The 115,343-nt window shown below is 51.3% G+C and carries 104 protein-coding genes (2 of these 104 cut by a window edge); 45 read left to right on the top strand and 59 right to left on the bottom strand.

Annotated elements, in window-relative coordinates; translation table 11 throughout:
* Positions 1 to 97 carry the 3' end of an LEA type 2 family protein gene (locus B2R29_RS08665; RefSeq protein WP_301180687.1) on the top strand. Its footprint begins 761 nt before the window's first position, so 97 of the gene's 858 nt are visible here — the last part of the coding sequence; the start codon falls outside the window, past its left edge; its stop codon occupies positions 95 to 97.
* A 19-nt stretch (positions 98 to 116) separates the two neighbouring features.
* Here B2R29_RS08665 and B2R29_RS08660 read toward each other — a convergent pair whose 3' ends face one another.
* The 3 genes from B2R29_RS08660 to B2R29_RS08650 are packed head-to-tail and all read right to left on the bottom strand — an operon-like array spanning position 117 to position 2,532.
* On the bottom strand, positions 117 to 575 hold the full coding sequence (locus B2R29_RS08660) for a hypothetical protein (RefSeq protein ID WP_301180686.1): 459 nt from the start codon (positions 573 to 575) through the stop codon (positions 117 to 119).
* A complete protein-coding gene (locus tag B2R29_RS08655; RefSeq protein ID WP_301180685.1) occupies positions 572 to 1,288 on the bottom strand; it encodes an OmpA family protein in 717 nt (238 codons plus the stop codon). Before B2R29_RS08655 ends, B2R29_RS08660 begins: the two co-directional genes overlap by 4 nt.
* Positions 1,289 to 1,290: 2 nt before the next feature.
* Positions 1,291 to 2,532 (bottom strand): hypothetical protein, encoded by a 1,242-nt coding sequence (locus B2R29_RS08650; RefSeq protein ID WP_301180684.1) that lies wholly within the window; start codon positions 2,530 to 2,532, stop codon positions 1,291 to 1,293.
* A 351-nt stretch (positions 2,533 to 2,883) separates the two neighbouring features.
* On the opposite strand from B2R29_RS08650, the gene B2R29_RS08645 reads away from it, so the two are divergent.
* From B2R29_RS08645 to B2R29_RS08630, 4 genes are all read left to right on the top strand, one after another.
* Positions 2,884 to 5,382, top strand: a complete 2,499-nt coding sequence (locus B2R29_RS08645; RefSeq protein WP_301180683.1) for an acyl-CoA dehydrogenase — start codon at positions 2,884 to 2,886, stop codon at positions 5,380 to 5,382.
* A 91-nt stretch (positions 5,383 to 5,473) separates the two neighbouring features.
* A complete protein-coding gene (locus B2R29_RS08640) occupies positions 5,474 to 5,794 on the top strand; it encodes a YbjQ family protein (RefSeq protein WP_301180682.1) in 321 nt (106 codons plus the stop codon).
* Complete coding sequence (locus B2R29_RS08635; protein ID WP_301180681.1) at positions 5,791 to 6,249, top strand: YbjQ family protein; 459 nt, start codon at positions 5,791 to 5,793, stop codon at positions 6,247 to 6,249. Before B2R29_RS08640 ends, B2R29_RS08635 begins: the two co-directional genes overlap by 4 nt.
* A 15-nt stretch (positions 6,250 to 6,264) precedes the next feature.
* Positions 6,265 to 7,101 carry a M48 family metallopeptidase gene (locus B2R29_RS08630; RefSeq protein WP_301180680.1) on the top strand — a complete coding sequence of 279 codons (837 nt, stop codon included), beginning with the start codon at positions 6,265 to 6,267 and terminating at the stop codon, positions 7,099 to 7,101.
* A 36-nt stretch (positions 7,102 to 7,137) separates the two neighbouring features.
* Here B2R29_RS08630 and trxB read toward each other — a convergent pair whose 3' ends face one another.
* Positions 7,138 to 8,088: a thioredoxin-disulfide reductase gene (gene trxB / locus B2R29_RS08625; protein ID WP_301180679.1), complete on the bottom strand. Its 951-nt coding sequence runs from the start codon at positions 8,086 to 8,088 to the stop codon at positions 7,138 to 7,140.
* 284 nt (positions 8,089 to 8,372) lie between these two features.
* Here trxB and B2R29_RS08620 point away from each other — a divergent pair, with 284 nt between their 5' ends.
* The 3 genes from B2R29_RS08620 to B2R29_RS08610 all read left to right on the top strand — a co-directional run bounded on the left by B2R29_RS08620 (position 8,373) and on the right by B2R29_RS08610 (position 10,549).
* Positions 8,373 to 9,095 carry a hypothetical protein gene (locus B2R29_RS08620; RefSeq protein ID WP_301180678.1) on the top strand — a complete coding sequence of 241 codons (723 nt, stop codon included), beginning with the start codon at positions 8,373 to 8,375 and terminating at the stop codon, positions 9,093 to 9,095.
* Between the two features lie 205 nt (positions 9,096 to 9,300).
* The gene (locus tag B2R29_RS08615) at positions 9,301 to 9,834 is read left to right on the top strand and encodes a hypothetical protein (protein ID WP_301180677.1); all 534 of its coding nucleotides are present in this window, start codon (positions 9,301 to 9,303) and stop codon (positions 9,832 to 9,834) included.
* Between the two features lie 193 nt (positions 9,835 to 10,027).
* Positions 10,028 to 10,549, top strand: coding sequence for a hypothetical protein (locus B2R29_RS08610; protein ID WP_301180676.1), 522 nt, complete (start codon positions 10,028 to 10,030; stop codon positions 10,547 to 10,549).
* 90 nt (positions 10,550 to 10,639) lie between these two features.
* Here the strand turns inward: B2R29_RS08610 and B2R29_RS08605 are convergent, their stop codons facing one another.
* The 3 genes from B2R29_RS08605 to B2R29_RS08595 form a co-directional block, all read right to left on the bottom strand.
* The gene (locus tag B2R29_RS08605; RefSeq protein ID WP_301180675.1) at positions 10,640 to 12,766 is read right to left on the bottom strand and encodes a TRAP transporter large permease subunit; all 2,127 of its coding nucleotides are present in this window, start codon (positions 12,764 to 12,766) and stop codon (positions 10,640 to 10,642) included.
* A gap of 112 nt (positions 12,767 to 12,878) precedes the next feature.
* Positions 12,879 to 13,868, bottom strand: a complete 990-nt coding sequence (locus B2R29_RS08600) for a putative solute-binding protein (protein WP_301180674.1) — start codon at positions 13,866 to 13,868, stop codon at positions 12,879 to 12,881.
* Positions 13,869 to 13,877: 9 nt separating this feature from the next.
* A complete protein-coding gene (locus tag B2R29_RS08595; protein WP_301180673.1) occupies positions 13,878 to 14,891 on the bottom strand; it encodes a hypothetical protein in 1,014 nt (337 codons plus the stop codon).
* A 753-nt stretch (positions 14,892 to 15,644) separates the two neighbouring features.
* Here B2R29_RS08595 and B2R29_RS08590 point away from each other — a divergent pair.
* Both B2R29_RS08590 and B2R29_RS08585 read left to right on the top strand, forming a co-directional pair.
* The gene (locus B2R29_RS08590; protein ID WP_301180672.1) at positions 15,645 to 17,024 is read left to right on the top strand and encodes a PhoH family protein; all 1,380 of its coding nucleotides are present in this window, start codon (positions 15,645 to 15,647) and stop codon (positions 17,022 to 17,024) included.
* A gap of 85 nt (positions 17,025 to 17,109) precedes the next feature.
* Complete coding sequence (locus tag B2R29_RS08585; protein ID WP_301180671.1) at positions 17,110 to 17,535, top strand: hypothetical protein; 426 nt, start codon at positions 17,110 to 17,112, stop codon at positions 17,533 to 17,535.
* Positions 17,536 to 17,600: 65 nt separating this feature from the next.
* On the opposite strand, the gene B2R29_RS08580 is transcribed toward B2R29_RS08585, so the two are convergent.
* The 3 genes from B2R29_RS08580 to B2R29_RS08570 form a co-directional block, all read right to left on the bottom strand.
* Positions 17,601 to 17,846, bottom strand: a complete 246-nt coding sequence (locus tag B2R29_RS08580; protein ID WP_301180670.1) for a hypothetical protein — start codon at positions 17,844 to 17,846, stop codon at positions 17,601 to 17,603.
* A 160-nt stretch (positions 17,847 to 18,006) separates the two neighbouring features.
* Positions 18,007 to 19,572, bottom strand: a complete 1,566-nt coding sequence (locus B2R29_RS08575; RefSeq protein WP_301180669.1) for a cation:proton antiporter family protein — start codon at positions 19,570 to 19,572, stop codon at positions 18,007 to 18,009.
* A gap of 38 nt (positions 19,573 to 19,610) precedes the next feature.
* Positions 19,611 to 22,394, bottom strand: a complete 2,784-nt coding sequence (locus tag B2R29_RS08570) for a hypothetical protein (protein ID WP_301180668.1) — start codon at positions 22,392 to 22,394, stop codon at positions 19,611 to 19,613.
* A gap of 117 nt (positions 22,395 to 22,511) precedes the next feature.
* Between B2R29_RS08570 and B2R29_RS08565 the strand changes: the two genes are divergently transcribed.
* Positions 22,512 to 23,324, top strand: coding sequence for a pseudouridine synthase (locus B2R29_RS08565; protein WP_301180666.1), 813 nt, complete (start codon positions 22,512 to 22,514; stop codon positions 23,322 to 23,324).
* 783 nt (positions 23,325 to 24,107) lie between these two features.
* Here the strand turns inward: B2R29_RS08565 and B2R29_RS08560 are convergent.
* From B2R29_RS08560 to rpsP, 5 genes are all read right to left on the bottom strand, one after another.
* The gene (locus tag B2R29_RS08560; RefSeq protein WP_301180665.1) at positions 24,108 to 24,965 is read right to left on the bottom strand and encodes a DsbC family protein; all 858 of its coding nucleotides are present in this window, start codon (positions 24,963 to 24,965) and stop codon (positions 24,108 to 24,110) included.
* A 129-nt stretch (positions 24,966 to 25,094) separates the two neighbouring features.
* A complete protein-coding gene (rplS, locus tag B2R29_RS08555; RefSeq protein ID WP_301180663.1) occupies positions 25,095 to 25,448 on the bottom strand; it encodes a 50S ribosomal protein L19 in 354 nt (117 codons plus the stop codon).
* A gap of 10 nt (positions 25,449 to 25,458) precedes the next feature.
* Entirely contained in the window at positions 25,459 to 26,217 is a 759-nt protein-coding gene (gene trmD, locus B2R29_RS08550) for a tRNA (guanosine(37)-N1)-methyltransferase TrmD (RefSeq protein WP_301180661.1), read from the bottom strand.
* A 36-nt stretch (positions 26,218 to 26,253) separates the two neighbouring features.
* Positions 26,254 to 26,775 (bottom strand): ribosome maturation factor RimM, encoded by a 522-nt coding sequence (rimM, locus tag B2R29_RS08545; protein ID WP_301180660.1) that lies wholly within the window; start codon positions 26,773 to 26,775, stop codon positions 26,254 to 26,256.
* Positions 26,776 to 26,798: 23 nt separating this feature from the next.
* Positions 26,799 to 27,050, bottom strand: a complete 252-nt coding sequence (gene rpsP / locus B2R29_RS08540; protein WP_068434880.1) for a 30S ribosomal protein S16 — start codon at positions 27,048 to 27,050, stop codon at positions 26,799 to 26,801.
* A gap of 283 nt (positions 27,051 to 27,333) precedes the next feature.
* Between rpsP and B2R29_RS08535 the strand changes: the two genes are divergently transcribed.
* From B2R29_RS08535 to bfr, 4 genes are all read left to right on the top strand, one after another.
* Entirely contained in the window at positions 27,334 to 28,143 is an 810-nt protein-coding gene (locus tag B2R29_RS08535) for an ion transporter (RefSeq protein ID WP_301180659.1), read from the top strand.
* 166 nt (positions 28,144 to 28,309) lie between these two features.
* Entirely contained in the window at positions 28,310 to 30,034 is a 1,725-nt protein-coding gene (locus B2R29_RS08530; protein ID WP_301180658.1) for a Na/Pi cotransporter family protein, read from the top strand.
* Positions 30,035 to 30,149: 115 nt separating this feature from the next.
* Complete coding sequence (locus B2R29_RS08525; protein WP_301180657.1) at positions 30,150 to 31,244, top strand: alkene reductase; 1,095 nt, start codon at positions 30,150 to 30,152, stop codon at positions 31,242 to 31,244.
* Between the two features lie 262 nt (positions 31,245 to 31,506).
* On the top strand, positions 31,507 to 31,974 hold the full coding sequence (gene bfr / locus B2R29_RS08520) for a bacterioferritin (RefSeq protein WP_301180656.1): 468 nt from the start codon (positions 31,507 to 31,509) through the stop codon (positions 31,972 to 31,974).
* 77 nt (positions 31,975 to 32,051) lie between these two features.
* On the opposite strand, the gene B2R29_RS08515 is transcribed toward bfr, so the two are convergent.
* Entirely contained in the window at positions 32,052 to 32,591 is a 540-nt protein-coding gene (locus B2R29_RS08515) for a TetR/AcrR family transcriptional regulator (protein WP_301180655.1), read from the bottom strand.
* A 100-nt stretch (positions 32,592 to 32,691) separates the two neighbouring features.
* Between B2R29_RS08515 and B2R29_RS08510 the strand changes: the two genes are divergently transcribed.
* The gene (locus B2R29_RS08510) at positions 32,692 to 33,594 is read left to right on the top strand and encodes an alpha/beta hydrolase (protein ID WP_301180654.1); all 903 of its coding nucleotides are present in this window, start codon (positions 32,692 to 32,694) and stop codon (positions 33,592 to 33,594) included.
* Here B2R29_RS08510 and B2R29_RS08505 read toward each other — a convergent pair.
* Both B2R29_RS08505 and B2R29_RS08500 read right to left on the bottom strand, forming a co-directional pair.
* Positions 33,588 to 34,259 (bottom strand): hypothetical protein, encoded by a 672-nt coding sequence (locus B2R29_RS08505; RefSeq protein ID WP_301180653.1) that lies wholly within the window; start codon positions 34,257 to 34,259, stop codon positions 33,588 to 33,590. The genes B2R29_RS08510 and B2R29_RS08505 overlap by 7 nt on opposite strands.
* A gap of 259 nt (positions 34,260 to 34,518) precedes the next feature.
* Entirely contained in the window at positions 34,519 to 35,400 is an 882-nt protein-coding gene (locus tag B2R29_RS08500) for an MOSC domain-containing protein (RefSeq protein ID WP_301180652.1), read from the bottom strand.
* 332 nt (positions 35,401 to 35,732) lie between these two features.
* On the opposite strand from B2R29_RS08500, the gene B2R29_RS08495 reads away from it, so the two are divergent.
* Both B2R29_RS08495 and nadS read left to right on the top strand, forming a co-directional pair.
* Positions 35,733 to 36,074 (top strand): type II toxin-antitoxin system RelE/ParE family toxin, encoded by a 342-nt coding sequence (locus tag B2R29_RS08495; RefSeq protein WP_301180651.1) that lies wholly within the window; start codon positions 35,733 to 35,735, stop codon positions 36,072 to 36,074.
* Positions 36,067 to 36,354: a NadS family protein gene (gene nadS / locus B2R29_RS08490; protein WP_301180650.1), complete on the top strand. Its 288-nt coding sequence runs from the start codon at positions 36,067 to 36,069 to the stop codon at positions 36,352 to 36,354. Before B2R29_RS08495 ends, nadS begins: the two co-directional genes overlap by 8 nt.
* A 155-nt stretch (positions 36,355 to 36,509) precedes the next feature.
* Here the strand turns inward: nadS and B2R29_RS08485 are convergent, their stop codons facing one another.
* From B2R29_RS08485 to purL, 5 genes are all read right to left on the bottom strand, one after another.
* Positions 36,510 to 37,421: a hypothetical protein gene (locus B2R29_RS08485; protein ID WP_301180649.1), complete on the bottom strand. Its 912-nt coding sequence runs from the start codon at positions 37,419 to 37,421 to the stop codon at positions 36,510 to 36,512.
* A complete protein-coding gene (locus B2R29_RS08480) occupies positions 37,418 to 39,175 on the bottom strand; it encodes a hypothetical protein (protein ID WP_301180648.1) in 1,758 nt (585 codons plus the stop codon). Before B2R29_RS08480 ends, B2R29_RS08485 begins: the two co-directional genes overlap by 4 nt.
* Complete coding sequence (locus B2R29_RS08475) at positions 39,168 to 40,355, bottom strand: metallophosphoesterase family protein (RefSeq protein ID WP_301180647.1); 1,188 nt, start codon at positions 40,353 to 40,355, stop codon at positions 39,168 to 39,170. The genes B2R29_RS08480 and B2R29_RS08475 overlap by 8 nt, the downstream gene beginning before the upstream one ends.
* Positions 40,348 to 41,175 carry a DNA adenine methylase gene (locus tag B2R29_RS08470; protein ID WP_301180646.1) on the bottom strand — a complete coding sequence of 276 codons (828 nt, stop codon included), beginning with the start codon at positions 41,173 to 41,175 and terminating at the stop codon, positions 40,348 to 40,350. Before B2R29_RS08470 ends, B2R29_RS08475 begins: the two co-directional genes overlap by 8 nt.
* A 67-nt stretch (positions 41,176 to 41,242) precedes the next feature.
* Positions 41,243 to 45,160: a phosphoribosylformylglycinamidine synthase gene (gene purL / locus B2R29_RS08465; RefSeq protein ID WP_301180645.1), complete on the bottom strand. Its 3,918-nt coding sequence runs from the start codon at positions 45,158 to 45,160 to the stop codon at positions 41,243 to 41,245.
* Between the two features lie 287 nt (positions 45,161 to 45,447).
* Between purL and mltF the strand changes: the two genes are divergently transcribed.
* Entirely contained in the window at positions 45,448 to 46,893 is a 1,446-nt protein-coding gene (gene mltF / locus B2R29_RS08460) for a membrane-bound lytic murein transglycosylase MltF (protein WP_300428696.1), read from the top strand.
* A 12-nt stretch (positions 46,894 to 46,905) separates the two neighbouring features.
* Here the strand turns inward: mltF and tadA are convergent, their stop codons facing one another.
* The 6 genes from tadA to B2R29_RS08430 all read right to left on the bottom strand — a co-directional run bounded on the left by tadA (position 46,906) and on the right by B2R29_RS08430 (position 52,382).
* Complete coding sequence (gene tadA, locus B2R29_RS08455; RefSeq protein WP_300428697.1) at positions 46,906 to 47,433, bottom strand: tRNA adenosine(34) deaminase TadA; 528 nt, start codon at positions 47,431 to 47,433, stop codon at positions 46,906 to 46,908.
* A complete protein-coding gene (locus B2R29_RS08450) occupies positions 47,423 to 49,261 on the bottom strand; it encodes a monovalent cation:proton antiporter-2 (CPA2) family protein (protein WP_301180644.1) in 1,839 nt (612 codons plus the stop codon). The genes tadA and B2R29_RS08450 overlap by 11 nt, the downstream gene beginning before the upstream one ends.
* Complete coding sequence (locus B2R29_RS08445; RefSeq protein ID WP_068435509.1) at positions 49,254 to 49,802, bottom strand: NAD(P)H-dependent oxidoreductase; 549 nt, start codon at positions 49,800 to 49,802, stop codon at positions 49,254 to 49,256. Before B2R29_RS08445 ends, B2R29_RS08450 begins: the two co-directional genes overlap by 8 nt.
* A gap of 3 nt (positions 49,803 to 49,805) precedes the next feature.
* Complete coding sequence (locus B2R29_RS08440) at positions 49,806 to 50,165, bottom strand: translation initiation factor Sui1 (protein WP_301180643.1); 360 nt, start codon at positions 50,163 to 50,165, stop codon at positions 49,806 to 49,808.
* A gap of 75 nt (positions 50,166 to 50,240) precedes the next feature.
* Positions 50,241 to 51,854 (bottom strand): sensor histidine kinase, encoded by a 1,614-nt coding sequence (locus B2R29_RS08435; RefSeq protein ID WP_301180642.1) that lies wholly within the window; start codon positions 51,852 to 51,854, stop codon positions 50,241 to 50,243.
* A gap of 42 nt (positions 51,855 to 51,896) precedes the next feature.
* The gene (locus B2R29_RS08430; protein WP_301180641.1) at positions 51,897 to 52,382 is read right to left on the bottom strand and encodes an Lrp/AsnC family transcriptional regulator; all 486 of its coding nucleotides are present in this window, start codon (positions 52,380 to 52,382) and stop codon (positions 51,897 to 51,899) included.
* 290 nt (positions 52,383 to 52,672) lie between these two features.
* Here B2R29_RS08430 and B2R29_RS08425 point away from each other — a divergent pair, with 290 nt between their 5' ends.
* Positions 52,673 to 54,358: a 2-isopropylmalate synthase gene (locus B2R29_RS08425; RefSeq protein ID WP_301180640.1), complete on the top strand. Its 1,686-nt coding sequence runs from the start codon at positions 52,673 to 52,675 to the stop codon at positions 54,356 to 54,358.
* 8 nt (positions 54,359 to 54,366) lie between these two features.
* Here B2R29_RS08425 and B2R29_RS08420 read toward each other — a convergent pair whose 3' ends face one another.
* The 7 genes from B2R29_RS08420 to B2R29_RS08390 form a co-directional block, all read right to left on the bottom strand.
* Positions 54,367 to 56,097 carry a VRR-NUC domain-containing protein gene (locus B2R29_RS08420; protein ID WP_301180639.1) on the bottom strand — a complete coding sequence of 577 codons (1,731 nt, stop codon included), beginning with the start codon at positions 56,095 to 56,097 and terminating at the stop codon, positions 54,367 to 54,369.
* Between the two features lie 82 nt (positions 56,098 to 56,179).
* A complete protein-coding gene (locus B2R29_RS08415) occupies positions 56,180 to 56,392 on the bottom strand; it encodes a hypothetical protein (protein WP_301180638.1) in 213 nt (70 codons plus the stop codon).
* Between the two features lie 390 nt (positions 56,393 to 56,782).
* On the bottom strand, positions 56,783 to 57,268 hold the full coding sequence (locus B2R29_RS08410; RefSeq protein WP_301180637.1) for an FKBP-type peptidyl-prolyl cis-trans isomerase: 486 nt from the start codon (positions 57,266 to 57,268) through the stop codon (positions 56,783 to 56,785).
* A gap of 77 nt (positions 57,269 to 57,345) precedes the next feature.
* Complete coding sequence (locus B2R29_RS08405; protein WP_301180636.1) at positions 57,346 to 59,637, bottom strand: ATP-dependent helicase; 2,292 nt, start codon at positions 59,635 to 59,637, stop codon at positions 57,346 to 57,348.
* Positions 59,638 to 59,782: 145 nt separating this feature from the next.
* Complete coding sequence (eat, locus tag B2R29_RS08400) at positions 59,783 to 61,243, bottom strand: ethanolamine permease (protein WP_301180635.1); 1,461 nt, start codon at positions 61,241 to 61,243, stop codon at positions 59,783 to 59,785.
* Between the two features lie 45 nt (positions 61,244 to 61,288).
* A complete protein-coding gene (eutC, locus tag B2R29_RS08395; protein WP_414716606.1) occupies positions 61,289 to 62,143 on the bottom strand; it encodes an ethanolamine ammonia-lyase subunit EutC in 855 nt (284 codons plus the stop codon).
* Between the two features lie 10 nt (positions 62,144 to 62,153).
* Positions 62,154 to 63,554: an ethanolamine ammonia-lyase subunit EutB gene (locus B2R29_RS08390; protein WP_301180634.1), complete on the bottom strand. Its 1,401-nt coding sequence runs from the start codon at positions 63,552 to 63,554 to the stop codon at positions 62,154 to 62,156.
* Positions 63,555 to 63,789: 235 nt separating this feature from the next.
* On the opposite strand from B2R29_RS08390, the gene B2R29_RS08385 reads away from it, so the two are divergent.
* Positions 63,790 to 64,776 (top strand): helix-turn-helix domain-containing protein, encoded by a 987-nt coding sequence (locus tag B2R29_RS08385; protein WP_301180633.1) that lies wholly within the window; start codon positions 63,790 to 63,792, stop codon positions 64,774 to 64,776.
* A gap of 302 nt (positions 64,777 to 65,078) precedes the next feature.
* Here B2R29_RS08385 and B2R29_RS08380 read toward each other — a convergent pair whose 3' ends face one another.
* From B2R29_RS08380 to B2R29_RS08355, 6 genes are all read right to left on the bottom strand, one after another.
* Positions 65,079 to 66,257 (bottom strand): alkane 1-monooxygenase, encoded by a 1,179-nt coding sequence (locus tag B2R29_RS08380; RefSeq protein ID WP_301180632.1) that lies wholly within the window; start codon positions 66,255 to 66,257, stop codon positions 65,079 to 65,081.
* Positions 66,258 to 66,305: 48 nt separating this feature from the next.
* On the bottom strand, positions 66,306 to 67,355 hold the full coding sequence (locus tag B2R29_RS08375; protein WP_301180631.1) for an NADH:ubiquinone reductase (Na(+)-transporting) subunit F: 1,050 nt from the start codon (positions 67,353 to 67,355) through the stop codon (positions 66,306 to 66,308).
* 312 nt (positions 67,356 to 67,667) lie between these two features.
* Positions 67,668 to 68,249 (bottom strand): NADPH-dependent FMN reductase, encoded by a 582-nt coding sequence (locus tag B2R29_RS08370; RefSeq protein ID WP_301180630.1) that lies wholly within the window; start codon positions 68,247 to 68,249, stop codon positions 67,668 to 67,670.
* 69 nt (positions 68,250 to 68,318) lie between these two features.
* On the bottom strand, positions 68,319 to 68,927 hold the full coding sequence (locus B2R29_RS08365) for a glutathione S-transferase family protein (protein WP_301180629.1): 609 nt from the start codon (positions 68,925 to 68,927) through the stop codon (positions 68,319 to 68,321).
* Positions 68,928 to 69,001: 74 nt separating this feature from the next.
* Entirely contained in the window at positions 69,002 to 69,940 is a 939-nt protein-coding gene (locus tag B2R29_RS08360; RefSeq protein ID WP_301180628.1) for a response regulator transcription factor, read from the bottom strand.
* Complete coding sequence (locus B2R29_RS08355) at positions 69,937 to 73,377, bottom strand: ATP-binding protein (protein ID WP_301180627.1); 3,441 nt, start codon at positions 73,375 to 73,377, stop codon at positions 69,937 to 69,939. The genes B2R29_RS08360 and B2R29_RS08355 overlap by 4 nt, the downstream gene beginning before the upstream one ends.
* Positions 73,378 to 73,597: 220 nt before the next feature.
* Here B2R29_RS08355 and urtA point away from each other — a divergent pair, with 220 nt between their 5' ends.
* The 9 genes from urtA to B2R29_RS08310 all read left to right on the top strand — a co-directional run bounded on the left by urtA (position 73,598) and on the right by B2R29_RS08310 (position 82,325).
* Positions 73,598 to 74,854, top strand: a complete 1,257-nt coding sequence (gene urtA / locus B2R29_RS08350; RefSeq protein ID WP_301180626.1) for an urea ABC transporter substrate-binding protein — start codon at positions 73,598 to 73,600, stop codon at positions 74,852 to 74,854.
* A 106-nt stretch (positions 74,855 to 74,960) separates the two neighbouring features.
* Positions 74,961 to 75,887 carry an urea ABC transporter permease subunit UrtB gene (gene urtB, locus B2R29_RS08345; protein ID WP_301180625.1) on the top strand — a complete coding sequence of 309 codons (927 nt, stop codon included), beginning with the start codon at positions 74,961 to 74,963 and terminating at the stop codon, positions 75,885 to 75,887.
* 15 nt (positions 75,888 to 75,902) lie between these two features.
* Complete coding sequence (urtC, locus tag B2R29_RS08340) at positions 75,903 to 77,090, top strand: urea ABC transporter permease subunit UrtC (protein WP_301180624.1); 1,188 nt, start codon at positions 75,903 to 75,905, stop codon at positions 77,088 to 77,090.
* Positions 77,083 to 77,847, top strand: a complete 765-nt coding sequence (gene urtD / locus B2R29_RS08335) for an urea ABC transporter ATP-binding protein UrtD (protein ID WP_076515078.1) — start codon at positions 77,083 to 77,085, stop codon at positions 77,845 to 77,847. The genes urtC and urtD overlap by 8 nt, the downstream gene beginning before the upstream one ends.
* Positions 77,848 to 77,858: 11 nt before the next feature.
* A complete protein-coding gene (gene urtE, locus B2R29_RS08330; RefSeq protein ID WP_076515079.1) occupies positions 77,859 to 78,548 on the top strand; it encodes an urea ABC transporter ATP-binding subunit UrtE in 690 nt (229 codons plus the stop codon).
* A gap of 12 nt (positions 78,549 to 78,560) precedes the next feature.
* Positions 78,561 to 79,607 carry an aliphatic amidase gene (locus B2R29_RS08325; protein WP_068436054.1) on the top strand — a complete coding sequence of 349 codons (1,047 nt, stop codon included), beginning with the start codon at positions 78,561 to 78,563 and terminating at the stop codon, positions 79,605 to 79,607.
* Positions 79,608 to 79,621: 14 nt separating this feature from the next.
* On the top strand, positions 79,622 to 80,692 hold the full coding sequence (locus B2R29_RS08320) for an AAA family ATPase (protein WP_301180623.1): 1,071 nt from the start codon (positions 79,622 to 79,624) through the stop codon (positions 80,690 to 80,692).
* A 10-nt stretch (positions 80,693 to 80,702) separates the two neighbouring features.
* Entirely contained in the window at positions 80,703 to 81,932 is a 1,230-nt protein-coding gene (fmdA, locus tag B2R29_RS08315) for a formamidase (protein WP_301180622.1), read from the top strand.
* Between the two features lie 15 nt (positions 81,933 to 81,947).
* Positions 81,948 to 82,325: a zinc ribbon domain-containing protein gene (locus tag B2R29_RS08310; RefSeq protein ID WP_301180621.1), complete on the top strand. Its 378-nt coding sequence runs from the start codon at positions 81,948 to 81,950 to the stop codon at positions 82,323 to 82,325.
* 153 nt (positions 82,326 to 82,478) lie between these two features.
* Here B2R29_RS08310 and B2R29_RS08305 read toward each other — a convergent pair whose 3' ends face one another.
* On the bottom strand, positions 82,479 to 84,377 hold the full coding sequence (locus B2R29_RS08305) for a DEAD/DEAH box helicase (protein ID WP_301180620.1): 1,899 nt from the start codon (positions 84,375 to 84,377) through the stop codon (positions 82,479 to 82,481).
* A gap of 250 nt (positions 84,378 to 84,627) precedes the next feature.
* Here B2R29_RS08305 and B2R29_RS08300 point away from each other — a divergent pair, with 250 nt between their 5' ends.
* Positions 84,628 to 84,909 (top strand): pyrimidine/purine nucleoside phosphorylase, encoded by a 282-nt coding sequence (locus tag B2R29_RS08300; protein WP_301180619.1) that lies wholly within the window; start codon positions 84,628 to 84,630, stop codon positions 84,907 to 84,909.
* Positions 84,910 to 84,975: 66 nt separating this feature from the next.
* Here the strand turns inward: B2R29_RS08300 and B2R29_RS08295 are convergent, their stop codons facing one another.
* Positions 84,976 to 87,621 carry a bifunctional diguanylate cyclase/phosphodiesterase gene (locus B2R29_RS08295; protein WP_301180618.1) on the bottom strand — a complete coding sequence of 882 codons (2,646 nt, stop codon included), beginning with the start codon at positions 87,619 to 87,621 and terminating at the stop codon, positions 84,976 to 84,978.
* A 249-nt stretch (positions 87,622 to 87,870) separates the two neighbouring features.
* Here B2R29_RS08295 and B2R29_RS08290 point away from each other — a divergent pair, with 249 nt between their 5' ends.
* On the top strand, positions 87,871 to 88,128 hold the full coding sequence (locus tag B2R29_RS08290; protein ID WP_068435734.1) for a DUF3820 family protein: 258 nt from the start codon (positions 87,871 to 87,873) through the stop codon (positions 88,126 to 88,128).
* 3 nt (positions 88,129 to 88,131) lie between these two features.
* On the top strand, positions 88,132 to 88,839 hold the full coding sequence (locus tag B2R29_RS08285; RefSeq protein WP_301180617.1) for a glutamine amidotransferase-related protein: 708 nt from the start codon (positions 88,132 to 88,134) through the stop codon (positions 88,837 to 88,839).
* A 2-nt stretch (positions 88,840 to 88,841) separates the two neighbouring features.
* Here the strand turns inward: B2R29_RS08285 and B2R29_RS08280 are convergent, their stop codons facing one another.
* Both B2R29_RS08280 and B2R29_RS08275 read right to left on the bottom strand, forming a co-directional pair.
* The gene (locus B2R29_RS08280) at positions 88,842 to 89,075 is read right to left on the bottom strand and encodes a GNAT family N-acetyltransferase (protein ID WP_301180616.1); all 234 of its coding nucleotides are present in this window, start codon (positions 89,073 to 89,075) and stop codon (positions 88,842 to 88,844) included.
* 42 nt (positions 89,076 to 89,117) lie between these two features.
* The gene (locus B2R29_RS08275; RefSeq protein ID WP_301180615.1) at positions 89,118 to 89,438 is read right to left on the bottom strand and encodes a DUF3301 domain-containing protein; all 321 of its coding nucleotides are present in this window, start codon (positions 89,436 to 89,438) and stop codon (positions 89,118 to 89,120) included.
* An 86-nt stretch (positions 89,439 to 89,524) separates the two neighbouring features.
* Between B2R29_RS08275 and B2R29_RS08270 the strand changes: the two genes are divergently transcribed.
* The 3 genes from B2R29_RS08270 to B2R29_RS08260 all read left to right on the top strand — a co-directional run bounded on the left by B2R29_RS08270 (position 89,525) and on the right by B2R29_RS08260 (position 92,659).
* Positions 89,525 to 89,806, top strand: a complete 282-nt coding sequence (locus B2R29_RS08270; protein ID WP_068435553.1) for a peptidylprolyl isomerase — start codon at positions 89,525 to 89,527, stop codon at positions 89,804 to 89,806.
* Positions 89,807 to 89,840: 34 nt separating this feature from the next.
* Positions 89,841 to 90,914, top strand: a complete 1,074-nt coding sequence (locus B2R29_RS08265; RefSeq protein WP_301180614.1) for a CvfB family protein — start codon at positions 89,841 to 89,843, stop codon at positions 90,912 to 90,914.
* 149 nt (positions 90,915 to 91,063) lie between these two features.
* Entirely contained in the window at positions 91,064 to 92,659 is a 1,596-nt protein-coding gene (locus B2R29_RS08260; protein WP_301180613.1) for an ABC-F family ATPase, read from the top strand.
* A gap of 48 nt (positions 92,660 to 92,707) precedes the next feature.
* Here B2R29_RS08260 and B2R29_RS08255 read toward each other — a convergent pair whose 3' ends face one another.
* The gene (locus B2R29_RS08255; protein WP_301180612.1) at positions 92,708 to 93,577 is read right to left on the bottom strand and encodes an endo alpha-1,4 polygalactosaminidase; all 870 of its coding nucleotides are present in this window, start codon (positions 93,575 to 93,577) and stop codon (positions 92,708 to 92,710) included.
* A gap of 209 nt (positions 93,578 to 93,786) precedes the next feature.
* Between B2R29_RS08255 and B2R29_RS08250 the strand changes: the two genes are divergently transcribed.
* Positions 93,787 to 94,419, top strand: coding sequence for a cyclic nucleotide-binding domain-containing protein (locus B2R29_RS08250; RefSeq protein ID WP_301180611.1), 633 nt, complete (start codon positions 93,787 to 93,789; stop codon positions 94,417 to 94,419).
* Positions 94,420 to 94,539: 120 nt separating this feature from the next.
* Positions 94,540 to 95,802 carry a sodium:proton antiporter NhaD gene (gene nhaD / locus B2R29_RS08245; protein ID WP_301180610.1) on the top strand — a complete coding sequence of 421 codons (1,263 nt, stop codon included), beginning with the start codon at positions 94,540 to 94,542 and terminating at the stop codon, positions 95,800 to 95,802.
* A 3-nt stretch (positions 95,803 to 95,805) separates the two neighbouring features.
* On the opposite strand, the gene B2R29_RS08240 is transcribed toward nhaD, so the two are convergent.
* The 6 genes from B2R29_RS08240 to B2R29_RS08215 all read right to left on the bottom strand — a co-directional run bounded on the left by B2R29_RS08240 (position 95,806) and on the right by B2R29_RS08215 (position 102,786).
* Positions 95,806 to 96,537, bottom strand: a complete 732-nt coding sequence (locus tag B2R29_RS08240) for a glutathione S-transferase family protein (RefSeq protein WP_301180609.1) — start codon at positions 96,535 to 96,537, stop codon at positions 95,806 to 95,808.
* A 9-nt stretch (positions 96,538 to 96,546) separates the two neighbouring features.
* The gene (locus tag B2R29_RS08235) at positions 96,547 to 97,059 is read right to left on the bottom strand and encodes an acyl-CoA thioesterase (protein ID WP_301180608.1); all 513 of its coding nucleotides are present in this window, start codon (positions 97,057 to 97,059) and stop codon (positions 96,547 to 96,549) included.
* 11 nt (positions 97,060 to 97,070) lie between these two features.
* Entirely contained in the window at positions 97,071 to 97,622 is a 552-nt protein-coding gene (locus B2R29_RS08230) for a hypothetical protein (protein ID WP_301180607.1), read from the bottom strand.
* 4 nt (positions 97,623 to 97,626) lie between these two features.
* On the bottom strand, positions 97,627 to 98,979 hold the full coding sequence (tilS, locus tag B2R29_RS08225) for a tRNA lysidine(34) synthetase TilS (protein WP_301180606.1): 1,353 nt from the start codon (positions 98,977 to 98,979) through the stop codon (positions 97,627 to 97,629).
* Complete coding sequence (gene dnaE, locus B2R29_RS08220; protein ID WP_301180605.1) at positions 98,960 to 102,454, bottom strand: DNA polymerase III subunit alpha; 3,495 nt, start codon at positions 102,452 to 102,454, stop codon at positions 98,960 to 98,962. Before dnaE ends, tilS begins: the two co-directional genes overlap by 20 nt.
* Before the next feature lie 107 nt (positions 102,455 to 102,561).
* Positions 102,562 to 102,786 (bottom strand): hypothetical protein, encoded by a 225-nt coding sequence (locus B2R29_RS08215; protein WP_301180604.1) that lies wholly within the window; start codon positions 102,784 to 102,786, stop codon positions 102,562 to 102,564.
* A gap of 162 nt (positions 102,787 to 102,948) precedes the next feature.
* On the opposite strand from B2R29_RS08215, the gene B2R29_RS08210 reads away from it, so the two are divergent.
* From B2R29_RS08210 to B2R29_RS08195, 4 genes are all read left to right on the top strand, one after another.
* On the top strand, positions 102,949 to 103,752 hold the full coding sequence (locus B2R29_RS08210; RefSeq protein WP_301180603.1) for a TatD family hydrolase: 804 nt from the start codon (positions 102,949 to 102,951) through the stop codon (positions 103,750 to 103,752).
* Positions 103,753 to 103,843: 91 nt separating this feature from the next.
* Complete coding sequence (locus tag B2R29_RS08205) at positions 103,844 to 104,377, top strand: hypothetical protein (RefSeq protein WP_301180602.1); 534 nt, start codon at positions 103,844 to 103,846, stop codon at positions 104,375 to 104,377.
* On the top strand, positions 104,358 to 104,681 hold the full coding sequence (locus B2R29_RS08200; RefSeq protein WP_301180601.1) for a hypothetical protein: 324 nt from the start codon (positions 104,358 to 104,360) through the stop codon (positions 104,679 to 104,681). The genes B2R29_RS08205 and B2R29_RS08200 overlap by 20 nt, the downstream gene beginning before the upstream one ends.
* 16 nt (positions 104,682 to 104,697) lie before the next feature.
* Positions 104,698 to 105,900, top strand: coding sequence for a cation:proton antiporter (locus tag B2R29_RS08195; protein ID WP_301180600.1), 1,203 nt, complete (start codon positions 104,698 to 104,700; stop codon positions 105,898 to 105,900).
* Positions 105,901 to 106,043: 143 nt separating this feature from the next.
* Here B2R29_RS08195 and B2R29_RS08190 read toward each other — a convergent pair whose 3' ends face one another.
* From B2R29_RS08190 to B2R29_RS08175, 4 genes are all read right to left on the bottom strand, one after another.
* Positions 106,044 to 106,562 carry a YoaK family protein gene (locus tag B2R29_RS08190; RefSeq protein ID WP_301180599.1) on the bottom strand — a complete coding sequence of 173 codons (519 nt, stop codon included), beginning with the start codon at positions 106,560 to 106,562 and terminating at the stop codon, positions 106,044 to 106,046.
* A 146-nt stretch (positions 106,563 to 106,708) separates the two neighbouring features.
* Positions 106,709 to 107,821, bottom strand: a complete 1,113-nt coding sequence (locus B2R29_RS08185) for a putative solute-binding protein (RefSeq protein WP_301180598.1) — start codon at positions 107,819 to 107,821, stop codon at positions 106,709 to 106,711.
* Between the two features lie 170 nt (positions 107,822 to 107,991).
* On the bottom strand, positions 107,992 to 108,306 hold the full coding sequence (locus B2R29_RS08180) for a hypothetical protein (protein WP_301180597.1): 315 nt from the start codon (positions 108,304 to 108,306) through the stop codon (positions 107,992 to 107,994).
* A gap of 21 nt (positions 108,307 to 108,327) precedes the next feature.
* Positions 108,328 to 109,563, bottom strand: coding sequence for a glycosyltransferase (locus B2R29_RS08175; protein WP_349677996.1), 1,236 nt, complete (start codon positions 109,561 to 109,563; stop codon positions 108,328 to 108,330).
* An 86-nt stretch (positions 109,564 to 109,649) separates the two neighbouring features.
* Between B2R29_RS08175 and B2R29_RS08170 the strand changes: the two genes are divergently transcribed.
* Together B2R29_RS08170 and B2R29_RS08165 are read left to right on the top strand one after the other, a co-directional pair.
* Complete coding sequence (locus B2R29_RS08170; protein WP_301180596.1) at positions 109,650 to 110,213, top strand: hypothetical protein; 564 nt, start codon at positions 109,650 to 109,652, stop codon at positions 110,211 to 110,213.
* Between the two features lie 3 nt (positions 110,214 to 110,216).
* A complete protein-coding gene (locus B2R29_RS08165; protein WP_301180595.1) occupies positions 110,217 to 110,762 on the top strand; it encodes a nucleoside 2-deoxyribosyltransferase in 546 nt (181 codons plus the stop codon).
* Here the strand turns inward: B2R29_RS08165 and B2R29_RS08160 are convergent.
* Both B2R29_RS08160 and B2R29_RS08155 read right to left on the bottom strand, forming a co-directional pair.
* On the bottom strand, positions 110,752 to 113,859 hold the full coding sequence (locus tag B2R29_RS08160; RefSeq protein ID WP_301180594.1) for an efflux RND transporter permease subunit: 3,108 nt from the start codon (positions 113,857 to 113,859) through the stop codon (positions 110,752 to 110,754). The two genes, B2R29_RS08165 and B2R29_RS08160, sit on opposite strands and share 11 nt — an antisense overlap.
* Before the next feature lie 6 nt (positions 113,860 to 113,865).
* Positions 113,866 to 115,044 (bottom strand): efflux RND transporter periplasmic adaptor subunit, encoded by a 1,179-nt coding sequence (locus tag B2R29_RS08155; RefSeq protein WP_301180593.1) that lies wholly within the window; start codon positions 115,042 to 115,044, stop codon positions 113,866 to 113,868.
* A 107-nt stretch (positions 115,045 to 115,151) separates the two neighbouring features.
* Here B2R29_RS08155 and B2R29_RS08150 point away from each other — a divergent pair, with 107 nt between their 5' ends.
* Positions 115,152 to 115,343, top strand: partial view of a TetR family transcriptional regulator gene (locus B2R29_RS08150; protein ID WP_301180592.1) — the 5' end (the start) only. The gene runs 453 nt beyond the window's last position; 192 of the gene's 645 nt are visible here — the first part of the coding sequence; the start codon lies at positions 115,152 to 115,154; the stop codon falls past the right edge of the window.

The raw sequence follows: 115,343 nt of genomic DNA, 5'->3' as shown, positions 1-115,343 counted from the left end.
GGTGGGGATCGACGGTAGCGCCGACGTCGCGCCTGACATTGGTCTCTGGAAACCTGAACCACTGCAGTTCAAAGCGGAGCGCACCCTGAATCCATAAGGCCTGAATCCCGCGCGCTTCAGACTGGGTAAAAGGGGTAATCCTGGCGGAATCGCTCCATCGAGAAGAGCTCGTCAAGCTGTTCAGACAGCCGACGGCTCTTACGGCCGTCCAATCCCAGGTATTTAAGTTCCGCCAGGCAATCCGGGCAGATACTGAGCGTTTTCTCCGGGTCACGGGTACTGGCTTTGATGCTTTCAGCATCCCGAAGTCGATGCAGCTCATGACAGGCAGCGAGATGTATCTGCCCTTCTCCTTCCACCCAAACCCTCGAATTTTTCAGTGCCAGCGTACGATCCGGCAGTATACGTAACTGCCCCGGTAACGCGTTCAGTGAGCCCTTGGCCAGTTGATCGCGCTCGCCAAAGGTCAGCTGATGCTCTGGGTCGAATTCGACAAAGTGTCCGTACCCATCTGCCCCCATACGGTGCTTAAGGGCATTAAACTCGGGTTCGTCCAGAAAGTTATATAGCTTCATGGCTGAACCCTATCGAGTATGGTGGCAATGCGGCCTTCGGCATCAGTGCGAACGCGAAACTCTACCCGCCGGGATGCCGAGCCCAACTCGCTTCCGGCGTCATCTCTCACCACTTTCGCTGATGACAACCCGTTGGCGGTCAGGTGTGCCTTCAACCAGCTTTTATCATCAGCAACCGGTTTCAGGCCTAACACGTAGGCAAGCGTAGAACGGGTCCGCTCTTGTGACAGGTTCATATTGAGAATGTAGGCTTCATCGTCTGAACGGGCGCCAAACCAGCCGCTGGAAGTATGCCCTTCTATGCGCACTTCAAGAATGTCGTCGCGATATTGTTCCTGAGTAATGATGCGTACATAACGGGGAAAAAAGTCGTCGAGAATGGCCTGAAATTCCGGTTTTAGCTCAGCCTCACCCTTATCGAACAGAACATCAGTATTATTAAAACGGAAGGCGAGGTCTTCATCGAGTTCTGCGCCCCACCTCGACATATCATCAGCAAACTCGGTCTGAAGATCTTTATAAAGTTGGGTGCGCAGCTGGTCATACAGAATGGCAACATCACGGATTTTATCGCGCTCAGTTTCCACGTTAATCATAAAGACTACGGATACCAGCATGAACACCATCATCAAACCGGCCATTAAATCCGAAACGGCAACCCAGTGACCTTCGTGATCCTGAGAGTCATCAAGCTTTTGCGAGTCGTCGAGCATGGTCAGTCCTCAACCTGGCGGGCCATATTCACCAACTCTGTCAACTTGTCAGTGAGCGGACTGTAATCAGAGACAAATTTCTCAGACAGTGCCGTTAACTGAAGACCGAACGCACGCAGCGCTTTATTGAGCTCTTCCTCCATGCCGGTATCCAGCTGAGCGACCTGTCGCTCGAGGCGCTCGCCCAGTTTCTGCATGTGCTGCTGACTTTGTTGTTGCTGGCTAAGAAGCTGCTCCTGGCTCTCGACCATCACTTTATTCAGTTGCGAAGTCAGCTCTTTCTGTGTCTGGCTCAGCTCTTCTGTGGCCCAACGCTGCTGTGACTGAACTGCATCGGACATACCTTGAGTCAGAACTGACAGGCGTTCCTCCAATTTAGGCAGCCCCTCAGCAGCGTTGTTGACCATGTCGGCGAGGCTCCCCAATTGCGAATGAATGTTCAGTCGCTGAGTTTCGAGCCCAGTGAGTAATTCCTGCAGTGATTCTGATATCCCGTTGAATGCGTTGGCATTACGAACCATGTACTCAAAAGCATTACTGGCTTCCTTCATCAGTGCCGAAGATCGCTCCTGCTCTGAAATCAGCTCATCAAGCTGTGTCCGGTAGGTTTGTTGCCACTCAAGCATCGCAACGACAGACTCATTCAGCTGTTTGAAGTTTTCACCGTATTGCTCGTTGATCTTGGTGTTGAACTCATTCATTACTGTGCGAATGGCATCAACCAGCGCTTTCGCATTTGCGTCAGCCATCTTTTGTTGATACGTCGTTAATACGTCGATTAACTGGTCGAAGCGGCGCTGAGAAGCGCTATGCTGCTCAGCAAGTTCTGCTCTGAGGCTCTGCTCTGATCCATCATGAAGTTGCTTCACCAAAGCTTGCAGAGACAGATCGAGGTCATCCACGGTGGCGGCGCGATGTTGTGTTGACGCTCGCCTGCCCGCTTGCTCTACAGCGGCCCGTATTTTCAGCGTCAGTGCAGCAAAGAGACCAGCAATAGAGGTCCAGAAGGCCGTTTTAAGGCCATCCATCAGCCTGGGAACACTGCCCTGAATATCGGCGGTATCAAAATGCCACAGACCAAGCGCTACCCCAAGGAAGGTACCAAAGATACCAATACTGGTCAGAATCGCGGGCGCTACTTCGGCTGTCTTCGATGAGTACCGGAACAAGTGGAAGAAAATGCCAAGTGCAAGCACAGCGCCAATGAGTACCAGCGTCCATACCGAGAATTGTTCCAACACCATAATACGTAGCCTGACAGGTTATTTATTGCATCACACAGAGTCAGTTTAGTCGTTATTTACGCTTTCGCCGGGAAGCTCTTTCATGACACCTTTACCATCCTCCATCGGCATTTACGCCAAACCTCACGTAAAACAGCACAGGCTGGCCGGTGAATCAGCGAAATTATTGAAAACAAAGAAAAAATCCCTGCCTGTCTCAGCCCAAGAAATTTACATTTGGGGTTTGCGAAGCAGTGATTTTACTGGTTAGAATGCCAGCCTCACGCGCGAGTGAGTAACCGCCTCGCGCGCTGGAAGTATGAAAAAACAGAAATAATAACGGCCTTTGGGCCACCTTTTTGAGGTACTGATATGACTACGACAATCTGGAGCCTGCTCCTTGTTGGCGCACTGGTCGCTCTGACTTACAAGCGTAGCTCGCTGAAAGTTGCAGCCGGTGTTATGGCTGCTTTCACAGTGGCTGCTTTCGTTTTCGGCGCAGCAACTGCTGTTACCGTAATCTCTCTGATCGTTGCTGGCGCACTGGGCGTACTGAGCCTTGATGGTTTCCGTACCAACACTGTGACTAAGCCGATCTTCAACTTCTACAAGAAGATTCTGCCACAGATGTCCGACACCGAGCGCGAAGCTCTGGAAGCCGGTACTGTCTGGTGGGATGGTGAACTGTTCTCAGGTAAGCCTAACTGGCAGATGCTGCTGAACCACCCTAACCCGACTATTCCTAAAGAAGAACAGGACTTCCTGGACAACCAGGTTGCAACTCTGTGCTCTATGGTAGATGAGTGGGAAATCAGCCAGAACGGTGACCTCTCTAAGGAAATCTGGGACTACATCAAGAAAGAACGTTTCTTCTCGATGATCATTCCTAAAGAATACGGCGGTCTTGGTTTCTCTGCTCAGACTCAGTCTGCTGTTCTTCAGGCACTGACTGTCTCTGGTGCTACCTTCTCTACCGTGGGTGTTCCTAACTCTCTCGGCCCAGGTGAGCTGCTGCTTAAGTACGGTACTCAGGATCAGAAAGATCACTACCTGCCACGCCTGGCTGACGGTCGTGAGATCCCATGTTTCGGTCTGACTGGCCCACGTGCTGGTTCCGACGCTACTTCTCTGCCAGACGTTGGTGTTGTATGTAAAGGCACTTGGGAAGGCAAAGAAGTTCTGGGTCTGAAACTGAACTTTGAAAAGCGTTACATCACTCTGGCACCGGTTGCGACCGTTGTTGGTCTGGCGTTCCGCATGTTTGACCCAGAAGGTCTTCTGGGCGACAAGAAAGATGTTGGTATTACTGTAGCGCTGCTGCCACGCCACCTTGAAGGCATGGAAATCGGTAACCGTCACAAGCCTATCGGTTCTCCGTTCATGAACGGTCCGATCTTCGGTAAAGACGTATTCATTCCACTGGACTTCATCATCGGTGGTGCTGACATGGCTGGTCAGGGCTGGCGCATGCTGGTTGAGTGTCTGTCTGTTGGTCGTTGTATTACTCTGCCTAGCTCCGGTGCAGGCGGTGGTAAATACTCTATCGCGGCTACTGGTCCTTACTCACGTATCCGTCGTCAGTTCAATGTGCCGATTGCTAAGCTGGAAGGTGTTCAGGAGCGCATCGCGCGTATCGCTGGTAACACTTACACCGCTGGCGCTGCTGCTCGCGTCACTGCTATCGCTATTGACGAAGGTCACAAGCCGTCTGTTCCTTCAGCGATTCTGAAGTACAACCTGACCGAAATCGCTCGTGCTGTTGCTAACGACACCATGGACGTTCACGGTGGTAAAGCGATTATTCGTGGTCCTAAGAACTACGTTGAGTCTGGTTACTCTTCGGTTCCTGTTGCGATCACGGTTGAAGGTGCAAACATCCTGACCCGTTCTATGATCACCTTTGGTCAGGGCGCGATCCGTTGTCATCCTTTCGTACTGCCAGAAATGGAAACTGCGAAAGCGAACGACCTGAAAGGCTTTGATAAGGCACTGTTTGGTCACTTCGGTTTCATCTTCTCTAACATGAGCCGTGCGCTGGTTCTGAACCTGACTAACGCTGCCTTCACTGGCGTACCTGTGTCTGGTCCTACCAAGCAGTACTACAAGCAGCTGAACAAGTATGCTGCTTCTTTCGCTATCTGTGTCGACATCGCGATGTCTACTCTGGGTGGCGAACTGAAGTTCCGCGAACTGATCTCTGCGCGTCTGGCCGACATGGTTTCTAAGATGTACCTGGCTTCTATGGTTCTGAAACACTGGGCTGACCAGGGTTCGAACAAAGAAGACCTGCCACTGGTTCAGTACTCTATCGAGAAACTGTTCTTCGAATTCGAAGAAGCGCATGAAGCCTTCCTGCAGAACCTGCCAGCACGTCCTGCTGCGTGGATGCTGAAAGTTCTGACTATGCCTCTGGGCCGTCGTGCTAAAGCACCTAACGACAAGCTGGTTGCTAAAGTTGTCGACCTGGTTTCTTACCACACCGACACTCGTGAGCGTCTGATTCAGGGTGCTTACCGTGGCGAGAAGTACGGTACTGCTTACAGCAACGGTCTTCGTAACCCGCTTGCTGTATACGACAGCCTGCTGGACCGTGTTGAGAAAGCTGAAGGCATCTACAAGAAAGTTGGCGATGCAATCAAAGCTGGCAAGTACGACGAAGCGACTCTGTCTATTGAAGGCCGTATCAACGAAGGCGTTGAAATGGGCATCCTGACAGCCGATGAAGGCGAATTCATGATCGCGTTCGAGAAAGATGTTCTGGATATGGTTCACGTTGACCACTTCCCTCTGGAGCACTTCGGTACTGTTGCTGAAAACCACGACAAAGCAAAAAAGACCTCTAAAAAGAAGTCTGACGAAGCTACTGCTTAATTGCTGATGTCGTAAGAAAGAGCCCCGCACCGCGGGGCTTTTTTGTGCCCGCTTTTCGGGTATTATCAATACGGTCACTAAGGAGAGAGCAATGCTGATCAGTAATATGGAAGTCGTGCCAGGTAAACGTATTACCCAGCATTTAGGGATGGTTCAGGGCAGCACTGTCAGAGCCAAGCATGCCGGCCGGGATATTATGGCGGGCTTTAAGAATATCTTCGGTGGTGAGCTGAAGGGATACACCGAGCTCTTGAGCGAGTCCCGGGAAGAAGCCATAGAGCGCCTGAAACAACAAGCCGCCGCCTTGGGGGCTAATGCTGTTATTAACGTGCGATTTTCAACCTCATCCATTGCCGCCGGCGCTTCCGAAATTTTCGTGTACGGCACAGCAGTAACGGTAGAAGACCGGTGATCGAACTCATTGTATTCCTGGTCCTGCTGGCTCTGGGTTACGGCTTTGGGCGACTCTCTGAAAGCCGCCATTACCGCTCTATATTTCAGCGCGAACAGGCTCTCAGAAGCATCGCTGTGGTGCCAATCAAAATTCCACCCCCCGAATATCTGAGGCACAACTCGACTCTGGTCAGTGGTAGTGTCGTAATCTCGGTCGATTACTTCAAAACCGTAGTTGCCTCTTTGCGTAATATTTTCGGCGGCCGCGTTGGCGCCTATGAAAGCCTGCTCGACCGGGCACGCCGGGAAGCCATCCTGCGAATGCAGGAAGAAGCTCGCGAGCTGGGTGCCGAGACCATCTATAACGTGAAATACGAAACTTCACGCATTGGCGAAAATGCTGCAAAGGGCCTTGGCTCGGTTGAGGTGCTGGCCTACGGCACTGCATTAATCGCCTGTCCTGACTCTAAGTAGCTACCTGGCAGATTAATGAGCTTCCCGAAGGAAAACCCTCAACTACCGGAAGGGATCAATAACCAGCACGACAATCCCTTCGTCGATTTTGTCATTATGGCCGGCGCGCTGTTACTGGCGGTTGTTGCCATATCATTCCTGATTGGTTGGGGTGCAACTCGCATCGCCCCTGCCGTTCCTTTTGAGTGGGAACCCAATCTGTCTTTTGGGCCGTCCGACGTCAGCTCAGAGCAGGACCAGCGCATCGCGGAGTACCTTCAGCAACTTACTCGTGATCTGATTCCACACGACGCAGATATATCCGAAATAAACGTCCATTGGTTACCCGACATTGAAGCCGCGAATGCCTTTGCAACCTCTGGCGGTAACATTCATGTGACGCGAGGATTACTTGATGCTGTCAAAAGTGAAAATGGGCTGGCTATGGTGCTGGCACACGAATACGCCCATATCGAGTTGCGACACCCTGTGGTACTTATGCTGGAACAGATCGGCCACACATTGATTGCATTGGTTACAGGATTTGATAACTCGTCTGCGGGAGCGATTACGCAGCAGACCGGATTTATCAGCCTGATGGCATTCAGCCGCGATATGGAGCGCGCTGCGGATGAGAGAGCGGTGACGCTACTCAACGCCTACTACGGTCACTCCAGAGGCTCTGAGGAGCTATTTGAACATATTCTGCAGACAGATAAGGACGCAGCCCACCAATGGGGACTCTGGCAGTCTCACCCGGCAACCCAGGAACGCATCGAGTTTCTGGAATCGCAAAAAAAGGGCGAAGATACTCACGTATCGCTCCGCCCTCTTCCAGACTGGCTTGAAAAAGCCCTAAACAGGGAGCCCTGAACAGCGCATTTTCAAACCGATAAGCACCCGATCAGATTACTGATTATCGAGGAACCGCTCTGCGTCCAGTGCCGCCATACAGCCCGTGCCTGCTGAGGTGATTGCCTGGCGGTAGATATGATCAGAAACATCACCCGCAGCGAATACGCCTTCTACGCTGGTTTGTGTGGCGTTCCCATGCAGACCACTCTGAACGACGATATAGCCGTCTTTCATCTCCAGCTGACCTTCAAATATGCCGGTATTTGGCGAGTGACCGATGGCTACGAAGATGCCTTCGAGATCGAGTTCTTCAGTCTCGCCCGTTTCGCGATTTTTGATGCGCATGCCGGTAACGCCCATGTCGTCACCCAGCACTTCATCGAGCTCGCTGTTCCAGCGAATAGTCACGTTGCCGTTTTCCGCTTTATCAAGCAGCTTATCGGCCAGAATCTTCTCACTACGGAAGCTGTCACGACGGTGAACAACAACGACTTCGGAGGCAATGTTCGAGAGGTAAAGTGCCTCTTCAACGGCGGTGTTACCACCACCAATCACGGCGACACGCTTTTTGCGGTAGAAGAAACCGTCACAGGTGGCACACGCTGAAACGCCCTTCCCTTTAAACGCTTCTTCACTCTCAAGCCCAAGATATTTGGCACTTGCGCCTGTTGCGATGACCAACGAATCACAGGTGTATTCGCCGGAATCGCCTTTCAACCAGAACGGACGCTGATCAAGCTTTACTTCACTGATCTGATCAAACACAACTTCAGTGTCGAAACGCTCTGCGTGCGCTTTCATGCGTTCCATCAGCTCGGGGCCCTGTACGCCCTGAGCGTCGCCCGGCCAGTTGTCTACCTCGGTTGTCGTGGTGAGCTGTCCGCCCATCTGCATACCAGTGATAATGACCGGGTCGAGATTAGCGCGAGCCCCATACACCGCTGCTGTGTAGCCAGCAGGGCCAGAACCCAGGATTAACATCTTGATATGGCGGGGATCACTCATCCGCTGTCTCCGTGAAAAAGTAAAAAGGTAGGTAACTAAACTGGGGCCGAAGTATAAAGAATCAAGGGGAGTCGCGTAACCCCGCTTAATGCCTACAATCAAGCTGTCTAACATGGCATTACAACAAATAACAATGCTGGCTTACATTGCCTTTCCCCTTTTAAATCAATGGGATGCATCATCTTAAACTGAACAGTGGTTCAACTGTCAAATTCTGTTCGTTGTCGAAAATTTAGCCATGGGTCAGGATTACCCCACAAAGCAATAACCCGAAGGCCATGAAAATGAGTAAACAACAAGAAATAAAGCAGAAGTCGCGCCTTGGCACGCTACTCATGCACAAAGGACTCATCACCCGTCGCCAGCTAGATGAAGCACTGGATCTACAGAGCACCAGCAAACTGATGCTTGGTGAGATCATGGTCGAGAAAGGTTGGATTACAGAGAAGCAACTGGATAAAGCACTGAAAGGCCAGTCACGTTATCGTATGGTGGCAGCTGTTGGTGCGGTGCTCCTTGGGCCTGTTCAACCTTTTGTTGCCAGCGCAAATGCCTCAATCGACACATCCATTGAGACTGAACAGTACGAAGCGAAGCGCATCGCTGGTTTCGGCAACATGACGCCTATGTCTGAAGGGGATATGGCAGAGATCACCGGTCAGGGTATCAGTGAGAACGTCGCCTACCTGCAAGACGTCCTTAATGGCGACTCTGACGGGGCTGACGCCCCTGAAACAGCCACAATGACCGCACTGCAGAGCATCTTTCCCGGTCTTAACATGCTGACAGACTACGAGATCAGCGATGTTGAGTACTATGGGGACGGCCCATCTGTGACCCTTCATGAAGATGGATCAATCGAAATGCAGGGCCCAAAACGCATCGGTGAGATTGCCTTTAAGGATGTCAATTTCAGGGGGGCCACAGGACCAGCTATGGGTGATCTTTCGATCAAGAACTTAAGCATGTCAGAGGGATCCACCATCACTCTGCGCACCCGCAACTAAACCTCGAACCGCCGGGCGCAAAAAGACCTAAACCGATTAGACTTTTTGCGCCTCTATTTTTCATAATCCCTCTCTAGTCCGGACAATTGAAGCCGCCACCCCCGCGTAATGTGAATTGAGTCACAATGACTGGTCATCCTCAGCCACTTTGATGTTTGATAGCTGAAAAGCTTCTCAGACACTAATAAGAATACCCGAGGAACCTATGGACGCTTTATCTAATGGACTGAAAACCTTCCGTATCGCCTCATTGGTCACAACCGTCGGCCTGAGTATTATGTCGACATCGGCTTTCGCAGAGTTTAAACGCCCCACTGATCCCGATTCGCTCGCGAAACGCGTCGGCATGACCGCTATCTACGACGAAGGCATGTCGGGAGTGGTAGCTCAGGGATTTCAGGATGACATTGATTACCTTATGGAGGTTGTCGACCAAACAGGTCCTACTGATCAGGCACCAGAAATCGCTCTGATGGCGGTTCTCCAAACAGCAATTCCATTTCTCCCAGCATTCAGCGGGTACACGATCACTGGTATTGAATATGACGACCCTGAAGCCGAGCGGGTTATTTTCAATGCTGATGCCACGGTCACTCTTATATTACCGGATCGTATCGGCGAAATTGCCTACCGGGACTTTAAGGCACGCGACAGCTCAGGTGCCGCGATGGGGGATATTATCTTTGACGATGTGCGCCTTCTGGAAAACTCAACGCTCAAGTTAATCGGGTCTGACTAACCCCTTGTCGAACGCAGCCAATATAGCGCACGTGCGCAGTCTGACGGAGAGACTGCGCCACTATCCCGGGCAGCCTTAATAGTGTCCAGACACAAAGCGCCCTTCCCTCTCTTCGCATCGATTTCCCCTGAACAAGGTCACACCTGACGTGGTCTGATAACTCCCCCCAAAACAATAAGAAGGGAGTCACCGCGTGAACACCAGTGGAAGAACATCAGGACTAACAACGCTCATTCGCCTCAGCGTCATCACATTGTGCACATCTACTGCTTACGCCGGACCAACGGTTCAGGAGCTGGAGCAGCGAACCGGGCTCGCGAGTCTCGCCGATGATAATATGCAGACCATTTCTGCTCAGGGCATCAATGAGGACAGCCAGTACCTTATCGAGCTGGGAAACAACAGTGGCCCGGACGAAGAAGGTGGCCTGAAAACGCTGATGGTGCTGTTCCAGGCGGGATTGCCATTACTCAACTTCGTTGGCGACTACGAGATCACTGGCGTAAGTTATGATGACCCTGATGGACCGCGCAGTATCGTCAATGACGATGGAACTATCAGCCTGGTTCTGCCCTCCAGCATCGACGAAATCGCCTATCGCAATATGAGTATTGGTAGCACCGGTACCGATATCATTGGCGACCTGTATTTCAGGAATATTTCGACCGTTCCCGACTCTACAGTAACACTGATTCCACGCCCCGAAACACCTTAAGCCAGAAGCAATTTAATCTTGATACGGACTGTATGAAAAGCAAAAAAAAACGGAAGCATCTGCTCCCGTTTTTCATAGTGCGATATTACGTCAATACGCTATCGCAAGCGGTACAAAGGCAACGATGATAAGTGCTGTCGCCATCGTAGCCAACGGCAACAGTATCTTCTCGTTCCTATACCAGAAGTTCTCGCCAACCACTTCTTCCTTGGACAAGCGGACTTCTTCTTCGCCGACCACCTGCCTGGTTAAGAGGTGGTTAAGAGCAACAGGCGGACTGAGATAACCCAGTTCGAAGGCCACCAGTGTCACCATCCAGAAGTGAACCGGATCGATTCCGCTTTCATAGGCGATACTCGCGATTGTAGCACTCACCAGAATAACTGCGCCGTACGGGTCCATAACCATACCGATAACGACCAGAATGGCGACCAGAAGAGCCATTGCCAGCCAGATAGAACTGAATTCGGTCGGTACCATGGACATTACTTCGGCACGCTCAATAACACCACCGATGCTGACAGACATCCCCATCAACATAAGCAGGGCACCAATGTGACCTGTCGTCTCTGTGGTCGCTTCACGGATAGTCTTCTCGATAGAGTCACGACCTTGCTTGAGATCATCGTAGCTCTCTTCAAGACGATGCCCGACGTAATCAATATTCAGATTCTCACGCTTCAGAACGTCTTTTTCCTGGTTAAGGCGTTCATAAATCAGAATCACCAACAGCAGCACCGGAAGAATAATAGGTGCTGAGAACTCATCGAGGTAAGCATTTAACAGAAGTGCATACACTACCAGAGTCACCGTAATCAGAATGACGTAAGGGATCAGCGGCTTAAGCGCTTCTTTGAATTCAGGCCATACGTTGCCATCCGGACGTTGGATAGCCACCGGCTCTTTACGCGTGAGCAGTGCATAGAAAGCAAACAGAACGGTAGTCAGGAAGAAAACCTTAACACCCCAGCCAAACAACTGGTCTGTCGTCACTTCGTTGTTCAATGCCGCAACGATAACAACCAGAAGGCATGGGCGCAGTACGACACCCAGAGAGCCTGACATGGCAGTCGCAGCCAGGGCCAGCTGACGTCGCGCTCCTGCACGGCGCAGTTCCATATAGATCAGACCACCAACAGCAATCACAAAAATACCAGAACCGCCAGTGTAAGCAGTTGGCACCGCTGCCAGGGCAACCACCGCAACAGCCAACATTTCTGGTGGCAGCTTAAGCGGGCGGAAGATATTGAATACTTTCTGAGCCATCTCAGTACGCTTAAGCAGCATACCGATCCAGACGTACAAACCAACATTCAGGAACAGCTGGGAAAGCTCCATCATCTGGTTGAGGTAAATACCAATGCCCGCCGGGTGATCCGCCAGAATAAAATAAGTACCCGAAATCAGACACATAGTGGCATACAGGGGTATCGCCAACTGAGCTTTCAGGAAGTTACCGCCTGGTTGCGCATCCTTCGGTATGACAATCATCTGATAGAGCGTCAATGCCAGCGGCGCGCCGAATCCAAAAATCCAGAGCCAGTGAAGCACGGCATGCTCGGTACTGACTTCAATCCCGGCAGAGAATGCAATGTTTTTGAAGCTGTAAACGGAATAAAACAGGATAGCGAAAGCAACGAACTGAGCGCCCGCAGCAACACGATAGTCCATCGCCGTTACCATAGGTCTCAGGGCGATATGGTGACGACGGAAAAGTGCAGTACCACCACAGATCAACACGAGAATCGCGAGCATGATGCGCTGAGTCGCCATGCCAAGTTCACCGAAGTTGGCAACACCCAACTCTACTGAACGAAAAATCTCAACCGCCGGAGTAATCCGGTCTTTTGTTGCATTGTACTGATCGTACTTAATCTCACACTGGGCCTGAGCGGCTTCCAGTGACTTCCGCATTACCGCAGGATCAACTGGCTCTGGTGCGAACAGGTCGAACTCATCCATTGGCTGGTTATTTCGTTCTTCGACGATTCTTGCCAGCTCAGTATCAATATCCATATTGAGGTTACAGGACGGCTCAACCGGATCATGCCGAAGCATAAAGTATCCTTCCCAGACACTCTCACCCAGTTGCAGTAATTGCGCATGCATCGTATGACTGGTATTCAGAATAATAACGAATACCAATACCAGGAATGCAGGAAGCGCAGCGAGCCATTCGTAAATCGTACGGTTGCCCGCACGTACGTGCTGCTCCATGAAAAACACCTCTTATATTATAAAAGAACCGAAGCCGGACGGCTTCGGTTCATCCCCCAATGTCCGCTCCCCGGAGGCAAGTGCCTGGGGAGACAAGACGTGTTACTTAGTCTTACTCAAGATTTTCTACACATTCCGCTGCAGAGCCATCCGCCTTACAACGCAGGTTTTTGAGAAGGCGGAGCATTTTGCCATCGTAAACACCTTCATCACGCAGTGTGATACGCACCTGACGCAGCATTTCGTTATATTCTTTTTGCTGCGCTTCAGGCAGATCTAACCAGTAGTGGTCTTCGATCTCGTCTGTGTGCTGCTTAATGCTTTTGATTGCCCGGTCAAACAGGCCCGCAACAAATTCTCGTGATTTCTGCGTGTATTCATCGTTGAACTGTTCGCGATGAAAGACCAGCTGAAAATCAAGGTAGGCCAGGTTGTAGCGCAGAATTGCGCCGTTTTCACCCAAGCCTTTGTACATTTCGAGTGGTTTGTATGCGATTGCTGGCGCGTAGGCAATATCAACGCTACCGTTGTTAAATTTGCCTGAGAAGTTTGCCGAATTTGACGGAACTACTGCCGCACCTACGTGATTGACCATTTTAATTGATGGCGCATCGTAATCCAGTGTCGCAATTTTCTTGCCCGACATCTCTTCGACCGTATCAATGCTACGGTCGTTAACAAACAGATAAACCGCACCCGCCGGAATGACACCGCCGACCGCATAACGTTCAGTCTGCATCAACTTAGCAGCCTTTGGGGTGGCCGTAGTCATAACAACCTGACGCATGATTTCATCCGTCGGCACTGCACCAATCGCCTCAATGGTAGAAGCAAATTTGCTGAACGGACGCGCTCTTGCCCCAGTCATGACCACACCGTCGCACTGCTCTGCCTTAAAGTCGTCAGAAGCAATTTTCTCATCGGTATAGGCGTGAAGTTTGATTTCATAACCTTCCGCGAGTGCAAACTCGCGGTAGTCTTTCATCAGACCAAACATTGGACCACTGTTACCCAGTGGGTCATAAATGCAAAGGTCACGTTGTTCAACGGCGCTTGCAAACGGCGCCAGGGTCATCGCAGCGATGGCCAATAATTTACGCATATCCAGTCCTTAATCTAACAAGTCGTCAATATCCATCACGGGAGCAGCACTTTCGTCCACATCATCCCAGAAAGTTCCGAATTCACCGACCGGCGTACGCGAGCCAGTCGCATCAGTCCACATACGATCAGAAACCGCACGGATCTGACGACTTGCTACAACATCAAGCAGGCGGTAATCGCGATGGCTAGGGTTAGTTTTAAGTGAGGCTGCGTGACGACGGATAGCTTCCTTCACACGATCCGTGTGACCACCACCATCAGCAACAAGAATTTCTACAGCATGTGCCAGACGAACACCGTTTTCGGTTGCTGTGCGGGATGCGGTTTCCAGCTCAACCCACGGGTCTGTAGCGCTTGTATCAGAGCTGTCAGGCATCAGGATCTTCAGGCCTGCAGACGCAGCTGCCGGAACACCCCAGTATTCTTCATTATCAAGGCACTGAAGACCACGAACAGCCTTCATTGCGATATCTTTCGGTACGTTTACGACACTCTGTGCCTTCAGGTCGTTCAGTACTGACTGCAGGCCAGCCAGGTTGCCCAGAGTCCAGTAAACACCTTCGTCGTGGTTAAGGCGCGGGCACTTTTCACCCGGCTCACCGAACTCATCGACCATGTGCTGATACGCACGGTACTGACGGGTCGCAGCGATAGCGTACTCGCGCTTCTCACGAATGCGCGCGTCTTTTGCTTCGTTAATATTCTGGTTTTTAAAGGCTCGGATGTACGCCAGACTTTCTTCAACTGCGGCTTCTTCAGCACAAGATCCCGCCATCATGTTCATCATGAGGTTAGCGAGGTCATCCGTTGATGTAACGCGGGTGAAGGCATTAATCAGAGGCTGAAGGCCTTGAGTGGTTGAACATGCAACGCCTACATCATCAATTGTCATCGTGTATGGCGTTACATGACGATCGGTCAGGTCGTAAACAACCCAGCCCATTTGCATGTAAATAATGCTACAACCAGACAGCGTGAACAGAGTCATTGCTGTAATTAGAACGCGAGAGAGAAACGACATGACGCCCCCATCAGAATCAATGTTGTTGTTATTATTCTCCGGGCATAGAGAACCCGGAAGGTTCGTAGCCCAGAGAATATCTGGTTTACGCTACGAATACCAATGTAAACCAACCAAATTGCCTTCCCGACGTAAGCTATTGGAAAAGTTGCGCCTCATAAAGGTTAATTGGTGCCAAGCGGCTTTTTGGCACCCACCCGCGTCTGTGACATTTTTTTACAGAAATTCGCAATAAAAAAACTTTTCAGAACCCCTGTGGTTATAAAATTCCACAAAAATTAGTCATTAATCGCCACCCAATAAGGTCGTAAAACGCCATTTACATGGATTAACACCTCCACTATCTGGCACAGTTGCACTCCGTAAAAGTGACGATTACATACACAGATAAACAATTGTCTATTTTTAGTTTCCAGACCAAAGCAATGCGGACAAAGTCACACCCTTACACTCGGTAGTTGCAAATCCTGATCAGGTCGTCATATTGATAAAACAGACGACAGGATTGGAGGGAGTCTCTCTGAACGATCTCCTGACACGGCTGGCCCTGACAGCCGTAGCACACAGCATGATCACTGACTGCACACCGCAGACGCTGGGTACAGGCCGCATCGTCACTCCCCCTACCGCTCTTCAAATACCCCCCTCGGAAGACATACGTACCGAACTTAAGACGGCTGAGCCTAAAGGCTTTACCGGCGGGTTTCTGTACCTCTGTGCTCCGCTCTATGACGCAATCAGGAGACTGACTCTATGGCCGCGCGTAAATCCGATACCAAACTGTACGTTATCGACACCAATGTTCTGATTCATGATCCAGCAGCGATCCTGAACTTCGAAGAACATCAGGTCGTTATCCCCATGACAGTTCTGGAGGAGCTGGACAAACTTAAGATGGGAAAGGCATCCATCGCGACCGACTGCCGGGAGGCGATACGACAGATAGACCGCATCATCGGAGACGCTTCTCCGACAGAGATTGCTAAGGGCATTCCGATAGAGCGGCCCGACGGCGATTATCAGGGACACTTCTCAATACTGCTAGATACTTTCCACACTCCAAGCCGCGCTCTGCCAGACGACCTCAACGACAACAAGATCATCAACAGTCTGGTCACTCTTCAGGAAAAATACCCCAACCGTGAGACCATCCTGATCACTAAAGATATCAACATGCGGCTCAAAGCTCGTGGTTGTGGCGTCGGTGCTCAGGACTACCAGAATGACCAGCTACTATCCGATGTGTCTCTTCTGGAAACCGGTTATCACCATATAGAAGGGTCTTTCTGGGAAACACAGGAGCAGGTAGAAACCTTCCATGATGAAACCGGCACCTATCACCGCATTCCTCGCCACCAGCTGCCAGAAGACATCATTATTAACCGCTTCATCAGCGACGATAAGGGGTTCATTGGCAAGGTTCATCAGATAGGAGAAGAAGCCGCGCTGATTAAAGATCTGCCCTACGAACAGATGATGCAGACCAATGCCTGGGGCTTGAAGCCGAGAGACCCTGCGCAAGCGATGGCACTTAACCTCTTGCTCGATCCTGATATCCACCTGGTCACGTTATCGGGGCAAGCTGGCTCAGGTAAAACCATACTGGCACTCGCCGCTGCCATTGAGATGACAGTCGCAACCGGGCAATTCCGCCGCATCATCGCGACGCGCAGCACTCGCGGACTCGATGAAGATATCGGCTTTCTGCCGGGCACCGAAGCCGAGAAGATGGAGCCATGGCTTGGTGCGATCACAGATAACCTTGAGGCACTCCACTGTGATGACGAAAACGCCACCAGCAGCGTCGACTACATTCTGCAGAAAGTGCCACTGCAGTTTAAATCACTGAACTATATCCGTGGGCGAAGCTTCCAGCACAGCCTCATTCTTATCGACGAATGCCAGAACCTGACGCCTCACCAGATGAAAACCATCATCACGCGCGCTGGCGCTGGCAGTAAAGTGATCTGCTTAGGAAACCTCGCCCAGATCGACACGCCCTACCTGAATCCGATCAGTTCTGGCCTGACGTACCTGATCGAGCGATTCAAACACTTCCCGCACGGCGGCACGATACATCTGCAGGGATCTCCGCGCTCTGAACTTGCTGAGTATGCGGAGGCGCATCTTTGACGCCCTGCCAACCCTGAACTATAAACAGTAGAGGGCCGTCGCGCCCTCTTACTTTTTATACACAATCAGGTCATGGATAAGGATTATGAGATATCTGCTCGCATGTATGTTACTGAGCGCTTTTCTGCCTGCAATGGCAGCCGACGAAGAGTCGGTAGAAAGAATCTACGAGCTTGAATTTGAAACAGATTCCAGTTGGGCGAGTATCGAAATTCGCGACGACGCCGTCTTCGTAAACGCCCCAGCAGACAGTGCCATGAGTATCACCGCCAAAGATGGGCTGCGTGCTTATAATATTTCACCAAAGAAGATATATCTGAGGGCTAAGTCTCGGGGCGTTGTGAATATGAATCTTTTCGTACGCTCAAAGAATAACGTACTCGGGTTAACACTGTGCAAGGGGTCGCGTAACAGCTACAGCTGGATTAAATCCGATGAGTCGCGCCAGAAGAATGACCTGAAAGAACCAGATCACTGCGAGCAACACGCGCTAGTTCTTAATCTCTTCTGATAGAAGAGTCTCTACTTCCGGACGGTCAGAGTGTTATCTATTCACCTGACCGCCCTACGGGTGACTCAATGACGAAGGATGTCTTCCGTAAAGTCTCCTTTAAACATAGGAATTTCGTGCAATTCCTTTTCCCCTTCCAGGCCGAAATACATCCGGCTGTCTTCCGGCGGGAATACCTTAAGATTTGACTGTGTGCTGATCACACGCTCTCCATGCATCATGTCTTTCATCTTAAGGTAGATCTCTTCGTAACTATCGCCTTTAAGCTCAATCTCTACTTCGGTAGTAAAGCGGAACGACATCTTAGCCATGACAGTTCTCCTTAATACATCTCGTTGGGTACTGACTCAGGCTAGTCGGTTTTCAGTCTCAAAAAAGTAAAATTTGTTTCAGTATGCAAAATTAAACTGACTAGACCTGTTGCCAAAACCGTGAGGTATAACGGTTACATGAATTGGTAATACAACGGTTTCACTCAGTCACAGAAAGGAGATGTCGTGACTCCTCCGCGAACCCCGTCCCTACCTCTGCGTAGTAGTTGAAGACAACATCTACGCCCAATTCAAGAAGCTGACTTCGTTCATCTTCATAACGAGCTACCGCCGCAGTTTTCCCTTTGTAGCCAGCTATTTTCATCATCTGTAACGTGGCCAGCATTTCCTGCTGGGACGGGAGCGCCAGCATGACAAGACGGATGTCACAAGCAGAGGCCTGCTGCCAGAACTCGAGATCGTCAGCGTCACCTGAGATGACATTAAAAGACTCGCTGCGCAGCTTTTCAGCGCGGTCTGTGTCAGATTCGAGCCCCCATGCACTTGAGGTATCATTGCCATGCAGTGCCTGATAAGCACCCTTTCCAACGCGACCCATACCGACAACCAATACATCAAAAGAAGATGGTAGCTTCAGCGACTGATGCGCACCTTCGCGCTCAAAACGATTTATCGTTTTGTACATACGCGCATAAATGGAATGCGCACGACGGAAAAGCACGTTGCTGATAAGAAAAGAAACCGACATAGCCAGGGCAATCATCACCAGCCACTCGTCACCTAACCAGGCTTGCTTCACGCCCATATCGGCCACAATAAGACCAAACTCACTGTAGTTGCTCAGCGCTAATGCTGTGAGATAGGCGGTACGACCGGACAGTCCGAAAAGAATAAACGTAAAATAGAAAAGTACGAACTTAACCACGAGCAGGAGCGTCAGCCCCGCCGTCACGTAAAGCATCTCCAGTGTTGGCAACGCAGCGAAACCGATTGATAAGAAAAAACCAATAAGGAAAAGATCCTTGAAGCTCATCAGTGTTTTATACAGCTCTGACGACTTATTGTGCCCGGCGACCAGTACGCCAAGGATCAGGGCACCAAGATCGCCCTTAACTCCAAGGGCATCAAACAGTTCGTAGCCACCTAGCGCAAGAAACAGCCCCGTCAGCGGTAGCAATTCGCCATGACCTGAACGCTCCATAATCCAATAGAGCACGGGTCTGAGTAGAGGCAGTAAGAACAATGCGAGAGCCCACTCATCCGGTATTTTACCGGTCGCCGCGACCAGAAAAACAACCGCAACAATGTCCTGAACAATAAGAATGCCCAACGCCAGACGCCCATGCCGGACTTTCAACTCAGACGCCTCTTCAAGCATTTTGACGACCGCGACGGTCGACGAAAAACTCAGTGCAAACGCAACCAGCGCCGCCGTTACCAGATCGACTTCAAAAATCTGACTCAGGCCCAGCCACGTCGGCACGGGTAAGGCCGCGATACCCAGAAGAATCCAGGTACCGCTCTGCACCAGCGTCCCTCCCCAGACTTCTTTGCGGATTAACGTGCGTACATCCAGTTTGAGCCCAATGGTGAATAGCATGAGCGTGATTCCGAGAGAGGCCAGCTCATCAAGCAGAGGCGTCGCTTCGCGCCCTAATACATTGAGAACGAAACCTGCAACCAGAAAACCAATCAGAGGAGGAAGACTGAACTGTCTCGCCACCAGACCAAACACAAAGGCAATCAGAATCCAGAGAAAATCCATAAACCGTCTCTACATATAGTGAGGAAATAAGACAGCGATCAAAAAGCTGCCTGTATACCGAAATATCCCTGAGTTTCAGACCCAATGCCTTGAAGCCCCTGAGCGACACCAAGCACGACCGGCACCAACGCCCGATATCCAACAATACTGTTTAACCGTAATTCTACGCCGGTTCCCACCATAGCTTCAGGGTCATCGGACTCCGTCCAGGCCCGGCCACGTTCAAGAAATACCCGAAGCTCCAGGTCATCCAAGCCTAAGGGCCAGATCCCCCAGTTGTCATTGATGGAACTCAATTGCGCGGCATAGACCAGCCTCTCCCTGTCGTAGTAACGTCCAAACTGATTACCTGAATCGAATCCGCGCAGGCTTAGTTGTTCACGACCGAACAGTGCGTAGTCTTCCTGTGGTGGTAAACCACCGAGCTGCCAGCCCGGCGCCTCTTCAGACGCGAAGCCAGTGTTCAGTGAGAACATCAGGGAATGGCGCCCCGGCAGGTCGAACATGTAATTAAATCCGGGCTGAACGTGCACACCTGAGAAGTCGTCATTAAGCAGAGAAAAGTCTTCTGCAACCAATTCTGCCCCCGGCCCGAATCCTCCCGGAGAATGCATCAACCCACGCTGATCATTAAACGTTAATGCCAGGCCTATGCTGTGCCTTTCAGCAGCCCTCTCCCCAGAAATAACCACACCTGGCTCGACGCTATCAATGGAAATGCGGCGACTGACCAACCCGGAGTGAAGCCCGAGCCGGTCCCGCATTGCCTGAACCAACCAGTTTCGCTGAAGGCGCCACTGCTGATCTTTAATCACGGTAAAACCGGGAACGGTATCGTTGAAGTCGTACAGTTCATTCTCAACATCGTAGCCCAGAAGCCAACGCTGATACTGGTATACCAATGTCATATCGAACGCCTTCTGCTCAGTGCCATAGGCAAGGTCGACCTGATAGTTATGGCGGCCCAACGCATCCGTACCTCCGGTACTCAAGCCGACATAGCGGGTATCTTCAGTGCCATAGAATACGGGTAACCAGTAATGCGGGCGAAGCGTCGACCAGGGCTCGTAGGCTTCCGGCGCAGACGCTTCAACACGCTCAACATCGACGGAGCGCGTTGCCGCCGTTTGATATTCGACCTGTCCGTGCGCCAGAGGTAAGGATGTATTTTTCAACAGATAGCCGCCCGCCGTATATTCCTGTAACCACAGTCGGTCTCCTGTGATCCAGGGGTCGAACGATTTCGTTACATCCACATCATCTGAAGCTAACGACAGAGCGCTGCCATCCTGCCACTCATACATGCCAAACTTCCCGGCGTAATCGGCAACAAACAATAGTCGATCATCGGTAGTGAATCGCGGCTGCGCTTCGTTCGCCGAAGAGTCTGTCAGCAAGGTCCAGTCACTGTTACTCACATCTTTGCTGGCAAGCTCCCAGGACCGCCCCGGAGTTTTATAGGCGGCAATAATCTGTGTACCGTCGTTATTAATATCGAATGCGCCAACGTATTCTCCATAGTTGCCCCGCCATAGCAGAGTCTCAGAACCATCCGGTGACAATAACAAAAGATGACTGAATCCCGCCCGGAAGCTGGTGTAGAGAAAGCCAGAGCCGTCAGGCAGCCAGCGAGCATCGGCGACCCGGGCGTCTGTCGTCAGAGGTGTCCAGGCGCCTCCTTCCAACAACCACAGATCAGCAGAGTAGCGGCCGCTGGCGTACGTCAGAGCGCGCACCGCAATGATCCGGCCGTCTGGTGTGACATCAATCGAAGTAATGTCTCTGCCATCAGCAATATCAGCACATTCAACATCTACGCCCGTGCAGCGCTGCAACACAGGCCTATCTTCATCATCCCTGGCCACGTAATAGACCGCCTGCCCATCAGAGCCACTGACTTGCTGACGCAACGTACTCGCAGGTAACTGCCCCGCCGTCACCGCTGTGGCGGTATCCTCGCCACCAAACCTTTGCTCCATCGCGATGCGGAAGCCAGCCCAGAGCGACTCAAAATCACGTCCATAAACGCGCCGCGCTGAACTATTGAGCATCAGGTAAGGAACAATCTCACCGCTATAAAGACTCAGCCACATCTGTAGCTTTTCCTCACCATAGGTCTGAATCAGATATTCGATAAAAAACGCGCCATACAGATAGTATTGCCCGTATGGCCATTCACGACTGCTGATCGCTGCTTCGCCGAGGGATGCGAATTCGCCACTCCGAACTTCCTCGCGCATTTGCATCTCATACCAGCTCGACGCCAAACGCCCCGTTCCCGCTTCGTAATCGGTTTCCAGATAAACCGCCAGACCTTCAATCAACATCGGGGAAATCAACGAGTGTGGAAAGAAGAACAGAACGCGCCCGAACACCGACCGGAATCTCTCTGGAGCACCACGCCCCATTTCCATATGTAGAATATGTACGTACTCATGCCGAATCAGCAGTGCCAGCCAGTCGTCATAATTCTCAAGGCCATTGAGGTCATGCGGAGGCGTGAGATAAAGCCGTATCTGCGAAAACGGAAAGAATGTCGCCCACCCGTTTGCAATGTCCTGATCATCAGAAAGTACCAGCTGGGTCTTTGCCGCCGGAGGCGTGGTGAAGAACGGCATCAATTCACTGTGGGCCTGCTCGGCGATATTCAGCGAATGCAGAGCCAGTGTCTCATATGCGGGGTCTGAAGCTGGATAGTGAGCGTCAAAATGTTCAGAACTGCGGGTGAGCCAGCCCTCCGCTCCCGGACCGTCCCATGCCACCGGTTCTGCGTTTATATACAGAGGAAAGAACAGCAGAAATAAGAAAAAACGACGAAACATAATCAGCCTTCCATGAAGAGTCACGTCATCATATCCGAGTCTTGTTACTCCGCAAGGTGTATTGAACGGGCGCGTGCCGTAAACTGCGCGCTTTGACTTCTCAGCCGGAATCGTACGATGGAACTTGATATTATTTACCAGGACGAGCACCTGGTTGCCATCAATAAACCCAGTGGTCTGCTCGTGCATCGCAGCGAAATTGACCGCCACGAAACTGCGTTTGCCTTGCAGTTGGTGCGTAACCAGTTAGGCCAGCGAGTCTACCCGGTGCACAGACTGGATAAACCGACATCCGGTGTGCTTGTATTCGCGCGCCAACCAGAAACGGCCAGCCTGGTCGTAGAACAGTGGCGCCAGCGAGATGTAGAAAAGCACTACCTGGCAATCGTTCGTGGCTACATGCCGGATTTCACCCACCTCGACTACGCCATGTCGCCGCCAGTCGACAAGTACGCAAAGCATGAGCGTGTTAAGCCGCCCCAGGAAGCAATCACAGATTTCACCTCATTGGCTCAGGTCGAGATACCTGTGGCCATCGATAAGTATCCGCAGTCACGATACTCATTGATTGACTGTCGGCCTCATACAGGACGCAAACACCAAATACGTCGGCATCTTAAACACCTCAGTCACCCGATCATTGGCGACGCACGCTACGGCAAGGGACGTCACTCCCGATACTTCCGCGATCATATGGATGCACCAAGATTACTGTTACATGCCTGGTCACTGGAGATGCTCCACCCATACACAGGTGAACTGCTCACTCTGATAGCCCGACCGGACCGGATCATGCGTCAACTTTTCGACCGCTTTGACTGGAACCTGGCCTTGCCGGAAACACTGCTGTCAGAGCTCCAGCACCCGCCACATCCTTCAATGGATGCCTTCTTACTACCCGCAGAGGTTCGAAACCCTGATAAACCGTGACCTGCGCACGGTTACCCACACTTTCTGTGGATAACTTTATGGATAAGTTTTTCAAAAGTGGCTGGAACCCGCATGGTACAAGGGACGCTGTCATTTTGCTGAAAAAATTAACAGTAAATTTTTCTATATAAATCAGCAACTTATAGATTGACAATCCTATCGATAAGAATTTGACACTATCCTGTCAGTCCGGTGGCGCCACTGAGATTTCATGTGCATAAGAAGTTTTAAATAGTTTTCAGGTGTCAACACCTGAACGCAGGTTTTGAAGCTTTTTTTTGAAAAAATGTCGTAGTTTGTCCCGCCATAGTTTCCCACAATTTCTGTGGATAACTGTGTGAGTAATAATTTAAAAACTCAGCCCAGCCCCGATAAAATGGGCATAAAGCTTAAATTGTATATTTTTTAATCAAGTAAAAAATGTATATTTTTCAATGACTTACGAAAATCAATAGATACTTTCATATTTTCTACGCCAGATTGACACATTTATTCGGCCACTTTTGAAGATGTGCATAACAACGCACCAAAATAAACCCAGGCGCACTGAAAAAACCCCGAAACCGGCGTTGACATTCTATTTTCTGACTGGAATCAGAAGAGGCCTGCAAATACACTGAAAACCTTCCCCTCTGGATAATAGATAGCATAAATTGTGGATAACCTCAGTCAGCCCACGTAATGACTGATGTCAGGTTATTCACAAGTGTCAAGCCCACATTCCTGATGCATAAAAAAACCCGCCGAGGCGGGTTTCTAACATGGTGCACCAGCATTGGCCGATTATATTCCCAGTCGCTCTGCAAGCTTATCTGCTTCCATGTAACCCGGAATCAGCTGGCCATCAGAGGTAACGATCGCAGGCGTGCCACCAACGCCAATCGCACGCCCAAGGTTGTATTGAGCGGCCACCGGCGACTCACAAGAGCCCGAAGCCACCAGTGCCTGCATTTCTCCACGTTTTTCATCAAACGCCTTCATGGCAGGCTCCCGGTCAGACGCTGAAGCGTTGCGCACCCGGCTATACGCTCCTGAGAGTTCGCCCTGCAGTGACTTAATCTCAGTCATGGCTTGTGCACGATCGTCCTGATCCTGACACCACACATAGTTAACCTTGTTGTAAGACTCGGTATAACCGCCAGTCTGATCAAAGATGCCAGCACGCGGATACGCCAGGTAGCGAACGGTTATACCTTTCGCATTGATATCATCCATCTCGCGATGAAGTTTCTGGCAGTAGCCGCAATCGATGTCTGTGAACACATTGATGACGGCCTTTTCATCCCCTTGCGCAGGGAATACGACTGTGTCTTCATTGGGGATCGATGCCATCTCCTTCTTACGCAGCGTTACTTTGCGCAGATCACTGACATTATCAAGTCCACCCTCGCTGAACTTATACAGAGTGTTCTGATAGATCAGATAATTCAGGTCCGGCGTTATATGCATTAAAGAGCCGTCGATCATCACCACTTCATAGATCTGCCCCTCGCCCAGCGATACCACTTCAGTAACATCCGCCCGCGGGCCAAGTACTTCTTTCATCTTGGCTTCAATGGTTTCTTTCAGCTTCGCATTATCAGCGAGAGCCGGTGCACTCATCAGCATGGCAGCGACCAGCGCGGTCAATGTCTTTTTCATATCTGTGCTCTTATACATCGTATGTGACTTTATCTCGATAGGCTGACCATAACAGGAAACCGTATCTGTCAGGCACAAAAAAGCGGGCACAAGGCCCGCTTTTCGGTAAAGAAAGGTATTCCCGAAGGATTATACCTTTTCTTTGATACGTGCAGATTTACCGCTACGCTCACGCAGGTAGTACAGTTTCGCCTGACGTACGTCACCACGACGCTTAACAGCAATGCTGTCAACCAGTGGGCTATGAGTCTGGAAGGTACGCTCTACGCCAACACCGTGTGAAATCTTACGTACAGTGAAAGCAGAGTTCAGGCCGCGGTTACGCTTACCGATCACCACACCTTCGAACGCCTGCAGACGCTCACGGTTGCCTTCTTTTACTTTTACCTGTACGACAACAGTGTCACCAGGGCCAAACGCAGGGATAGCATCTTTCAGCTGTGCGTTTTCAATCTGCTGAATGATTGGGTTCTTGTTGCTCATTGTTCGCTCCTTAACAGTCTGACGAGTGCTCAGCCGCGTTCTCGTCAAGGTATTCTGTCAATAACTTTCGTTGCTCGGTTGTCAGTTCCAGTTCAGCCAGTAAGTCTGGTCTGCGTTGCCAGGTTCTGCCCAGTGCCTGCTTTAAGCGCCACTGGCGGATCTTTTCGTGATTCCCGCTCAGCAATACCTCGGGTACTGCTTCGCCTTCGTACACTTCAGGCCGTGTGTAATGCGGACAATCCAGCAAGCCATCCATAAAAGAGTCTTGCTGAGCCGACAGTTCATGCCCCAATACACCAGGCACTAACCGGATCACAGCATCCATCAACGTCATGGCTGGTAACTCACCACCACTGAGTACGAAATCGCCGACAGACCATTCTTCGTCGACTTCCGCCTCAATCAGACGTTCATCAATGCCTTCATACCGTCCAGCTACCAGAATCAGTTTGTCGTGCTGAGCAAGTTCGAGCACCCCTTCCTGATCCAGTTTCCGGCCCTGTGGCGACATATAAATCACCTTAGCGCCTTCTCCTGCCGCTGCTTTCGCAGCATGGATGGCGTCCTTTAATGGCTGAATTTTCATCAGCATTCCTGGGCCACCGCCGTACGGCCGATCATCCACCGTCTGGTAATTGTCGTAAGCGTAATCTCTTGGATTCCAACAGGTCACGCTGACTTTCTCCTGCTTGACTGCCCGTCCGCTGACACCTTGTCCGGTCAACGCCTGAATCATCTCAGGAAACAGAGTTACAACACCAAACCACACCGGTCTTCACTCCTCTCTGGCCCTGTTGGCCAGGGGTTAAAAATCCGGGTCCCAGTCCACCTGGATCACACTGCCGTCCAGATCGACCTCAAGAACGTATTGATCTACAAAGGGTAATAAGCGCTGCTGTTGATCGATGCTGCCCTCGCAAGGCGTCACCGTCACCACCTGATTACCACCACCCGAATCAAACAGTTCTTTCACCTGGCCCAGCACCACACCTTCGGTATTTACTACCTTGAGTCCGATCAGCTGGAACCAATAATGTTCATCTTCTTCAAGCTCAGGAAGCTCATCTTCAGGAACCCCAATCTCACACTGATGTAAACTCAATGCCAGATCACGGTCTGTAATGCCCTGAAGGCTTGCCACCAGACCTTTTCCCTGAGGCTTGCCCTGAAGTACTTTAATCTGCTGCCAGCGATCATCCTTACGGATATGCCAGACAGGATACTCCAGAATGTTTGTCATCGGTTGTGTGTAGGAATACACCTTCACCCACCCTTTAATGCCAAACGCAGTGCTTATTTTACCCAGAACGCGAATGTTCTCAGACACTGCTTACCCCCGGTTAAACTGAATTACGCTTCTTTTTTAGCAGCGTCTTTCAGCAGCTTCTTAACACGGTCAGTTGGCTGTGCGCCTTTACCTACCCAGTACTCAACGCGTTCCAGATCGATACGCAGAGCTTCTTCCTGGCCACGAGCAATCGGGTTGAAGAACCCAAGGCGCTCGATAAAGCGACCGTCGCGAGGCATGCGCGCGTCAGCTACGTTGATGTGATAAAAAGGACGTTTTTTAGAGCCGCCGCGGGCTAAACGAATAACTACCATAAAGTGTGTCTACTCCGGTCGTTTTATCTAGTGGCAGGTTTTGAAATCGCCTACCGTTTAACATCCCTCAAGGCCAGGGATATGCGCAATGCATGCAACTGGCTTGAAGGGCCTGGGGCCACCCGTACAGGCAACCCACACAAAAGGGCGCGTAGTGTACGCTAACTGGGCATCAAACCGCAAGCATAAGATCGTGCATGAGACCACACCTAATGCGGCATTGTATTCAGGCGCAGGATAGATAATATTCGCGTTTTCCAAGATCCCCTTCAGGCCAGATATTATGAGCACAATCCAGACGATTCAGGACAAAGCCCTCGCACTTAAGAACAACCGTGCCTTCGAGCTGTTTGTTGTTGGCGTCATTATTATCTCCGCGCTTCTGGTTGGCGCCAAAACCTATCCAATCCCAGAGACCGTATCGCAAGCGATTGTCTGGTTGGATGTGGGGATTACCTTTCTCTTTCTGTTTGAGATTATCGTCCGCTTCATCGCTGAACCTAATAAGAAGCGATTCTTTCACAATGGCTGGAATGTCTTCGACACTCTGGTCGTCGTGGTCAGTCTGATCCCGATTGATAACAGCGACATGGCACTGGTCGGCCGTCTGGTAAGGGTATTCCGCGTTCTGCGTATGGTCTCTATCATCCCTGAGTTGCGCATGCTTCTGAACTCTCTGGTCCGCGCCCTGCCCCAGCTTGGTTATGTTGTGCTACTGATGTTTATCATCTTCTATATATATGCAGCGATCGGCGCGACCTTCTTTGCTGGCATCAATCCCGACCTGTGGGGCGACATCGCTATCTCTATGCTGACGCTGTTCCGGGTAATGACGTTTGAAGACTGGACCGACGTCATGTACGAAACCATGGCGGTCTACCCTCTGTCGTGGAGCTTCTACCTGTCGTTCATCTTCTTCACCGCCTTTGCCTTCCTGAACATGGTGATCGGGATCGTCGTCAATGTGCTTGAAGACGAACACGCGAGAGAACGCGCTGAACAAGATGAAGAGCAAGGCAATGCGTCACTGAATGATCTGCGTGCAGAAATTCATGAGCTCAAGAATATGATTTCAAGGCTTGAGCAACGCTGAGTCCACTGACAATAAATATTGCATTTTTATGACATGGAGATGACTTTCTGGGGCATTTCCGTCATATAATCGCGCACCAATTCGCAACCCTGTTCGCAGCCGAAATCGCGAACTTAAAGTCACCGACGGACTCAGTTCCGCTGAAGCGACCGGATTCAGGTAAGGTATGAACTACACTCTTTTCGACTTCCTCCAGCTCATCGGTGCCCTCGGCATCTTTATTTTCGGTATGAAGATCTTCAGTGAAGGTCTCCAGAAAGTGGCAGGAAGCCGCCTGAAGTCCGTGCTCAGTGGCATGACCCGCAATCGTGTTACCGGTGTTGTCACCGGCTTCGCAACAACAACCATCACCCAATCATCGACGACCACGACGGTCATGGCCGTGAGCTTCGTCAACGCTGGTCTACTGACGTTCGTCGAGTCTACGGGGGTGATTATGGGGGCCAACATAGGCACCACTGTGACCGCCTGGATCGTTGCCCTGTTCGGCTTCAAAATGAAGATCACGCCGATTGCTATGGCAGTGATCGGCCTGTTTTTCGCCTTCCTGTTTTCTAAAAACAGCCGCCTGCGCAACATTGCTGAAACCATGGTCGGCTTCGGCATTCTGTTTATTGGCCTCGAGTTCATCAAAAACGGCGTGCCTGACATTCGCAGCAACCCGGAGATACTCGAGTTCCTCGATATGTTCACCGGATTCGGCTACGCCTCTCTGCTTATTTTTGTCGTCATCGGTACGCTACTCACCCTTGTCATGCAGTCATCGTCGGCGGCAACGGCCGTCACACTGGTGATGTTGTTCGAAGGCTGGATATCCTTTCCGCTGGCTGCAGCCATGGTTTTGGGTGAAAACATAGGCACCACAGTGACAGCGAACCTTGCCGCCATGGTGGGGAACGTGCACGCGAAACGGGCAGCCCGGTTCCACCTGATATTCAATCTGATCGGTGTCGTCTGGATGTTGGCGGCTATCTATCCGGTGATGCACATAATCGACCTGGTGGTTCAGAACTTCTCAACCGCACCGGTTTCTATTCTGAGTGATGCCCCGGAAGCCAGACCCAACGCAACGCTCGGTCTGTCGCTCTTTCACACCTCATTCAATATCCTGAATGTCATTCTGCTGTTTGCCTTTATCCCTTACATAGTAAGGTTTATCGAGCGCATTCTTCCAAAGAGCGCAGACGGCGCCGACGACTTCCGCCTCAAATACATCAGCGCCGGAGTTATGACGTCGCCAGCACTGGCTCTGGAACAGGCGCAAAAAGAAGCCCAACAGTTTGCAGGGATACTCAATCGTATGCATGCTGATGTTGATGAGCTTCTGTTCGACAAGAAAGCATCAAGATCGAAACTCCTGAAACGCATCGCTGCAGCTGAAGAAGCCACTGATCAGCTGGAAATTGAGATTTCAGACTATCTCGTGCGGGTCAGTGAAAACACCAACCTGGAGCATGACCTGATTGAACGCATCCGTTTCCTGCAGACCATGATTAACGACATGGAGCGTATCGCAGACATCTACTTCCAGATATCGAAACTGTCGGAGCGTCTGCATGAAACACGCAGCCAATGGCCTGGTGATGCCAGAGCAGACATGGTGCAGATGATGGAAGCTCTGAGAAACGCTGTGCAGAACATGCAGGAAAGCACGTCGAAAGAGCCTGAAGAAGTCAGCCTTGAGCGTGCGATCGAACTCGAAGACCGCATAGATGAACTGCGGGACTCATTCCGTGACACCCACTTCTCACGCCTTGAGAACGGCGACTACAGCCCGAGAGCTGGTGTCATATTTATCGACGTCCTTAATCGTATCGAACGTATTGGCGACCATATCCTCAACGTTAACGAGTCTGCGGCAAATCACCGCCTCAAAGCTCAACGCGTCTGAATAGGGCCACTCGACGGTCTGTTCTTCCACAGGAACAGACTGTCACTCACTCAGGCAGGAACCAATACCTCTCTCTGCTTTCTCACAAAGACATATTCTCTGTGAGGAGCACATAATGAGTACTTCAACCTCAGCAACAGATTCACTATTCCAGCCCCTTCAGCTCGGTTCTCTGGATATTCCAAATCGCGTCATTATGGCGCCCCTGACCCGCTGTCGCGCGATCGATCATATGCCCAATGAGCTGATGCGCGAGTACTACACTCAACGTGCCAGCGGTGGTCTGATCATTACCGAATGCACCATGGTTACCCCGCAGACGTCGGCCTTCGCGAGCGAGCCGGGTATCTACTCTGACGAACAGGTCAGTGAGTGGAAGAAAATCACGGATTCGGTTCATGCCGCGGGCGGCCGTATCTTCATGCAGATCTGGCATGCAGGGCGCGCTGTTCACCCTGAACTCAATGATGGAAAACCTGCTGTATCGGCCAGCCCGATAGCTATTGAAGGCGGATCAACTACCCCTCAGGGCCAATTCGAATATCAGAAACCGGAGGCTCTGACCGAAGAACAGATTCAAGAACTGGTGAACGATTTCCGCAAAGGCGCTGAAAACGCTAAAAAGGCCGGCTTCGATGGTGTTGAAGTTCACGGTGCAAATGGTTATCTGCTAGATCAGTTCTTGCGGGACGGTGCTAACACTCGCGACGACAACTACGGCGGCTCATGGCACAACCAGGTACGCTTCCTCACAGAAGTACTGGATGCAGTGTGTGAGGTGTTTACACCACACAGGGTAGGCGTACGCTTCTCGCCTTTGAATGGCTTCAACGATATGAAAGACAGTGATCCGGTCGCCTTGGTTAAGTATCTTGCCGCGCACCTGAACCCCAAAGATCTTGCGTATGTCCATCTCATGCGTGCTGATTTTCTCGGTGAGCAGAAAGCGGACGTGGTCACGCCATTCCGCGAACTCTATAATGGTCAGTTGATTCTGAACATGGGCTACAGCCCGGAAGAAGCTGCCGATACTGTAGAGTCTCGCCATGCGGATGCCATCGCCTTCGGCACAGCCTTCCTTGCCAACCCTGATCTGCCAGAGCGCATTCGCCAGGGGGCAGAACTCAACGAGCCTGACCCGAATACCTTCTACACTCAGGATGCAAAAGGGTATACGGACTATCCTACGCTGGAAACAGCTGAGGCTTGATACAAGCCGCAAGATCTGAGCTTAAGGTCAGAAAAGTAACGCCGGGCATATCACCCGGCGTTACTAATTACATTCTCTGAAATATCCCACTGCACAGCCTCAATAAAACGAATATTTCAAAACATAAAAAGAACAATTCTCAGTCGCCTGGCTCATTACAAAAAACCACCCCTAACCCTCGTATCTACAGGCTTTTCGGCTTGTTCACAGAGCCTGCCCGCGCTATCGTTGCTAAAGATACTTATTCAACCCGGAGGATTCCATGAAAGGCAGTCAGCGCGTTATTGATCAACTACAGAAACTTCTCAACTGTGAGTTGGCCGCCCGCGATCAGTACTTCGCTCACTCGCGGATTTACGAAGACATGGGGCTGAATAAACTCTATGAGCGTCTCAGCCACGAAATGGAAGAAGAGACCCAGCACGCGGATGTACTGGTCAGACGTATTCTGTTTCTGGAAGGCACTCCTGACCTGTCTAACGCGGATGATCTCAACGTGGGAGAAACTGTCCCAGAGATGCTTCAGGCAGACCTTGATGTGGAGTACTACGTCGCTGATCTCTTGAAAGAGACCATGGCCATCTGTGAAGAAGAAAAAGACTATCAGACTCGTGAATTACTTCAGCCACTACTCTACGACACAGAAGAAGACCACGCCCGCTGGCTCGAACGTCAATTACGCCTGATCAAGATGATAGGTATAGAGAACTACCTGCAGTCACAAATGTGACAGCTCTGGTTTGATTAAACGAAGCGCCACTATGGCGCTTTTTTTGTGTCTGAAATTCAATCCAATACGCGTAAAACTCAGACCAACTTACCCAGAGCGTGCTCTACCACCTGAACCCGCTCTTCCATCGTATGCGGATGCGCAAGCAGTCCTTCGATCACGTAAACCATCAAACGGGCATCAAGTTGTGCTGCCGCGGGCTCAAGACCCGCCTTAATCAACTCAGACACCGAGAGTTGTTCGACCATCTGGTGAAAGCGATCGTGCCAATTGCGCACAACCTCTGAATGCGACACCCGAGAGTGAACGTCCGTCATCAAAGACCCCGAACTCTCGAACTGCTCAATCAACTTCAATACCCGTTCGGTCAAGGGAGCATTCTGCATCGCGATCACCTGAGGCATGGCCTGCATCACTTCCCGGTTCAGCACCGCGATCAGGAGATCGTCTTTATTTGCGTAGTACCAGTAGATGGTATTCGCAGCCACGCCGGCTGCTTTGGCAACACTCGACATCGAGGTCTTTTCATAGCCTTGCTCTTTGAACAGCGCCATGGCGACTGCCTCGATCTCTTCTCTCTTTATCTTCTGCTCTACATGCCGCTTGTTGCGTGCCATTCGTTTTCCAGATCCAGTTCTTGATTGACGTTTAAGATACAGATACGCTATCTTGAATGCCATTCAAGATAAGACAAGTAATAACAAAGGCTCAATCATCATGAACGTACTATCAGAAAACCGAGTGAAGGGATCATTCAGGAATCAAGGGGTAAGCTGTGCAGCCACACTCCACAAGCCCGACAACACCAAGGGGCCGTATCCCACGATTCTGATGGTGCATGGTTGGGGTGGAACCCAACTTACCCTCGTCACTGAATTTATCAGGGCATTTAACGATGCAGGCTTCGCCGTACTCACATTTGACTATCCAGGTTGGGGAGACAGCGAAGGCCTCCCACGCAACGTTATCAGCCCGTGGAAGCGTGAAAAAACCGTCGAAGCTGCACTGACCTACACCAAGTCGCTGCCGGACGTCGATCAGACCAATATTATTCTCTGGGGTAGTTCCTTTGGGGGCGGTCATGTAGTGAAGATAGCGGCCGAGCATCCTGAACTTCGCGGAGCGATTGCTCAAGTCCCTATGCTCGACGGCATGTTGGCCGTAAAGGCCGTGCCACCGGCACGAATGATCCACTTTGGTATCGATATGATGCGGGATATGCTCAACCCGTTTGCAACGCATTATGTGCCCATCGTCTCCCCTGAAGGTGAATACTCCTCAATGGACCGCGACGGCGCATGGCGCGTAGAAAGCTGGATCGAAGATACGCTGAAACGCCAACAGGACAACCGTATTGCGGCGAGATCACTTGCAACTATGGGCTTCTATCGACCACGAAAACATCTGAAGAAGATTACAATACCGACGCTGATCATTGGCGCTACCCGCGATAGCGTCGCACCGTTCGACGAAAATAAGGTACGCAGACTGTCTTCAGACAGTGTTGAAATTCAGACAATAGACGCTAATCACTTTGACCCATATCTGGATCACTGGTTTGAAGATAATATCTCCAGGCAGCTTGAGTTCATTAAACGGCTTGTGCCTTCAAGCTACTGATCCGGAGGCAACAAAAACACTTTCCGTGTTTCTTCCATATACTGTTCGAACAATCCCTGAGCCTTCATCTCGCTCAACACCTGCTGCAGAGGTTGAGCGAGATCGGCATGACGACGGTGAAGCACGGGATACACAACAATATCGTCTTCAAATTCATTCACATGAATGCCTGCAAGGCTCAGATCGAGTGACTCTATTAAAGCGGAAATACGCCCCGGAAAATCAATAAACACATCAGAGCGCCCCGCTAACAACTTATGAAGTCCCTGTTCCGGACTGGTAATCGCAAACAGATAGCCTTCCGAGACAACATCATTAAGCATATCGCCCAACGGCTCTACGCCACGCAGATATTCCACCCGGTACGACTTCCCCTCAAGGTCCGACAAACGATCCAGTTGTATCTCTGGATTAATCGTCGCCATCCCGTACTTAGTCGTCAGAATCGACTCGCGCACAATCACAGCGTTCGGGTTATCATCCTCATAGCCGGCAGCACGCAAACCCTCAACGTCGATCTTGCCGGTAGTCAGCAAAGTGGTCGCCCGCAATGGAGGGTATACACCATACTCCAATGTAATCCCAAGACGACCAAAGGCTTCTGAAATCAGCTTATGATACCAGGCCATGGTCAGACTCTGAGCCGGGTCTGCCGTATAGGCCATGGTGAAGACAGTTCTGTCTGGTGCGTTTTCGGAATGAGAGAAAATTGAAAGAAACAGAAGAGAGGAAATACAGGCGCGGCCAAAGTATCGCCGCCAGCTGAAATGTGCCATATAACAAACCAAAGAAATGTCTGAGCAAACCAGCAGGACTGTCAATTCCTTAGAGTCGTCACTTATCGCCAGCGAGTTATTACCACATCATAGCAGGACATCAATAATTTACTCAGTATATTACGCTGACAGGCCTCACACCCGAGGGCTAGTCATCGATAGTACGGTACAAATAAGCCGCATCACCCACGCAGATGCTCCCGGTGGCAGATATATCGCCGTAAACACCAAGATTCTGCTCAGCTTCCCGTACTATGGTCCTCAGAACCCTGGAGTCTTTCGGTACCCCCTGCTGCTCGCGCACAACAGCACCGCACCTGGGTGCAGTGTCTGAGCACGATACAGTGACCCCACCCACCTTCAAAGAACACCCAACCCACGACTGCTCTACAAGACCATCAAACTCGGGGAGCGTTTCGATGACAAGGTTGGGACGAAAGCGCTCAACATGCCAGTCAGAATCAGGATTCTTAGACTTCAGATAGTCGAGGCTCGCAGTCGTCACTATATGAAATGGCGATACCAGAAAAAAACTGCCCAGCAATGAAACATAGGTCTGCATCTCTTCAGGCAGATTATCCAGATCGGGCAGTGGCTCACCCGGCTCACGCTCGAAGGTCGCTTTCAGTTCGTCCAGCCAGGTGTGATCATCTTCTTTGAACCGCTGATAAAACGCCTCATCCGACGCAGGACGCAGGGCCTGGATACGACTTGAATGGCCAAGAAGGTCAGAAATCTTCTGGTGAATACCCGGAGACGCCGCACTCAACCTGCAACCATCCGGGAAAAGAACATCAACAGAGGCTGGCGCGTCAGAATCAACCAATTGCCCTGTCAGCGTAGCCCGGCACTTCAGCAGCTCAGGTCGGAATTTACAGCTCTGAATTTCCTGTCGGACCACATCCTGGACCGCCAGAACGCGGTCACCATAGACACCACGCTCAGACACCTGCGCAGAACCCAACGACTCACCCGCCATCCCCTTTACCGGATAACGCCAGATAGATTTCACCGTGCCAACTTTAATCATCAGAACCTCCTTCTCAACCTAAATTAAGGGAAGAAGCGGACCTAAGGTATACGTCATAGAACGTAGGGGTGTGTTAGTCAGTTTGGCTGGCTATTCGCGAACATCGTTCTGGAACACCACTGCCCCCTTTCTAGGAGGGAATCCTATTCCCGACAGCGTATCGGACAAACAACGCTTCAGACTTCAAATCTCCATGTATGAGCAATTCAGCTAGCTTGTCTGGCTATTCGCGAGCAATCTCAACATTGGTCGACACTTTGAGGTCAATGAGACACACACTGTTCTGCTCGCCTTCTTGCTAAAAGGTAATCCATTGGATTACACTAAGTCCTATGCAGACAATCGTAGAGCTCCCTGAATTTCAGAAGCGAGCTATCAATCTTTTCACGGATGAAGAGAAGCTGAGTATTATCAATTACTTAGCACGTCACCCTATGGCTGGCGATATCCTGCAAGGAACCGGCGGGATACGTAAACTACGCTGGTCTGCCCAAGGGCGAGGCAAAAGGGGTGGTGCCCGTGTCGTGTACTTCTACCACAACGGAACCATACCCCTCTTTCTTCTGACTGTATTTGGGAAAGGTGAAAAGGCTAACCTCAGCAAAGCTGAGAGAAACGATCTGGCCAGACTCACCGACCTGTTACGCAAGCATTATGGTGAAGTCGATGAGTAGTGCATTCGCAAGTATTGAGCAAGGGCTGAAAGAAGCCGTCGAATTTTCAAAAGGGAAAGCCCAAAAGGCGGTTATCCATGAGTTCGGGCCGCTTGATGTAAAAGCTATCCGGGCGAAGCTGGATATGTCACAAAATGAGTTTGCCTCTGCCTTTGGCATCAGTGTCAGTACCCTGCGCCACTGGGAGCGCGGTGATCGCTCTCCGCAAGGTCCGGCATTGGTGCTGTTGAATGTTGTGGCGAGGGAGCCTGAGTTGGTGTTGCGGGCGCTGGCAAACTGATTCGAAACCAATCTCAACGCTCACTACGCAGAAGAAACTTGATCCCAAGTTATATTTGTTATCAGATGCACTACAGGGAAACAAAAACCGGTTCAGGTATCAACAGGCTCACTAATTACCTTAGTAAACTCCATAAGAAACCCTTCAAGCAGCCACTACAAGTCTAATGTGAAACTAATTCTCGAACCTACGGCAGCTCTTTCCACTGGTTTCTCAGAATGATTTGATGAGACCTTCCAAACTGGTACATCTGGATATAACTCCTCTCCAATGATAACACTAATAGCACAAGCGATCTTAGGTCCGAGAGGTACGAGCAATGGCCTATAAATGGAGAGCGAATTTAAAACCAGTGTTTTCAGATCAACGTAAAAAGAGTATGGATCTGCAACATCATAGTGGAAGATATCTGTAGAGTCAGTATCTACAAGAATCTCACTATTGTTATTTAAAACCTCATCAAAGAATTTCTCTTCTGAACTCTTAGGCAAAAAAACGAAGTTTCTTCCTGCATCAATATAATTAACCAACCCTAAAGCTTTGCTTTTTTCATATCCAAGAGGAAGAATCAAAGCTACTGGTTTATTTAAGTCGCCTAGAACTCCATCATACCTCTCGTTGATAGCACATACATTCTTAACCGGTGTAATACCAATAGGTGGATCTACAAACCTTGAGGGAACATAGTCAATAGTAATATTCGCCAGCAAAGATCTACTATTTAAAAGGCAACCTAAAACAGATGCGATTCTTGAGCGCGTAAAGACTGTGATGTCAAAATAAATCGACGCACCATCTATATTCGATTTACACACCTCAGATAACTTACTTTGAACCAACTCGAATATTTCATCATCGTGCAATTCGAAAACATCACAACCATGGTTCTCAAAGAAAATTTTATTACTCTGGTAAGAAAGTACATCTGTATTAGTTTTATATCCAATAGAGATAGATCTATCAGCGTCTACTCCTTTAGCCTTGGCAAAGATAGACCGGCTTTCATAGCCTAAACCAAAGATTGCTAAATCGTAACCGGACTCGATAGCTGTTTTCCTCAGTTTCATAATAAATCCAACTGATCTTCTTGGGAAAGCCTTTTTGAGACTGAATTTCTTGTGCCTTTCAGTATTCTAGACAAATCGCAAACTCCCTGGCTAGTCAGCCATAACCTGTAATTATGGGCCATAAGGTAAGAAAGCCGACATCTCGTATTTTCAGGTCCGTCGACCCCAAAATCATGTTTGCAATCTGAAGGCAGTAACACTAACGCCCCAACATTAAGTGCAGCACCTATTAACTCTACATACGTATCATCATTTACAATGAAGGTTAAAGGTGGTTCCGCATTAAACTCCGGACCAACCATCAGATCTTTAAAGTAGTTCCCTAGGAACTCTACAAAATCATTAATCGTAGAAAAACCTGTCTTCATACCATCCACTGAGATACTAGAATAAAGCGCAATTTGAGATTCGTATATTTTCCTAAGACTTTCCCCCTGCTTAGATAGGCTTATTCTGCCATTAGATTTTAGAGTTGAAATAAGTGTATTAGAAATCGCAATAATCATTCTTGGATTGTATTCTACTGACTTACAGATATTATCAAACCCGAGATAAAAATCAGGAATAGAACGCCTTGGTTTCATTCGCCCACCACTACGAAAATGATTTCTAATTTGAGCAATAAACTTGATTTTCCGAATAGTGGGCCCCTTATCCCCCTTTTTATCTCCATATTTTTCTATATTTTCAACATCAATATCATGTTCTTTTAAGTAGTTACTGAAACCTTCATCCGAAGATTCAAGTCCGGAAAAAACCTCTTTAACATCCATGGTGCAAGGCTCATCAAAATATTCTTCAACATCTCTTCTGTAACCATTCTTCTGAAAAACATGCGCCACTAAAGACCTTGCGAAATCGATAGACTGGCCAGAGACATCAGGAATGCGAATCACATCGTAATCGTGATTTGGCATTGGTCTAGTTTCACTTTCATCAATGTTTAAATTTTGGTTATATGGTGACAATGACAACTTCCAAAATATATTCTCAGGCCCACCTCTCATGGCTTGGTACAGAGGCTTTAAGATATTATCAGGCGCAAGTTCTAACTCGTCAAAAAGAAATACCCATTTACCAGATTCCTCTCCAGAAGAAATATTAATTTCTCTCACAGTGTCAGAGATAGTTTGTACTGAGTCAGAAAAATCTGAAAACTTCATTATTTCCGCCAATGAAGCATCTCCGGACAATACTGCAGACAAGGATTTTGTTAGTTCAGATTTTCTTCTCAATACTGAAGAAGAGAGACTTCTAGCGGATGGAATCTCCGGATTAACCTCCCACAGTCGCGATAAAGAATTTACTACATCAGCTTCCGTATGATCGGTAAACAACAGTGATTTAAACTCTGTGCTTTCTGAGAATCTATAACGAAGAGAATCGCATATACAACTTATAACGTGAAAGGTAAACAGTGTTCCAGCGACCTTTAGCAACAGATTACGCTTATCCACATCAGCCACGTTCATCAGCCTGCTATATTGCTGTTTCCAAAGCCTGTCGGTGGGTACAAAGACGCCGCAATAGTCAATCGAATCCAGATGCGCAACCTTAGATTTGTAGCTATAGCCCAACGCCTCAACTTGAAGCATTCTCATCAAAGTAGTTTTACCACTACCTCTCGGTCCAATTAAAAGAGAATGATTAGGTGCACTGAGCTTATAGTACGCTTCATTTTCGACAAAACGTTGACATATTTCAGATATGGATAGAGAACGAGCATTGTAAGCAGCATATATTGAATTATCCATTGGACACTCCTATTTCTTTGAACTCGTTCCCAGAAATATCAGCGATGTAACCCTCATCCTTAAATTCCGCCACAAGAACTTCGAGATCTTCTGGCATCAAGTGTTTCAAGTAGCTATTTAAATGCTTTATCTCACTATCTTTTGCAATTCTTTTAGAACTATTTTCAAATATCTTAGCAACTTCTTCAATAATTTCCATTGACTTCAACGCTGAACCAAATCCACCTCTTTCAGGCAAGGAATTACCTTCCGACAGTCGCCACCCTGATGTCATTGTCCATTCGTATGTTCTAAACTCTCCAGTAACACCGCCATTCTTAGCCGTCGCATCCAAATCCACACTCAACACATAAAATTGGTTTGTAGTCCTGTCTTTAATTTTAGGGTACAGCTTTGCGGAAAGACTACCAGCCGAAAAAACAACCGGCCTAGAAGCTCCTCTAGAGGGGCCATACTTAATATCAGGAAAATGTTTGTGACCATGTACAATCAACCAAGGACCCTTCCTACTATTCTGAACAGCTTCGATCAAATACTCTCCCCCATCGATAGCCTCATAGTCTTCCTCTTGGTCCACATAATCCATTCTGAAAGGGTGATGATGAGTAACTAAAAGATTAAACTTCTTTTTTCTAACCGCTTCGGATTTCATATAGTCTCTAATCTGATCTGCTGTCCTATTCGGAACTCTTCCATGCTTCCACTCATCACCATAACCGTGAAATGCGCTACTATTGACAGATATCAAATTAAATTCTTCGTATTCTTTATGAGCCCAATTCCAAGCCCAGAAATGAGTATTATCGACTTTATTTGGAAACGGAAAATCATCTACTGAAAACTGCAAATTGTACTTTGGACAATGTGAGTTATTTAGCCTAGAATCATGGTCATGATTTCCAGGGACAACTATCAGGTTTTCTCTAGCAACTCGACTGTAGTCAGCAACATCCTTGACAAATTTCCATCCTACATCAAACCCTACCGGCGAACTTTTGTTAGAAATATCTCCGGAACACACCACATAATCTAGATTTACGTCTAGTTCTGATATTTTTTCCAGTATGCTCTTTGAAAACTCGTCATCCTCAGTCAATAGCCTAGTATCTTGACTAGATCCAGAGTTTTCCATGTGAAGATCAGAGAAAACAAGCAAATTCAACATTCCATTGTCATTCATAATTTTTTACCAATATCTCACTTGCCACGTCCCAATTTTTCTTAAAGCCAGATATATGACGCTTTACACTCACATCACTTACTATGTACTTTTCCTTCAATTTTTTTATAACTTGGGGAGTAGCCTTGTATGATAGTAAGAAATAAGCTTTTTTCTGATCTATGCGTTCCAACCAAGAATAAAGTTCTTCAAGTCTATCTGAGTCGAAACTACCAACTCCATATTCACCTGTAAATCGCCCACTATCAGAATAAGGTGGATCTAGATAGACAAAGTCACCCTTTTTAGTAGCTCTAATGGCATCCCTTGCATCTAACCTTTGAATTGATGCCCGTAACAGCGAGTTCCGTATATGCTCATACTCTTCTTTAGAGGGAAACCCCCCTGTTCTACTACCATATGGGACATTAAAGAAACCCTGTCTGTTTGTTCTATAGATACCATTAAAGCAGTATCTATTTAGATACAAGAAACGCACTGCTCGGGAAAATTCATCTAAGACCTCAGGCTTCTGCGCTCTCAACTCATAATAATATTCTTTAGTTTGAGGAAGAGCACAGAGGACCGAATAAATATCAGCCCTCTCACACACCTGATTGTAAGCATTAATGAGTTCAGGGTTAAAATCGGATAATAGTGCTGATTTTGGCTGAATATGAAAAAACAAACACGCTGAACCGCAAAACGGTTCAACGTATCTTGTAAACCCAGCTGGAAGGTTTTTCACCAATACCGGTATTAACTTACGTTTACTCCCCGCCCACCGAATCAGTGGCTTAGAAGGCATTTCAATAACATCATTGGATAGGGTTATCACCATCAGGACAAAATTCCATTCTCAATTCGATGTAGACTACCGGAGCATTACTGAACTTTTCCATTGGTTGTCAAGTTTCAGAGCACCAAACCCGAGCATTGCGGAACATCCGCATCCAGGCGCCGTCTTCGCTCCACTCTCCATCTGGAATGTACGAGTTCTGAATCGCACGGAACACGCGCTCTGGGTGCGGCATCATGATAGTGACACGGCCGTCAGCGGCGGTCAGACCGGTGATACCCTGTGGTGAACCGTTCGGGTTCAGTGGGTATTGTTCGGTGACTTTGCCGTAGTTGTCGGTGTAGCGCAGCGCAATCTGACCCGCCAGTTCGTCGATGTCGGATTCGTTGGCGAATTCTGCACGACCTTCACCGTGGGCGATGGCGATTGGCATACGTGAGCCTGCCATACCGGCGAGGAAGACAGAATCGGATTCCTGAACTTCGACCATGGCAACGCGGGCTTCAAACTGTTCGCTGGTGTTGCGAACAAAGTGCGGCCAGTGTTCAGCGCCCGGGATCAGTTCGTGCAGGTTGGAGAGCATCTGACAGCCGTTACACACACCTAGAGCAAACGTATCGTTACGCTCGAAAAAGGCTTTGAATTGAGCACGGGCCTGTTCGTTGAACAGGATGGACTTCGCCCAACCTTCACCGGCACCCAGTACGTCACCGTAGGAGAAACCACCACACGCCACCAGGCCACGGAAGTTTTCGAAGGTCACAGAACCAGAAAGTACGTCGCTCATGTGCACGTCGACGGTGTCGAAGCCAGCGCGGTCGAAGGCAGCGGCCATTTCGATCTGGCCGTTAACGCCCTGCTCACGCAGGATCGCTACCAATGGGCGCTCATCGCCGAGGTCAGACGTAATGTCTTCGGTGATGTCCTCATTTATGTCAAAGCTCAGTTCGGCATGGATACCCGGATCTTCCGCGTCTAGCAGAGCATCAAATTCTTGCTTCGCGCAATCGGCGTTGTCACGCAGTGCCTGCATCTCAAAACTGGTCTGTGCCCACAGGCGCTGCCAGGTCACGCGGCTTTCGCTGAGGAATTCTTCGTCCTGGAAGCTGAAGGTAATCTGGTCGTCGTCGTTCAGCGTACCGATGACCTGAGTGCAGTCACCCAGACCCGCCGCTTCAAACTGTGCCAGTACTTCTTCCAGGTCGTCACGCTTCACCTGCATGACGGCACCCAGTTCTTCTGAGAACAGAGCAGCAGCAAGTTCATCTTTGTTTTCAGCTAATAAGTCGAGCTTGATATCCAGACCGGTATGCGCGGCAAACGCCATTTCGGTCAGGGTGGCAAACAGGCCACCGTCTGAACGGTCGTGGTACGCCAGCAGTTTGCGGTCGGCGTTGAGGCCCTGTACCACAGCGAAGAAGGCTTTCAGGTCTTCTGCGTCATCCAGGTCAGGTGCGGTATCACCCACGCGGTTGAATACCTGCGCCAGACAGGAAGCACCCAAGCGGTTCTGCCCACGACCCAGATCCACCAGAATCAGGTCGGTGGCGTCGTCTGTGCGCTTCAGTTCTGGGGTCAAAACTTTGCGGGCATCAGACACGGGCGCGAAACCGGTGATAATCAGGGACATTGGCGCAGTCACCGCCTTATCTTCGCCGTTTCCGTTTGCATCAACTTCGGTCCAGCGGGTCTTCATTGACATGGAGTCTTTACCCACAGGAATGGTTACCTGCAGCTCTGGGCAGAGTTCCATACCCACAGCTTTTACGGTGTCGTACAGTTTGGCGTCTTCACCGTCGTGGCCCGCTGCACACATCCAGTTCGCCGACATTTTGATGTCGGCCATCTTGTTGATCGGTGCGGCAGCGATGTTGGTGATGGCTTCTGCCACAGCTAAGCGACCGGAAGCTGGCGCATCAATCAGAGCCACCGGCGTACGTTCACCCATTGCCATGGCTTCACCGGCATAGGTGTCGTAAGACGCCGTCGTTACAGCAACGTCAGCCACGGGCACCTGCCAAGGGCCAACGAACTGATCACGTGCGACAGTACCGGTAATCGAACGGTCACCAATGGTGATCAGGAAGGATTTACTCGCCACGGTAGGCAGCGTCAGGATGCGCTTGGCGGCATCGGTCATGTCGATGCCGTCGCTGCTGAAGGTGTCTTCGCTCTTTCCGCGGGTCGCGACATCACGATGCATACGTGGCGCTTTACCCAGCAGGACTTCAAGTGGCAGATCTACCGGGCTGTTGTCGAAGTGGCTGTCGGTGACGGTCAGGTGTTCTTCTTCGGTGGCGATACCGACGACGGCATAGGGGCAGCGTTCACGGGTACAGATGGCATCGAACGCCTCCATGTCTTCTTCAGCAACAGCCATGACATAGCGTTCCTGAGACTCGTTACACCAGATTGCCAGCGGGCTCATGCCCGGCTCGTCATTCGGTACGTTACGCAGCTCGAATTTACCGCCACGGCCACCGTCAGACACCAGCTCAGGGAAGGCGTTAGACAAGCCACCCGCACCTACGTCGTGGATAAAGGCAATCGGGTTGTCATCGCCCAGCTGCCAGCAGCGGTCGATCACTTCCTGACAGCGGCGTTCCATCTCTGGGTTTTCACGCTGTACCGAAGCAAAGTCCAGATCAGCATTCGACTGGCCAGACGACATAGACGACGCCGCGCCACCGCCCAGACCAATCTGCATCGCCGGGCCACCCAGAGCGATCAGGCGTGCGCCGACCGGGATATCACCCTTCTGAACATGGTCGTCACGGATATTGCCGTAACCACCCGCTATCATAATCGGCTTGTGATAACCACGAACTTCGCCGTCGTGCTCTTGTTCAAAGGTACGGAAATAACCACACAGCGCCGGACGGCCAAATTCGTTGTTAAACGCCGCACCACCGATGGGACCCTCGAGCATGATGTCGAGGGCTGAGACGATGCGATCCGGTTTGCCGTACTGGCTTTCCCATGGCTGTTCGAAGCCCGGAATTTTCAGGTCCGATACGGTAAAACCCGTCAGGCCCGCTTTTGGCTTGGAGCCTCGACCCGTCGCGCCTTCGTCACGGATCTCACCACCAGAGCCGGTTGCTGCACCAGAGTGCGGAGCAATCGCGGTTGGATGGTTGTGCGTTTCTACCTTCATCAGGATATGCATGTCTTCCTGGTGGTAGCTGTAGTTACGTGCCTTTTCGTCAGTGTCCGGATTCGGGAAGAAGCGGCCCGTGTGGTGACCACGGATCACAGAGGCGTTGTCTTTGTACGCCGACAGAATGTCTTCGCTGTAACACTCGTAAGTGTTTTTGATCATGGCGAACAGGGATTTGTCCTGATCTTCGCCGTCGATGGTCCAGCTGGCGTTAAAAATCTTGTGGCGGCAGTGCTCAGAGTTCGCCTGGGCAAACATCATGAGTTCAACGTCGGTCGGGTTACGATCCAGCTTAATGTAGTTTTCAACCAGATAATCGACTTCGTCTTCAGCTAAAGCCAGACCCAGATTCTGATCAGCGGCGATCAAGGCATCACGACCACCACCAAGAATATCAATGGTGCTCAGCGGCGCAGGCTCAGCGTGTGAGAACAGGTTGGCTGCCGCTGCGCTGTTTTCAAGAACCACTTCAGTCATGCGATCGTGCAGTACCGCAGCAATCGCATCACGGTCAGCGGCAGTTGCCCCCTCGATGTAGTAAGCAACACCGCGCTCCAGACGATCAACATTCGCCAAACCACAGTTATGAGCGATGTCCGTCGCTTTTGAAGACCACGGCGAAATGGTGCCAAAACGCGGCACGACTAAGAACAATTCACCAGCGCCGTCTTTCTGCTCGGCTTTCGGCCCATAGCGCAGAATACGCTCAAGGACAGTGAGTTCAGCGTCATTCAAATCGGCTTTCAGATCAGCGAAATGCGCAAACTCGGCATAAACACCGGTCACGCCCGGTACGGCTGACTGCAGCTTGGTGAGGATTTTGTTCTGACGGAATGAGGAAAGCGCCGGGGCGCCACGCAGCTCAAGCATGGTGGTTCGACTCATAACAGGAAAAAAATGAGGCCGAATTGTACTGGATCAGCCTCTCATCTGCCATACAGAAGGCACAGCAAAAGAAAATCAGATCTGGACGGAAGAACAGTCTGTTCCCGGGTGAGTAACCTCAGGTAGTGCTAACTATGAGATGTTTTCTGTATATATTTCAAAGCATTACCCAAGTTTCACTATTTCAGGCGCAGGTAAAATTCTTCCGCATCGCTGTTTTAACTGACTCACAGGAGCTAAACTCTCAAGTCTAAGGGAGATGTTAAATACTTATGACCAGGCTGCTGAACACCATAAGGAATGCAAGACGTGTATTAACCACACTGGCTGTGGTTGCATTGCTTGTGAGCAGCCGGCACCCAACTCTGCTCGATCAGATCATTGAAGAGGGCCGCCTGGTCGTCGTTACCCGCAACAACCCCACCACCTACTATGAAGAACGTCAGGGCGCGACGGGCTACGAATACGAACTGGTTGAGTCATTTGCCGATTATCTTGGCGTAGAGCTTGAACTGATGGTGGTAGATAATCTTCAGGCCGCTATGGAAGCGCTCGAAAGCGGCGAAGCCCACATTTCAGCGGCCGGTTTCACCAAAGAGCAGACATCCGGCTATCCCGTGGTTTACGGCCCAACATACTCTTCCATATCAGAACAGATCGTCTATCGCCTGCGGACACCAAAGCCTGAGTCCATTGAAGACCTGCAAACCGGGCGTCTGATGGTTCCGGCAAAATCACGACATGCACGCACTCTCAGACATTGGCAGAAGACCGAGCTACCGTCTCTGTCATGGCGGGAAACCAACGAGCTGGATGCATCTGACCTGCTGCAAATGGTGTCCGACCGCGAGCTCGACTTTACGCTGGTGAATTCGAATGAATTCCGCCTGATGCGTTCGTATCTCCCGAATCTCGACGTCGCGTTTACTCTCGGTGAAATTCAGACCGTTGCCTGGGTCATGCCACGGCGTGCAGATGAATCGTTGCGGGATCGTACTTTTGATTTTTTCTACCGCCCTGAAACCGGCGTGCTGATGGCTGAGCTGTCGGAGCGGTTCTACGGCCACGTTGGCCAGTTTGATTACGTTGGGGCGCATCGTTTTCTGCGTCATAGCCGGAAAATTCTGCCGCGCTATGAAAAAGACTTCAAAGCCGGAGCTGAGAAACACGGCTTCGACTGGCGTTTGCTGGCAGCAATGGGCTATCAGGAAAGTCATTGGAATCCGAGAGCACGTTCATTTACGGGCGTCCGGGGTCTGATGATGCTGACCTTGAGAACCGCAGGTGAGCTTGGCGTCACTAACCGCCTGGATCCTTCGCAAAGTATTGCGGGCGGTAGTCGTTATCTGGCGGGATTACGCGAACGTCTGGATGAGTCCGTGCGCGAGCCAGACCGAACCTGGATGGCATTAGCCGCTTACAACGTAGGCTTTGGTCATCTGGAAGATGCGCGCAGGCTGGCCGAGAAGTTGGGCCGCAATCCCGACCTCTGGATCGATGTAAAAAAAGTACTACCGCTGCTGACACAGCAACGTTACTACCGTCAGACTCGCTACGGCTACGCTCGTGGTCAGGAACCTGTGAATTACGTTCAGAATATACGCCGCTACTACGATGTTCTGATCTGGAATGAAGAGCAGATCATTGCCGATGAGAGTGACAGCGAAGCCTTACACGGCTCCGATGTCCCTGTGACAGTTATTCCACCCTTACTCTGAAACTACACTGACTCAGTCTGGGGCAGGAGATGCTTTTTTCAGCTTCTTTTTCCCCGCCCGGCGCATGGCAAAAAATTCAGTCATAGTCGTGGCGCACTGCTCAGCCTGCACGCCACCCACAACCTCTACCTGCCAGTTAAGAAATGGCTTATCAAAAAAGCGCTCGGCGCTTTCCACAACGCCCGCTTTCGGCTCTGTTGTACCGTAAACCACGCGCCCGATGCGACTGTGAATAATTGCGCCTGAGCACATGCTGCAGGGCTCTACTGTGACGTACAGAGTGGCGCCGCTCAGGCGATAATTACCAATACGCATGGCGGCATCACGGATGGCGTTCACCTCAGCATGGGCGGTCGGATCAAGTGCAGTAATCGGAGAGTTTGATCCTACGCCGATAATCCGGCCGTCGCTGACAATCACAGCACCCACAGGGACTTCGCCCTGCTCTGCCGCCAGTGCCGCAAGATCGAGGGCGAAATTCATTCCCTCATCATCAGTGTTTACTTCCCGGCCATAGAGGCTCGCAGGATCAACTGCCACTGTCCCAGCCTCTGTCATCGAGTTCAGTATTCGCCTGATCATCCGACTTGAGCACCTTCTCCAGATCGGTAGCATGCTGCTTGGCAACCGTCAGATACTTCTTATCATCCTCAATCACTTCACTCAGAGCGAACAGGCTCTTCTTATCGTGGTGTTTGAACAGCTGCGCTGCACGTTGCGCCTGATAGGCACGGAACCCCATCAGCGACAGCGCCTTACGCCCCATCGACAACGCCGAGTCGAACGTTTCACGTTCAATGTGATCCGCACCGGCATGAAGCAACTCCGCGGCTTCACGACGCCCAGCGGCACGGGCCAGAATTTTTATATCCGGATGATGACGCTTCACCTGATGAATGGTCTTCAACATACGCTGGTGATCATCAATCGCCAGTACCAGCAAGTCGACGTCTTCAATGCCTGCGGTTTCCAGCAGGTCCATGCGGGCGGCATCACCGTAATACACTTTATGACCAAAGTTACGAACAAGATCCACCTGGGCAGCATCGTGCTCAAGTACGGTGATTTCAAAGCCGTTCATGCGCAGCAGACGTCCCACGATTTGACCAAAACGACCAAACCCAACAAGAATCGCCTTCCCTTCCGGTTCTTTAATTGCATCATGGGCTCGTTCTGAGGCTTTCGCTCCGCGCAAGCGAGGCAGTACGAGGCGCTCATTAATAACAAACAGTAAAGGGGTCAGTGCCATCGACAATGCCACGACCAGTGTCAGCGGGTCGATGATGTAAGCTGGCAGAACATCTCTTGCTGCTGCAAAGCTGAACAGCACAAATGCAAACTCACCCGCCTGCGCCAGCGAGAAAGTGAAAATGGCATTGCTACGACTACTGAGCCCGAATGCCTTACCCAAAATCAGCAGAACCACCAGCTTGACCAGCACCAGCCCGCCAACCATTGCAAGGATTGGCCATGGATTCTCCATCAGTAGGGCAAAGTCGATTGAGGCACCCACCGAAATAAAGAACAGCGCCAGTAACAATCCCTTAAACGGCTCAACCTCGGCTTCCAGCTCATGACGGTATTCCGAGTTCGCCAGAACCACACCAGCAACAAAGGTACCCAACGCCGGAGACAGACCTATATGCTCCATCAGCAGAGCGATACCGACCACCAGAAATAGCGCTGTGGCGGTAAACATTTCACGTAAACGGGTTTCAGCAATAATCCGGAAGACCGAGCGGCTCAACCAGCGACCAACAACAACAATACCGACAACAGCACCCAAAACCATCAGGGCACTCTGATAACCGGGCAGATTGTGCTTATCGCTGAACGTACCGACCTCTGCCACAGCTAGCAATGGCAACACCGCCAGCATTGGAATAACCGCAATATCCTGAAATAGAAGCACAGCGAAGGCCGACTGACCGCTGTCATTCTTCATCAGACCTTTTTCATTCAAGGTCTGCAGAACAATGGCGGTAGAAGATAATGACAGAACCATGCCGACCACGACCGCATGCTGCCAATTATCCAGGTAAACCAGAGCAATACCGGCAATGACGGCACTGGTGATAACGACCTGCAGCCCGCCCATACCCACAATGGGTACACGCATGCGCCAGAGCTTCGATGGGTCAAGTTCTAACCCCACGAGAAACAGCATCATCACGACACCGAACTCAGCGAAGTGCATCACCTCTTCGATATCCTGACCAATCAGACCCAGCGCAAACGGGCCGATCACAGCGCCCGCACAGAGATAGCCGAGAACAGAGCCCAGGCCAAGACGAGCAGCAATAGGCACCGCAATCACCGCGGCGGCCAGAAAGACAAACGCCTGCATAAGGAAGCCAGCTTCATGCATCGCCCGGGTGCTCCTTAAGATACTTCAACAGACAGGAGCGATACTGCTCAACCGTTTTATCAAGGTCCTCATCCGGAGAATGACGACCATGATAAACCTCAAAGGTGGGTTTCATTTCCAGATGACAAACGTTCGCCATCCGCGGGTAATGAAGAAAATACTCACTCAACGGGCGCTCATTAACACCAGTGTCGCTGTAAGTATGCTCTGGTGCCCCGGCCGTCAATACAACCCACATATATTTGCCTGCCAGACGCTGCTGCTTACGCCCGTAGGCATAGCCATATTCCAATACGAGATCCTGCCATTCACGCAACAATGCTGGCATGTTGTACCAATAGACTGGGTGCTGAATAACAATAAGATCATGTTCAAGAAGCAATTTCTGTTCGGCTTCTACATCAATAAAAAAGTCTGGGTAGGTTTCATAAAGATCATGCACCGTCACATTGTGCAGGTCGCTGATACGGTTCAACAACGCACGGTTTGCTCTTGAGCGCTGATGAGCCGGGTGTGCATAGACAATCAAAGCCTTAGCCAAGTGTCAGCCCCCTACTTTTTTGACGGTAAATCCGCGCCTGGTCAGTTCAGAAACCAGAAGATCACGCTGCTCGCCCTGAATTTCAATAACGCCGTCTTTCAGGGCGCCGCCTGTGCCACACTTTTTCTTCAGCTCTTTGGCCAGAGTCTTCAGCTCACTACCAACCAGTGGGACGCCAGATACCAGAGTCATGACTTTGCCACCACGACCTTTGGTTTCGCGCGCGACTCTGACAATGCCGTCACCTTCTGGCGCCTGCTCCTGATCACAAGTACATTGGTCAACGGCTTCGCCGCACCCCGGACAGGCGCGACCGAATTCAGTGGAGTATACGAGGCCACCGGATGAAGATTTTTTAGACATGACGTGTTTCCGTTGTCAGAGCAGTTCAGCTGGAAACTACCCTAACCGGGAGATGGGTTCAATCAGGGGAGCAGTTCAGAAGAGCACATTATCTCTGGGAAACTTAAGAACCACCATAGTGCCATGCCCTTCTTCACTGGCCATGCTCAGCTCACCTCCCTGATTTAACATCAGATTATAGGCGACGGTCAGCCCCAGCCCTGTGCCCTCGCCTACGGCTTTGTTGCTGTAGAAGGGGTTGATGGCTTTTTCCAGCTGGCCCGAGTCCATACCACAGCCACTGTCTTTGATAACCAGGTTAATGTAGTTATCCTCCAGTTCTGAGGCGATCTCAATATTGCCACCGGCCGGCATGGCCTCGCAGGCGTTCTCGATAATTTTCCCGAGGATCAACCTCACCTGAGACGGCACAACGTCGACCTCAAGGCTTTCCTCTACGAGCGTAATCAGGCGGATGTCATCCCTCTGGCAGGCGTCAACAGTCCGCGCGGCTTCACGCAACAGGTCATTGAGAGACACTTTCTCTCGCTCCAGCGAATCGGAATCAGCGAACGTTCTCAGTTCGCTGATGATATTTCTGACACGCTCAAGACTGTGCTTGGACGCTGAAATTAACTCTGGCCCGTCGTCCTTCACAAACGCCAGATCAATAGCGTCACGCATTTTCTCAAGTGTTGAGCGTAACTCGTTATCGTTAATTTTATCTTCGGCATGCTGATATTCTTCAGCAAGACTGATCAACTCACTGAGATATTCACTCAAGGTCGCAATGTTGCTGTAAACCACCGCCACAGGATTATTGATTTCGTGAGCAACTCCAGCGGCGAGATGGCCTAGCGACGCCATCCGCTGTGCCTGAAGCAACAAAGCCTGCATTTTCTGAAGCTGATCGAGACTCGCCTGCAGGTTAGTATTACTTTCATGCAGCTCACGCGTTCGCGCGTGAACCTTTTCTTCAAGCTGCTCATTCAGCTGTTTCGCTTTCTGCTCCGCCGCCTGTCGTCGCTCCATCTGTAACTGCATCGCCGATAACAGGTCACGCATTTTCGAGGTGAGGTCATCAAGCTCTGTACCGGCAAGTGACTCTTCAACTTCCAGATTGAGCTGGGTAGGGCTGTGGACATCAGCATCAATAAGGCGACGGGTCAGGCGACGTACCGGCCCCGTCAATCGCAAGCGCAGTACTATAAGAAGTACGACAATCAGTGCGAGTGTGCGCCCCAGGTCTGCAAGCAGTACGATAATCGCACGTCGCTCAAAACCCGCGTTCACCTGAGACTTATCGGCAAGCAAAGTGACTTCACCGATGACCGATGGTGACTCAGTGCTGTTGGTACGATACTGCTGAGGCACGTAGAGTTGAGTGGTGAACTCAAGTAAATCCTGACTATCAGACACACTGCCCTGGCGAATCATAAAGTCAGTATTCACTTCACTAACCTGCGCTGCAACGACCCCCGGATGAGTCAGAAGACTGTCGAGACCCGCAGTCAGGCTACGCTGGTCGTAATTATAGAGGGCCAGAGCGGCCGTCGTGACAGAACGTTCAAGCTGGGTATTCACAGATTGATCAAAGTTCTTCTGAGCATCACGATAATCCACCACCATCTGTATGCCGCTGAATACAAGTCCGGCAAGAAGGCTCCAGATAACCACCTGAAGGGTGAGTTTTTTATCAATCGAAGTCACTGGCAACACTCAGGTTCTGTTGTGTAACTGGAAGTATAGACCCTATCGGGGAATTGGAATCGCGGTACGGTCCACAACTTTACGCATTACAAAAGAAGAATGGACACCGCTGACCCCTTCGATACGCGTCAGAGTGCCCAACAGAAACTGCTGATACGCATCCATATCCTCGACCAGCACCTTGAGTACATAGTCCGCCGACTGTCCGGTAATGAGATAGCACTCAAGTACCTCAGGGCAGGCGGCCAGCTTTTCTTCGAAGTTGTTGAAACGTTCCGGCGTGTGCCTGTCCATGCTGATATTAATCAGTGCCAGCAGATCCAGCCCCAGCTTACGCGCGTCCAGTAAGGCCCGGTAACCTGTGATCAGACCGCTGTCTTCCAGGGCCTTTACACGACGCGAGCAGGGGGATGGAGATAACCCTACCCTATCAGCCAGCTCCAGATTGCTGAGACTACCGTCCTGCTGCAACAGATCCAGAAGGTGTCGATCGGTGCGATCGAGCACCACAGGAGTTGTTTTAGCCATCGTTTAACCCATGAAAGCAATAATTAACCATAATAAAACATATTTACAGATACTTATTGCCCAATCAATCATTTTTAAAGGCACATTTGCAATCATTCTCCGCAACAAGAGGCATACACTATGTCCATACTGTGAAGGCAGCCGGTGATTCCAATCAGACACCGGTGGCGGGACGCTCAAAAGGCCGACCGAAGTACTACTCAAAAGGCAGTGACTACCCAGCCAGACAGTTGACATACACGACTGAAATTACCCATTCAGAACCAACGGACAGAACCACGGATAAGACAATGACTACGCCTGCGAACCCGCGCTTCAACCACTCCAAATACCGCGCCTTCCCGCGTGTGACGCTTGACGACCGCCAGTGGCCATCGAACGCCCTGAGCACAGCGCCACTCTGGTGTTCTGTGGATCTACGTGATGGTAACCAGGCACTTATCGACCCGATGACCGTAGAACAGAAGAAACAGATGTGGGCCCTCTTGGTACGCATGGGTTTCAAAGAAATCGAAATCGGTTTCCCATCTGCGTCACAACCTGATTTCGACTTTGCACGCTGGCTGATTGAAGCCCGCCAGATCCCTGACGATGTCACTGTTCAAGTACTAGTGCAGGCTCGCGACGAGTTAATTGAACGCACGTACGAAGCACTGCGCGGTGTACGCCGGGCAGTAGTGCATGTTTATAACTCCACCTCTCCGGTGCAACGCAATAAAGTCTTCGGGCTTGAGAAGAGTGGCATCATCGACATCGCCCGCAAAGGTGCAGCCAAGGTAATGGCGGAGTCTGAGAAGTTTCCTGAAACAGAATGGGTATTTCAGTACTCTCCTGAAAGCTTCTCAAGCACTGAAGTCGAGTTTGCCACCGAAGTGTGTAACGCCGTCATTGATGTGTGGCAGCCAACGCCTGACAACAAAACCATCATCAATCTGCCTGCGACGGTGGAATCAGCCATGCCGAACGTCTTTGCTGATCAGGTTGAATGGTTCTGCCGTCATGTCGACAAGCGCGACAGTATTACGGTGAGCATTCACACCCACAATGACCGTGGTTGTGCCGTCGCAGCAGCAGAACTGGCGTTACTCGCTGGCGCCGACCGCATAGAGGGGACGCTTCTGGGTAATGGTGAGCGCACTGGCAACATGGACATAGTAACGATGGCCATGAACCTCTACAGCCAGGGCATCGACCCCGAGCTCGACATCAGCATTGCTGACGACATCATTGCGACCGTAGAAGAATGCACCAACATTAAAACGCACCCGCGCCACCCGTGGTTGGGAGAACTGGTTTATACCGCCTTTTCTGGCAGCCACCAGGACGCAATCCGTAAGTGTCTTGCGCAGCAGAGCGAAGATGAGCACTGGGATGTTGCCTACCTGCCGATTGATCCGCAGGACATCGGCCGCACGTACCAGTCGGTTATCCGGGTAAACAGCCAGTCGGGTAAAGGCGGCGCCAGTTACATTGTCGAACAGGCGTTAGGTGTCACTCTGCCACGCTGGATGCAAATCGAACTGGCACAACACATTCAGTCAGCGTCAGAGCGTGAAGCGCGTGAGCTGAGCAGTGAAGAGATTGTTGCTATCTTCCGCCAGGCCTTTATGCCTCGCGGTGGGCACTACGAGCTGTCTGGTTATCAGACAGAACATGACAGCCTGCACCACACGATTCAGGCGACATTAAATGATGGCCAGAACCTGATCTCACTGCACGGTAAAGGCAGCGGCAGTATCAGTGCCTTCGGCGACGCTCTGCACAAGACGACCGGGCTCGACCTGCAGGTTGTTCAGTTTGAAGAGGTCTCTCTCGGCGAAGGCTCAGATGCTCAGGCAATGGCGTTTGTTCAGATCAGCTTACAAGGCCAGCGTTTTACCGCGGCCGCCCAGGATGGCGACACTCTGGCAGCCAGCCTTGAGTCAATCGTGACGGCATTAAATATCGCCATCGCTCAGGGCGTTAAAGCAGCCTGACCGGGGAGTTACTCTTCAGGGTTCTCCTCACCTCGCTGTGCGCCAGTCAGACCCCCACCTGTGACGGTGGGGTCGTCTTTTACACGAATGACCCGCGCCGGAATGCCTGAACGCTCGAATTCGGCGAACCAGACTTTCTGATTTTTCTGCAACGTATCTCCCGGACCTTTGACTTCCAGTAGTTCAAAGCCTTCATTTTTTGGGAATCGAATCAGGTCTGGAAGACCTGCTTTATGCTGCCTCAGATCCTTCACCAGAAAACGGAACATTCCCTGCCATGCCGACACTGGAATACGTTCAACGGATAAGCGGATCAGGTCTTCGGTTAGTACCGCCCAGTGTACGAAGGGATTCGCGATGCCCTGCTTCTGCTGGTAGGTAAACAGCGCATGCGCAAGAAGCACATCAGACGACTCAAGAGCCTGCCAGCAAGTATCAAATTCGCTTTTACGCAATGCCATGAAGTCAGCTTCATACAAATCCGCTGGTCGCATCTGAAACGGATGGAAAAACGCCCCCGGAACGGCTGCATAAATAGCAGACCAGAATACAAGGCCAAACATCCCCGGAATTAGCAGGTTCTCGCAGTAAACCAGCCGATCGCCAGGACTCTCAGACTCGAGGGCAGCGGCGACGGCGCGCTCAACGCCCAGCGATAAACGAGTTTCAGCAGGCATCGTCAAAATGTCTTCTTCGGGGCTTGAAACCCTGTCAGCAAGACGACGACATAATTCGCGGTTGTACTTCATTTTGCGCGGCACAAATGAGAGTAAAAACTGATGCTCTTCTTCATTGACTGGAGCATCAGCCATGTCAGAGGCCAGTGCGTCGGCTTCGTTGTTTCGCCCCTGTGATACTAAGATTCTGAGGCGTCTTTCACGGGCCGGATGGCGTACACTACGCTCGTAGACCGCCAACGCACTGTCAGTGTCTCCGAGTCTTTCCAACTGACGTCCGATATCGACCAGAAAACGGTGACGACGACGCCTCAGTGTTGGTTCGTCCGAGGCTGGTAAGCGATCTGCGATCAGGCAAAGCGCTTCTATGCTTTGGTCTTTGAGGTCACCCGCCTCATCGCGTAAAGCATGATACACCCGGTGGGCTTCGAGATCGGCGCGCTGGTGGCACCAGCGACTCGCACTGTTGAGCTGGTAGGACTCATAACGATAAATGCCCAGGTCACGCAAAACAAACTCAGTAAAATCCTGATACAGGTTCCCGAAAAAAAGAAGCCGGAAGGTTTCCAGCTCCTGCTCTCCATAAACGCAGTAAATGTCGGTATCTGGCAAGTCAGGCACGTAAACTTCGGGTTCCTCCATCATGAGCGCCAGTAACTCTGGCTTACGCAACGAAGAAACTGGCTTTTGGTCGGCCTGTGCCTGAATAGCTGAAGCCAGCTCCGGGCGCGTATACAGATTCAACCAATCAGTTTCATCCGGAATCACACCCGAGCCGATAGAATAAATTTGAATAAAACGATGGCTGCTTAACTCGCCCGCCGCGCCGTCAATGTCAGAAATTTCAGAGTAGATAATTTTGTCGCGCCGGAACCAGTCTCCACGACGACTGAGCAGACGCACATACAAAGCCTGAGCGTCTTCAGACAGAGACAAAAAGTCATCAAAGAAAGCGCGCTCAGACTCATTAAGAATGTCTGCATAAAGCTGCGAGACATGATTGAGAAGGTAAATGAAGTTGTCGAGATAATACTTCTCGGGAAGATCCGGAGCGACGGACATGCTCAGCTATTAGCCTTATGACGTTAACATCAGGACATAATAGCAGGCGCAGCGGCCCGCCCAAGACCGCTGCGCAGAATTCTTATTTTTTTGTCTGGTGAGGGTGGTGATGTACCGGAAAGGTGCGACCGTAGGTAATCATCTCTCCCAGAATCAGGCCACCAAAGAAGCCCGTTAAAGCAGCCTCAAGGGACGCACCCACCATGCTGCCTATTACTACGCCAAAGCCGGCACCCAGCAGGCCACCGAAAACCATCGACTTGCGACGATACGCCGCTATTTTGCCTTTTCTCATTTGCATTTCCTCCAAATGTTCAACCTGTTGAACAGGGCATGCTTGAAGACAGCTCAGTCCCCGAAAAGTTGCCAGTGAAATAACAAATTTTCAGGTTATTTCCGCTGCCTGACTTTTAATTTATCACAGCCTTTTAAAGCTGCAATATTGTGGCGTAGAAGGTCGCAGTGCTAACAGAGAAAACACGACTTACATCAAGATTGCGGGAGAGATAAATGCTGATGAATGGTGCAGAAATACTGGCATTTCGGCAGGTCGCACCAGTCGCGTGCAGACAGCTGTACAGTATTGGTAAATTAATGAGGCAGATAAAAATTTGTCGGCTTTGACAGAGAGATGAGGTTCTGAAGAAAAGCAGGCCAATGGCTGGCCTGCTCTGTCATACGGATATCAGTGCTCAACGCCACCTTCACCGTGCACGTGACCGTGCTGCAGTTCTTCTTCGCTGGCTTCACGGATGCTCTCAACTTTTACAGAGAACGCCAGTGACTTACCTGCCAGAGGGTGGTTCGCATCAACAGTTACTTCAGTTTCGTCGACTTCAGTCACGATCAGATTGATCGGACCGTGCTCAGTCTGAGCAGTAAACGCCATGCCCGGCTCTACGCTTTCAACGCCCTGAAAAGCTTCGTGAGGTACTTTCTGAATACGCTCATCGCTGTACTCGCCGTAGGCATCTTCAGGTGCGATGGTTACGTCCAGTTCATCACCAACCTGCTTACCTTCCAGCGCTGCTTCCAGACCTGGGATGATGTTCTGCGCACCGTGTAGGTACGTCATTGGCTGACCACCTTCTGAAGAGTCGATCACTTCGTTGCTGGCAACGTCAGTGACTTTGTAGTGAATGGTAACGACTTTCTGTTGTTCGATGGTCATAGTGTTTCCCGTAATTGTTTGCCCGACTGGGCTGAATGTAGCCCCCAGTATAACAAGCCACACGCTGAGGAAAACCGTCACAGCAGGCGGATTTTGTCCATGACGGCATTTCTTGAGAGAGTTCGCACCCTGGAGTCCCTGTCAAACCGGACTTTCAGGTAATCGCTATCCTCACTGATAACAATACCTTCACCCAAAGTGTCGTGAACGATTCTGGGTAACTTTTTATCATCATTGAATTTGCTGTCGATCACGCCACCCGGGCGTTTCACCTGCCCTACTGGCGCAGAGGCCTCGAACCGTACTTCAAGATCTCCGGCGCCAAGATGCGCCAGATAATGCCCTAACCATTGCGGTTGATAGCCGTCCTGACCGCGGAGTATATAGGCGCTGTCTCCACGAGCGATTGTTTCAAACAGCTCCCGGGAACGTGATACGCCCAACTCCCGTTCGAAGCTACTGGGCATTTCGCGATCTGAACATTCGCGAAGTGGTTTATCCGGAGTATCTGGTGCAAGCAGGTGCAGCTGCTTACGCGCCCTGGTCATACTGACGTAGAGAAGTCTACGTTCACTCGCGATATCCGCCGCCGTCGTGAACTCTCCTTCCGGATGGTACGGGAAATACTGACCGTTCAGCCCCGGAATAATCACAGTATCCCACTCCCGTCCCTTGCTTTTGTGAGCACTGGTCAGGGTGACCCTCTGGTCAGACTGGTTCTTCTGTAACTTTACTTTCTGCAGAAGAGCCCGCCAGTGCTCGGATAATTCGCTCGCGCTGAGATCAGTACTCCGGGCATAACTCATAAACGCACGAATAGTCTCTATCCGGTCGTCGCTCTGTTGTGCGCTGAAGGCATTATCACGAATGCCCTCTTCCAGTTCGGTTTGCTCAGCGTAATCTTTCAATAACCGCCAACCTTTCATGTTAGTCAGCTCAGCCGCAGATATGATCTGTGCACGCACTTCGAGCTGTTGTATCTGCCATTTGCTCAGATCGTCCGGCAAAGCCTCTATCAGGGCCTCGCCGTAGCCGTGAGTCACAGCGGCCATTTTCTGGGCGATACGTTCAAGGAGTGCACGTCTGACTTTAGGGAACGGCGTCGTCAGTATGTGTAACCAGCTTTCCTCACGGCTACGGAGCGAACGCTCGCTGAAACGACCGGAAGCGATTTCCAGAAGCAACCAGAATATCCGTAATTCCCAGGCCTCCAGTACTGATCGACTGTGATCCAGGTGGTAAGGAATATCTTCTTTCAGAAGGCTCAGTTCTAACGCCGCCGACAGAGACCATATACGGTGGATAACAACGATGTCGGCGTTAGCATCCTGCTCAATGGCGTCGCGGATCAACTTTATGCTGAAAGCAGCTTCATTCCGGACCCGGTGCAGTTTCACCCGTGTATCGGGCGTCGTTGAGTGCGATAAACCCGTTACGGCTTCGCGTTCGCGGTTATGGAAAATCAGGTGATTAGCGCAGAAGCTGAGCGCATGGCCGTAGCGGAAGGTATGCGGCAACTGATACGTCGTCGCATCGCCAAACTCCTGCGCAAATCGGCTTACGATAAATTCGGGCTTTGAGCCGCGGAATTCATAAATCGTCTGATCCGGATCACCAATAACAACAACATTGCCTCGCCCACCCCAGAGCATATGCAGAAGCGCCTGTTGAACATCATTAATGTCCTGATACTCATCCACCAGTATCCATTGCATATGACCACCAAAGTGGTCGGCCAGCTCAGGATGCGACCGTAAACACATCACAGGGTCATAGAGCATGTCGGAATAACTGATGCGAGAGTTCGAGCGACGCCAGTCTTCGAAGCGGTAGAAGAGTTCGGTAAAAATCCGACACTCTGGTGGGTAATCGAGTGTTTCCAGAACGTCGGCGGCTGGCAACAACCCTGACTTAACTAAATCAAGAAACGCCATCGCAGGTTCTACCCACTTGCGCCTTTGCGACAGAATATCCTGACGGGTGTCATCGTCGGCTATTTCCTGCAGTAAACGCCAGACAATACTCTCGGTCTCTCCATCAGAAAGTACTTTCCCTTGCCATTGAGGTAAAGCGCCCATGCCGATCAAGCGATCATAAATCTTCAATCCTAACGAGTGGAACGTTCGGATCTGAGGCAGAGGTTGACCACTGACAAGTGACGTCAGACGCTTCTGAAAATCTTCCTGCGCCGCCTTGTTGTACATCAACACCAGCATCCGCCGCGCAGGTACATTCTCTTGCAGGCGAGCCTGAATAAAATGAGTCAGTGTCGATGTTTTTCCAGCGCCCGCCACAGCAAGCACCCGGGCATGCCCCTCTCGATGGGCGACGACGGCTTGTTGTTCACGGGTTAACTGGGAAAGAGACACAGGCAGACAGGCTCAGGATGTAGGATGAAAGAAACCTGAATGGTACGGAGTGACCTGTGTGGATGCAATTCACACAGGCAGCAAACACAGAAAAGCGCTCTGAAACTGATGCCTCAGAGCGCTATTCTTACATCGACACCTAGGATTACGAGGCCGCTTTTGCCGTGGCCATCCCAGACCCAGACACAGACGCAGACTCTGCTTCGTCATCCAGTTCATGCGCTGCCGCTTCCAGCATGGCAAATTCTTCGGCCGCGGTATTAGCAACAAGATTATTACGGCTGTAACCAAAGAAGTAGGCTGCACCGATTACGAACAGCACCACGGTGAAGAAGAACGCACGAGGATCGAACGCATACACACCGGTCAGAGCAATCAGCGCCAGAACCAGCGCAATACCGGAGGTCACGACACCGCCCGGGGTTTTGTATGGGCGTGGCATATCAGGCTGGCGAACACGCAGCAGAATGTGACTCAGGGCCATCAGCGCATAAGACACGGTTGCACCAACTACCGCCATCGCCAGCATCAGATCGCCCTCTCCACTCAGGGATGCCAGAAAGCCCAGAACACCCGGTACGATTAAGGCACGAGATGGCACTTTACGCGCACTGGTCACCGACAATGACTTCGGCAGGTAACCCGCACGAGACAGAGCAAACACCAAACGGCTGTAGCCGTAAATGATTGAGAAGAAGGACGCGATCAGACCCGCCAGACCCAGCACGTTTACCGCCGTAGCCAGGTTCTCGTTACCGGTGACTTTCAGAGCATCCACTAACGGCACTGCGCTGCCGCCCATGGCTTCAGCGCCCGCCGCACCGGCAAGCAGTACTACAACCAGAAGTGCAGTGAACAGCAGGAAGACCATGGCACCGATAATACCTTTAGGGACATCTTTGGCTGGGTTCTTCGCTTCTTCGGCCGCCAGAGGGACGCCTTCTACGGCAAGGAATAACCACATCGCAAACGGCAGTGCCGCCCACACACCGTACCAACCAAATGGCAGGACTTCTGATGCACCGGCTGCCGCTGTCGGAGCAATATCAAACAAGCGGCTGGCGTCGAAATCGCCGATTAACGCTATCGCTGTCGCCAGAATCGCAAACACCGCTAAGGCACTGATCACCATCATGACCTTCAGAGCTTCACCGACACCGGCCAGATGAATACCGATAAACACCAGATAAAAACCTGCGTAAACCAGCGGGCCATTGAACCCGGTGAGTTCTTCAAAAGCCGAACCGATAAATATCACAATCGCCGCCGGAGCCAACGCATATTCAATCAATACAGCGAGGCCGGTTAAATAACCGCCAGCTGGCCCCATCGCCTGACGCGCAAAGGAATAACCACCACCGGCGGCCGGAATCGCCGCCGACATTTCTGCCAGCGATAACACCAGAGTAAAATACATAATCGCCATTAATACGGCAGCGATGGCAAAGCCGCCCCAACCCGCTTCGGCGAGACCGAAGTTCCAACCGGCGAAATCGCCGGAAATCACATACGACACGCCAAGACCTGCGAGCAGAATCCAGCCGGCGGTGCCGCGTTTTAACTGGCGCTGAGCCAGGTACTCCTGATTAACTTTAGGTGCAGACATAATGGTCTCTCCGTTTTCAGATTAAAAAGTGCAGTTTTAAATGCGTTAGGAAATTAAAAAGTTTTTATTGCTGGATACCGTTTCAACAACGTCAACCTGAGTTCGGTCTTTTAAATTGACGCCCGATAACTTCAGGTGTCGGGATTCATCCAACAGATATTGAGTACGACGCGCGGCCTCGCTGTAAGAAAGCCCTGCCGGGCGGATATTTGAAATGCAGTTACGTGCCGCATCGGTCAGGCCGACATGCGGTTTGTAGGTCAGATACAGGCCGAGGCTATCCGGTGAACTCAGCCCCGGACGCTCACCAATTAACACGATCACACAACGGGCATTCAGCAACTCCCCCACTTCATCACCGACAGCAACGCGACCCTGTTCGACGATAGAAATCGGTGCTAACGAGTAGTCGTATAAGTGCGGCAGCAGTGTTTCGAGAAACGGCACCACATTCTGCTGTACTGCCAGCGATGACAGACCATCGACGATCACGATGCCAAGGTCATATTCGCTGCTGACGTCGACATCAGAGCCTGCTCCCCCGGAGATGTCATGCTGTAGCAAAGCACGCGAATGCTCATTCAAGCGACGTCCTAAATCCGGACGCTGCAGGTATTCCATCCGGTCAGACGCACGGCTGTGCAGGCGATGAATATCGCTGACACGGCTACTGATCACGTCAGAGTCCTCAATGGCCGAAATCAGGCCGTCGCAATCCAGCGGAAAATGCACCGCATCGCGGGCACGAGCATGCGATAACTGAAACTCCAGAAGTTCTTTGGTCGGCAGGCTGACACCGGCACGCCCTAAACCGATACGGGCATCGGTAAATTCGCGCAGACGACGCCACGGGTTTTCGACCACAGGATTCTCTACAAAACCGGTTGAATTATTTTTCATCGTCATCCCCTCAATGTTGACCGGATGCAGGCGGGAGTGAATTGAGTGAACGAGCAAACGGCTCCGGTAGCGCATCGTTTAATACAAAGGCATCGCCCATGATCTGCATACGCGCTAACCACTGCGCGAACTCCGGTGCGGGCTGGCTACCCAATACGCGGCGGGCATAAAGTGCATCGTGGAAAGAGGTCGTCTGATAATTCAGCATGATGTCGTCAGAGCCGGGAATGCCCATCACAAACGAACAACCGGCTACACCTAATAAAGTCAGCAGGTTATCCATATCGTTCTGGTCGGCTTCGGCATGGTTGGTGTAACAGACATCGCAACCCATCGGCAGACCAAGCAGTTTTGCGCAGAAGTGATCTTCGAGACCGGCACGAATAATTTCTTTGCCGTCGAACAGATATTCCGGGCCAATAAAACCGACCACGGTATTAATTAACAGTGGATTAAACTTACGCGCGACGGCATAAGCGCGGACTTCGCAGGTCTGCTGATCCAGCCCGTGATGGGCATTGGCCGACAACGAGCTGCCCTGCCCGGTTTCGAAATACATGACGTTATTGCCCACCGTACCGCGCTTTAAACTCAGTGCAGCGTCCTGGGCCTCGGCCAGCGTCGCAATATTGAAACCGAAGGACGAGTTAGTGGCTTCGGTACCACCAATCGACTGAAATACCAGATCCACCGGAGCACCGGCTTCAATGCATTCAATGGTGTTGGTCACATGAGTGAGCACGCACGACTGAGTAGGAATCTCATATTTACTGATGACTTCATCCATCAGCGTCATCAATTTGATGGCTTGCGCAACGTTATCGGTAGCTGGGTTGATACCAATCACGGCATCGCCATTACCGTATAGCAAACCATCGAGAATACTGGCGGCGATGCCGTTCACATCATCCGTCGGGTGATTCGGCTGCAGGCGTGTCGATAGATGCCCCGGTAAGCCAATGGTGTTACGGAATGCGGTTTTTACGTGGCACTTTTTCGCGACCAGAATCAGATCCTGATTGCGCATGATCTTAGATACCGCCGCTGCCATCTCGGGCGTAATACCAGCGCGAACACCGGTTAGAACGTCAGGTGTGGCCATATCGCTCAACAGCCAATTACGGAAGTCGCCAACCGTCAGATGTGAAATGGCCGAAAACGCCTGCGCATCATGCTCGTCGATGATCAGACGAGTCACTTCATCGTCTTCGTACGGCACCAATGCTTCATTAAGAAACGTTTTCAGCGGCACATCGGCCAGCACCATCTGTGCAATCACCCGTTCTTCGGCGGAGCGTGCAATCACACCGGCAAGGCGGTCGCCGCTTCTGGCTGGTGTGGCTTTCGCCATAACCTCTGCCAGGTTTTCAAAGTGCCAGGTCTGTTGACCGGCGGTATAGCTGTATTTCATAAAATTCCTTCACATCCTGAAACGGTTTCCGTAAACAGGAACACTTGTTGCTGTGTCTTACGAAGGAGTAGAGCGATAGATATTCCAGCGGCCTATCGAATTTTGGCAAAGTTTTTCAGAACCGCTGAAAAGCTGATGCCATGGGCCTCGCAGCTGGTTAGGATGACTGCAGTCCGATATATATCCCGGAAGAAACCTAAAAAAGTAAGGTGAGAATCCGGGTCAGGAGCAGAAAATGCACCAAGACCAGACAATCAATGCACCGACTCAGAGCATCGAACCCCTGCACTCAACAAATACCAGTGAAGCGTGTGATGCAGATCTTCACGCCCGCAACCTCACCAACTGGCAGCAGGAATATGACCAGCTCTCTGGCGGCCACTTCTACGGGCGGATCGATGAAATTACCTTAGAAGGTATGCAGGTCTTTAAAGAACACACCAGCCAGGCACTGCGTCAACAATGCAATGTCTGGCCTGATGCCATCTGGTTAGGTATTTCTGCCGAGCCCGCCGACTGCCGTATTAACGGCCTTGAGGTCGATAACAACCAGATTATGTGTCGCCCCGGTGCCTGCGATTTTGAACTGGTGACGCCAGATGACTTCGACATTTATGGCTTAGTCATTCGCACCGATGCTTTACTGGCGGCGGCAGAGAATGACGAACTGAATCTTCAGGGATTATCACTGCACGAACACCCGCGCCTCGCGATACCTGAACAGGACCTGGCTCAGGTGAGACACCTACTGAGTAAGCTGGTTAGTCCAGAAACACCCGATCTGCACCAACGTCTGCAGCGTGATCTTATTCTGCGTACCCTGTTAGACCTGCTGAAAAAAGAAACACCGGCAAAACGCCCGGCCACCAGCTACGCCCACCGCAAAGCCGTGGTCGATAAAGTGAAAGCCTGGATGGACATGAATCAGGATGCACCGCTCACCATCACTGAACTCTGTGAACTGACACACACCAGCCGCCGCACCCTGCAGTACAGCTTTGAAAGTATTCTGGGAATCAGCCCGCTGAAATTCTTAAAAACCGCACGTTTAAATCAGGTACGGCGCTCGCTGTTGGCATCTGAGAACAATGAGCGACCTATTGCTTCGATCGCTGCTGATTGGGGCTTCTGGCACCCAGGACAATTTGGGCAGGACTATAAAAAGCTGTTTGGGGAAATGCCGTCGGAGACAGTGTCGAGGGTGGAGCTGGTTACAGGCTAAGCCAAATATTTCAGACAGATGCTTTCCAGAATTATTTCAACCAACGCATCCGACGTTTCCCGCTCAATATCACTGATTACATGGCACGTAAAACAGGTCGCCCCGGGACACGACCCGAGAAAGTCTTCATTCAATTGCCGGGGCTAGGTTTTACTCGCCGGCCATTTCATCAGCAATATTTCACGGCGCCGCACGCATGCTGGTCTCAACAACTCTGAAAAGCCTCAAACACAAGCCCACCATTCACAAAAAAGCCCCGTTTCCGGGGCTTTCGATTTCTTACTTCAGCATCTCTACAGAACTTACGCCTGCTGCGCTGCAACCTGACCATGTTCCGTCAGGGCTTTGATACCACTGATCCGGTTGGCTTCGGCGGCCAGTACTTTTTCTTCGTCGCTGGCGTATTTCTCATCCCACTCCAGCACTTTAGGTGTCATCAGGTGGTGCCACAGCGGTGGGCACAAGGCAACAACGATGGTGGTCAGGTAGCCGTTGATCATAGTCGGTGCTTCTGGGTATGGGCGCAGGTCCTGGTATGGCACTTCACCGTGTGCGTGGTGGTGAGAGTGACGGGTCAGGTTGAACATGGTCCATGAAGAGAAGCGCTTGTTGGTGTTCCATGAGTGACGTGGCTGCACTGGCAGTTCTGGGTTGCGCACCATGCCGTAGTGTTCCATGTAGTTTACGATTTCCAGCAGCGCTTTACCGAACAAGCCCGCACCGATAAACATCAGCATGGTTTCTACGCCACCCGCCAGGTAAGCCAGCGCAACGATGATGGCGCTCATGCCGTAGCCACGCAGTACCGAGTTACGAATCGACAGTGGGTTATGCCCCATTTTACGCAGGCGCTCGGCTTCGAGTTTAAGTGCGCTGATGTTGCCCTTAATGGTCGATGCCAGTACGTGGAAATAGACGTTGCGGCCACGCGGTGCAGTGGCAGGATCTTTAGTCGTACTCACGTAACGGTGGTGACCGTAAACATGTTCAACGGCGAAGGCGACATCGAAGCTGAAAGCCAGCAACCAGCGACCAATAAACATTGAGGTCGGGTCCCAGGTACGATGCGTCAGTTCATGGCCGGTAATGGTGCCCACCATACCAATCATCAGGCCGGTCATAAGCAGAGCGCACAGATCTGACACCCAAGTGCCCTCGGCTTTAGCTGCCAGAACATCGTAACCGGTCAGGCTGGTGAGCATTTCTCCCAGACCGAACAGATCACCGGCACTCACCTGCCAGAAATAGGCAAAGACAATCAACGAAAGGAGAGGCAATGCTAACCAGAGCTGCGCAGTCAAAATACCCGGGTGTTTAAAGTCAGGAGTCGTTGTGTCATCCCCCAACACAGCGTCCAGTACGATATAGCCGCCGAAGATGGCGATCAGACCATAAATAATCCAGTCGGCGCCGAGGAACATTGCCGCTGCGGCAAGCAGACCAATGGCGTGAAAAAGAAAGTATTTGAGGTAATGGAACATAGGATTCTCCTTCCGTTATGCTCTTTTATGTTAGATTTAAATTCTGTCTTATCCGGCTTTTTGGGTATGCGAACGGTCGGTAAACCGGTCGCAATAAATTCCGTTTTCGCTCATGCCTAATTTCTTCAGGCAGCTTTCTGCAGCGTCCAGCATGGGCGGCGGGCCGCACATGTAGGTTTGGGTAATGTCGGTTAATTCAGGAATAACATCCGTGACCAGACCGCGACGCCCTTCCCAACTGCTGCCCTCTGGCTCTTCAGACAACACAGGAATAAAGCGGAAGCGGCCCGACCAGTTGCGGGAAATACGGGATATTTCTTCAAGCGCACACAGGTCTTTCTCGGTGCGCGCGCCAAACAGGAAGGTCACATCACGGTCGATTTTGTGGTTCATGGCGTCTTCGAGAATGGCAAGCACTGGCGCGATTCCGCTGCCGCCGGCGATCATTAACATCTCTCCGCCACGTTTATCACCTGAGTCCTGACGCAGATAAAAATCGCCGTAAGGGCCATCTACCGTGACTTTGTCACCAACGACTGCATGGTGATTCGCCCAACCAGACATTTCGCCGCCCGGCACTTCGCGGATAAAGAATGTCACGTGATTGCCCTGTGGTGGTGTCGCGAATGAATAACTACGAGGGCCAGACGAGATTGAAGGCGTTGAAAACAGAGCGTACTGGCCGGGCACGTAGGTGGTCTCTTCTGGCAAAGTCACAGTGACACGGACCATGTCGACGGTGAGCTTTTCAATCGCCGTAATCTCCCCTTCCTGCACGTTTGCCACAGACGTGCCATCAGACAGACCATCAACAAAAACAGTAACGTCAGACTTCAACTGCGACTGGCAACCAAGAATGTATTTATTATCTAGATCTTCAGAGCTGAGAATAAAAGCGGATGAGGTTAACTCTTTAACCTGACCGTCCTGAAGCTTGCACTTACAGGTTGCGCACCCACCGACTTTGCAGCTATACGGAAAGCGAACACCCTGACGTAACGCGGCGGTCAGAATGGTCTCTTTCGGGTTTACCGTGAACTCCCCAACGCCTTCGATAGTTAAGGTATGTGGTTTCGCAGATTTGAACAGCCCAAACATTGCTCTGATTTCTCATTGTTAGATTGTCCGACAATACTACAATGTGAAATTGCGAGGGGAAGGTTATAAACGGCCATAAAGAAACGTAAAGACTCAAAAACTCTGTTTAATGATCAACCTATAACCCCACGTAAAGTTGGGTTAAGTAGATACAACTTGAGGAATCATGGGGGGTAGAAGGAGAGTGAGAATAGGCCAGAGGCATTACTATGGCGTACAAGCAATTGTGCGCTTACTTGATCTGAATCAAGCAAGCGCACTCGCACTGTAAAAAGGGGGATCAAAAGAGAGCTGAGATAATCCGCCAGGACCTCAGGACATACCGTTAGGAAAATCTTCCAGACCTGCAGTCAACGATGAACGCTGAGGCAACAATGCTTCGGTATAGATCTTCAGTTGTTCAACCGCGTAGTGCGCACGCCGCTCAAGGTAGTCATCTGATTCACGGCCCTTACCCTGCCAGAGTTCAGACGCATCACGAAGAATCAGATGCTCTGGTAACCAGAGTAAACGTGAGTTTTTGTAGCCACTACCGCGAAGTTCAGCGACAACAAAGGCGCCTCCTACAGAGCCAGAGACCGCAACCAGTAACGCGGGTTTATGCGCAAACTGCGGGTGGTTGCACCAGAGAAACAGGTTCTTCAACCCGGCAGGCGCCATGCCGTGCCACTCAGGCACCACAAACACCAACCCATCAGCCTGAGTAATTTTGTCCTGCACTTCTCTGACCTGATCATTCGCCTCACGCTCGCCATTCCACAATGGAAGGTCCGCCTTGAAGAGATCAACCACGTCAGCGCCACCTTCAAAGAAGCGCGTGTTCAGTTCTTGTGCCAGACGCAGGCTTTGTGCGCCATCACGATGGCTAGCACTGATAATTGCGTAATTTGCCATAGTTACTCCTTATAGCTAATCCGTAAATTTGCTTTTTATGTCTGTGCACAAAAAAGCAGAAAAGTTCGCTTAAGCCGCGTACGAAGGGCGCTCTTTCATGGCCGCGTACCAACGCTGGATATTGGGGTACTCATCGCCAACACGGACTTTAACAATTCGGGCAAAATCGATCGCACAGACTGCGGTAATATCGGCAATAGAAAACTGGCTGCCCGCTATCCAATCGTTATTTTCAAGCTGTGCTTCCAAAACGGGTAATGCCTTGAGGAAGTTTTTCGCGCTTTCTTTACCGAACTCTTCCACCGGTGTCATGCGATCCTTAAAAAAGCCGGTGATGTGTTGGAAAGCAAACATTGCAGGGTACAGAACCATAGACTCCATTCTGTGTTCCCACATATCGATGATGGCCCGCTCTTTTGGCGTCTTACCAAAGAGGCTGCCCTCGTCAGATATTTCATCAAGATAACGGCAGATCGCCGGTGTTTCTGACAGGCACAAGCCGTCGTCCAGCTCCAGAACCGGCACTTTAGCGAATGGGTTCTTCGCACAGAACTCCACTTTAAGGTTGTCACCAGCGCCGAGATCTAGTTCTTCACGGTCATAAGCGATGCCTTTTTCGGCGAGTACCATACGAACACGACGTGGATTTGGGGCGTGCGGGTTATCATAAAGTTTCATGGAGCAAAGGCCTCTGTCGGCATGAGTAAAGTCTCAAGCTAACCAGAGGCTAAGGTGCGGTCAAGGTTGATAACTTATTGTTGCCCTGAGATAGCTAATGCGGTGGCCACCGCTGCCGTGCGATTCTCAACACCCAACTTACGGAATACAGGCTCAAGATGCTTATTCACCGTTCTGGGGCTCATCTCCAGTATTTGCGCAATTTCCTGATTGGTTTTGCCCCGACTGAGCCAGAACAGTACCTGCGTCTCACGATCGGTAAGATCAAACGCTGCCTGCAGGGCCTTACGCGCAGCAACCTCTTCATTCAATACGAAGCGCATCAGGTACTCTCCCGGTAACGGGCGACCCAGATATCGGACACTGACTTCGGCCTGATCGGACGTTAATCGCAGCATGGCATTTCTCTCTGGCGAGCGGGTCAACCATGCAGGTAAATCCTGGCTTAATACCGGTTGCCAGCTTGCCAGTTCAGCCCCTGTGCTTCCCAGCAGTTCTTCGGCGACTCGCGTTGCCCAGAGCAAGGTTCCGTTGACATCACAGGCAAACGCCGGCTGTCCCATTTCTTCAAGGGCACGACGGGCGCTCTTGGTTTTCATTGCCGTAGACAGGTGCACCTGCACACGTGCCAGCATTTCATCGAGGTTGACCGGCTTGGTCAGGTAGTCGACACCGCCAGCCTCAAGCCCTTTTAATACATCACTGCTGTCGCTCAGGCCTGTCAGAAATATGACCGGCACGTCTTCACTATCAGGTGAGGCTTTCAACGCACGACAGGTCTCAAACCCATCCATGCGCGGCATCACACCATCCATCAGAATCAGATCGGGCGTCATTAATCGGGCGATATTTAATGCCTGCTCACCATCCATTGCGACTAATACGGTATACCCTGCGCCGGCTAAAGCCTCATTCATAAAGGCCAGAGATTCGGGTGTATCGTCAACGATCAGAATCGTCCCTGAGTTTCCAGTCGCGGTACCCGGTTTAGACGAGCCTGTTTCAGGACTCATGGTGTTTCACTCCCAATACTGGACTCACCAGTATTATCTTGTGACTTCGGAGATTGAGCATCCAGGCGCTCGGAGCACATGGCATGAACGTCAGCAAAACGGAACGATGTTATGCAACGCTTAAGTTCTCTGATGAAATCAGGATCAAGCTGTTCCTGCTCACAGACATCAATCAGGCTTTCCAGCCCGGCCACATAACCCAGTTGCGAAAATGACATAAATTCACGTAATCGTGCGTCGCTGACGGGAGCGACGCCCCCCTGTTCTGCCACCGCCTGAGCGCTGCCTTCATAAACCCAGCTGAGATCCAGTTGGCGCGCAATTTTATCGAGTAACACCTGATCCTTCATGGGTTTAATCAGATAGTCATCGTTTAAACGAAGGCCGGGTTCAGAAAGTGCGCCGTTACCTTCTGCTGATACCCGATCTTCCGCATCCGCTGACACCATAATAACAGGTGCAGAAAAACCATCGCTACGGAGCTTCTGTAACAAGGTCCAGCCGTTGCGCCCCGGCATGGAAATATCCAGCAATAACAGGTCAATACGCGCTTCGCTCAGTACAGCTTCGCACTCATCGGCGTCCGAAGCTTCGAGAACGGTAAAACCCAGTGGCGATAAGGTTTCACTGATAAGTCCGCGATGCGATGGTTCATCATCGACAGTGAGTACGACTCTTCTATCGCCTTCATATCCTATGATTTTCTGAGCCGGAGCCACAGGTTTGTCCGTCAGGTGAGCTTTTCTCTCAATACTGGAAAGCATCATAGTCAGACGAAAAGTACTGCCCGAACCCGGAGCACTTTTCAGTGTGATTTCACCGCCCATAATATCAGCCAGCAGCTGGCTGATCGTCAGTCCCAGACCCGTGCCCGGCTGTTGTGGATGTCCGGGTTTACGAATACGTTCAAATGGCTGGAATATCTTTTTATGCTCTTCAGCACTGATCCCCGGGCCAGTGTCTTTCACTGTGAACTCAGCAACCTGACTGCGATATTTTACGCTCAGGGTAACACCGCCAGACTCTGTATATTTCACGGCATTCGATAACAGATTAGTAAGAATCTGGCGCAGGTGTTTTTCGTCGGTGCGTACCATATCTGGTAAGTAGGCTGGTGCATCGTAGGTAAACGTAATTCCCTTAGCCACCGACTGCAGACGAAACATTTCGGCCAGGTCATTCAGCAAGCGCTTCAGGTTGACCTCATCACGGCGGATCTCAAGTCGCCCGGCCTCAATACGGGAAAGATCCAGCAGGCCTTCAATCAGGTCGGCAAGATACTCGCCGCTGCTACGGATCAGATTAACCTGACGCTGCTGCTTCTCACTGAGGCCATCACTTCTTTCGAGTAATTGTGCGTACCCCAGTACTGAATTCAATGGGCTACGTAGCTCATGACTGATGCCCCCCAGATAGCGACTTTTTGCCTGATTAGCGGCTTCTGCCAGCTCTTTCGCCTGCTGCAGCGCACGGTCTGTTTCTTCGTGAGCGGTAATTTCCTGCGACAGCAGATCCGTTTGTTTTGTGGCTTCGTCGAGAGCCAGTTCCCGACTCTCATTAGCGAGTACAAATAACCAGATGAGAACACCGACAATAATCATCAACAACACATACACCTGCAACAGACTACTGCCGAGCAAAGCTTGCATACTGTTATCAGACGGCGCCTGCATATATACCAACCAGAACAACAGCCCCACAATGCCGCCAATAATGGTCAACAGACCTGAGAACTGAAGAATACGAGGATTAAGACGATGCACTAAGCGGTCTGGAAGTATGGTCGTCAGCGTCGCGGCAATCTGATCACTGAAGCGTGCGTTGTCTTTGCACTGATCATGACAACGAGATTCAAGAGTGCAGCACAAGGAGCATATATGTCCGTTGTAGGCTGGGCAAACGGCAATGTCTTCGCGGTCAAATTCGTTCTCGCAGACAATACAGGTTAGCTGCTCGGTCGCTGGCGACAGTGGAATAATCTCACGTGCAAGATAGTACTTGCCTCCGGTAATCAGAGCGATAAACGGTGCCAGAAAGAACGCAGTAAATAGCGAAATAAACGAAGACATCGCCTGTGCCGTCTCTCCCCAGATACCGGTGAACGACAGTATCCCGCACAAAGACGCGAGCACCATCGCGCCAAAGCCCACAGGATTAATGTCGTAGAGATACGCCCGCTTAAACTCAATATGCTTAGGGCTCAGGCCTAACGGTTTATTAATCACCAGGTCAGCAACGAGCGCACCGACCCAAGCCACAGCGACATTCGAATAAATACCCAGAATATGTTCGAGTGATTCGTACACACCCAGTGCCATGACCAGAATAGCGATCATAACGTTGAAGAATAACCAGACCACACGACCTGGGTGACTGTGAGTCAGGCGCGAAAAGAAATTCGACCAGGCGATTGAGCCCGCATAGGCATTGGTCACGTTAATTTTCACCTGACAGAGCACCACGAAAATACCCGTCAGAGCCATCACCGCCAGCGGTGAATCGGTCAGATAGCTGAACGCAACAGCGTACATGTGGGTCGGGTCACCCGCCTCGTCATAACCAAGCCCATGACTGAGTGCCAGCACGACCAGAAACGATCCGGCCATGATTTTAATGGCCCCCATCAGAATCCAGCCCGGCCCGCCAATGATCAAGGCCGTCCACCAGCGTAGTCGCTGACCCGGTTTCGGCTCTGGTAAAAAACGCAGGAAGTCGACCTGCTCACCTATTTGGGCAATCAATGAAAAGATGACGGCGGATGCAGCACCAAAATAGATCAGACTGACGCCGCTGCCCTGTGACGGTGCAACCGGTGATTCAAAGTTCATCCAGTCGCTGATGGCCTGAGTTTCCTGCCACAGAATAAACACGAACGGCGTCAGCTGCAGCAGAAACCACAGCGGTTGCGTCCATAACTGAAAACGGGAAATCAGGGTAATCCCGTGAGTCACCAGCGGAATCACAATCAAAGCACTGATCAGATAGCCCAGCCATAAGGGTACAGAAAAGAGAATATCCATGGCCGACGCCATGATAGCGGCCTCGAGCGCCATGAAGATAAAGGTAAACGACGCGTAGATCAGCGAGGTGACGGTCGAGCCGATATAGCCGAACCCGGCTCCCCGACTGAGCAGATCAATGTCGACCCCATAGCGCGCAGCGTAATAGCTGATGGGAATCGCCGTCAGAAAGATGATCGCAGAGACCACCATGGTCGCCAAAAGCGCAGCATGAACGCCATAGACCAGTGTGATGGCAGCCCCGATGGCCTCCAGCGCCAGAAACGAGATGGCGCCCAGTGCGGTATTGGATACCCGCGCTGATGACCAGCGGCGAGCGTTCTTACCCGTAAACCGAAGTGCAAAGTCTTCGAGTGTCTGGTTGGCAACCCAGCGATTGTAGTTACGACGGGTAGTCAGTAGTTGAGGGTTTGCCATCCGGTCTCCAGGAAGTCTGCTGTCGCGTCCATAAATCTTCTATCGCGTTTGTAAAATCTGTTATCGCATCCTGGCGACTTATATTAATCATATCCCGTGCCAACTCGTATGCGTCAAATGACGTACCCCGGTGGAGCGTTCAACGAATGTTCTGACACTGTCTCTACAGGCAATCTGAAAAGGTCACAGCAACCACAAACTACCTAAGTGAGGCCTGACTATGCGACTACCATCCTTTGAAAACACAGCGCTTGCACGGCGCGGTTTTCTGAAAAACTTACTCGCAATACCCGCCGCCCTGATGCTTGCACATACAAGCGTTCCAGCGTTGGCAGACGAAGCGAACACCACCGGTCTGGCAGTAACGGACGATACCGTTAAAGTCGGTATTCTGCACTCTGTTACTGGCACCATGGCGATCAGTGAAACCGGTTCAGTACAGGCAGAGAAGCTTGCGATTGAACAGATCAACGCCATGGGCGGTGTGCTTGGCCGCAAGATTGAATACATTCAGGAAGACGGCGCCAGCGACTGGCCGACCTTTGCTGAGAAATCCAAGAAGCTCCTGGTTCAGGATAAAGTCGCGGCCGTCTTCGGTTGCTGGACTTCAGCCTCACGTAAAGCTGCTCTTCCAGTTTTTGAGCAGTATAACGGCATGCTCTACTACCCAACCTTCTACGAAGGTCTGGAACAGTCACCTAACGTGATCTACACCGGTCAGGAAGCGACTCAGCAGATTCTTGAAGGTCTGGACTGGGCGGCTCGTGAAAAAGGTGCGAAGAAATTCTACCTGCTGGGTTCTGACTACATCTGGCCACGTACGTCCAACAAAATTGCCCGCAAGCACATCGAAAACGTACTGGGTTCAAAAGTGGTGGGTGAAGAGTACTACCCACTGGGTCACACTCAGTTCAACTCTGTGATCAACAAAATCAAGCTGAAAAAGCCTGACGTTGTATTCATCTCAGTGGTGGGCGGTTCCAACGTTGCCTTCTATAAGCAGCTGAAAGCGGCCGGTATCGACATGGGCAAAGAGAAGCCGCTGTTCCTGACCATCTCAGTCACCGAGGATGAAATCCTTGGTATTGGCGGTGAGAACATTGAAGGCATTTACGCTTCAATGAAGTACTTCCAGTCTCTGCCTAACGAAAACAATCAGGCGTTTGTAAAAGCGTTCAAAGAACGCTGGGGTGACGACATCGTGATCGGTGACGTAACTCAGGCAGCTTACCTTGGCCCATGGTTGTGGAAAGCAGCGGTCGAAAAAGCCGGTTCTTTTGACATCGATAAAGTTCGTGAAGCCTCTCCTGGTATCGAGCTGACAACAGCGCCAGAAGGTTACGTCCGTGTTCATAAAAACCACCACCTCTGGTCGAAAACCCGCATCGGTCTGGCTGAACCAGATGGCCAGTACAAAGTGGTTTATGAAAGTGATGACCTGATCGAGCCTGATCCATTCCCTGAGGGTTACCAGTAAAACCCCACGCAATACCAAGGTTAATTAACTGACCTTTCCTTCCGGAAGCGGCCCGCACCATTCACCGGGCCGCAACCGGGCTTCTGATCCACCGGGGAGAAACATCATGTTTGCCGAATATTCTGCATCCGAGCTTACCTCCATTTTTGCTATGCAAGGGTTTGCCGGACTTATCCTGTTTTCTGTTTTTGTTCTGATGGCACTCGGCCTGGCGATTATTTTCGGCCAGATGGGTGTGATCAATATGGCACACGGCGAATTTATGATTCTCGGTGCTTACGTTACCTACATAATTTCAAATCTGTTTGCTGACTACCTGCCAGTGATTTACGACAGTTATTTCTTTGTCGCCATGATTGTTGCCTTTTTCGTGACGGCGGCTCTCGGGGCCTTTGTGGAATGGGCGATGATCCGTCATCTGTACCGTCGCCCACTTGATACCCTACTCGCCACCTGGGGTCTCAGCCTGATTCTTCAGCAGCTCTACCGCAGTGTGTTTGGTGCACGCGAAGTGGGTGTCACTCTGCCTGACTGGCTCATGGGATCGTACCCGGTAACCGATCTTGTTGAGGTTCCCGTCAACGGCCTCTTTGTTATGGGCCTGACGATTGTTATTACCGTCGGCGTTGCATTAATGATGCAGAAATCCCGCTTGGGTAAACAAACCCGTGCCGTTGTACAGAACCGTCCGATGGCTGCGGCTGTTGGGATTAATACCGAGAAAGTTGACCGCATGACATTTGCACTCGGCTGCGGCATTGCAGGTATCGCCGGTTCTGCCTTCACCATGATCGGTTCTACCGGTCCGACGTCTGGTCAGCTGTATATCGTTGATACCTTCCTTGTTGTTGTGTTCGGTGGTGCATCCAGCCTTCTGGGTACCGTCGCCTCGGCCTTCACCATCTCTCAGGCCCAGTCAACGATGGAGTTTTTCCTCAGCGGCTCAATGGCCAAAGTACTCACCCTGCTGTTTGTGGTCGGCATTCTGATGCTTCGTCCTCAGGGTCTGTTCACTCTCAAAGTACGTCACTGAGCAGGAGTCTAATTGATGAATAAATTTGCCGATTTTATTGCCCGCAATCAGTACAGCCACATGATCATTCTTGCAGTTCTACTGCTGGTGATCCTGCCGCTGTCGATGGATATCTTCCGCCTTAACCTGGTGGGTAAATATCTCACTTACGCCTTCGTTGCCCTCGGTCTGGTTCTTTGCTGGGGCTACGGTGGCATTCTCAGCCTCGGTCAGGGGGTATTCTTTGGCCTGGGCGGTTACTGCATGGCGATGTTCCTGAAACTGGAAGCCTCGTCACCTGAAAATACAGCGATTCAGTCTACTCCCGGCATTCCGGACTTTATGGACTGGAACCAGCTCACCGAACTGCCATGGTTCTGGGAACCCTTCCACAGCTTTGGCTTTACTCTGTTCGCTGTTATTGCTGTGCCCGCGGTCTTCGCTTTTATCATTGCTGTTGCCATGTTCAAGCGTCGTGTCGGTGGTGTGTACTTCGCCATTATTACGCAGGCGGTTGCGGCCATCCTGACCATCCTGATTATCGGTCAGCAAGGTTACACCGGCGGTGTGAACGGTATTACTGACCTGCGCACACTGCATGGTTGGGATATCCGCACTGACGAAGCGAAATACATCCTCTACTACATCAACGCGCTGCTGCTGTTTATCTGCCTGTTCGTTGCCGCTTTTGTGATTAAAAGCAAACTTGGTCGCTTATTGGTCGCGATGCGTGAAAGTGAAGAGCGTGTGCGTTTCTCTGGCTACGATGTTTCTGGCTTCAAGATCTTTATCTTCTGCCTCGCCGCTGCGATTTCAGCGATTGGCGGTGCCATGTTCACCCTGCAGGTTGGCTTTATGTCACCGACCTTCGTCGGCATCGTGCCTTCGATTGAAATGGTGATCTTCTGCGCACTGGGTGGTCGCCTGTCAATCCTGGGCGCGGTGTACGGCACCCTGTTGGTTAACTGGGCGAAAACCAGCTTCTCTGAATCCTTCCCTGAACTCTGGTTGTTTGCCATGGGTGCATTGTTCATCGGCGTAGTAATGGCCTTCCCGAATGGCCTGGCCGGTATTTACCAGCGGTATATCGAACCTCTGCTGCTGAAACTGAGCAAAAAGGACGATTCACCTTCGGCACCTACTCCTGCAGCGAAAGATGCTTCATCCGACAAAGCAGATAACAACGAAGAGACACTGACTTCTGAGGAGCGCAAACATGCTTGAGTCAACGAAATCCATTCCGGCAAAAGACTTTGTCTTGAGCGTAGAAGGTCTGACTGTGTCCTTCGATGGTTTTAAAGCAGTGAACGATTTATCGCTGTACGTCGAAGAACAGGAAATCCGCGTCATTATCGGCCCTAACGGGGCCGGTAAGACGACGGTACTGGATCTCATCTGCGGCCGTACCAAGGCCACTGAAGGTTCGATTAAATTTAAGGGTAAAGAATTAACCAAGCTGAACGAACACCAGATTGTTCACGCAGGCGTTGGTCGGAAATTCCAGAACCCATCCATTTATGAAGACCTGACGGTATTCGAAAACCTTGAACTGTCGTTCCCGCGTGGACGCAACGTCTGGGGTGCCCTCTTCTTCCGTCGCGATAAAGAGGTCGTCGACAAAGTAAAAGAAATCGCTGACATGATTTTCCTTGGCGACAAACTCGATACCTCAGCGGATCTGCTGTCACACGGTCAGAAGCAATGGCTGGAAATTGGCATGCTGCTGATTCAGGACCCTGAACTCCTGATGCTGGATGAGCCGGTTGCTGGTATGTCGGTCTCTGAACGTAAACAAACCGCAGACCTGCTACACCGAATTACTAAAGACCGCTCAGTACTTGTGATTGAACACGATATGCAATTCGTTGCCGACATCGCCGACCGGGTGACTGTGCTTCACCAGGGCAAGGTTTTATCTGAAGGCTCAATGGATCGGGTGCAGTCTGACCCGAAAGTCGTTGAAGTTTATCTCGGTCACTAAGGAGGCCTGCCATGCTGCAATTAAACGATTACTCAGTGGCCTACGGCCAGAGCACCATCATTGATGGTATGAACCTGACCCTTAAAGAGAACGAAATCATTGCCATCCTCGGTCGTAATGGCATGGGCAAAACCACATTGATGAAATCCCTGATTGGCATGATTCCAAGTAAGGGAGGCACGGTTAAATTAGCCGACAAAGAACTGTCGCCATTAAAGAGTCACGAGCGCGTCAGTGCTGGTCTGGCCTTCGTGCCGCAGGGCCGGATGATTTTCTCCACCATGACCGTAGAAGAAAACATCGAAACCGGACTGACCAGCACCGGTGAACGTCACATTCCATCCGATCTCTACAGCATCTTCCCGGTGCTGGATGAAATGAAACATCGTCGGGGTGGAAATCTGTCGGGCGGTCAACAGCAACAGCTAGCCATAGCGCGTGCGTTAGCGAGTAACCCTGATGTCCTTATTCTGGATGAACCCACCGAGGGTATTCAGCCCAGCATTATCAAAGATATGGCCAAAACGCTGAAAGAGATACGCACTCAGCGTGGCTTATCGATTCTGGTTTCCGAACAGGTGCTCAGTTTTGCACTGGATGTCGCTGACCGGATTCTGGTGATTGAAAAAGGAAAAATTGTACTGGACGTACCGGTCGAAGAAGCCGACCAGGAAACCATTTCAAAATACCTTTCTGTTTAAGCGGAGAACATTATGCGTCACGGTGATATTTCCAGTAGCCCAGATACCGTTGGTGTTGCAGTCGTTAATTATAAAATGCCACGTCTTCACAGCAAAGCTGAAGTCCTCGACAACGCGCGCAAAATAGCCGACATGATCAAGGGCATGAAAGTCGGACTACCAGGCATGGATCTGGTGGTATTCCCAGAGTATTCAACAATGGGAATCATGTACGACGAAGAGGAAATGTACGCCACTGCTGCCACTATCCCGGGTGATGAAACGGACATCTTCGCAGCTGCATGCAAAGAGGCCGATACCTGGGGAATTTTTTCACTAACGGGCGAACAGCACGAAGAACACCCGAATAAAGCGCCCTACAACACGTTAGTCCTGATCAATAACGAAGGCGAAATCGTTCAGAAATATCGTAAGTGCATTCCGTGGTGCCCGATTGAAGGCTGGTATCCGGGCGACCGCACTTATGTGAGTGAAGGTCCGAAAGGATTAAAAATCAGCCTGATTATCTGTGACGACGGAAACTATCCGGAAATCTGGCGCGACTGTGCCATGAAAGGCGCCGAACTGATTGTTCGTTGTCAGGGTTATATGTACCCAGCCAAAGAACAGCAGATCATGATGGCGAAGACCATGGCGTGGGCCAACAACTGCTACGTGGCCGTCGCCAATGCGACGGGCTTCGATGGTGTGTATTCGTATTTTGGTCACTCTGCACTCATCGGTTTTGACGGCCGCACACTCGGCGAATGTGGTGAAGAAGACATGGGAGTCCAGTATGCCCAATTGTCAGTCTCACAGATTCGCGATGCCCGCAAAAATGATCAGTCGCAGAACCATTTATTCAAACTTCTGCACCGAGGTTACAGCGGCGTACACGCGTCCGGCGACGGTGATAAAGGCATCGCAGACTGTCCATTTGAGTTCTACCGTACCTGGGTGACCGACGCAGAAAAAGCGCAGGCCGATGTTGAAGCCATGACCCGTACAACGGTCGGCGTTGCCGACTGTCCGGTGGGGAATTTACCGGTCGAAGAACGTCCAATGGAGGCTGGCGAGTAATCGCCTGATAACCGATGGTCTTCGTCACTGATCGCATTCGTTCACAGGCACAATCACAAAGCCAACCTTTGTTGTCACGCTTTGCCTTTCAGCCAGCTGAAGTGTCAGCGCACCTGAAAGCCTGCATCCGGAGTCAGGATGCTGTGATTGATCGGCTTGAATCACAACTGAACGTGATCAGTGCCGGACTTAACGACCGTCGGCGTCCACTGCTCTCAGCGCTATTTATCGGGGCGACCGGCGTTGGTAAAACCGAAATGGTGCGGCAGGTCGCGCAAGCGATTCACGGTCGCAGCGATGCTTTCTGTCGTATCGATATGAATACCCTCGCACAAAGCCACTACAGCGCAGCCATCACAGGTGCGCCGCCAGGCTATGTGGGCAGCAAAGAAAACCTCAGCTTACTTAACGAAGAACTGATCAGTGGCACAAGCTCGCGCCCGGGCATTGTCCTGTTCGATGAAATAGAAAAAGCAGACCACTCGGTGGTACTGAGTCTGATGAACATCCTCGACAACGGCACCCTGAAGCTGGCGTCGGGACAGAAGTCGATCAGTTTCACCAATACGCTGGTGTTTATGACGAGCAATGTCGGCAGCCGCTTCGCGGAGTCATTACGCTGGCTGGACTCCGTTCCCGGCGTTAACCGCAGTGGTCTTTATAAGCGCGCACTGGAACGCCATTTTAATACGGAATTTATCAACCGCATTGGCATTGTTGAGTATTTCTCAGCACTGACCACAGACGATATGCCAGACCTGGTGGAAGGTCTTGAAAAGTCACTGAACGCTCAACTTAAACGCCATAACACCAGTATCGAACTGGAGCCTGCTGTTCGTGATTTTATTGTGACGACGTCGGGATTTCGTAAGTACGGCGCGCGTGCCATTGAGCGACGCTTTCGTGATCTTGTGGTGACCGAAGTTGCGCGCTATCTGACCTCGCACTACGAAGACATAAATATACACCTGCAGGGGGTTCTGTCAGATCGACGGATCTCACTGCTTCCGGTTTCCCTTGCGGAAACACACTCTGAATTCCCTTCCGAACCGGAATTTACCCCGAAAAGCCCTAAGGCTACCTAAGGAGAAAACCATGACTGATACCATCATTAAAATTGATCTCAGTAAATCCGCTTATGACAATGACCAGGTTCACAACCGCTGGCATCCGGACATTCCGATGGTAGCAACCGTAAAACCCGGTGATGACTTCATTGTTGAATGTTATGACTGGACCGGTGGTCAGATTGAAAATAACGACGACGCTTCCGACGTGCGTGACGTCGACCTGAGCCAGGTTCACTTTTTATCCGGCCCAATTAAAGTCGAGGGCGCAGAGCCAGGCGACCTGTTAGAAGTTGATATCCTCGACATCGGTGCCTTTCCTGATAGCCAGTGGGGCTTTAATGGCTTCTTCTCGAAAAAGAACGGCGGTGGCTTCCTGACTGACCGCTTCCCGGAAGCACAGAAATCCATCTGGGACTTCAACGGTATGATGACCAGCTCGCGTCACGTTCCAGGCGTTGAATTTGCCGGTATTCTCCACCCTGGTCTGATCGGCTGCCTGCCAGACAAGAAAATGCTGGATATGTGGAATACTCGTGAGAAAGCGTTAGTTGACACCGACCCTGAGCGCGTTCCAGAGCTGGCAACACTGCCTTATGCAGAGACCGCTCACATGGGTCGCTTATCGGGCGATGAAAAAGCCAAAGCCGCAGCAGAAGGCGCCCGTACTGTTCCTCCGCGTGAGCACGGTGGTAACTGTGATATTAAAGACCTGACTCGCGGTTCTAAAGTCTACTTCCCTGTCTATGTTGATGGCGCGGGCCTGTCTGTGGGTGACCTTCACTTCTCACAAGGTGATGGCGAAATTACGTTCTGTGGTGCCATTGAAATGGCCGGTTGGATTCACATGCGCGTTAATATCATCAAGGATGGTATGGCGAAATATCAGGTTAAAAATCCAATTTTCAAACCAAGTAAAATGGTACCGAAATACGACGATTACCTGATTTTTGAAGGTATTTCTGTTGATGAGGATGGTAAACAGCATTACCTGGATACCAGCATTGCCTATCGCCAGGCCTGTCATAACGCCATTAACTATCTGACCCAATTCGGTTACAGCGAAGCACAGGGTTACGCCATTATTGGTTGTGCGCCGGTACAGGGCCACATCAGTGGTGTGGTTGATATTCCGAACTCCTGTGCGACGCTTTGGTTACCAACGGATATCTTCGAGTTCGACGTGCAGCCGAATTCCGAAGGACCTAAGAAACACCTCGATGGCAGCATCGACATTCCAAAAGCACCAGATCTTTAATAAGGGGATTTAACTATGCCACTCTATGATTATAAATGCCCTGAGCACGGTGTATTCCAGGAACTGGCTTCGATGGAGCACCATGATAAACCCGCGTTCTGCCCGCAATGCCAGACTATGTCTGCGCGGGTGATTGTGTTGCCACCTGAAATTGCCAGCATGATCAAAGAGCGGCGGGAAGCCATGGAAGCGAACGAAAAAGCAAGTCACTCGCCGGACGTAATGACCGCCGGTGAATTCCATGCGCGCGAGAAGGAAAAGCAGGAGCGCCATGCCCACAAGCATGGTAGCAACTGTGGTTGTAACGCGAAAAAACGTCGGAGTAATCTGATGTATACCGCGGAAGGCAACAAGATGTTCCCCTCGATGCGGCCATGGATGATCAGTCACTGACAGCTCACTGCAGCTCCTGAATCACCTTGCAGTTTTTTCGGGGGTTGTTTCTGAGGCGATCAGTGTTTTGAGACTTCCCCGGGCATTTGCCCGGGGCTTTTTGATAAGACGACGAAGTATGCCTGTCGCCTTATTTAACTGATAAAAGATTTATCAGTCGGCGTTACGTGCAGGCGCATTACCGCCCTTACGATGAGGCTTACGAGGCTTATCTTTAGAATCGCGGCTGCCTTTAAAGTCACGACTGCCTTTAAAATCACGGTCTTTCGACCCCTTACCTTTAAAGCCACCGTCACGACGCTTAGGCCCACCCGGCTTGCGCTCAGGTACACCGGCTTCGCCTTTAAACTCTTTAATTTCAAGCGCACGACCACACACACGAGCATTACGCAGTGTTTTCATCGTTTCTGGTGGCATACCTGCTGGCAGATCAACAATGGAGTAGTTTTCCAGAATCTCGATATGACCGATATAACGACTTTCGAGGTCCGCTTCGTTTGCTACCGCACCCACAAGGTTGCCCGGACGCAGACCGTCATCGTAGCCAACACCCACCATGTAGCGCACCATATCGACACCCGGCTGACCTTTTAATGGCAGCGGGTTAATGTCTGGTGTCGCTTTACGGCCACGGTTGCCGCGATCACCTCTGTCGCGTGGTTCACGCTGCTGACGAGGCTCACGATCATCGCGGTCACGCTTTTTGCGTTCCTGCATTTTCTGATCGGCTTTTTCATCAATAAACAGCGCTTTGTCACCCTGAATCAGGCTTGCACACGCAGCGGCAACGTCGAGTGCATCGACCGGATGTTCCGTCAGAACCGACTCGATAATTTCACGGTACAGTGCATTTTTCTCGGTATTCAATGCATCAATAATACGCGCACGGAAAGCTTCACGACGCTTCTCATTAACCTGCGCTGCGCTTGGTAGCGGCATTTCTTCAATCGGCTGACGCGTGGCTTTTTCGATATCACGCAGCATGCGCTTTTCACGACCACGTACAAATACAATCGCTTCACCTTCACGCCCAGCACGGCCAGTACGACCAATACGGTGAACGTACGACTCTGTATCCTGTGGAATGTCGTAGTTGATAACGTGGCTGATACGTTCAACGTCAAGACCACGAGCGGCAACGTCGGTCGCCACGATCATGTCGAGCTTGCCTGCTTTCAGCTTTTCAACAGCACGTTCACGCTGCTGCTGGGGAATGTCGCCGTTCAGAGGTGCACAACGGAAGCCGTTCGCAGCCATAAAGTCAGCCACTTCTTCCGTTGCCTGCTTGGTGCGCACGAAAATCATCATGGCATCAAAATCTTCAGTTTCGGCGATACGCAGCAGTGCGTCATTCTTATGCACACCACCTACAAACCAGTAACGCTGACGGATACGGTCATTGGTGGTTGTCTTTGATTCAATCTTCACCTGTACCGGTTCGTTCAGGTGAGTTTCAGCGACACGCTGGATTTCTTTTGGCATGGTTGCCGAGAACAGAGCGACCTGACGCTTTGCCGGTGCCTGCTCCAGAATCCAGTTTACGTCGTCGATAAAACCCATACGCAGCATTTCATCGGCTTCATCAAGGACAACCGCCTTAATGTCAGCCAGACTCAGAGTACCGCGACGCAGATGGTCCATCACACGACCCGGCGTTCCCACCACCCACTGTGGTCCGCGCTTAAGCTCACGCAATTGACTGCCGTAGTCTGAACCACCGTAAATAGCAGTCACGTTGATGCCGCTCATGTGCTTGCTGTAGGTCTTTGCCGCTTCTGCGACCTGCTGAGCAAGTTCACGGGTTGGCGCCAGAACGAGCACCTGTGGTGTACGGAAGTCAGGATTGGTACGCACCAGCAGTGGCAGTGCAAATGCTGCGGTTTTACCAGTACCCGTCTGGGCCATACCCAGCACGTCTTTGCCTTCCAGCAATGGCGGAATACTGTTTGCCTGAATGGCAGAAGGCGTTTCGTAACCCAGCTCTTCAAGAACACGGAGTACAGGAAATGGAAGGCCCAGGCTCGCAAAGCCTGTGCTGTTAGAATCGGTCATATTTTCACCTGTGTACAATCGCTTAGGGGCTTACCGTTGACGGTCAGTTCTCTGCTGTCCGTGCAATGCTCAATGAGGCATCTGTTGACCCCGAACACCCCTCAGGGTGCTGCTGACACGGTGTTGCCCGACGATCTGATTTAAAAGGGTGGCGGAGTATACACAAATCATCGCGCTTTTGCTCATCTATTTTGCTCTCATGGGCAGTGCCTGCGTATAATCGCCCGCCAGATCCACAGGAGAGTCTGAAATGTTAAAAGTAAACGAGTATTTTGATGGCAAGGTAATGTCGATTGCCCTGCAAACAGAGACGCTGCCGGCCACTGTTGGCGTGATGGAGCCAGGCGATTACGAATTCGGCACCAGCCAGAAAGAAGTCATGACTATCGTGTCAGGCAAGATGGAAGTGCTGCTGCCGGGCAGCGAAGAATGGCAGACCTTCACGAATGGTGAATCCTTCGAGATTGAAGCTAATGTGAAGTTCAAAGTGCGCCTGTCAGGTCAGACTGCTTACTTCTGCACCTACGAGTAAGTGAAGCACTTCAGAGTCACATCGGGCGCTCAGCGCCCGATGTGTCACTCATCAGTAACCTCGCGCTCAGTTCAGCCGCAACTCGTCAACAGGGACCGGGCGACTGAAGAAGAAACCCTGACAGGTTTCACAGCCATTATCCCGAAGGAAGTGCAACTGACCTTCCGTTTCAACCCCTTCAGCCAATACCTGCAATCCCAGGCCTTTCGCCATCTGAATGATCGTCCGGGTAATCACTTTGCCTTCGTCTTCAACTTCAACGCTCTGAACGAAGCCACGATCGATCTTAAGCTTATCAACCTGGTAACGATGCAAATAAGACAACGAGGAATAGCCGGTTCCAAAGTCATCGATTGCCAGTGCGACGCCCAATGCCTTCAGCCCTGAAATAGTACTCAGTACCTGAGAGCTGGGTTCGAGCAGAGCGCCTTCTGTGATTTCCAACTCAAGCCAGCTCGGATCAATACCCGTTTCTTCCAATAGAGCGGTGAGGCGCCCCACCAGGCCACCGGCCATAAACGTGGGCTGGGTAATATTGACAGCGACAGTGATCTTCTCAATACCGTCCTGTTGCCAACAAGCAATCTGCCGACAGGCAACACCAAGCACATAACTATCGAGATCCGGCATCATGCCCCCCTCTTCTGCCACGGGTAAAAAGCGCCCCGGAGGAATGACCTCGCCATCAGGCGTATGCCAGCGAATAAGAGCTTCGACACCCACCACTCGTCCCTCTGTCAGTTCAACCTGAGACTGATAATACAGGCGCAACTCATCTTCTGTCGTCAACGCCTGGCGCAGGCGATTACCCAGTTCGAGGCGGTCAGCTACGACCTGCGTCATCTCATTGCTGTAGACCTTGTACATGTTGCGGCCTTCTTTCTTAGCCTCGTACATGGCCACATCGGCGTTACTCAGTAACTGAGTCACATCCGCACCGTGATCCGGGAACATAGTGACACCGATACTGGCGCCAATATAAAAGTCTTTCCCTACCCCCACATCGAACGGCGTCTTGAGTAATTCGAGAATAATACCGGCGACTTTTTCAACCTGTGCGACATTACCAACGCTCTCAAGCACAACCACAAAGTCATCACCGCCCTGACGCGCAACAGTATCTGAATCTCTCAGTCGCTGGCGCAGACGTTTAGCAAAGTCCTGCAGGAGACGGTCGCCGGCGGGATGCCCCAGACTGTCATTAATATGTTTAAAATGATCGAGATCGATAGCAATAACGCCGACTTTACGCTGATTAATGGTCGCATCAGCAATGGCACCCTCAAGACGACTCAGTAACAGGTGCCGGTTAGGCAGATTGGTTAAAGAGTCGTAATTAGATAAATGCTTAAGCTGCTGTTCATGCTCTTTAATGCGCGACATGTCGGAGAAGACGCCAACATAATGCGTAATACGCTTCTGTTCATCACGTACTAAGGTCAGGGTTAACCATTGCGGGTAGCTTTCGCCATTCTTACGCGTCGTCCAGATCTCTCCGCGCCAGTAGCCACGGTCTCTGAGCTGACTATTAATGCGCTGATAGAATTCTTGATTATGACGGCCGCAGCGAAGAAAACTCAGCGGCTTCCCAAGTGCTTCCCGCTCAGAATATCCAGTGATGGTGTTAAACGCAGGATTTACCGCTTCTATTTTCTGCTGGGCGTCGGTGATAACTACGCCCTCCATTGAAAATTCAAATACCGTCATCGCCAGGCGCAGGCGATTTTCCCGCGCCTGCTGCTCGGTAATATCCTGTACTGAGCCAACACGCGCGACCACCCGTCCTTCGGCATTAACGATGACCTCTGCACGCCCATGAATCACTTTTTCTGTACCCGATGGCAACGTAATTCTGTAGGTCATGTCAGACGGTTTGCACTCGTTCATGCTCTCCGTCAGTGTCTGCGCTACACGCTCTATATCTTCAGGGTGTATAAACTCGAAATACTGTGAAAGGCTGACGATTTCGAGGTTTTCATCCTGTTCAAAAATCGCGGCCGTTTGTGGAGTGATGGTGATCTGATCGTTTTCAACATCGTCGTACCAAGAACCGATATTCGCCAGACGTTCAGTCTGGCGTAGCAGATGCTCACGATCTTCGAGTACTTCCATCACATGCAACCGCTCCTGCATCAGCAAGCAGAATTGCGCGAACGTGCCAAGCTGAGTCAATTTGCGCGGAGACAGACGCAATGTCGGGTCATCAAATGTAAGAAATAACCAACCCGTCACACCATAATCGTTCAGCAGAGGAATGGTAGAAAGGCGATTCCCTCCGAGGTAGTGACGCAATGCTTCTTCATTCGGGCTTTCGTCATCTGCAAAAGAGCAACGTGGTGAAATACTGGCATCCTGGGTAGACCATCCCCCGCGAACAACATCAGCCAGTTGATCAGTATCATTAGGAGAAACAGCAACGGCTAATTCAGGGCGTTTACCCGAGTCATCTGTCGCTATATACAGAGCCGCAGCTCTGGCTTTCAGAACACGAGCCATCTGAAACAGGGCACCCTCGACATCGGTCGCAAAGGTCGCTGCGCGGGTGGTAATAAACACCCGGATTGTTCTCTCCAGGATGGTCTCCAGACGTAAATCCGCCGCACCAAAGCGTCCACTTTTCATGACACCTGCACGACGACTTTCTTCTTCTACACGTTTCCATCCCTCACTCGGCTGATATTTCCCTTCAGCTGTTGAGGTCAGCACAACCATACAAATTCTCTGGCTCCTGATATCGCTTACGCTGGCACAACCTGATGACCCATGGTCATATACATATCAGACGAGCCTTACTGCTTGGTATCCGGGCGCCATTCAGACTCTATCACCCGGTAGATGTCTTGAAGTGTAGACTATCAATATGAGGTGTAACTGACTTTTTAACAATTTGAAAGAATCCGGGGAACTTTTTAGAATCAAAACTGTTTCCGAGCCGCCTCAATAATCCACACAGGCCAAAAAATGTACACTAAAGAGCACCTTTTACAGCTGGTTCAGATGACGATGCCATTCGGCAAATATCAGGGAAAACGCATTTGCGACATTCCTGAAGAATATCTGCTGTGGATGCAAAAGAAGGGGTTTCCTCAGGGGCATCTGGGCGACCTGCTTGCTATGATGCTTGAGATACGTATTCACGGGGTAGAAGACGTTCTTCAACCTCTGAAGAAAGCGTATCCGGCAAAGTTGATACAACCCGAGGCAAAAGGAACCCACTGAACTATGGCCACGCTTGGTATTCTCGAATGTGATGTTCTCTATGACGACCTGATCGACGATTATTCCTCGTATGGCGTCATGTTGTCTGAGCTTCTTTCCAGCATTGATCCGCACCTGAACTATATTTTTTACCAGGTTCACGACGGTGAACTGCCGTCTCATGGAGACTGTGATGCCTATTTACTGACCGGCTCGAAAACCGGCGTCTACGATACTGAGCATTGGCTGCCTCCATTAATGGACTGGGTACAGGAAGCGCACGCCCGAAAAGAACGCATGCTGGGTATATGCTTTGGCCATCAACTATTGGCGCACGCTCTGGGTGGCCACGCGGGATTAAGCAATAAAGGCTGGGGGGTGGGGAACCATATGACGGAGATAGATCATCGTCCTATGTGGCTCAACGATGATCAACCAGCGTATCAGCTGATCTACAGTCACAAAGACCAGGTATCCTCATTGCCTGAGGAAGCGCGCAGACTCGCTTGCAGTGACTTCTGCGAGTACGCCGCCTGGTATCTCAGCGATCTCGTATTGAGCTTTCAGGGGCATCCTGAATTTACCCCAGAGTACTTCAGAAGATTGCTGGAGCGTCGCAGAGAAGACGTCGGCGACGAGCGGTTGACGCAGGCGATGAATACCTTAGAGCAACCAAACGACAGCGAGACCATTGCGCGCTGGATGATCGAATTTATTCATCTACCTCGATAGGCTCAGAGAAACTTCTTTACGTACCAACAGCTGGCTTTAATATTGAATGAGTTCTCAGTAGCCCACTGCAGCCCGGATTCGACCAGTTGCTCGGCGAGCCCCTTGCCTCGTAACCGGAATGGGACGTAGGTGTGCGTAAAATTCACACTGTCACCCTTCAGAACGTAGTCGAGTACGCACTCATTGCCATCCTGTTCAATCACAAAGCGGGACTTCTCTGATTCGTGTTTGACCATGGTTTCGTTCTCTCTTTTATCTTTCGCTGGATCTGGGCCGTATCAGGCCTCAGGATTGCTGTGCACTGCCAACACAAGGGATACCGGGCGATAGCCTTCCAGTACCACTGAGCCTGGGTAGCGATTACCGCCATCGACACTGAACTCAAATTCATAGCCGCGTATCAGTACCGGCCGCCCTTTTACGAACTTAATACGCATATGCGCCAATGATACGGTGTCGTCCAGCAGTTGCAGGTTTTCCTGCTGACACTGTTTGCGCAGGTATCTGAGCGCCAGCACCCGTGCCGCTTGCTGTCTCTGAATCGCGGGCCAGCCAAGCAGCCCCAATCCGGCAATTGCCGCTATGACCAGTAATTCCACCCGTACCTCATCTGTGGGCCTGTGATATTATCCGCGCTGAGAGTAACACACCTGTATGACCCGTCAGTATTCCGGAGGTTTCCATCATGGCCAACCGCGCCTGCGCCTGCCATATTCTCGTTAAAACCCGTGAGGAAGCCGAATCTCTGCTGAAGCAACTGAACAAAGGGGCTGAGTTCGACAAGCTGGCACGTAAACACTCCACGTGCCCGTCCGGTAAACAGGGTGGCTCACTGGGTGAGTTCGGTCGCAACGATATGGTCAAGCCCTTTGCAGACGCTGTCTTCAAAGGCCCCCTTCTGAAGGTACAAGGGCCGGTGAAAACCAAATTCGGCTGGCACCTGATTAAAACACTTTACCGTCAGTGAAGACGCTGGCGCCCCTCAAAATACGGAGAACACTATGATGACACCCGGTCTGTTTCACACACTAACGGTCGCCGACAGGCAACCGCAAGGCCTCTACCTGAGCGATGACAGCGGCGAGCGCGTGCTCCTGCCCAACCGTTTTGTGCCTGAGGGCATAGAAGCCGGCAGTACGCTTGAGGTATTTATTTACCTCGATTCCGATGATCGTCTGATCGCGACGACTCAGCGCCCAAGAGTGCAACTGAACCAGGCTGCAAGCCTGATGGTGAAAGACGTAAACCGTACGGGCGCCTTCCTCGATTGGGGCCTGCCTAAAGATCTGTTCGTTCCTTTTGCTGAACAGAAGCAACGGATGGAAGCCGGGCAATCGTACGTCGTGTATGTGACCAGCGACAACACGGGGCGTTTAATCGGTACGACTCGTCTGAATCGTTTTATTAAAGATGAAGCGAGTGCCAACTGGCCGGGGGCTGCAGATCCGTATCAGATGGGAGACAAAGTGAAGCTACTGATCGCCCAGCGTACCGATATTGGCTACAAAGCCATTGTCGATAACACTTACTGGGGCGTACTCCACAGCAGCCAGATTCATAAAGCGATTCGTGTGGGTCAGAAGACTGAGGGCTTTATTCGACAGGTACGAGAAGACCAGCGCCTGGACCTCAGCCTTGAGCCTATCGGCCATCAGCGCGCTGATTCGCTGTCAAAACGCATTCTGCAGAAACTTGAAGACTCCGGCGGCACTCTGGGTCTGAATGACTACAGTCCGGCAGAGCTGATCGAAATGCACTTTGGCGTCAGCAAACGAGCCTTCAAGATGGCCGTCGGCAAGCTCTATAAAGAGCGCGCCATTGTGATTGAAGAAACGGGTATCCGCTTAGCCAGTGACGAGGATCGCAAGCAAGCGCTGAAAAAAGCCGGGGGCAAAGCCAATCCAAAGGCTAAACCAAAGCAACAGGCGGCGAAAAACAGCGCTAAGAAGCATACCGAACGGAAAGAGCAGCCCAGCACCAACAAGGATGACAGCCCTTCCCCTGCACCTCGGAAAAAAACGGTATACCGCAATCCCAAGACTTCCTCGGGCAAGACTCTGCGCCTGAAGAAGTAAGCCCTGTCAGGTCAGACACGTCCCCTCACCACCAGAGGCGCTCTGGTGTGTGGTGAAGGGCTTCAGACTCGTTTTCTGTGACGAAAACGCGTATAGTCGCGGCCTTTGATTACGTCCCAAAATCTGCCTACGCAATTCAGGAAGTGCCTGTGATTTCTACCGCTAATATCACCATGCAGTTCGGTGCCAAGCCGCTGTTCGAGAACATCTCTGTCAAATTCGGAGATGGCAACCGCTACGGCCTCATCGGTGCCAACGGTTGTGGAAAATCTACCTTCATGAAGATCCTCGATGGCTCACTGGAGCCAAGCGGAGGTAACGTCAGCGTGTCACCGGGCGAACGCCTGGGTAAGCTGCATCAGGATCAGTTTGCGTTTGAAGAATGCACTGTGATCGATACCGTGATGATGGGCAACAAAGAGCTATGGGCCATCAAAGAAGAGCGTGATGCCATCTACGCCAACCTTGAAGCCACCGAAGACGACTACATGCGCGCCGCTGAGCTTGAAGGCGAGTTCGCAGAAATGGACGGCTACACCGCCGAAAGTCGCGCGGGTGAGCTGTTGCTCGGCGCCGGCATTGAGACCGAACTCCACCAGGGCCCTATGTCTGAAGTCGCGCCGGGCTGGAAGCTGCGTGTGTTACTGGCTCAGGCACTGTTCTCAAACCCGGACATCCTGCTGCTCGACGAACCGACCAACAACCTCGACATCAACACGATTCGTTGGTTGGAAGGCATCATCAATGACATGAAGTGCACCATGATCATCATCTCGCACGACCGTCACTTCCTGAACTCTGTGTGCACGCACATGGCCGACATTGATTACGGCGATATCAAGATCTACCCGGGTAACTACGACGACTTTATGATCGCCTCGACCGCAGCACGCGAGCGCCTGCAGTCAGAGAATGCCAAGAAGAAAGCTCAGATTGCTGAACTGCAGCAGTTTGTATCGCGCTTCTCGGCCAACGCGTCGAAAGCGAAGCAGGCCACCAGCCGCGCTAAGCAGATGGAAAAAATTAAGCTCGACGACATTAAGCCTTCGAGCCGTCAGAACCCATACATCCGCTTCAATCAGGAGAAGAAACTCCACCGTCTGGCGCTGGAGATCGAAGGTCTGGCGCATTCATACGATGGCGAAGCTCCACTGTTCAAGAACACCAACCTGCTGATTGAAGCCGGCGAAAAAATTGCCGTGATCGGTGCCAACGGTGCGGGTAAAACAACCTTCCTTAAGTGTCTGGTCGGCGACGTTACGCCAACGGCTGGCACCATCAAGTGGGCTGAAAATGCTGACCTTGGCTACTACGCTCAGGATCACGAATACGAATTCGATATGGGCGGTACACTGTTTGAATGGATGGAACGCTGGAAAACCGAGAAACACGACGATCAGGCTGTGCGTGGCACACTGGGTCGCCTGCTGTTTAACCAGGACGACATTAAGAAGCAGGTGAAAGTCTGCTCTGGTGGAGAAAAAGGTCGTCTGCTGTTCGGCAAGCTGATGATGAACGATCACAATGTTCTGCTGATGGACGAACCGACCAACCACATGGATATGGAATCCATTGAGTCGCTGAACATGGCGCTGGAAATGTACGAAGGCACCCTGATGTTCGTATCGCACGACCGTGAGTTCGTGTCGTCACTGGCGACCCGGATTATCGAAATACGTGACAATGAGATCGTCGACTTCCACGGGACTTATGACGAGTACCTGAAGTCCCTGGGCATTGAATAAGCACTCCGCTGCTGAATCAATCCAAATGGATGACTGAGCCATAACGGCTCAGTCACAGGCAAACCGGAAGCTGTCATCAAGCTCGAGTGGCAGCACCATTGAGCTTAACCCCAAAGCGAGCATTTCATCGCAAAAAAGCGCCCGCGCCTCTGAGTCGTTGACGAGTCCATCTGCATATTCTGCGTGCAACACTGGCTTGCCGGCATCAATAAATGGAGTCAGGCGCTCGCACTCATCGTATTCATAACACTCTTCATTCACCGCAAAATCAAATGACGTTACTAACTCACTGATCTGGTCGAGATCATTCTTGAGACCAATCAACAACCCGCGCTCGTGGGCCGCCGAGGCCAGAAAGCGGTTATAGGCCAGCTGATCACTACCCGATAAAGAGAATCCGGAGTCATTGGCATAGCCATCAACGTTATCAGGTTCGACGCCATCGCAACCTTTATCTGCAGCAAGGTCCAGCCGGGCTTCCATGACCGCCTCAAGCGAGGACGCTCTGACATCCAGCCACTTCTCGCCGGGCCAGCCGTCCAGAGGGTTTCCCAACGCCGCCTGCTCAAAGTCACCTGCATCGTCGCGCCAGTCCTCCCATGAGCCAGCCGAGAAGTAACAGATCACCAGCCGGCCCTGTGCCTGCAGGTCGTCGATCACAGAGGTGTCAGTATCGAACAGGTCAACATCGTAAATATCGACGTCGTAGCCCGTATTCAAGCTTCCCTGCAACTGCCAGTGCCAACTCATACCGACTGCCAGAGCACTGCTAGCAGGGTTATCAGAACCAGTCGAATCGCTCTCGCCCTCTGACTCCTGACCGGATTCAGGATCAGATGCACCGCAGGCACTTAACAAGCCCAAAGCTGCCAGAAGTAATAATGAACGCGACATCATTTTATAAAGCGATGACTTCATAGTGAGCTACTCTTAATCAAACGGTGAGACAATCTGCCACCATGTCAGTGTGACTCTCGCACGACAATGCGAGCCGATTCTCATTTTCATCGTAACGTGAGTGGTATGCTCCCGTCGTTCGAATGTGGCTGAGCCGGAGTACGATCGGAGCTACGTAAACTATAGAGCACATTCGAACAATCAATGTGCTTGAGACAACAGGAATTTTTATGCGCCCCGTCACCCGGGAAGAGTACCCGCTTGAAAACCTCCACAGAATCGTTTCCGGCGTCACCTTCTTCAAAGAGCTACTAAAAACCGATCCGGAGCAATTTGAATTACTGATGACGCAGGCGCGGTTTGTCACCGCCGAACAGAATGAAATTGTGCTGCACAAAGGTGACGGTGCAAACGTATTGTATTTTTTACTGCGAGGCGAGCTGGACGTTATTGCCGATGACAACGCGGAAGAGCCTCTGGGCACCATTAATCCGGGCGAACCATTCGGTGTCATGGCCATGGTATTGAATTTTAAACGTTCAGCGTCCATCCGGGTCTCAAGCAAGAACGCCCTGCTGGCAGGCATTGAATTTGATCACTTCCGTCACAACGACAACGCCAGTATCTTCAGCCTGACAACGCGTATTACATTCTTCCGCATGCTGAACAGCAACATCCGTTGGGCGCTGGAGCGCAACAAAATGGAAGCGCCTGACCATAGCCTGGTCGCACGTATACGTTCACTACCTATTTACTCGGGCGAGAAGAATACCGCTGCTGAATTGCATGCACTGATGGAGCTCGCTCATCTTCAGGCAGAATTACTGCGCGACTGGAATGACGCCTGCCAGGCAATCAACTGACCTGACTTATCTACTTCTGAGCTGGATCAATTTGTTCAGCAATTAGGACATATGTCTCCTTTCCCCCCTATAGTGATGGGCATAGAATAAAGACTCTCATGCCCTTATTAAGCGTTGCTCATGCCTGAATTTGTTTCCTGGATTCTGATTACACTCGCCGTACTGGCATTGATCGGAATTATCTTCGAAGAAGTCATTCATATTAACAAAGCCCAATCGGTACTGTTTTTTGGCTCAGTGTCCTGGGTCATTCTGTTTGCCGCGAGTATCGGTACTCCTGAGCATCATGCGATTGAGGAAGGCCTGAAAGAAAATATCGGTGAAATTGCCGCACTCTGGCTATTTCTCACTGCGGCCATGACCTTTGTTGCTTATCTGAATAAAAAAGGCCTGATTGAAAGTGCTATTTTCAAGGTGCTTCCGCAGCAGATATCCGAACGAAAGCTGATGCTGCTGACCGGCTTGTTTGCTTTTGTTTTCTCATCGCTCGCCGACAACATCACCGCAACGCTGGTATCAATCGCTCTTATTCTGTCATTGCAGTTACCTGCTCAGAAAACACTGCGATTCGCCGCGATTGCCGTCTTTGCGGTTAACTCAGGTGGTGTTGCTATGATTACAGGCGACGTCACAACGCTGATGATATTTCTCGCCGACAAGGCAGAAATCACCAGCTTACTGATGCTTTCTTTGCCAGCGTTCTGCGCCGTTCTCGTTCTCATGGCACTGCTGATGTTACCGATGTCCGGCCAGGTGAGTGTCACTAAAACGTCGCACGATCTGCAACGGGTCGATATCGTCGTCGCAGGTATCTTCCTGCTGACGATTATGACAACGATCGCATTCAATGTGCTCTTTGATATTCCACCGGTACTGACCTTTCTGACCGGGCTATCCATTATGTTTCTAGTGGCCAAAGGTATGGGCGAAGATACCGAGGATGACCCCATCATGGACTACGTACGACGGATCGAGTTCGATACCCTGATGTTCTTCCTTGGTATTCTGTTGGTCGTTGGCGCATTAAAAGAAATCCGTGCGCTGGACTCCTTTGTTGCCGTTTACGAGTATCTGCCCGCATGGCAGGCGAACTATCTTATGGGTTTGTTTTCCTCAATCATCGACAACGTTCCTCTCACCGCAGCATTGCTTAAATCTGACGTAGTAATGAATCCGGCCGAGTGGCTGGCACTGACTTACGCCGTCGGCGTCGGTGGCTCGCTTCTGATCATTGGCTCAGCGGCAGGAATCGTCGCCATGAGTAAAATTGAGGCATTAACCTTCGGTACTTATCTCCGCTTTATCGTCGCCTTACTGCTGGCTTACACCGTTGGTTATGCGCTGACCATGGGGTTAGGAACCCTGATTTTTGCTCAAACCTGACGACTAACGATTTTGCTCATAGCGAATTGCGAGTGATTGCAGAGCCCGCTCGTGTGAAGCCTTCCAGTATTTCATTTCAGCGGGCTCCTCAACGTCAGTCGGCCACTTAAGGCCATAGCCATTCGGTCTGAATAAAGGTGCAAACAAAGCGCAGGCTGTGAGATCCGCACGGGTAAATTCATCACCGACCAGATATCGGGTATTTGCATATATCTGTCGTAACTCGTTCAGCAATTCATCCATATCGTTCATTGCTTTGTGAGCACTGGTTTCGTTGATGTTCATCCAGCCACGTAAGGTATTCGAGAGCTTACGATAACCAACGTAGAACATCATGCTGACTATCATGCTCTGTTTTGCAGTAAGCAAGGGCACGATTGCTCTCGGGAACGGCAACAGGAAATGATAATTGAACGTTCTGACGGCAGGACCAGCGATCAGATCAAGTCGCTCTTCCCAGACTTTCGCCTGTTCAGCGAGCGCCGGATCTTTGGGCGTCAGAGAGCGCTCAGGATATTTTGACTCAAGGTAATCAATGATCTCTGCACTGCCCTGAATAATATCTTTGCCGTCTTCAAGAACCGGCACCTGAGACTTCGAGGCCATTTGCAGTAATTTGCGCACATGAGGCCCAGGCACAAGATTTATCTTTTGATATTTCAGTCCCTTAAAATCCAATGCCCAGCGAACTTTTTCGCAGTAGTGGGACACTGGGAACTGATACAGCTTTATCATCGGGCCTCCTCAGCGGGGTCCCGATGCACTCCGGACTTCCGCCTGAAATTGCTGCCAGCTTTCCACGATACCAGCAGCAGTTTGTGGACTTTCTCCACTGAAAATATCATCCGGGGACAGAACTGATCCTTTTGCAACGCACGCTTCCTTGACGATCCCGGTTGCTACCAGTTTTTTCCCCACGTAAAAATCGTGTCTGAAGTACACGTACTTCGTATCCCACCCAAGAAGAGTGGTGTCCATCTCCAGTCGGGCGAGAAATCCCACCGGACGGATATAAACCAGATCCTGCGCAGCGATAAGACGCATACCTGCAGGTCGCTTTAACTCATGCTTTAACCCTCGCCAGAACTGAAACCTGCCGAGCTCCATAAAACTGAGGAAACGGAAGTTCGGAAGGTGATTCCGCCACCCCATATCATGCGGCTGTATGCGGTAAGTCTGCCGAACCGTCGCGCTTTGGCTGTGTAGTTTCTGGCGGCTGAATAACCAAAGAAGAAAAAATCGTATTAACAGATTCATGGCTTTTCCTGTCAGGGCAAATAGAACTGCAATTCTACTTCTGCGCCTTTAATTGTATCTTCGATCGGCATTTGCCTAGCCTCTTCTGATTCATCCCAGAGCAACTTTCCGGAAAAATTCAGTGTCGACTCCTGAGGTATTTCACGAAACACATCCGGAAGTACACCACGAGAGGAACCATTGTTTCCCATGGATTCCCAGGACATCGAAGGCAAAGATAAATTCAGGGGCCTTTTGTCTTTATTTTTATTTTCTTCTTTTACTTTCGTTACTGTCTTCAGAAACGTTTTTTCGGCTTCAGAACTTTCTTCTGTTTCTGCGATTTCTGAAGCCTCAGTATTCTGGACTGAAGTATCGTCCTCGACCTGCGCCTCTGTCTGAGAGGCAGTGCCCATTTCTGACCATAATTTCGAAACTGGCTTCTCTCCACGCAATATTTTTGCAGTCTGATCGTCACATCCGACCAGAAAAATAATCGAAATAAGACTTACTACAGACATCCTTATCCAATGTGGCTTCAATCCTGAAGCCTGATTTCTGCGGTCTGTCTTTGATAACGTCATAATATCATTCAGCTGTTTTCCTCCAAATAGCGTCTCGGCGCCATTTGAGGCTTAAAATGTCTACCTGTTCACACTTCAGAGAACAATCATTCATTAATCCAACTACAGCCTCGATGCCATCCTGATAAATGAGCATGGGCCAATCATTTCTCAACCACACCGGCACGCCGTTTTCCTGCCATACATTCTTCAATGACTTCGTCTGCCTGCCTTCACAGCGCAGCTGCTTCTGGGCGCAATCGCGGGCAGGCACGAGCGACCAACCTTCTGGCAGCGGCTGGCTGTTTCCTGAGGACGCGATGGTACCCCGCCCCCATGATACCGGTATACAGTCGACACGATCTGGCGTCGTTTGTTCACTCCAGATATATAGGTGCTGCCTGAAACGCTGGAGTACGACGCCGTCGAAGCGAGTACTCGGTTGTCGGTCTGCTGCTGCACTTAATGCCTGATCTAACCAATGCCAGACTTTCTTCCCTTGCGGCAGAGGTAAGCCGTTTTTCGTCAGCCAATACCTAACCATGTGAAAGCGCACACGCTCAGGCTGATCAAGAAGTGCCTCTACAGACAGACAGAAAGGAGCCGTCGCCGGCCAATCACATTCGCTAAGTGCCGCATCGGAAATCGGCGTCAGCAACTCCAGCAACAATTGGTAGTCTGCGGATAAGTGATGGGTCGTGTCGATCAGGGTGGATTCAACGGCGGGATACCGTACTTGTAACGACGGCATCAGGGTGTGACGTACCCAGTTACGATCGAAGGTCTGATCACGGTTCGAATCATCTTCGATCCAGCTCAGACCGCGGGCTGCCAACGCTAACTGCTCGCGGGTAAACGCGAGCCAGGGGCGTACAATTGTGCGTTGATCTTCAGGATCACGTGTCAGTTTGCGTCTTGCGGGCATACCCGATAAACCGGTGAGACCACTGCCGCGAAACAAACGCAGCAGCAGAGTCTCGGCCTGATCCGAGCCGTGATGCGCGGTCAGCAGGAGTGCATCGTCAGGAAGTCGTTGCTCAAATGCGGTGTAGCGGGCATCACGGGCGGCGGCTTCAATGCCACGACCTGTGTATTCAAGAGTCACAGTCTGCGCAACAAAGGACACGCCAGCGTCTTCGCAGTAGCGCTGGCATTCAAGCTGCCATCCATCTGCATCAGGATTCAGACCGTGATTTACATAAATGGCCGTGACCCGTGCGCGCCACTCTGGTTGAGACGCAACGCACTCAAGCATCAGACGTGAGTCCATACCGCCACTCAATGCGAGGAACACAGGCCGCGCAGTGTACTCTGCGAATACCGGTGTGAGTGCCTTTATCAGCTCACTGCGCAGCTGCTCAGCCGAAGACAAGCTCAACTGAGGCCTCACCGAACTCGAATTTCAATTCCTGCAGCTGCTCATCGGTCGGATTGATACGCCAACGATCGTCGAGGCGGATATCGCAACTGGCGACTTCATTCCGATAGTCCAGCACCACAGGACAACCATTTTCCAGCGGTTGCAGCAGCTTCGAAAGGCGCTGGCAAAAAGTGTCAGGATTAAGCTCGCCATCGACGCTGACACGCACTGAATTCGCATAGGTCAGGCGTGCCTGACTGATCTCCATGGCATTACGCCCGGTCGCTTTCAGACCACCGGAGTAATCATCGTGGCTGATCTGGGCTTCGACAACGAGTACCTTGTCTTTGGCGACGACTTCGCGCACCTGCTCATAAACATCAGAGAAAAGCGCCACTTCCATTCGACCCGAACGATCATCCAAGGTCACGAAACACATGTTATCGCCGCGCTTATTCTTCATAACCCGCATATCAACAACGAGGCCAGACAGCTTCTGCGGCGCTTTGGCTTCCTGCAGGTGAGACAAGCGGGTTGGCACCAACTGACGGACTTCTTTCTCATACTCGTCAAACGGGTGTCCCGTCACGAACAGACCCAGGGTGTCTTTTTCGCCCTGTAAGCGTTCTTTCAGAGTCCAGTCACGCAGACGGCGATGACGCTCATAAACGTCACCGGTGACCGCCTCTTCTGCCTCAACTTCACCAAACATATCGAACATGCCAGCGGCTTCATTGGCGGCACTCTGATTCGCTGCTTTGATGGCATCTTCGATACTGGCCATCAGCACCGAGCGCGGAGCCGTGTACTCAAGGCGGTCGAAGGCGCCGCAGCGCACCAGCGCTTCCATGACACGCTTATTGATTTTCTTAGGGTCAACACGCTTGCAGAAATCGAACATATCGCGGAAGGGGCCGTCTTTGCGTGCGGCGATAATGGCATCAATCGGGCCTTCACCGACGCCTTTCACCGCACCCAGACCATACACAATGGCGTCGTCATCATTCACGGTAAAACCGTACTGACTCTGATTCACGTCGGGTAGAATCAGTTCGATTCCCATTTCCCGACACTCTTCAATAAAGACCACGACTTTATCGGTGGTCTGCATATCGGAGGTCAGTACCGCCGCCATGAACGGCGCCGGGAAGTGCTGCTTCAACCAGAGCGTCTGGTAAGAAACGACAGCATACGCAGCGGAGTGAGATTTGTTAAAACCGTAACCCGCGAATTTCTCTACCAGGTCGAAGATCTTCATCGCCAGGTCAGGGTCGACACCGACCGAAATCGCGCCTTCGCGGAAGGTATCCCGCTGCTTGGCCATTTCTTCGGGCTTTTTCTTACCCATGGCACGACGCAGCATGTCGGCGCCGCCAAGCGTATAGCCCGCCAGAATCTGGGCGATCTGCATCACCTGCTCCTGGTAGACAATAACGCCGTAGGTCGGCTCGAGCGTTTCTTTCAGAGTCTCGTGTTCGAAGTCTGGATGAGGATATGCCACCTGAGCACGGCCGTGTTTACGGTTGATAAAGTCATCAACCATGCCGGATTCCAGCGGCCCCGGACGGAACAGAGCCACGAGTGCGATCATGTCTTCGATGTTATCCGGCTGCAGACGTCGGATAAGGTCCTTCATACCACGCGATTCAAGCTGGAATACCGCGGTGGTTTTAGCTTCTTTCAGAAGCTTGTACGACGGTTCGTCGTCCAGTGGAATCATATTGATGTCCACCGGCTCCAACCCTTTTTCTGCCTGCTTGCGGTTAATCGTCTCCAGTGCCCAGTCGATGATGGTCAGGGTCCGCAGACCCAGGAAGTCGAACTTCACCAGACCGGCTTCTTCCACATCGTTTTTGTCGAACTGAGTCACCAGACCGGTGCCATCGGGTTCACAGGCGGTCGCCGAAAAGTCGGTCAGCTTGGTCGGCGCGATGACCACACCACCGGCGTGCTTACCGGTCTGGCGGGCAATGCCTTCAAGCTTAAGTGCCATTTCCCAGATTTCCTGGGCCTCCTCGTCTTCGTCGAGGAATTCTTTCAGCAATACTTCGGTATCGAGCGCCTTTTCCAGCGTCATCCCAGGATCTCCCGGAATCAACTTCGAGAGCTTATCTGCAAGACCAAACGCTTTCCCCTGCGCACGCGCCACGTCACGCACAACGGCCTTCGCCGCCATGGTGCCGAAGGTCACAATCTGGGATACCGCTTCACGACCATAGTTATCGGCCACGTACTGGATGACCTTTTCGCGGTCTTCCATGCAGAAGTCGATATCAAAGTCGGGCATGGATACACGTTCGGGGTTCAGGAATCGTTCGAACAGCAGGTCGTATTCCAGAGGGTCAAGGTCGGTAATTTTCTGCGCATACGCCACCAGCGAGCCCGCACCCGAGCCCCGCCCCGGCCCCACAGGAATGTCATGGTCTTTGGCCCATTGGATAAAGTCCATTACGATCAGAAAGTAACCGGGGAATCCCATCTGGATGATGATATCCAGCTCAAACTTGAGACGATCATCGTAGGGCTTGCGCTTTTCTGCGTACTCGGGAGAGTCTTTTGGGATGCCCGCCAGAATAACCTCAAGACGCTCATTCAGGCCGACCTCAGAAATTTTACGGAAGAAGTCGTCTTCATCCATACCTTCGGGGATTGGATAATCCGGGAGGTAATAGGTACCCAACTCGACTTCGACAGTGCAGCGACGGGCGATTTCGACGGTATTTTCGATGGCTGACGGAATGTCGCGGAACAGCGTAGCCATTTCCTCGCTGCTGCGGAAATACTGCTGTTCGCTGTAATCTCTTGGACGACGAGGGTCATCCAGTGCGAACCCTTGACCAATCGATACCCGTGTTTCATGCGCTTCAAAGTCATCGGCTTTGATAAAACGCACGTCGTTAGTGGCCACAAGCGGAAGCTGAAACTTAGTTGCCATCGCCATGCCTGCACGGACAATATTTTCGTCACCTTCCCGCCCGGTACGCTGCACTTCAAAATAGAAACGGTCCGGAAATTGCGCCATATACTCTTCGACCAGAGCTTCTGCCGCTTCAAGCTTACCTTTGATGATACGTTGACCCACATCGCCATCACGGCCACCCGACAAAAGAATCAGACCGTCGGACTGCTCAAACAACCACTCTTTACGGACAATGGCTTTATCAAAGTGTTGATTCTGACTGTAGCCACGCGAAACCAGCTCGCGGAGGTTTTTGTAACCATCACCGTTCACGCACAGAACACAGATACGGAAGGGAGCCATCTGATCATCGGGATTTTCCAGCCAGAGGTCCGCGCCCAGAATCGGTTTGAGGCCAGCACCCATGGCGGTCTTATAGAACTTAACCAAAGCATAGGTATTGGCCTGATCAGTCAAAGCAACGGCAGGCATACCTGCGTCGACAGCTGCCTGAACCAGCTTTTTAACGCGAATGGTGCTGTCGTAAAGCGAATATTCAGAATGAACTCTGAGATGTACGAACTGACTGGTCATACTGCCCCCCGATGAAGATGGAGGGATTGTACCGTATAGGGGATGGGTTTGTTGAAAAGCAGAATCGGTTTATTAAAAAGCGGTATGGTTTACGAGGACACAACTACTCAGTTGTACCCGAGCGACGCCTGAATCTCTTTTATCCGCTGACATTCATCGTCGATGTCATCACACAAAGACGACAGGCTATCCTGCTCGAGCGCCGGTGCCAGCTGAGCATCATGGACAGGTAGATGGGGCGGTAACTCACCCTTGCCCCGCACGATTCTGACCAGGTTAAAAAGCAGACTCTGGACCTGCTGATCGACAACACCTTCTTGTTGATTCATCACTCATGTGTCCTGAAGCTCACGGAAACTACTCTGAGCATAGTTGCTCTCGGGAACTTTGCCCGGGCTCCATGCTGTCTTACCGGTTGCATCATTAGTATAATGATATGGCTCACGCTTTTATCAGGTAATTTGTCCCTTTCATGACTATTTGTCACTTTTGTTATGTCTAAAAAACGCAGAGATATTCCGGCTTTTGGCCTACCGATCATCGAAACCCACTTCCACCTGGACTATCTCAAGGATGCTTCAGTGGGAGACATTCTTCAGCAGGCACGAGATATCGGCGTCGAACGTTTTATGACGATCGCGGTTGCGCCGGAAAATATGGAGACGGTGATCAAGCTTACCGAAGAACACAGTGATGTCTTTGGCACTCTGGGGGTACATCCCCATGATGCAGAAAAGTATCAGCCAAGCACGGGGGCGTTTATTCGCGCTAACTGCGGTATGGACAAGATTGTTGCTGTGGGCGAGATTGGTCTCGATTATTTCTACGACAACAGTGACAGAGCTGTACAGCGCACGGTGTTTGCGGAACAACTGCAGATCGCAGTGGATACCGGGCTCCCTGTCGTGATTCACACACGAGAGGCCGACGCAGATACAATGGCCATTCTGCGTGAATACGCCCCTCAGATGAAAAACAAGGGCGTAGTGCATAGCTTCACCAGTGGAATGGAGCTGGCCGAAGTCGCCGTTGAGCTGGGCTTTTGCCTTGGCATCAATGGTATTGTTACCTTCAACAAGGCAGACAACGTTCGCGAGGTGGTTGCAGCCACCCCAATGAACCAGTTATTGCTGGAAACAGACTCCCCCTTCCTGACACCCGTGCCTTACCGTGGCACCGAGAATGCGCCTAAATACCTGCCCTTCATTGCCGAAAAGATCGCCGACGTGAAAGGTATCGATGTGGAAGAGGTTCTCAGGGCATCGTACGACAATTCATTGCGTACTTTTTTCAACTGAAACGCGCTACAGGCGCGGGAACCCTTGCAAACTGTCTGAGCTGTCGTCATTCTGAGCGATTAGCTTACTGACGACAGACCGGGAGCGGGGAATGGCCCTACAACATTGGCTAGGCCGCGGATGGCTGGCAATCGTTTTTGCGACTGTCTACATTATTTCGCAAGCCACAATCGCATCCACCCTGCACAGTGCAAATGCATCGAACCTGCTGTTCGCTTTCCAATTTACCTACGACGCTGAGAACTTCAGAGAACTACTGGCTTCAATCAGCGACGCACAACTAGCAGGATTGCAGGCTCATTTTGCGTATGATCATATCCACCCTCTCTGGTACGGCGGCCTGATCGTTACCCTGACAGCCTGGTTACTGAAAAAGAACGGCCTGAGAGGTCGCTGGAATCTTCTGATTGCTGTTGGGGTTGTTCCCTCACTGATGGATGTCATTGAGAACAGTATTCACGAGCCGCTGATGTTTGAAACAGCCATTCCCACAGACCCGGCTGTTACCGTAGCAGCGATCTGCGCTACCATTAAATGGTCCATGGCACTAGGCTACCTGTTGATGGCCATCGCCCTTGGGGTACGAGCAGCGATTCAAGCAAACGATGAAAAAACGAGCAAGTAAGCAAGAAATTCGGGACAACCTGAAACAGGATATCGAGCGATACCTGACTGACGGTGGAGAAGTCCATGAATTCGAACGTGGAGAAAGTGGCCTGGTAGATGGTCGCTACAACGAGCAAGCCATGTCGTTTGAAAAGCGCCAGGAGCGCACACCCGTGCCTGACGTTCTGCGAGCGATTGATGAACGCCGTGATGCCCGACGTAAACCTCAGAAAAAAACCACGGCTAAACGCTCATCTGGCCCGAAGAAGAAAGTCATCTACGACGATTTCGGAGAACCTTTGCGGGTCGTCTGGGAAGACTGACCTCAGGAACCTATAAATGAGCAATGACCCTCTTCTGCTGATTCTTGCCGCAGGTTTACTCGCTTTCGGACTCATCTCTCAGCGTATTGAGCGGCTCGCACTGACTGCCCCCATGTTATTTCTCCTTCTTGGAGTGGCCAGTGGCCCCCTTCTGTTTGACTGGAGCGCCCCGGCGATAGAAAGCAGCGCACTCAAAATTATCGCCGAACTGACCCTGGCATTGATTCTTTTTACTGATGCCAGCCAGGTTCAGAGATCTCACCTGGTGAAGTTCGAGAATCTTCCCATACGACTTCTTGGCATTGGTCTGCCATTAACCATGCTGGCTGGTGCTGCGATCGCCTTCATCCTGTATCCCGGACACTGGCAAGTGGCCGTCATGATAGGGATCATTCTCGCCCCTACCGATGCAGCCCTCGCCCAAAGCGTATTCTCAGCGTCGGCCATCAAAGAGAAACTCCGCCACTCTATTACCGTTGAAAGCGGCCTGAACGATGGACTCGCCCTGCCCTTTCTACTTCTGATTATTGCTATTGCCAGCGCCGGCGACCTGAGCACGGTTGATCCCTGGTACTGGGGCAACTTCCTGTTTAAGCAGATTGCACTGGGCGCACTGGTTGGCATTGCGGTTGGTTACCTGGGTGGTTACCTGCTCGAAAAGGCCGGTAAACACGACTGGATGGACCCGGTATTCCAGCGCCTGGCATCCGTCGCTCTTGCGCTCGTTACCTACACAGGTGCTGAGCACTCCGGCGGCAACGGTTTTATTGCCGTGTTTATGGCCGGGCTGTTTCTTCATGCCGGACGCACGATGGTCGTTACCCGACTGAAAGAATTCGGCGAAGCTGAAGGTCAGTTACTGACCCTGGTGATGTTCTTTCTGTTCGGACTGATTTATGTCCCGGATGCGCTACCGCAGATAACCTCTGCAACGATACTCTACGCACTGCTCAGCCTGACCCTGATACGCATTATTCCGGTGCTACTGGCACTAAGCGGAACCGGCCTGAGTATTAAAGAAAAACTGTTTCTGGGGTGGTTCGGCCCACGCGGCATTGCCAGTATTCTGTACCTGTTGATGGTGATTGAGCAGCTCGGATTCGCCGAACAGCTACCCGGATACCAGCTACTCTTCCCTACCGTCGTCACGACCGTAGTACTGAGTATTTTTGTGCATGGGATGTCTGTGCCTTTCTGGATTCGATGGCTTAAACGCTAACGTCGGGAAGTCCGCAGCAATACCACCGCATAACCCGCAGATACCAGGGCAACCCAGATACCGTTAATCAGCACGGCATCGTATCCCAGCTGTTGAAAACCAAACGTACCCGCGGCGGCACCCAGGATAAAGGCGAGAAAAATCTACAGCTGGAGAAACAGCTGTTGCCTGAGCAACCCACGACCCGCAAAAAAGTTACCCAAAGCAGAACCGATATCCGACACAATACCGGTTAAGTGGGTTGTCCGTATGACCGACCCACTGTAGGTCGCAACCATCGCATTTTGCAAGCCACAAGCCGCCGAGGCCAGCCACTCCGCCGAGATGTGATCAGTACGAAAAGCATACCAAGCCAAGAACAGAAGTAACGCCTCAATGGTTAACGCCAGACCGTATCGGCGGCCAAGCTGCAGAGCCTCATTACCGACAATGATGCCACTGATAATAGCGCCCAATACGAAGCTAAGAAGAATGCTCGCCGTGTGGAATAAGACACCCGACTGGCCGGAAACAAGCGCGTCAGCGGCTATGGTTGCCGTCCCTGTTACATGAGACACCGCGTTGTTCGCAAAAGATAATAGAGCGACGCTGTTAATAAAGCCTGCGTTCAGCGCCAGCATCACACTGCCCGCCAGAACCCAGACGGGAAGTTGACGAATCATGGTACTTCCTCATTGGCAGATGTATGCATATCGTTTTACCGCACTCTCATGAGTTAGCCAAACGGTGGGAGACTAAAAAGCAAAAAAATACCCAGCAATGCTGGGTATTCTTCTCAATCGCCGGTGAACGTCTCACACCCGCCGCATTATTCTACGGGGTTGGCACATTCAAAGTGCCCAGGCTCAAACTTACAACGCACCTTACGCTGGAGCTTCAGCATGTCGCCATCATAGTAACCACGATCACGCAGTTGGATACGTGCTTCCTGCATCATCACCTGATACTCGGCTTTGTCCGCTGGCGGAATATCAATCCAGTATTGCTCTGGAATTTCTCCTTCCTGTGCTTTCACCAGCTTTTCGATTTTATCGAATCGCGTCAGGAAATCTTCGCGTACCAGCTGTGCCAGCTCATTTGGGAATTTGTCCGCGCGGCCAACCAATTGCAGGGTGATCTGCGAAAACGGGTAATCAACGATACCGCCATTATCGCCCAGCCCCTTGTAGAGCTCCATAATCTGATACGCAGCCAGTGGCGCCGCCAGAACATCAACATTCTTGTTATTGAACTTAGTACCCGCATTTACAAGTGCCGTTGGCACGGGGTTAGCACCGATCTGAGAGACCATCTCTGCCTGCACCAGATCGTAGTCCAGAACCGCAACACGCTTACCTGCCGCTTTCGCAAGGGTGTTAATCTTACGGTCATTCACAAAAATGTATGCGGCGCCCATCGGAGCGTAACCCATCACAACGTACTGACCATCCAGCATACGATCAGCGTTTTTCGGGCTGGTAATCGCCTGCATCAGCAACTTCATGTGATCACGGCTTGGCACCGCACCGATTGCATCAATGGTGCCTGTGTAGCGGTTAAACAGACGTGCACGCAAGCCAGTAAACAGCGCGGCATCACACATGCCTGCTTTCAACTCTTCCGTCAGAACAGATTCGCTGGTGTAGGCATCCAGCTCAACAGTCACACCCCACTCTAACAGTTGCGCGGCCTGATCCACTGCTGCGCCATAAATAGGGCCGTTCTTACCAGCGATGTCCCACACACAGATACGACGAACGGGAATCGATCCGTCTTCGTTCAACATCTCCGGATACATGGCCTTGATCGCATCGATACGCTCGGTCTTTGCGACCTTAGGATCCATTGCTTTTTTGCGGAGAGCATCAGTGTCTGCCGCAACAGCCGACACAGTAATTAAAGTCGAGACAGCACAGAGGGCTGTGGCGATTAAACGCTTCATAGTTTGTTCCTGTTCTTATTTTAATCTCAGCGACTGCGTAATATATCCAGTGCCGGTTATTTTTGCTGTCACACCGGGCAATAAAGCTGCCGGGTGTCTGTCGTCGGAATAACCCCATACATCGACGAACTTCAGATACTTTACACCTGTCTGTAAAAATTAACCAGTGCTCAGATATGAGTCGCCCGATAAGGCCTGCGGCTACGCTCTTTACGCATACAATGCAGCCACCAGATACAGCAAGTTGGGGCCAGAATTAACCCAACAGGCACACCAACCAGCAGAGTCCAGCCCAGCAAAGACAGCCCATAGAGCAGGTCCGCTATATTCACGTCGCCAAGGTGACAGACGCCGCCAACCGAGGACATCAGGTCGCAGCCCAGAAACTCAGCCAGTGCAGTGGCGAAGACAATAAACAGAAAAGGAGAAATCAGCATAAGTGCTGACGTCCAGAGGCTGATCAATGCTTTGTAAGATAACTGCATCTGGCCCTCCAGACTGCTTAGTTAGTGACGGTTTTTTGCCTCAATCCACTGCGCCATATATTGCGTGCTCTTAAGGCTATGGTGGCGAAGCATACCACCAATAAAGTCGCGCTGGCGGTGTCTTTCGAGGCCACTGAGCACCTCATCAAGACGACCTAGTAAATTCTGGCCATGCCTGGCTTCATCGAACCTGTTGATGGCCAGATCCGGCCCCCTTGCACTGTAATCGGACCAAACAATTTCATCACTGTAGAGCCTGACTGCAGATTCGACGAAGTCGCTGACCTCATCAGCAATAAGGGCCGGTGCTGGCTCGTCACCGTACATACCTTCGGCGCCGATACCTGAGGTGACCGCGGGGGTACCCAGAACTGCAGCGTCGAGTAATTTACCTTTGAGGCCCGCGCCAAAACGTAAAGGCGCCAGCATCACCCGAGCCTCACTGACTACCTTCTCAGCAGATGGCGCCCAACCTTTAACTCTGAACCCGAGTGCAGGGCTATCCAATTGTGTTGCTTTCTTCGGCGGGTAAGCTCCGTAGACATGAAGTTCTGCCGAAGGAAGCTGACGACGAATGTCCGGCCACAGCTCGCGCAACTGCAGCACTGCATCCCAGTTCGGGGCATGTCGGAAATTGCCTATAGAGACAAAGTGCTCGCGTTCAATGAACGTTTTTACATTCTGACTGAACTGTCTGAGCATAAACGGCAGGTAAACAAGTTTTGCAGGATCTATCGGAAAGCTGTCCTGCAGCCAACGCATCTCATACTCAGAAATGACCAGCGTCAGATCACTGCGCAGCAGCGCAGCTATTTCACGGAAGGCCATATCAGTCTGCCACTCCAACTCAGTCACCGGGCGCCCTGCCTTAACCGCGCGGTGTCGGGCATCACGCAAGCAGTGAACATCTTCCATATCCAGGACACGAAGCGCCTTTGGGGCGAACTTCTCGACGCGCCAGCCGAACTGTTCTTCCATCATAAAGCGATCAAACATCACGATATCGGGCGACTGTTCCGTCAGCCAGCAATCAAAAGTCGATGAGTTCAGCTCAATACGATGCTTCTCGATTCCCATTGATGCGAGGTCGACAGCATGGTCACTGTCGTCAGCAGGCGAGGCAAAGAGCACACGATAGCCATTCGCCCGCATCAGGGAGAGAATCTGCAGCATTCGGCTTCCCGCCGCGGATGAGTTCGGTTCTGGCCAGACGTAGCCAATCGCAATAAAGGTTTTCATGGCGCGATTATAGCGCAACGTATTGTCTTAACGTTGATAAGACCAAAAGCCGCTTTGAAGCTGGTATACTCCGCACCTGTTTTTAATTGCCCGACGGTTGAATAATGAGCGACATTACCACTCCTGATTACCTCAAAGACGCCGAGCAACTGCTCAGCGAGAACGGTTTTTCAACCAGCGATGACTGGTATCACGGCACGGCCTCTGGTCTGGTAGACACTATTCTCAAAGACGGCCTGAAAGGCGGTGGCGATACAGAGACAGCCGAGCGTGAGCAAGGTACTCTGGGCACTATTGGCAACCGCCAGTTCGAAACCAGTGAGCCTGTCTTCCTGACCCAGAGCAAAGAGCTCGCATACTTCTGGGCAGCGCGTAAGGCACACATGCGTAATCTCTACTTCCGTAAAGAAGAGACTCCGGTTGTACTCAAAGTCTCACAGCCAGAAAAGGTGACGCCGGACGTTGGTGGCACGGCCATCCTGCTTGAACCGAACAACACCTACATCACGATGCTGAAAGAGCTCTACGAGAAGAAAGGCATCGCCTGGATTGATGAATCGAATCCACTCAAGCTGCCTCGTGAGACGTATCTCGACATGCTGGGTCTTGGCTACAGCTATGACAACATTCCTGCCGACAAAGTCTCGGTCGTCGATGGCAATCACTGAGTCATGAACATCTATCTTGCGGGCCCGGAAGTATTCGCAGCCAACGCGGATGAGCTGGGCAATCGCAAGAAAGAGCTGTGTCAGCGCTACGGGTATCAGGGGATATTCCCCCTCGATACCCAGATAGACAATGCTGCTACCAAGCAACTGACCGGCCTTGCAATCAGTAAGGCCAACGAAGAACTGATCCGCAAGTGTGACCTCGTGATTGCGAACCTGACGCCGTTTCGTGGTGCCAGTGCTGACGTTGGGACTGTCTACGAACTTGGCCTGGCTCGTGGACTGGGTAAGCCAATACACGGTTACACCAATGACCCGGACCTATACCACTCCCGTCTGATCGCTCTGTTTGGAGCCGATGACTTACAACCCGAAGGTCAACTTCGTGACCGTGACGGTTTAAAAATTGAAGAATTCGACTTACGCGACAATCTTATGATTGATGGTGGCATCCATGCCTGCAGCGGCCACTTTATCGCAGCACCAAAAAAGGCCGCTATCTATGAGACAGCGGCCTTTGAAGAGGTCCTGATCAGGCTCAGCCGTTAAGCTTCACCCCAGACATCCTTCGCACCAGAACATAGAAGAGCGGGATAAAGAAGATCGCCAGCACAGTGGCGGCAACTACCCCACCAAATACCCCGGTACCGATCGCATGACGTGCACCTGAACCCGCACCCGAGCTGAGCATCAGTGGTGTGACCCCCAGACCAAAGGCCATTGACGTCATAAGAATCGGGCGCAGGCGCATCCGGGTCGCATCCAGCGTTGCCTGGAGCAATGTTTTCCCCTGATCTTCCAACGCCTTGGCAAATTCTACGATCAGAATCGCGTTCTTCGACGACAGACCAATGGTCGTCAGCAGGCCAACCTGGAAGAATACGTCGTTGCCGAGGCCACGGAAATTCGCCGCAGCCACCGCGCCGATAACACCCAGAGGCACGACCAGCATTACGGAGAATGGAATCGACCAGCTCTCATAAAGAGCCGCCAGACAGAGGAAAACGACCAGCAGCGACAGCGCATAAAGAAGCGGTGCCTGGTTACCGGCTTCGGCTTCCTGATAGGAAAGCCCTGTCCACTCGAAACCAAAACCCTCCGGAAGTTGCGATGCGATGTCTTCCATTGCAGCCATGGCATCACCAGTACTGAAACCTGGCGAAGCAGAACCCTGGATATTGATCGATGGAACACCGTTATAACGCTGAAGCTGCTGCGCACCGTAAGTCCAGTTACCTTCAGAGAAGCTGGAAAACGGTACCATCTCACCGCTGGTGTTACGCACATACCAGTCCGTAATATCATCCGGCAACATGCGATACGGTGCATCCGCCTGAACATACACACGCTTGATCTGGCCGCGGTCGAGGAAGTCATTCACATAACTTGAACCCCAGGCAACGGCCATCGTGCTGTTGATTTCAGACACCGGGATACCCATTGCCAGAGCCTTCTGATGGTCTACTTTCAGATCAAACTGAGGAGCATCAGGCAGACCGCTATAACGCACCTGGCTCATCATATCGTGCTGGTTAGCCTGACCAAGAATCTGATAGGTGGCTCCCATCAACGCCTCGTGCCCCATACCGCTGCGATCCTGCAACTGGAAGTTAAAGCCACTGGCAACACCAAGTGCAGGAATAGCAGGTGGGTTGATCGCGAATACAAAAGCTTCACGTATCTGAGAAAAAGCTCCCCATGCGCGACCGACAATGGCCTGCACACCGTCTTTTTCAAGATCACGCTCATCCCAGTCCTTCAGACGAATAAAAGCGATACCTGAGTTCTGGCCTCGACCGGAGAAGCTGAAACCAGCAGCCGCGAACATCGACTGAACAGCGTCTGATTCATTATCCAGGAAGTGATCCTCGATCTTCTTCAGTACCTCAATCGTCTGCTCCTGAGACGAACCGACTGGCAACTGAACCAGAGCAATCAGCATGCCTTGATCTTCCTCAGGCAAGAAGGCACTTGGGAGACGCATAAAGGCAAAGATCAGAACGCCGACAATCAGTACGTACATGAAAACGTAGCGAACCCAGTGACGAATGGTGCTGTCGACGCGATTACGATAACCGTTCGTTGCCTTCTCAAACGTCCGGTTAAACCAACCAAAGAAACCACGTTTGGTCTGATGGTCTCCGTCGTGCGGTTTAAGCATGGTGGCACACAAAGCTGGCGTCAGAATCAATGCCACTAATACCGACAGCACCATAGCCGACACAATAGTGATCGAGAACTGCTGATAAATTGCGCCCGTGGAGCCAGGGAAGAACGCCATCGGGATAAATACCGCAGACAACACCAGAGCAATACCGACCAGAGCACCGGTAATCTCACCCATCGACTTACGGGTCGCTTCAACCGGCCCAAGCCCCTCCTCGGCCATGATCCGCTCGACGTTTTCCACCACCACAATGGCATCATCCACAAGGAGACCAATCGCCAGCACCATACCAAACATGGTCAGCGTATTGACCGAGAAGCCAAACGCATAGAGAACAGCGAAGGTGCCCAGCAACACCACAGGGACGGCAATCGTAGGGATCAGTGTCGCCCGGAAGTTCTGCAGGAACAGATACATCACCAGGAAGACCAGGGCGATCCCTTCAAACAGGGTTTTCACTACCTCGGTAATAGAAATCTCGACGAAAGGTGTCGTATCGTATGGATAACTGACCTCAAGGCTGTCTGGGAAAAACTCCTGCAATTCAGCGAGTCGAGCTTTAACCAGTTTCGCCGTATCCAGTGCGTTGGCACCCGATGCCAGTGTCACAGCAAGACCGGCCGCTGGCTTGCGGTTAAACCGACCACTGATTTCATACGATTCAGAACCCAGTTCAATGCGGGCAACATCAGCCAGAGTGACGCGAGAGCCGTCAGGCGTTACTTTCAAAAGAATTCGTCCAAACTCTTCCGGTGTTTCCAGAAGCGTCTGCACAACAATGGAAGCATTCAGCTGCTGGCCTTCAACCGCCGGCGTACCACCCAGCTGACCACCGGCAACCTGATTATTCTGAACCTGAATCGCAGAAGTCACGTCGTTCGGTGTCAGGCTGTATTCATTGAGTTTGTTTGGGTCCAGCCAGACTCGCATTGCGTACTGAGAACCGAACAGACGCGTATTACCCACGCCTTCCACACGGGCAATCGAGTCCTGTACGCTTGCACCAATGAAGTCAGCAATATCAGAGCGCGTCATGCTGCCATCCTTAGACGTGAAGGCAACCACCATCAGGAAGGTATCGGACGACTTAGCAACGCGTACACCTTGCTGCTGAACCGCCTGCGGCAGACGAGGTGTCGCCATCTGCAACTTATTCTGAACCTGAACCTGAGCGATGTCCGGATCAGTCCCCGCAGCAAAGGTCAGCGTGATCGATGCGTTACCTGATGAATCACTGCTAGCCGACATATACAGCAGATTGTCGATACCGTTCATCTGCTCCTCAATTACCTGAGTCACAGAGTTCTCAACAGCTTTCGACGACGCCCCCGGATAGTTAGCAGTAATCTGAACTTCGGGCGGTGCAACCTGAGGGTATTGCTCTACCGGCAAATTGAGAATCGACAGAGTCCCCGCCAGCATCAGGATGATAGCGATTACCCAGGCAAAAATCGGGCGATCAATAAAGAAACGAGCCATAAACTATTAACCCTCAGCCGAAGATTGTGCAGAGGCTTTTTCAGCGTTGACGTCTACAGGCGTCACTGGCATCCCCGGACCGATTTTCTGCAGGCCGTCGACGATTAACTTATCGCCCGCTTTCAGACCCGATTTAATCAGCCAGTTGCCACCCACGGCTTTCTCAGTTTTCACTGTGCGCTTCTCAACAATATTGTTCTCACCGACGACAAGAGCCGTAGCGGAGCCATTTGGCTGGCGGGAAATACCTTTCTGAGGGACGACAATGGCGTTTTCACGCTCACCCTGAGGCAAGCGAGCACGAACAAACATGCCGGGCAGCAATGCACCATCGGGGTTAGGGATCAGCGCGCGCAGAGCAACGGTACCTGTTTGCTCGTCCACCGCGTATTCAGAAAACTGCAGCGTGCCTTTGTGTGGATACACAGTACCGTCAGGCAAGGCGAGCTCAATAGTGGCTTTGTCTTTACCTGCCGTGACCAGTTCTCCGCTTGCCATAGCAGCACGCAGGCTGCGCAGCTCTTCATAGGACTGAGTTAAGTCGACATAAATAGGATCGAGCTGACGGATGGTCACCAGCGCTGCGGCCTGATTGGCGGTCACCAATGCCCCGGCAGTCAGAGAAGAACGACCGATACGACCATTAATAGGCGCCTTAATTGTCGTGTATTCCACATTAATGCGGGCGGTATCACGGCGGGCCTGAGCAGCTGCAACCTGAGCCTGGGTAACAGCGAGGTTAGCGTTAGCATCTTCCAGCTCTTGTTGGCTCACCGCCTCTGACTTACTCAGCTTGTCATAACGACCATCGGTAAGCTTTGCCAGCTCACGGTTTGCTTCGGCGTTCGCGAGATCAGCTTCGGCACTGGCCAGCGCCGCCTGATAGAGCTTGTCGTCGAGTTGATAAAGTGGCTGCCCCGCCTTAACACGGTCGCCCTCTTTAAACAGGCGTTCTTCGATGATGCCGGTTACCTGCGGACGAACTTCAGCAACCTGATACGGCGTTGTACGTCCTGGTAACTCGTTCACCAGAGTAAACGGCTGTGCAGTGACTTCCACATATCCGGCTTGAGGAGGCGGCATCTGCCCACCACCAGCGGCCTGTTGGCCCGACTGCTCACCGCAGGCGGCCAGAATAAATGAAACCGTCAGCGCAGCTGCTGGTAAACGGAATGATGTACGCATGAGTAACCTCAGTCTGGTGGTACTTTAAAGGTCACAATATACATACATGCACGAATGTATGTATAGTGTGAAACAGTGAGTTGTCATTCGTAGTACAGTGAGACCCTATGCCCCGCCGCACTAAAGAAGAAGCCCTGCAGACCCGCGAGACCCTGATCGAAGCGGCTGAAGTTGTCTTCCACCGCAAAGGCGTCTCGGCATCATCATTAAACGACATCGCCAAAGAAGCGGGTGTGACACGCGGAGCCGTCTACTGGCATTTCAAAAACAAACACGACATTTTCCAGGCCATCGTCGAT

The organism is Thalassolituus sp. UBA3500, from assembly GCF_002377545.1.
In the GTDB taxonomy this organism is placed as follows: Bacteria; Pseudomonadota; Gammaproteobacteria; order Pseudomonadales; family Oceanobacteraceae; genus Thalassolituus.
The sequence above is the reverse complement of the archived record's forward strand: the minus strand, read 5'-3'. Positions and strand labels throughout refer to the sequence as shown.

Excerpts from the sequence above, each read along its gene's own strand:
- B2R29_RS08660 (WP_301180686.1), bottom strand. The coding sequence starts at position 575 with ATGAAGCTATATAACTTTCTGGACGAACCCGAGTTTAATGCCCTTAAG.
- B2R29_RS08655 (WP_301180685.1), bottom strand. The coding sequence starts at position 1,288 with ATGCTCGACGACTCGCAAAAGCTTGATGACTCTCAGGATCACGAAGGT.
- B2R29_RS08650 (WP_301180684.1), bottom strand. The coding sequence starts at position 2,532 with ATGGTGTTGGAACAATTCTCGGTATGGACGCTGGTACTCATTGGCGCT.
- B2R29_RS08645 (WP_301180683.1), top strand. The coding sequence starts at position 2,884 with ATGACTACGACAATCTGGAGCCTGCTCCTTGTTGGCGCACTGGTCGCT.
- B2R29_RS08640 (WP_301180682.1), top strand. The coding sequence starts at position 5,474 with ATGCTGATCAGTAATATGGAAGTCGTGCCAGGTAAACGTATTACCCAG.
- B2R29_RS08630 (WP_301180680.1), top strand. The coding sequence starts at position 6,265 with ATGAGCTTCCCGAAGGAAAACCCTCAACTACCGGAAGGGATCAATAAC.
- trxB (WP_301180679.1), bottom strand. The coding sequence starts at position 8,088 with ATGAGTGATCCCCGCCATATCAAGATGTTAATCCTGGGTTCTGGCCCT.
- B2R29_RS08620 (WP_301180678.1), top strand. The coding sequence starts at position 8,373 with ATGAGTAAACAACAAGAAATAAAGCAGAAGTCGCGCCTTGGCACGCTA.
- B2R29_RS08615 (WP_301180677.1), top strand. The coding sequence starts at position 9,301 with ATGGACGCTTTATCTAATGGACTGAAAACCTTCCGTATCGCCTCATTG.
- B2R29_RS08605 (WP_301180675.1), bottom strand. The coding sequence starts at position 12,766 with ATGGAGCAGCACGTACGTGCGGGCAACCGTACGATTTACGAATGGCTC.
- B2R29_RS08600 (WP_301180674.1), bottom strand. The coding sequence starts at position 13,868 with ATGCGTAAATTATTGGCCATCGCTGCGATGACCCTGGCGCCGTTTGCA.
- B2R29_RS08595 (WP_301180673.1), bottom strand. The coding sequence starts at position 14,891 with ATGTCGTTTCTCTCTCGCGTTCTAATTACAGCAATGACTCTGTTCACG.
- B2R29_RS08590 (WP_301180672.1), top strand. The coding sequence starts at position 15,645 with ATGGCCGCGCGTAAATCCGATACCAAACTGTACGTTATCGACACCAAT.
- B2R29_RS08585 (WP_301180671.1), top strand. The coding sequence starts at position 17,110 with ATGAGATATCTGCTCGCATGTATGTTACTGAGCGCTTTTCTGCCTGCA.
- B2R29_RS08580 (WP_301180670.1), bottom strand. The coding sequence starts at position 17,846 with ATGGCTAAGATGTCGTTCCGCTTTACTACCGAAGTAGAGATTGAGCTT.
- B2R29_RS08575 (WP_301180669.1), bottom strand. The coding sequence starts at position 19,572 with ATGGATTTTCTCTGGATTCTGATTGCCTTTGTGTTTGGTCTGGTGGCG.
- B2R29_RS08570 (WP_301180668.1), bottom strand. The coding sequence starts at position 22,394 with ATGTTTCGTCGTTTTTTCTTATTTCTGCTGTTCTTTCCTCTGTATATA.
- B2R29_RS08565 (WP_301180666.1), top strand. The coding sequence starts at position 22,512 with ATGGAACTTGATATTATTTACCAGGACGAGCACCTGGTTGCCATCAAT.
- B2R29_RS08560 (WP_301180665.1), bottom strand. The coding sequence starts at position 24,965 with ATGAAAAAGACATTGACCGCGCTGGTCGCTGCCATGCTGATGAGTGCA.
- rplS (WP_301180663.1), bottom strand. The coding sequence starts at position 25,448 with ATGAGCAACAAGAACCCAATCATTCAGCAGATTGAAAACGCACAGCTG.
- rpsP (WP_068434880.1), bottom strand. The coding sequence starts at position 27,050 with ATGGTAGTTATTCGTTTAGCCCGCGGCGGCTCTAAAAAACGTCCTTTT.
- B2R29_RS08535 (WP_301180659.1), top strand. The coding sequence starts at position 27,334 with ATGAGCACAATCCAGACGATTCAGGACAAAGCCCTCGCACTTAAGAAC.
- B2R29_RS08530 (WP_301180658.1), top strand. The coding sequence starts at position 28,310 with ATGAACTACACTCTTTTCGACTTCCTCCAGCTCATCGGTGCCCTCGGC.
- B2R29_RS08525 (WP_301180657.1), top strand. The coding sequence starts at position 30,150 with ATGAGTACTTCAACCTCAGCAACAGATTCACTATTCCAGCCCCTTCAG.
- bfr (WP_301180656.1), top strand. The coding sequence starts at position 31,507 with ATGAAAGGCAGTCAGCGCGTTATTGATCAACTACAGAAACTTCTCAAC.
- B2R29_RS08515 (WP_301180655.1), bottom strand. The coding sequence starts at position 32,591 with ATGGCACGCAACAAGCGGCATGTAGAGCAGAAGATAAAGAGAGAAGAG.
- B2R29_RS08510 (WP_301180654.1), top strand. The coding sequence starts at position 32,692 with ATGAACGTACTATCAGAAAACCGAGTGAAGGGATCATTCAGGAATCAA.
- B2R29_RS08505 (WP_301180653.1), bottom strand. The coding sequence starts at position 34,259 with ATGGCCTATACGGCAGACCCGGCTCAGAGTCTGACCATGGCCTGGTAT.
- B2R29_RS08500 (WP_301180652.1), bottom strand. The coding sequence starts at position 35,400 with ATGATTAAAGTTGGCACGGTGAAATCTATCTGGCGTTATCCGGTAAAG.
- B2R29_RS08495 (WP_301180651.1), top strand. The coding sequence starts at position 35,733 with ATGCAGACAATCGTAGAGCTCCCTGAATTTCAGAAGCGAGCTATCAAT.
- nadS (WP_301180650.1), top strand. The coding sequence starts at position 36,067 with ATGAGTAGTGCATTCGCAAGTATTGAGCAAGGGCTGAAAGAAGCCGTC.
- B2R29_RS08485 (WP_301180649.1), bottom strand. The coding sequence starts at position 37,421 with ATGAAACTGAGGAAAACAGCTATCGAGTCCGGTTACGATTTAGCAATC.
- B2R29_RS08480 (WP_301180648.1), bottom strand. The coding sequence starts at position 39,175 with ATGGATAATTCAATATATGCTGCTTACAATGCTCGTTCTCTATCCATA.
- B2R29_RS08475 (WP_301180647.1), bottom strand. The coding sequence starts at position 40,355 with ATGAATGACAATGGAATGTTGAATTTGCTTGTTTTCTCTGATCTTCAC.
- B2R29_RS08470 (WP_301180646.1), bottom strand. The coding sequence starts at position 41,175 with ATGGTGATAACCCTATCCAATGATGTTATTGAAATGCCTTCTAAGCCA.
- purL (WP_301180645.1), bottom strand. The coding sequence starts at position 45,160 with ATGCTTGAGCTGCGTGGCGCCCCGGCGCTTTCCTCATTCCGTCAGAAC.
- mltF (WP_300428696.1), top strand. The coding sequence starts at position 45,448 with ATGACCAGGCTGCTGAACACCATAAGGAATGCAAGACGTGTATTAACC.
- B2R29_RS08450 (WP_301180644.1), bottom strand. The coding sequence starts at position 49,261 with ATGCATGAAGCTGGCTTCCTTATGCAGGCGTTTGTCTTTCTGGCCGCC.
- B2R29_RS08440 (WP_301180643.1), bottom strand. The coding sequence starts at position 50,165 with ATGTCTAAAAAATCTTCATCCGGTGGCCTCGTATACTCCACTGAATTC.
- B2R29_RS08430 (WP_301180641.1), bottom strand. The coding sequence starts at position 52,382 with ATGGCTAAAACAACTCCTGTGGTGCTCGATCGCACCGATCGACACCTT.
- B2R29_RS08425 (WP_301180640.1), top strand. The coding sequence starts at position 52,673 with ATGACTACGCCTGCGAACCCGCGCTTCAACCACTCCAAATACCGCGCC.
- B2R29_RS08420 (WP_301180639.1), bottom strand. The coding sequence starts at position 56,097 with ATGTCCGTCGCTCCGGATCTTCCCGAGAAGTATTATCTCGACAACTTC.
- B2R29_RS08415 (WP_301180638.1), bottom strand. The coding sequence starts at position 56,392 with ATGAGAAAAGGCAAAATAGCGGCGTATCGTCGCAAGTCGATGGTTTTC.
- B2R29_RS08410 (WP_301180637.1), bottom strand. The coding sequence starts at position 57,268 with ATGACCATCGAACAACAGAAAGTCGTTACCATTCACTACAAAGTCACT.
- eat (WP_301180635.1), bottom strand. The coding sequence starts at position 61,243 with ATGTCTGCACCTAAAGTTAATCAGGAGTACCTGGCTCAGCGCCAGTTA.
- eutC (WP_414716606.1), bottom strand. The coding sequence starts at position 62,143 with ATGAAAAATAATTCAACCGGTTTTGTAGAGAATCCTGTGGTCGAAAAC.
- B2R29_RS08390 (WP_301180634.1), bottom strand. The coding sequence starts at position 63,554 with ATGAAATACAGCTATACCGCCGGTCAACAGACCTGGCACTTTGAAAAC.
- B2R29_RS08385 (WP_301180633.1), top strand. The coding sequence starts at position 63,790 with ATGCACCAAGACCAGACAATCAATGCACCGACTCAGAGCATCGAACCC.
- B2R29_RS08380 (WP_301180632.1), bottom strand. The coding sequence starts at position 66,257 with ATGTTCCATTACCTCAAATACTTTCTTTTTCACGCCATTGGTCTGCTT.
- B2R29_RS08375 (WP_301180631.1), bottom strand. The coding sequence starts at position 67,355 with ATGTTTGGGCTGTTCAAATCTGCGAAACCACATACCTTAACTATCGAA.
- B2R29_RS08370 (WP_301180630.1), bottom strand. The coding sequence starts at position 68,249 with ATGGCAAATTACGCAATTATCAGTGCTAGCCATCGTGATGGCGCACAA.
- B2R29_RS08365 (WP_301180629.1), bottom strand. The coding sequence starts at position 68,927 with ATGAAACTTTATGATAACCCGCACGCCCCAAATCCACGTCGTGTTCGT.
- B2R29_RS08360 (WP_301180628.1), bottom strand. The coding sequence starts at position 69,940 with ATGAGTCCTGAAACAGGCTCGTCTAAACCGGGTACCGCGACTGGAAAC.
- B2R29_RS08355 (WP_301180627.1), bottom strand. The coding sequence starts at position 73,377 with ATGGCAAACCCTCAACTACTGACTACCCGTCGTAACTACAATCGCTGG.
- urtA (WP_301180626.1), top strand. The coding sequence starts at position 73,598 with ATGCGACTACCATCCTTTGAAAACACAGCGCTTGCACGGCGCGGTTTT.
- urtB (WP_301180625.1), top strand. The coding sequence starts at position 74,961 with ATGTTTGCCGAATATTCTGCATCCGAGCTTACCTCCATTTTTGCTATG.
- urtC (WP_301180624.1), top strand. The coding sequence starts at position 75,903 with ATGAATAAATTTGCCGATTTTATTGCCCGCAATCAGTACAGCCACATG.
- urtD (WP_076515078.1), top strand. The coding sequence starts at position 77,083 with ATGCTTGAGTCAACGAAATCCATTCCGGCAAAAGACTTTGTCTTGAGC.
- urtE (WP_076515079.1), top strand. The coding sequence starts at position 77,859 with ATGCTGCAATTAAACGATTACTCAGTGGCCTACGGCCAGAGCACCATC.
- B2R29_RS08325 (WP_068436054.1), top strand. The coding sequence starts at position 78,561 with ATGCGTCACGGTGATATTTCCAGTAGCCCAGATACCGTTGGTGTTGCA.
- B2R29_RS08320 (WP_301180623.1), top strand. The coding sequence starts at position 79,622 with ATGGTCTTCGTCACTGATCGCATTCGTTCACAGGCACAATCACAAAGC.
- fmdA (WP_301180622.1), top strand. The coding sequence starts at position 80,703 with ATGACTGATACCATCATTAAAATTGATCTCAGTAAATCCGCTTATGAC.
- B2R29_RS08310 (WP_301180621.1), top strand. The coding sequence starts at position 81,948 with ATGCCACTCTATGATTATAAATGCCCTGAGCACGGTGTATTCCAGGAA.
- B2R29_RS08305 (WP_301180620.1), bottom strand. The coding sequence starts at position 84,377 with ATGACCGATTCTAACAGCACAGGCTTTGCGAGCCTGGGCCTTCCATTT.
- B2R29_RS08300 (WP_301180619.1), top strand. The coding sequence starts at position 84,628 with ATGTTAAAAGTAAACGAGTATTTTGATGGCAAGGTAATGTCGATTGCC.
- B2R29_RS08295 (WP_301180618.1), bottom strand. The coding sequence starts at position 87,621 with ATGGTTGTGCTGACCTCAACAGCTGAAGGGAAATATCAGCCGAGTGAG.
- B2R29_RS08290 (WP_068435734.1), top strand. The coding sequence starts at position 87,871 with ATGTACACTAAAGAGCACCTTTTACAGCTGGTTCAGATGACGATGCCA.
- B2R29_RS08285 (WP_301180617.1), top strand. The coding sequence starts at position 88,132 with ATGGCCACGCTTGGTATTCTCGAATGTGATGTTCTCTATGACGACCTG.
- B2R29_RS08280 (WP_301180616.1), bottom strand. The coding sequence starts at position 89,075 with ATGGTCAAACACGAATCAGAGAAGTCCCGCTTTGTGATTGAACAGGAT.
- B2R29_RS08270 (WP_068435553.1), top strand. The coding sequence starts at position 89,525 with ATGGCCAACCGCGCCTGCGCCTGCCATATTCTCGTTAAAACCCGTGAG.
- B2R29_RS08265 (WP_301180614.1), top strand. The coding sequence starts at position 89,841 with ATGATGACACCCGGTCTGTTTCACACACTAACGGTCGCCGACAGGCAA.
- B2R29_RS08255 (WP_301180612.1), bottom strand. The coding sequence starts at position 93,577 with ATGAAGTCATCGCTTTATAAAATGATGTCGCGTTCATTATTACTTCTG.
- B2R29_RS08250 (WP_301180611.1), top strand. The coding sequence starts at position 93,787 with ATGCGCCCCGTCACCCGGGAAGAGTACCCGCTTGAAAACCTCCACAGA.
- nhaD (WP_301180610.1), top strand. The coding sequence starts at position 94,540 with ATGCCTGAATTTGTTTCCTGGATTCTGATTACACTCGCCGTACTGGCA.
- B2R29_RS08240 (WP_301180609.1), bottom strand. The coding sequence starts at position 96,537 with ATGATAAAGCTGTATCAGTTCCCAGTGTCCCACTACTGCGAAAAAGTT.
- B2R29_RS08235 (WP_301180608.1), bottom strand. The coding sequence starts at position 97,059 with ATGAATCTGTTAATACGATTTTTTCTTCTTTGGTTATTCAGCCGCCAG.
- B2R29_RS08230 (WP_301180607.1), bottom strand. The coding sequence starts at position 97,622 with ATGACGTTATCAAAGACAGACCGCAGAAATCAGGCTTCAGGATTGAAG.
- dnaE (WP_301180605.1), bottom strand. The coding sequence starts at position 102,454 with ATGACCAGTCAGTTCGTACATCTCAGAGTTCATTCTGAATATTCGCTT.
- B2R29_RS08210 (WP_301180603.1), top strand. The coding sequence starts at position 102,949 with ATGTCTAAAAAACGCAGAGATATTCCGGCTTTTGGCCTACCGATCATC.
- B2R29_RS08205 (WP_301180602.1), top strand. The coding sequence starts at position 103,844 with ATGGCCCTACAACATTGGCTAGGCCGCGGATGGCTGGCAATCGTTTTT.
- B2R29_RS08200 (WP_301180601.1), top strand. The coding sequence starts at position 104,358 with ATGAAAAAACGAGCAAGTAAGCAAGAAATTCGGGACAACCTGAAACAG.
- B2R29_RS08195 (WP_301180600.1), top strand. The coding sequence starts at position 104,698 with ATGAGCAATGACCCTCTTCTGCTGATTCTTGCCGCAGGTTTACTCGCT.
- B2R29_RS08190 (WP_301180599.1), bottom strand. The coding sequence starts at position 106,562 with ATGATTCGTCAACTTCCCGTCTGGGTTCTGGCGGGCAGTGTGATGCTG.
- B2R29_RS08185 (WP_301180598.1), bottom strand. The coding sequence starts at position 107,821 with ATGAAGCGTTTAATCGCCACAGCCCTCTGTGCTGTCTCGACTTTAATT.
- B2R29_RS08180 (WP_301180597.1), bottom strand. The coding sequence starts at position 108,306 with ATGCAGTTATCTTACAAAGCATTGATCAGCCTCTGGACGTCAGCACTT.
- B2R29_RS08170 (WP_301180596.1), top strand. The coding sequence starts at position 109,650 with ATGAGCGACATTACCACTCCTGATTACCTCAAAGACGCCGAGCAACTG.
- B2R29_RS08165 (WP_301180595.1), top strand. The coding sequence starts at position 110,217 with ATGAACATCTATCTTGCGGGCCCGGAAGTATTCGCAGCCAACGCGGAT.
- B2R29_RS08160 (WP_301180594.1), bottom strand. The coding sequence starts at position 113,859 with ATGGCTCGTTTCTTTATTGATCGCCCGATTTTTGCCTGGGTAATCGCT.
- B2R29_RS08155 (WP_301180593.1), bottom strand. The coding sequence starts at position 115,044 with ATGCGTACATCATTCCGTTTACCAGCAGCTGCGCTGACGGTTTCATTT.